This is a genomic window from Devosia pacifica (genome assembly GCF_014652635.1).
Lineage (GTDB): Bacteria > Pseudomonadota > Alphaproteobacteria > Rhizobiales > Devosiaceae > Devosia > Devosia pacifica.
The window spans coordinates 792,443-902,456 of sequence record NZ_BMZE01000002.1; the positions used below are offsets into that span (position 1 = coordinate 792,443).

A 110,014-nucleotide genomic window follows, 5' to 3' on the forward strand; every position below is an offset into this window, starting at 1 on the left:
ACGGTGATAACCGCCAACGACAATTTTCTCGGCGCGGTCGGCTATTCCCTCGACGAGATCAGGGGGCGCCACCATCGCATGTTCTGTGATCCTGGCTATGCAAGTAGCGATGAGTACGAGGATTTCTGGCGCCGTTTGCGCGGCGGAGACTATATGTCGGCCGAGTACAAGCGGATCGGCAAAGGCGGTAAGGAAATCTGGATCCAGGCAAGCTACAATCCCGTGCTGGATGCCGATGGAAAGCCGATCAAGGTGGTCAAGTTTGCTTGTGACATTACCGAGCGCAAGCGCGGTGAAGGCATTATGGACTTGCTGACCGAAAGCCTCGAGAAGATGTCGAAAGGCGATCTGACCGGGCGAGTGGATACCCAATTTACCGGACGCCACGAAGAGTTGCGGCAGGCCTACAACGCTACGCTCGACAAGCTGGTGTCGATCGTCTCCGGTCTTCGCGAGACTTCGGCACGCGTCCGCGACGCGACCGGTGAGATTCTCTCCGGCGCCAATGACCTCGCGCAAAGAACCACACGGCAGGCGGCGACGATCGAAGAAACCTCCGCCTCAATGGAAGAATTGTCCGAGGCGGTGGTCACCAATGCCCGGCATGCAGATGCAGCGAGTGGAAAGGCGCGTGCGCTGACCGAAAGCGCACGGACCGGTGGAAAGGTGATGAATGAAGCGACCGAGGCGATGCAACGGATATCGGCCTCATCGCACAAGATTTCGAGCATTATCGGGATGATCGACGACATCGCGTTTCAGACCAATCTCTTGGCGCTCAATGCCTCGGTGGAGGCCGCGCGAGCCGGCGAAGCCGGCAAGGGCTTTGCCGTGGTTGCCGTGGAAGTCAGGCGCCTGGCGCAATCAGCCGCGGAAGCCTCATCAGAGGTGAAGGCCCTGATCGAACAATCCTCAAGCGAAGTCGGTAGTGGCGCCAAGCTTGTCACGGAAGCCTCACGCAGCCTCGAGAGCATACTGAGCGGAGCGGATGAGAGCGCCGAACTGATCGAACGCATTGCGCGCGCTGGCCAGCATCAGTCGACAGCCATCGAGTCAGTGAATACGGCGATCCGGCAGCTCGACGAGATGACTCAGCACAACGCTGCTCTGGTGGAAGAAACGAACGCCGCGATCGAACAGACCGAAGGCCAGGCCCGTGAACTCGATCGTCTGGTCGAAGCCTTCAGATTTGGCAGTGGTACTTCTGCCCAGAAGCGGCCACCCCCTCGCGCACGTGTCGCCGCCTAAACAAGCAAGACCACCGTATTAGTACGAGGTCTCGATAACAGGCTGTTATATAGTTCTGTCGTAGCATTTAAGTGGAAGGCAGTGCCCAATTTTGAGACCTGTCGAAGTTCTGGCAATAAATGGTACGCTGAATGACCAAGACCCCGGCTAGTGACAGCCTCTCAACACGTTTGTCTTTTATTGGCCTCGATGCAGAGGCCAGTCAACGCATGGCAACGATGAGTGGGTCCGTAGAAAAGCACCTGCCTGTTGCCCTGGAGCTTTTCTACGACAAGATCTCGGAAGTCCCGGCAGTCTCCAAGTTCTTCTCCGGCCGCGACCAGATGAGCCGCGCCCAGGGCAAGCAAACCGGCCACTGGCAGGCCATCGCGGCAGGGCGCTTTGACGGTGCCTATTTCGAAGCCAGCCAGAAGGTTGGATTGCGCCACGCGCAGATTGGGCTCGAGCCGCGCTGGCATATCGGCGGCTATGGCGTGATTGTTCAGACCCTTATTCAGGGCGTTCTGCGGGATGCGATGGCAGAGGCATTGCGCCCTGAGCCCGGTCGGTTCGGCCGTAACAAGCCGCTCGATCCCGATGCGGTGATGAAAAAGGTCGACAATCTCGGCATCGTTTTGTCGGATATCGTCAAGGCGATGTTGCTCGACATCGACATCGGCGTCAGCGCCTACTTCGACAAGCTCACCAGCGAAGCCGCTGATGCCGAAGCTGCGAATGCGGCGAAGATCAAGAAGGCCGTGGATGTGACCGGCGCGGTTCTCCAGGATCTGGCGCTGGGGGACCTGACCGCTCGCGTGAGCGAGGATCTCGATCCGGCCTTCAGCCAGATCAAAAACGATACCAATGCCGTTGCCGATCGGCTGACGGGGATAGTCAGGCAGTTGCGCGATACCTCGCGAGTCCTCAAGACGGCGACAGGGGAAATCCTATCCGGCGCCAACGATCTGGCCGATAGAACCACGCGCCAAGCGGCAACCATCGAAGAAACGTCTGCTGCCATGGAACAGCTGGCGCAGACCATTTCCGATAATGCCGGTCGCGCGTCAGAGGCGAGTACAAAGGCGAAATCAGTTTCCTCGAGCGCTGAGGACGGCGGGCAGGTTATGTCCCAGGCGACCGAGGCCATGGAGAAGATCTCCAGTTCATCGAGCAAGATTTCCAAGATCATCGGGATGATCGATGACATTGCCTTCCAAACCAATCTGTTGGCGCTCAATGCCTCGGTAGAGGCAGCACGCGCAGGCGACGCCGGCAAGGGCTTTGCTGTGGTAGCCGTCGAAGTGCGCCGGCTGGCGCAATCGGCGGCCTCGGCTTCATCCGAGATCAAGGCACTTATCGAGACGAGTTCGGAAGAAGTGCTCGCTGGCTCGAAGCTGGTCGATCTTGCCTCTGAAAAGCTGGTTCAGATCGTCTCGGGCGCGCAGGAGAGCGCCAGCCTGATCGATGCCATTGCCAGCGCGAACAAAGCTCAGTCCGATGCGGTCAACGAGGTCGGTACAGCGGTGCGGCAGATGGACGAAATGACACAGCACAATGCTGCGCTGGTCGAAGAGACGAATGCAGCGATCGAACAGACCGAGGCCCAGGCCACCGAACTCGATGGTATCGTCGAGATATTCAAGCTCGAGGCGTGGTCGCCGCAGGTTGTCGACGCTCGCGGTTCTCACGCTGCTCCGTCTCGGGGCGCGCGCAAAAGCGGCGCAAGTGCTGCGCCCGAATGGGCCGCCTTCTGACACGAGCCTTGGCTCTTCATTCCCGGTCCGCTTGCGGCGACGTTGCGCGCGTGATTGAACAGGCGCGACAGGGATGGCTGTGGGGGCTATGATGGCGCGTATCGGCTTGGTGGCGCACGACGACAAGAAGGCGGAGATGGTCGAGTGGGCAAAGCGCCACAGTGACCGGCTCTGCCGTCACGAACTCTTCGCAACTGGCACTACGGGCGGTCGCATTCGCGACGAGGCCAAGCTTGAGGTCTATCTGTTCAAGAGCGGGCCGCTCGGCGGCGATCAGCAACTTGGCGCCCGCATTGCCGATGGCGGGCTCGACGCTCTGGTGTTTTTCATCGATCCGCTGACGGCTCTGCCACACGACGTTGATGTGAAGGCGCTGACGCGTCTTGCAACGCTCTATGGCACGCTTTTCGCCTGTAATCGGGCGACCGCCGATGCTGTTCTCATGGCTCTCGAGGCGGAAAAGCGTTGACAAAGCCGCCGCCGATGAACAGAGGAGCGGGCTGGACAGCCGGGTCAGGTTGACCGCATACCGCCATTATGAGCAGATGCCCGGAAAACGGGCCCCGCGGAAACAGCGGGCTCAATTAGTCAGGAATACGGATCACGCCAATCGTGTCGCAAGACCTCGTCATTGACGTGCGCAACGTCACAAAACATTTCGGCGGCATCGCGGCTGTCGAAGACTGCTCGCTCAGCGTTCGCCGGGGCTCCATCACCGGTCTGATCGGGCCGAATGGTGCCGGCAAGTCGACGCTGTTCAACATGGTCGCTGGCAATATCGTGCCGGATAGCGGCCAGGTGATCTTCGATGGCGCGGATGTGACGGGCATGCCGCCGCATGATCTGTTCCGGCGCGGGATGCTGCGCACATTCCAGATCGCCCACGAGTTCTCCCATATGACGGCACTTGAGAACCTGATGATGGTGCCGGGAGACCAGCCGGGCGAACATCTTGGAAACGTCTGGTTCCGACCATTTTCAGCTTCGCAGCGTGAGCGTGACGTTCGCGCCAAGGCGCTCGATGTCATTGACTTCCTGAAACTCGGGCATGTGCGCGATGAACTGGCGGGCAATCTGTCGGGCGGGCAAAAGAAGCTTCTGGAACTGGGGCGCACGATGATGGTCGACGCCAAGGTGGTTCTCCTCGACGAGGTTGCTGCAGGCGTCAACCGGACGCTTCTGAACGACCTCGCGGGCAACATCGAACGCATGAACCGCGAACTCGGCTACACCTTCTTTGTCATCGAGCATGACATGGACCTGATAGGCCGGCTCTGCGATCCGGTGATCGTCATGGCGCAGGGCAGCAAGATCGCCGAAGGGCCGATGGCCGAGATCCGCTCCAACCCAGAGATTATCGAGGCCTATTTCGGCTCGCCCGTGGAGGTCGCGTGATGACCATTCTAGCGCCTCGCGATACGTGCACCCCTCGGATCGGAGCGTGCGCATGGCTGTGATCGAACTCAAACACGTGGTTGGCGGCTATGGCGGGGCGCCGATCCTCAACGGCGTCGACATGTCCATCGAGAAGTCCGATATCGGCGTGATCGTCGGGCCGAACGGTGCCGGCAAGTCGACGACCCTCAAGGCCATCTTTGGACTCTTGCAGGTGACCGGCGGCAGCATCGTGTTCGACGGCGAGGACATCACCAATGCGCAGCCAGACCGGCTGGTGCCGCTCGGGCTGAGCTTCGTGCCTCAGGAAAAGAACGTTTTCACGACGATGAGCGTCGAGGAGAACCTCGAGATGGGCGCCTTCGTGCGCCGCGATGACTTCTCTCAGACCATGCAGTGGGTCTACCACATGTTCCCCGTGCTGGCCGAGAAGCGCCGGCAGCCGGCGGGCGAGCTTTCCGGTGGACAGCGTCAGATGGTGGCGATGGGTCGGGCGCTGATGTCGAACCCTAAGCTCTTGATGCTCGATGAGCCCTCAGCCGGGCTATCACCGCGCTATGTGATCGAGATCTTCGAGACCATCGTCAACGTCAACAAGGAAGGGGTCGGCATTCTGATGGTTGAACAGAACGCCCGTCAGGCCCTTGCCTTTGCATCGCGCGGTTTCGTGCTCGCCAACGGGCAGAACCGCTTCACCGGGACCGGAGCGGAATTGATCGCCGATCCGGAAGTCGCCCGCAGTTTCCTCGGGGGTTAGGCTAGGTGAGCGAACTCGTCTTCTTCTTCAATCAGGTGGTGATCGCCGGCGCTGTACTGGGCTCGGTCTACGCACTTGGTGCGATCGGCGTGACGCTGATCTTCGGCATTTTGCGTTTTGCCCATTTCGCACATGGCGACATGATGACCATGGGCGCCTTCGTGGCATTCATCCTGGCTGTCGGGGCAGGGGCCCTGGGCATCCAGACGCCGATTGCCACGGGTTTTATCGTGTTGCCGCTGGCAATGGTAATCGCAGCCGTTCTCGCGCTCGGGATCGACAAGGGGTTCTATGCACCCCTGCGGCGGCGTGGCGCGCGCCCGGTGACACTTCTGATTGCCTCGATCGGCGTTACGCTGATGATTCAGGGGCTGCTGCGCCTGTTCTTCGGAACCGGCACCTATTCGTTCTTCGACACGCAGCCGAAGACAATCTTCCGGATCGACACCAGCGCCATTGGCTCGACGCGGCCGCTGGTCGTTACCGAACCTCAGATCATGCTGATCCTGCTGACCATCGTTGTGGTCGTGGCGCTGCATTTCTTTCTCACCCGCTCGCGGCTGGGCAAGGCAATGCGCGCCATGGCCGATAACCCTGACCTGGCGCAGGTTTCCGGCATTAACACGCAACTGGTCGTTCGCGTCACCTGGATAATTGCGGGCTCTCTGGCCTGTGCAGCGGGCACCATGCTGGCGCTCGATGTGACGCTGAAGCCGGACCTTGCCTTCAATATCCTGCTGCCGATTTTCGCTGCCGCGATCGTCGGGGGTTTAGGGCAGGCCTATGGCGCCATCGCCGGTGGTTTTCTCATCGGTTTTGCCGAAACGCTTGCCGTTTTCAACTGGACGCTGGTGCTGCGTCCGCTGCGGGATGTCCTGCCGGAATGGCTGGAGCTGCCGAACAATCTGGCGCTGGTGCCGACCGAATATAAACTCACTGTGGCGTTCGTCATTCTGGTGATCACGCTGCTTGTCAGGCCGACTGGTATCTTCAAGGGAGCCTCGACATGATCCGCCGCTCTCTGGGGCTGTTTATCGGCCTTTTCCTGCTGATCCTCGCTGTTGGCGCAGTGCTCGGCGTCCCGTTCACCACAGCGCGTCTGCTCGAGGCGGCTGCCTATGCATTGATCGCACTCGGGCTCAACATCCAGTGGGGTTATGGCGGGTTGTTCAACTTCGGCATCATGGGCTTCATGATGCTGGGAGGGTTCGCCGTCACCTTCATATCCTATCCGGTCAACCCCGAATTCTGGGGATCCGATGGTCCGTGGATGCTAGGGCGAGCACTGCTCGCATTCGCCTTTGGCGCTCTGCTCGTGTTTGGCGCCCGCAAGAGCACACGTTTGGGGATACGAGGTGGCTGGCACGTGGCGTTGACCATTCTCGCCTGGTTCACGGCCTATGTCATCTATCGAAGCCAGATCGATCCGGCCGCCGCCTATATCGAATCCAGTGCCGGTTTCGTCGGTGGGCTCGGTGCGCATCCGGTACTGGGCTGGCTATTCGGCGGCGTGCTAGCTGCAGCCATCGCCTACATCGTCGGCAAGATCTGTCTCGGGCTGCGCACGGATTATCTCGCAATCGCGACGATCGGCATTTCCGAGATCATCCGTGCGCTGATCAAGAACATGGACTGGCTGACGCGCGGGACCTTGACCGTTTCGCCAGTGCCGTGGCCATCGCCTCTCGCGCAGGACTACATGGCCGAAGGTTACGGCGATACGGCGTCCCTGCTTCTGTCACGCGGCGGGTTTCTGGCGCTGGTTCTGCTTGTCCTGGCGATCGTTTTCGTCCTGATCGAGCGGGCCTATGGCGGGCCGTGGGGACGCATGATGCGCGCCATTCGCGATAACCACATCGCGGCGGCATCGATGGGCAAGAACGTTACCGCGCGCCAGCTCGAGATTTTCATCTTTGGCTCGGTTCTGATGGGTATCGGCGGCGCCATCCTCGTGAGCTTCGTGCAGATCCACGACCCCTCGAGCTACCAGCCGATCAATCATACCTTCCTGATCTGGGTGATGGTGATTGTCGGCGGCGCCGGGAACAACTGGGGCGCCTTGCTCGGTGCGATCGGGATCTATTTCGTCTGGATGATCTCCGAGCCGCTGGCGCGCGCGATTTTCGAGCTCGTCAGCTATGTATCGACATGGGCCGGGATCGGGCCGATCCCCGAGATTGAATCGCGGTCGGCCCAGATGCGGGTTTTCGTCCTCGGCGTCGTGATCTCCGTCGCCCTGCGTTATGCGCCGCGCGGGCTGATCCCGGAATACGCGGGGCCGCGGGCCCGGAACTAGCGGGTAAAGTCCGCGATGACGGCGGTGCCGGGCTGCGTCGGGCCATTCATGGCGTGCAGTTCGGCGCTGGCCCCCGAGAGTGGCACCTGTTTGGTGACGAGCGGGGTCAGGTCGACGGCGCCGCGCGTTATCAGCCCGAGAAGCGAAGGATACTTCCACGCGGGCATGCCGCGCGTGCCGAAAAGCGCCAGGTTCTTCATATAGACGGCGTTCATGTTAATCGTCATGTGAGCGGTCTTGCCAACCGGCATGCCGACCTGCACGTGCCGCCCCAAAGGCGCGAGACATTCGATCGAGGCGTTTGTGGTCGCCTCGACGCCGAGAGCCTCTATCGAGACCTGCGCCCCTCCGCCGGTGATCTCGCGGATTTCTTCTGCAGCATTGCCGTTCCTGGCGTTGACGGCCGCATCCGCGCCGAGCTGCCTTGCGTAGTCGAGCTTTTCGTCAACGATATCGACGACTACCACTTGCGCGCCCAGGGCCTTCGCCAGCAATGCGGCCGACAGGCCGATGCCGCCGGTGCCGTGTATCGCCACCCATTCCCCGGCCCGTACCGCCGCACGATCTGTCAGCGCGTGCCATGAGGTCGTGACACGGCAGCCCAGGCCTGCCGCCAATTGCGGCGAGAGCGTCTCCGGCAGATGAACAAGATTATGATCGTACGGCACCGCAACGTATTGCGCGTAGGCGCCCTGCAGAGTGAAGCCCGGCGCGACCTGATTGGGGCACGTGTTGGACACGCCTGAGCGGCAGGCCTGGCATTCGCCGCATGCCAGAATAAACGGAGCGATAAGCCTATCGCCCACCTTGTGGTGCGCTTTCGCTCCAGCCTCGACCACCGTGCCGCAATACTCATGCCCCAGTATGGCGCCAGGTTTGACGCGGGGGTGCTCGCCGCTCCAGCCGTGATGGTCGGACCGGCAGATGCCGCAGGCCGCTACTTCCAGAACCACGCCGTTCTCGGGGCAGATCGGATCGTCGACCTCTTCGATCGACAGGTCGGCGTTGAACTGTCGAATGACGGCTGCGCGCATGGTTTCTTCCTCCTCAGACTTTACGCGTAGGGTGTCTGAGGCGGCGACTGAGTCAAGCAGATGTGGTGAGCCTGACGCAAAAAGGCCCGGGATTTCTCCCGGGCCTCAAGGTTCAGCGGATTGATATGGGCTTAGTCGATCTGGCCGACTTCCGTGAACGAACCGCCCTCGATGGCCAGTTCGATGATGATGCCGTCGATATCGCCGGCATCGTCGAAGTCGAGGTCGCCACCGGCACCCTGATAGTCGATGTCTGTGCCCTCAGCGATCAGCTGCTTGGCCTTTTCCCACTCACCCGGAAGAATGGTCTCGCCGGGAGCGGAGGCAACTTCGCGCAGCGCCTCGGAAAGTCCTTCGCGGTCGGCCGAGCCGTTCTTTTCGATGGCAAGCGCCAGAAGGAACGCCGCGTCGTAAGCCTGCGGAGCATAGGTCGCGTTGGCGTCGAGCCCGGCTTCGTCTGCGAGATCGGTATAGAGCTGTGTGGCTTCACCCGACGGTGCACCGGCGCGCGTTGCGATCATGCCTTCGACCATGGAGGCCTCGATGCCGGTCAGCAGAGCATCGCCGACCATGCCGTCGCCACCAACATAGGTGGTGAAGTTGCCGCTCTCGACCGCCTGGCGCAGGATCGTCTGGCCGGACGAGTTCGCATAAGCGAGGATCACCAGGTTCTGTGACGCGATGAGATTGCCGAGTTCAGCGCGATAGTCGGCCTTGTTGTCCTCATGCGCAACATTGGCCGCGACGGTGCCGCCGCCTTCTTCGAACGCGGTCACCAGAGCGTCGGCGAAGCCTGCACCATAGTCATTGTTGACGTAGGTGACGGCGATGTCCTCGATGCCCTTGCCCAGCAGCATTTCGGCCATCTTGACGCCCTGAAGCGCGTCGGACGGGGTGGTACGGAAGACCAGGTCATCGTCTTCAAGCGTCGTCAGAGACGGCGCGGTAGAAGCCGGGGAAACGAACACGACATTGCCAGGAAGTCCGGCGCTGTTGAATCCGCCAATGGTTTCACCGGTGCACAGGCCGCCAACCAGGGCGACAACACCGTCGGTGTTGATCAAGCGGTCGGCAGCAGCGGCCGAGGCGGTGGCGTCGCACGCGCCGTCTGCCGATGTAATGGCCAGTTCGCCGCCATCAAGAATGCCGCCCTGCGCGTTGACCTGCTCGACAGCCAGTTGCGCACCTTCGAAAATCGGCGGGGTCAGGCTTTCGATCGGGCCGGTGAAGCCGCCGAGAAAGCCGATCGTGGCCTCCTGGGCCATCGCCGGAGCGGCCATGGCGAGCGCCGAGCCTGCAACGGCGGTGAGAAGGGTTTTCTTCAAGATCTGCATGGGTTTCCCTCTATTGGATCTGCCTCGACGGTGACCTTCGCGGTCCTCTGTGTGGAGCCGGGGCAAATAACTGTCGGAGGCACGCCTGTGCCCCACTGCGGGGACATTGCCATACTTTTCGGCGTCGAGTCACGGGTGAATAAATGGGTCAACGAGAACGGTTGCTGCACCCTGGCGGCAACGTGCATAACGAGAAAACTTCAAGACGGAGAGTGTCATGCGCGCTGGTTGGCTGCTTGTTCTGTTTTTGGCGTTGGCGCTGCCAGCGCATGCGCAAACTGCAGGCGCGGCGCCCCAGGTTGAAGAGACTGAGCCCGCTGCGCCCTGCGGCACCCGCCCGGTCAGTATCGCGCGCTTCCAGTGGCCCTCGGCAGCGCTGCTCGCGGAAATCCACGCATTGCTGCTCGCCGATGCCTATGGATGTCAGACCCAGGTGCTGGGGGGCGAGATGGCAAGCGCCATTTCCGCCATGGCAGGATCCGGCCAGCCGGCCATTTCGCCAGAGCTTTGGGCAATGCGTATCGCCGAAACCTGGAACACCGGCATCAACAATCAGGCGCTCCGTTCAGCGGCCGATACCTATGCCGAAGCGTCGCTCGAGGGCTGGTATGTGCCAGCCTATGTCGCCGAGCTGGATGCTGAACTTTCAAGCGCAGCCGATCTTGCGGGCTCGCCGGTATTTGGGGAGCAGGGCGAAAGTGACGCAACCGAATCCAATGTGGAGGAGACTGAAACCGCTTTGACACCCGGAGATTTGCCGGCCTTCATCTCCTGTCCTGCGGACTGGGCCTGCTCGATCATCAACCGGAACCTGCTTGCAGCGCATGGCCTGGCGGCGCGGTTCAGGCTCTTAGAGCCTGCCAATCGATTCGAGATGGACGAGATGATCGCCGGTGCAGTCAGCCGTCAGGAGCCGTTTGTTACCTACTACTGGGCTCCCAACGCCATCCTCGATCAGTTTGATTTCGTGCCGCTCGACATGGGCTCGTATGACGAGGAGGCGATGGATTGCCTTGCCGATGCTGATTGCATTGCTCCACAACCCTCTTCATTTGCGCCAGAGATCGTGGTCGTTGCAGCAGCGGAGTGGGTGTTCGCCGAGCTTCCGGAAATCGCCGGTTACCTGCGGCGCGCCAGCATGCCGGTATCAGTGATGAATGGCCTGCTTGGAGAACTGAACCTGCCGGGCGCTACTGTCACACAGGTCGCCGAACGGTTCGTCGAAGAACAGCCGGAGGTCTGGCAGCCTTGGGTCGGAGAGCCGGATTCACAATAACCATGCGTTTACCAACACTCCCGTTGCACAGATACCAGTCATGAAATCGTCATGACAGTGGTGGTTGCCGGGATGTTGAAGTGCTTGTTCCTGTTCAGAAAAATCGTGCGCATTTAGTTTGAGTTCACATCTCTGTCAGATAGTCGCAGTCGCGCCGAACGCATTGCGGCGCGGCAGAGCAGGTTTGAAATGCGCGGCGCAAGCAGTCTTTCGAGTATCGTCCAGTCTCACCGCAAGTCTACGGTGGCAGCGAGCCTGCTGCTCATCGGCGGAATGGCGTGTGGCCTTATCGACATGGCGTTTGGTGAGTGGCTCAGTCCTCCCCGAGGCGTGCTGGCAGGCCTCGGCGTCGTCTTGACGGGTGGTGCGCTGGCGATGCTGCGCGGTGGGTATGCCGGCCTCAAGGCCCGGGCTGCGGAGGTCGATGCAGCACAGAACAAGCTGTTCTCCGCAATCAATCGCGACGCCCTGACCGGCGCGTTCACGCGCGCCTTCTTCATCGAGAAAATGCTCGAGCATGTCTATCACGGCGCGCCGGAGCCGGCCGGTTACCTGCAGGTCGACATGGACAATCTCAAGATCGTCAACGACACCAATGGTCATGCCTCAGGCGATGCGGCCCTGGTCCATCTGATCGCAACGTTGCGAAATACCGCTCCGGAAGCGATCATAGGGCGCCTGGGTGGCGATGAGTTCGGCGCCCTGCTGCCAGGTGTCGGCGACAAGCAGGCACTGATGCAGCTCGGCAAGGAATTGTTGCGCAGCCTCGACGAGCCCTTTTATCATGAGGGGCGAAGGGTCAGGCTTTCAGCGACGATCGGACTTGCATGTGCCCCTCAGGATTCTTCCGACACCAGCGAGTTGATCTCGCAGGCCGACCTTGCGCTCTACGCGGGAAAACGCGAAGGGCGGCACGCCGTGGTGGCGTTCGATCCGGAGATGCTCGGCGAGGAGCGGCATCGCCGGTTCGTCGAGCGCGAACTGCGCGCCGCGATCTTGATGAACGATCTGGAGCTCGCCTACCAGCCCGTCATGCGTTCGAGCGATAGGACGGTGTTGTCGTACGAGGCGCTGGTTCGCTGGCGCCATCCGGTCCGGGGCATGATCGCGCCACTCGACTTCGTGCCTGTCGCAGAAAAGAGCGATCTGATTCACTTGCTCGGCGACTGGGTGTTGCGACGTGCCTGCAGCGATTTTCAGCGGCTCAACACCGGCGCCGTTGCCATCAATGTCTCGCCTGCGCAATTGCGGCGGCCAGATTTTGCAGAAGCGTTCGAGGCCATCATCAAGGAATCGGCGATTGATCCGCGTGCAGTGATCATCGAAATTACCGAGAGCGTGCCGTTGCTGGCCAAAGGTGCCGAGCTCGAAAATCTCGCGAGGCTGCGCGCGCTCGGTGCGCGCGTTGCGATCGACGACTTCGGTGCCGGGCACGCGAGCCTTTACTATCTGCGCGGCTTTGCCTTCGACATCATCAAGATCGATCGCGCCTATGTCTCGAACATCGCCGAGAAAAGCGTCGACAGGATGATCGTCACGGCTATCTGTACAATTGCCAGAGGGCTGGGAGTCATGGTGATTGCAGAAGGCGTGGAGACGCATGAACAGGCACAAGTCTTGTCGGAGTGCGGTTGCGATGTCATGCAGGGCTATCTGTTCGCCCGGCCGCAGCGCCTGTCGGACATCCTGCGTGCTGGCCGAGATATCGCTGCCGCATGACCTGCAACGTCATAGTTGCGTCGCGGTCCCTCGGCTGGATATAAAGTGGGCAGTCTCAAACCGGCGAATGGAGTGCCCGACTTGGAATTGAAGCGGATCAACGATCGCATAAGCGTGTCGGGACAGATTTCTCCGGCAGATGTCGCAACGCTCAAGGCTGAGGGCTTCACCACGATCATAAACAACCGCCCGGATGGCGAAGCGCCGGATCAGCCGATGGCGAGCGAAATCGAGGCGGCAGCCAACGCTGAGGGTCTTGCTTATCACCACATCCCCCTGGGCCGTGATGGTGTCAGCCCCGATATGGTTGAAAGCACGCGCACCGTTCTTGAAGAAAGCGATGGGCCGGTGTTTGCCTTCTGTCGCTCGGGAACGCGCTCTACGACGCTTTGGGCGCTGTCCCAGGCGGGCAACGCCGATGCTCAGGACATCATCGATCAGGCTGCGCATGCCGGCTATGACATGTCGCATCTGGCCGGGCATCTCAGCCGCTCCTAGGCTTAGGCTGAAACATCTTCCTGCCGTCCGCCGTTAAAGGTGGCCGAACCTTGCATCTTGTCAGAACCGGATGATCTATGCCGATCAAGAAAATACTCGTCGCCAACAGAAGCGAAATCGCCATCCGCGTCTTCCGGGCCGCGAATGAACTTGGTCTCAGGACGGTGGCGGTGTTCGCCGAAGAGGACAAGCTGGCCCTGCACAGGTTCAAGGCCGACGAAGCCTACCTGATCGGTAAGGGCAAGGGGCCCGTCGAGGCCTATCTGCAGATCGATGAGTATATTCGTATCGCAAAGCTTTCCGGCGCCGATGCGATCCACCCCGGCTATGGCCTGCTTTCGGAAAGTCCTGAGTTTGCTGATGCCTGCGAAGAGGCGGGGATCATCTTCATTGGTCCGCGGACGCAAACGATGCGCGATCTCGGCAATAAGGTCGCGGCCCGCAACATGGCTGTTGCAGCCGGCGTGCCGGTGGTCCCTGCGACCGAGCCGCTGCCGGACGACCTTGAGGAAGTCGCCCGCATGGCGGCGGAGATCGGTTATCCGTTGATGCTCAAGGCGAGCTGGGGCGGCGGTGGCCGCGGCATGCGCCGGATCATGGACGAGAAGTCGCTGCGCAATGAAGTGGCCGAAGGCAAACGCGAGGCAAAGGCCGCGTTCGGCAAGGATGAGATGTATCTCGAAAAGCTGGTGGAGCGTGCCCGCCACGTCGAGGTTCAGCTCCTGGGCGATGATCACGGCAATCTGGTTCATCTGTTTGAGCGCGATTGCTCGGTTCAGCGCCGCAATCAGAAAGTGGTTGAGCGTGCGCCGGCGCCTTACATGTCAGAGCAGACCCGCAAGCAGCTGACGGAAGCTGCTGTCCGGCTTGGCAAGGAAGCGAATTACCGCGGCGCCGGCACCGTCGAGTTCCTGATGGATGCGGACTCGGAGGATTTCTACTTCATCGAAGTCAATCCGCGTATTCAGGTTGAGCACACGGTCACCGAAGAGGTGACAGGCATCGACATCGTCAAGGCCCAGATCCATGCGCTCGACGGCGCGGTGATCGGCACGCCCGAATCCGGTGTGCCAAAGCAGGAGGATATCGTTCTTCACGGTCACGCCATCCAGTGCCGCGTGACGACCGAAGATCCCGAGCAGAACTTCATTCCCGACTACGGCCGGATCACCGCCTATCGCGGGGCGACGGGCTTTGGCGTGCGGCTCGATGGCGGTACGGCCTATGCCGGCGCGGTGATCACGCGCTACTACGATCCGCTGCTGGAAAAGGTCACGTGCTGGGCTCCAACCCCGGAAGAAGCCATCGCGCGCATGCACCGCGCCTTGCGTGAGTTCCGAATTCGCGGCGTTTCGACAAATCTGCCGTTCCTCGAAAATGTCATTACCCACCCTGATTTCGTCGAGAACCGCTACACCACGCGCTTCATCGACACGACGCCTGAACTGTTCGATCTCGAACTGCGCCGGGACCGCGCGACCAAGCTCCTGACCTATCTGGCGGATGTTACGGTCAACGGTCATCCCGAAGTTCGCGACAGACCACGTCCGCCGGAAGATGCGGCAAAGCCCGTTGTGCCGGAGTTCAAGCCGCTGAGCGTCAACGAAGGTTCGCGCCAGATCCTTGAACGCGAAGGGCCGAAAGGTCTCGCCAAGTGGATGCTCGAGCAGAAGCGCGTGTTGCTCACCGACACGACGATGCGCGACGCGCACCAGTCGCTGCTGGCGACCCGCATGCGCAGCTTCGACATCACGCGTATCGCTCAAAGCTACAGCCGCGGACTGCCAAACCTGTTCTCGCTCGAATGCTGGGGCGGCGCGACGTTCGACGTGTCGATGCGCTTCCTCAATGAAGATCCGTGGGAGCGTCTTGCGCGCGTCCGTGAGGGCGCACCGAACATCCTGACGCAAATGCTGCTGCGCGGCAGCAACGGCGTTGGGTACACCAACTATCCGGACAACGTCGTCACGTATTTCGTCGAGCAGGCGGCCAAGGGCGGTGTCGATATCTTCCGCGTCTTCGACTGCCTGAACTGGGTCGAGAACATGCGCGTCTCGATGGACGCGGTCATCGCCGCCGGTAAGGTGTGCGAAGCCGTGGTTTGCTACACCGGCGACATGCTCGATCCTGACCGCGCGAAGTACGATCTCAAGTACTACGTAAACCTCGCAAAGGAACTCGAAGCCGCTGGCGCGCACGTCCTTGGCATCAAGGACATGGCCGGCCTTTTGAAGCCGGCTGCCGCACGCAAGCTCGTTTCGACGCTGAAGCAGGAGATCGGCCTGCCGATCCACCTGCATACGCACGACACGTCCGGCGCGGCCGCCGCCAGCATCCTTGCAGCCGTTGATGCCGGCGTTGATGCGGTGGATGCGGCAATGGATGCGTTGTCCGGCACCACCAGCCAGCCGACACTCGGTTCGGTCGTGGCGGCTCTTGCCGATGGCGAACGCGATCCGGATATGTCTGCGGAGGCAATCCGGCAGATCTCGTTCTATTGGGAAGCGGTCCGCAACCAGTACCGGGCATTCGAGAGTGATCTCAAGGGCGGCGCTTCAGAGGTCTATCTGCACGAAATGCCTGGGGGGCAGTTCACCAATCTCAAGGAGCAGGCCCGCTCCATGGGGCTTGAGAGCCGCTGGCACGAAGTCGCCAAGACTTATGCCGACGTCAACCAGATGTTCGGCGATATCGTCAAGGTGACGCCGAGCTCGAAGGTCGTGGGGGACATGGCGCTGTCGATGGTTTCCGCGGGCCTGACGCGCGCCGAGGTCGAGGACCCCAAGCGCGATGTTTCCTTCCCGGACTCGGTCGTTGGGTTCTTTGCGGGCGATCTCGGCCAGCCTCCGGGGGGCTTTCCACAGCAGCTGCGGAAAAAGGTGCTGAAGGATCGCAAGCCAATGACCGAGCGCCCGGGTTCTTATCTCGACCCGGCTGATCTTGAGGCGGAGCGCACCAAGGCCGCCGAGGAGGCCGGTGTCGAAATCGATGATCTGCGTTTGGCTTCCTATTTGATGTATCCGAAGGTCTATGTGGATTTTGCGCGGACGCAGGAAATGTACGGACCAACCGAAGTTCTGCCGACGCCCGCCTATTTCTACGGCATGAGCGAAGGCGACGAGCTCATGGTCGACATCGAAAAGGGCAAGACGCTCGTCATCAACTATCTCGGGCGGGCTGAACCCAACGAGAAGGGCGAAGTGCGCGTTTTCTTCGACCTCAATGGTCAGCCGCGCACGATTTCCGTGCCGGACAGGCAGCGTGCCGGCGACATAGTGGCGCGCCCCAAGGTTGCCCCCGGGGATGCCAAGCAGGTTGGCGCGCCAATGCCGGGCGTTGTCTCGGGCGTATCGGTCAAGGAAGGCCAGACCGTGTCAACGGGCGATGTACTGGTCTCGATCGAGGCCATGAAGATGGAAACAGCTATTCACGCCGAAGCGGATGGCACGGTCGCGGAAGTGCTGGTGAAGCCGGGCGACCAGATCGACGCAAAGGATCTGCTCGTTCGGCTGGAGTAACCGGCTAGAGCAGATCTGCCAAGATTGACGGAAACAGCATATGGCGCCGGTAACGGCGCCATATGTGTATCTGAGCGCGAAAGCGCTCGTTAAGTGGCCCGGCGCCGGGCCACTGTCTCAACTGTCTGTTTTTCTTAAGTTCTGGCTTACCAGTTTTTCGTTCCAGTTCGGAGCTTTACCTTTGGTACATCGCTCCCCGGCAATTGTCGGGTGAAGCCACCCGCAAAACAGGGGACCAACGTGACCAATCTGACCCTTTATGCCGCAATCTCGCGGTTCGGGGCCCTGAACTACCGAGCCAAGATCATGCTGATGGCGTTCATCGGCACGCACATTCCGTTGCTCGGCATCATTGCCTATAGCGTTTTCAACCTGACCCGTGATCCAGGTCTCATCTGGAGCACGCTCGGGATAGCGCTGGCTGCAACGCTGGTTGGGACGGGCATCACGCTGTTCGTCCTCAATCAACTGCTTGCGCCAGTCATCCTGACGTCGAAAGCACTGCGCACTTATCGTGAAACACGCGAGCTGCCCGCTTTGCCTGTCAGTTTCCGAGACGAGGTCGGAACGCTGATGGCAGATGCCTCGCACACATTGCAGCGTCTTGACGCAGCAATGGTGCAACTTGAAACCGTCGATCCGGCGACGGGACTGATGAACCGCGACGCCTTTACAGACACGCTCAACGAAATGCTCGCTCAGGACAAGGCGCCGGCAGTGTGCGTCGTGCGTGTGGCAAATTACGCTCGCCTGCTCGCAACGTATGATCAGAGCCACGCTGATGGCTTCATGCGTCAGCTCGCTGATCGTCTCGAGGCTGGTCTGGAGCGGAACGTTCCCCTCGCCCGCGTGGAGGCGGCAGCCTTTGCATTCATCAAGCGCGTTGACGCCGGACGACCCGAAAGCGTCGAAGCGGTGTTGCGTGAAAACCTGTCTTCGCTATCGCACCCGGTGCCCGTTGCCGGGGTCGAGGCAATGCCTGAACTTACCGGCGGCGTCGCGCTTGCGGGCGTTGATGGAGCATATGGTGCTGATTTGCTCGATGCTGCGCTGGCCGCCGCAGCAAATACCACGATACCAAAAACGGTGTCGCGACATGCTCCGCGTGTCCGCCAGGAAATTCGCGAACAGTTCGAGCTTGAACAGGATCTGCGCAAGGCTCTTGATTCCAATGAGTTCCTGCTGCACTTCCAGCCAGTCGTCTGCCACGCCGAAGGCCGGGCGCGGAGCGCGGAGGCCCTTATCCGTTGGGACCATCCGCAGCGCGGCTTGGTCCAGCCAAGCCAGTTCATCCCAATCGCGGAGCGCAGCGGCCTGATCGACAAGATCGGTCTATGGGTCATGCGAGAGGCCTGCGCCCAGGTGGGCCGGTGGAACGCGCATGGGGGAGATCGGCTCAAGGTCGCTATCAACCTATCGGCGAGTCAGTTTCTCGATCCTCGGTTGCGCGACATGTTGGCGGAAGCGATAGAGGCGGAGAAAATAGCGCCTGACCAGCTCGAGATCGAGTTGACCGAAAGTGCGGCGATGGTCGACCACGACTATACCCGTCGCACCTTCGGGCGACTGAAGGATTTGGGGCTGAGCATTGCGATCGATGATTTCGGCACGGGCTATGCGTCGATGAGCTATCTGCGCAAACTGCCCTTCGATAAACTGAAGATCGACCGTGAATTCGTGTCCAATGTGGACACTCAGCCCGATGCCCAAGCGATTTGCTCGGCAATGATTGCGCTGGGCAATGGCCTCGGACTGCACCTGCTGGCCGAGGGAGCAGAACGGATTGAGGAAGTAGACTACCTCGCAAGTCGAGGCTGTAATCTATTCCAAGGGTACTATTACTCACGGCCCGTTCCTGCGGGCGAGCTTATCGAGACGCTTTCCGATATCGAGCTGCTGAGTGCCCGTCGCAAGGCAGAAATGCCGGCGCCTGCAAAGCTGCGTCAGGTTGTCTGAACTGAAGTGGGCCGCCCAGGGACTGTGCGGCCCACTTCAGCCTATCTGCGCCGTACGCGCGCCGGCACCGGCTTTGCGGTAAACTCCGGCGGCAGCCGCGAGACGATCCAGCTGACCATCAGCGGTACAAGGATCAGATCGTCGACAAAACCAATCAGTGGCAAGACCTCTGGGATGAGGTCGAACGGGTTCACGAGATAGAACGCGACGAAGGCCGTCGCGAGCTTGAGATAAAGCGGCGTTTCCGGAGCGCGAAACGCGTGCCACAAGAGCACCACTTCCTTACGGAAGCGCAAGATGCGAGGCATGAGGGCGGAAGCGAAAGACTTGATCATGCGCTATAAATGGTGGTCGGGTTTACCCATTCAAGTGCCGTTCGATACCGGCAGCGGATCAAGTTTCGGCCAGCCATCTTCCGTCCACCTGAGCGGAGCGATTTGCAGCTTCGGCGTGCCGGCATCTTCTGCGTCGTAGTAGTGGTAGGTGAGCCAGGGCTCGCCGTCGTTCATAAAGATCTCTTGTCCACCTGGCCCGCGATAGCGGCCCGTCGACGCCAGCACTTCAGTGCCGCCGCCTTCGAGCATCGGCGTGTCGTCGGCGTCCAGATAGGGCCCGCTGATCTCATCGGCTCGTCCAACCATTATACGGTAGGTGCTCTCGGCGCCGCGGCAGCAAGCGTCAAACGACACGAAGAGATAGTAGCGGCCATCGTGCTCAAGCAGAGAAGGCGCCTCAATCGCATCGTCGTCACGTGATGCAAGACGGATCGGATCGGCTGCTCCGTCTTTCAGCATTCCGCTTTCAGGATCGAGTTCGACCATGCGGATGCCGTCCCAGTAGGAGCCATAGGCGAGATAGGACCGCCCGTCGGTATCGATGCGGAACGGATCGATCGCGTTGAAGTCGTCGCCATCGTGCGATCGCAGGACCATCCCCTGATCCTGCCAGCCTTCGGCCGGCTCGGTGATATCGAACTGCTTATTGGTCATCACGCCAATTGCGCTGTCGTTCTCGCCAAAGCTCGAAGCGGAATAGTAAAGATAATGCGTACCGCCATGGTGTGAGATCGAAGGCGCCCAGAGGTTCTTCGGGGTATAACCAAGTTCCGTTTCAACCCAGCCTGGAAGACCACCGGGCAAGGCGCCGGTTTCGCGCCAGGCAGTGCCGTCGGGTGACGTCTTGGTCCGCGGGGTGCCGGAATCTGCGGCATTCTCGACGCCCGTTGCGAACGAGGCAAAGCGGCCGCCATACTCGATGACGCTCGGATCGTGGATGGCGATGACCCCGGAAAGCTCTGGTTGCGTTGTCGCCTCCTGCGCAATTGCCGGCCCTATGGATCCGGCGAGACAAGCAAGCAGCAAAGCTCTTTGAACACGCATGATTGCTCCTCCTTCATCAGCATGTAACGTTGCGCTGTCGATGTGTAGGGCCTATCTCTCGCGCATCGAAGAGGTGATGTTATGGCAGGTCCGGCACAGCGCAGGCGTTCGGTTGGGGTCAATGTCGGCGGCGTGATGGTCGGCGGCGATGCGCCGGTCGTCGTGCAGTCGATGACCAACACTGATACCGCGGATATCGAGGCGACGGTGCGGCAAGTCGCGCAACTGGCTCGAGCGGGATCTGAGATCGTTCGGATCACGGTCGACCGCGATGAGTCCGCGGCCGCGGTCCCTCATATCCGTGAGCGCTTGCTGCAGATGGGCGTGGATGTGCCGCTGGTCGGCGACTTCCACTATATCGGACACAAGCTGCTGACCGATCATCCGGCTTGCGCGGAAGCGCTTGCGAAGTATCGGATCAACCCCGGCAATGTCGGCTTCAAGGCGAAGCGTGACACGCAGTTCACGACGCTGATCGAACTGGCACTGAAATACGACAAGCCGGTGCGCATCGGCGTCAACTGGGGCTCTCTCGATGAAGAGCTGCTCACCCGGCTGATGGACGAGAATGCAGTCTCGCGAACGCCGCTGTCTGCCGCAGCCGTCCAGCGCGAGGCAATTATCCAATCGGCCCTGCTGTCGGCGCAGCGTGCCGAGGAGATCGGACTGGGGCGCGACAAGATCCTTCTATCCACCAAGGTCTCAGACGTGCAGCATCTCATTGCTGTCTATCAGGATCTCGCGGCGCGATGCGACTACGCGCTGCATCTCGGGCTGACTGAGGCGGGCATGGGCTCCAAGGGCATTGTGGCGTCCTCGGCAGCGCTCGGCATCCTGTTGCAGCAGGGTATTGGCGATACTATCCGGATTTCGCTGACTCCGGAGCCGGGCGGCGATCGCACCACCGAGGTGAAGGTGGCGCAGGAATTGCTGCAGACCATGGGTTTCCGCCAGTTCCTGCCGGTGGTCGCGGCATGTCCGGGCTGTGGCCGTACGACCTCGACGACATTCCAGACGTTGGCCAAGGATATTCAGGACCATCTCAACACATCGATGCCTGAATGGCGCGAACGCTATCCGGGCGTTGAAGCGCTCTCGGTGGCGGTAATGGGATGCATCGTCAATGGTCCGGGCGAATCCAAGCACGCCAATATCGGCATTTCGTTGCCGGGCACCGGCGAAAGCCCCGCCGCGCCTGTGTTCGTCGACGGCCAGAAGGTTGCAACGCTGCGCGGGCCGGATGTGGCCGATCAGTTCAAGCAAATGGTCGCTGACTACATCGAGAAAAAGTTCGGCAGTGGCCGCCGGGACGCGGCGGAGTGAGCAACGGGGCGGAGCATCTGACAGGCCAGTGCACGTGTGGGACGGTGCGCTTCAGCGTTGAAGATGGCTTCGAATATTCCGCCTATTGCCATTGCAAGGATTGCCAGCGAACCACCGGGTCCGCCTTCAAGCCGTTCGCGGGAATTGCGCGTGAGGCTTTCGCGGTGGTGGCTGGCGGCGATGGTCTCACGTTTCGCGGCGACAATGAGGCGCATGATGCCAGATGTTCGGCGTGCGGCTCACTGATCTATTCGCTCGTGCGCGACGGGGCCTATGTGCATATCCCGCTCGGCACTCTCGATCGGGCACCGAAAATTCGTCCGAGTGAGCATATTTTCGTCGCCTCCAAGGCAGCTTGGTACGAGATCAACGACGATCTTCCGCAGTATGCCGGCCATGTCGCTGACGGCCCGCCCCTGAACCGTTAGAGCGCTTGCCTTGCTGCCTCTTGTCCTGCACAGCTTGCAGGGGCGGGAGGGGAAGATGCCGAACGACTATGATGTTTTTGCCGAGGCCTATGATCGGGACCTCGCAGGCAATGCCTGGAATGCGCACTATGAGCGTCCGGCGCTTATCGCGATGGCAGGCGACGTTGCGGAGCTCGAGGTGCTCGATGCGGGATGTGGCGGCGGTTGGCATTCGCTGGCATTGCAGCAGGCTGGAGCGCGGATCACCGGGTTCGACAGCAGCCGCGGCATGCTGGAGGTTGCGCGCCAGCGCCTCGGAGCCGACGCAACGCTGCTCAAGGCGGACCTCGCTTCGGACCTGCCATTCGCCAGCGAAGCATTTGATAGCGTCGTCAGCGCGCTGGCGCTGCACTATGTCGAGGATTGGTCACAGCCGCTTGGTGAGTTCTTTCGGGTGTTGCGGCCCGGTGGCCGGCTGGTGTTCTCGACGCATCATCCGTTCATGGATCACCCGGCATCCGGCCATCCGAACTATTTCGAGACCTATAGCTTTTCAGAGGTTTGGGAGAAGGGCGGGCATAGCGCCCAAATGCAGTTCTGGCATCGCCCTCTCGGCGCCATGGTTGCCGCCATTACGGAGGCTGGTTTCGCTATTGAGCGCATTGAGGAGCCGCAGCCGCTGCCAGAGGCGGAACGACTGTTTCCGGCAGCCTTCAGGACGCTCTCGACAGCACCGCGCTTCCTGTTCTTTGCGGCGCGCAAGCCGCGCTAGTGCGGTGCGGCCTGCCACTCCGGCAGCGGAAACAGCCTGTCATATGCCCAATTGAAGATGAAGGCATAGACCACATAGTAGAGCGCAAAGGCGATATCCATCGTCAGCGCCTGCCACAGGCTGACATCAAGATACCACGCGACAAACGGCAGAAGTAGGGCCAAAAGGCCCGCTTCGAAGCCGATAGCATGCAGCACCCGCAGCCCTATTGTTTTCTGCGTTGACCCGGTTCGCCGCGCGAGCGCGTGGTCGAAGCCGAGATTGAACAGGTAGTTCCATACTGTTGCAACGCTCGCGCCGACCAACGCGACGACGCCGATATCCAATATGGGCTTATCGAACACGAGTGCCCCGAGCGGCGTCGAGGTGATGAGCCCGATAATTTCGAAACTGATGGCGTGACGGATGCGGTCCGGCGTAGTGCGCATGGTGAACTCCGTGCGTGGTCGGGCCGTCCCGATGCTTGTATCAAAAGGCTAGGTCGTCCTCGCCTGTGATCGGCAATATAGGTTTCCGCTGGCTCAAGGCAAGGTTGATGCGGCTGGTGGCTCGCAGGCGTCGACCCACTCGCCGCCGACGAGTTCGGCAAGTCGGCTGACCGACAGGCGCACCGAGGAATGCGTGGAGCCAGCCGCCGGGATGACTTCATCATAGGTGCTGAGAGAGGAGTCGACATAGATCGGTATGGGCTGCGGAAGACCGAACGGGCAGACACCACCAACCCTGTGGCCAGTAAGCGCTTCCACATCGTCGCCGCCGAGCATACGCGGGCGCCCGCCGAACGCGGCCTTGGCCTTCTTGTTGTCGAGCCGTGCATCGCCCCGCGTGACCAAAAGCAGCACCTCGTCCTTGACCCGGATAGCGAGCGTCTTTGCAATCTGGCCCGGCTCGACGCCATGGACCGCCGCCGCAAGCTCGACTGTCGCGGTCGAGGCGTCGGTTTCGATTACCGTGAGCTCTGGTGCGCGACGAGCGAGATCGGCTTTGACGGATTGGAGACTCATCGGATCTCCTTAGAAAAGCCGCGACAGGCGCTGTTCGAAATCGTCGCGCATCTTGTGGTGGACTGGCGCTGCAAGCACTCGGCGCAACACGTCCCTCTCGATATCGCGTTTCCCCTCGAGCGCCATCATCTCTGCCACCGTCACCGGCTCGCCATCGAATGGCTGATGGACGACGTCCTGCCCGACCTGCAACTGGCCTGGCGTCAGGACACGGCAATAGGCGCCCGGGCGCCCGGCGCGGTGGTAGGCCTTGAGAAACGTCGGGTCTTCCATGCGGGCAGCGAGGGTGGAGCAGGGCGTCCTGTGCGCCGTGACTTCGATGGTCACTTCGCCGATGGTAAATCGATCGCCCGCGCCAACGCTGCGGCCTTCAACGCCGTCAATCGTCAGGTTCTCGCCAAATGTGCCGGCGGTGACGGGTTTGCCCAAGGCTTCGGACCAATGGGCATAATCGTCGGTGAAGTAGACATAGACAGCCTGATCGACGCCGCCATGGTGCCGTCGATCGATGATTGCATCGCCTTCGAGACCATCGCGCGTGACGGTCACCGGCTCCGCAGAAGGCTTCTTGAAAATCCCGGTCATGCCTGACTTCGAAGAAATCGGTTGGGGCTGGCCGATATTGACGCTGACAAGTCTGGGCATCAGTGGCTCCGGTTTGCAAAATAGCGGGCGGTGGCGCGTAAGCCATCGGCGCGCGGGCCAAAAGTACGCAGCGCCATCACTGCGCTGTTGACGATCTGGTCGAGTTCAGCCCGGGCACCCTCGAGCCCGAGCTCGCCGACAAGCGTCTGCTTGCCGCTTTCGGCATCCTTGCCGGCCGTCTTGCCGAGCGTTTCTGACGTCGCAGTGACATCGAGAATGTCATCGGCAAGCTGAAAGGCCCGGCCTGCCGCCTCCGCGTAAGCGGTAAGGGCGGAAAGGGCCCGGGCATCGGCGTTGCCGAGCAATGCGCCGATGCGCACGCTGGCCCGGATCAGCGCGCCCGTCTTCATGGCTTGCATGACCTCGATCTCGGCGCGGCTGAAGCCGCCCGCCTCGCCCTCGATGTCGCGCATCTGCCCGCCGACCATGCCACCGACCCCGCTGCCGGCTGCCAGTTCGGTCACTAGTGCGATGCGGACGGTCGGATCGGGATGACACTGTTCGCCTGCCAGAAGCGCGAAGGCGTGCGTCAAAAGGCCATCGCCTGCGAGAATGGCAGTCGCTTCGTCATAGGCACGATGCACCGTTGGCCGACCCCGGCGGGTGTCGTCGTCGTCCATCGCCGGCAGGTCGTCATGGATCAGCGAGTAGCAATGGACGGCTTCCACTGCCAGCCCGGCGATGAGGGCACGGCTCGACGGCACGCCGAACACGTTGGCGGCCTGGCGTACGAGCAGCGGGCGCAGGCGCTTGCCGCCATTAAGGCTGCCATGGCGCATGGCCGCAACGACGCGCTCGGCAGCCGGTCCGGGACCGGACAGCCGTTCGGGATCGAGATGGCGGTCTAGCGCCGTCTCGACGGCCAGGGCGCAATCTGCGAGCTCGGCGGCGAAATCGTACATCACTGAACAGCTAACCAATTGCCGGCAAAGGGGCAAGACAAGCCGCAGCGGCTGTGGCAAAAGCCCCGGCAATGCCAAGACGAACACGAAACCGCCACTGGCTGGTCCGCATGCTTGGATGGCTGGCAGCGCTGCTCGCGTTGCTGGTGGCCATACCGTTGGTCCTGGTCCCGGTTTACCTCGTGGTCGACCCGATCTCGGTGCCGATGCTTGAGCGCCATGTCACCGGCCGGCCGGTGGTGCGCGAGTGGCGTGATATCGACGCGCTCTCTGACCGGCTGAAGGCCAGCGTCGTGATGAGCGAGGACGGTCAGTTCTGCCGCCACTGGGGCATCGATGTCAGCGCGCTACAGGGGGAGGTCGAGGATCTCTTTGCCGGCCGCCCGGTGCGTGGCGCCTCGACCATCACCATGCAGCTGGCGCGCAATTTGTTTCTTTGGAATGATCGCTCCTATGTGCGAAAGGCGCTGGAGATACCGCTCGCCGTTTACATCGATCTGGTGATGCCAAAACGCCGGATTCTCGAGATCTACCTCAACATCGCGGAGTGGGGTCCGAACGGGCAGTTCGGCGTGGCTGCCGGCGCCGAAGCGGCTTTCGGGATTGAACCGCAGAACCTGAGCTGGGAGCGCGCAGCACTACTCACCACCGCCTTGCCCAACCCCCGCGTGCGCTTGCCAGGCGACCCGACGAGTGGGCTGCGCGAGGTTGCGGGTGTGATCGAGCAACGGGCCCGCCGCTACGGGCAGCGGGCGAGCTGCGTTGCGCCGGATGGTGTGTTGGCGCTTTAGCCAACGCGCGGTGCCATTTCCTCTAGCCAAGCGGCAAGCTGTTCTGTATAGAGGCGCACAAATCCATACAGACAGCGTCTGTTGGCCGCTCCGGCGGGCAAGCGCTTTGTGAATTCGGAGTAACGAAAATGGCAGTGCCAAAACGCAAGACCTCGCCGATGAAGCGTGGTTTCCGTCGCTCGGCAGACGCGCTCGCCACCCCGACCTATGTCGAAGACAAGGATTCGGGTGAGCTGCGCCGTCCGCACCACATCGACCTGAAGTCCGGCATGTATCGTGGCCGGCAGGTGATGGAGCCGCGCAAGGGCTGAGTGTTTCACTCGGTCATGAATTTTGAAGGGCCGGTCTCGTTGAGACCGGCCTTTTCATTTTCGCCGATGTGGCTTGCCGCTTGTGTTTCGCCCGAAGCCGCATTAGGCAAACGCGCAAACGCACCAGCGGGAGTAAGCCAATGAGCATGCGCGTCGAATCGGACTCCATGGGCACCATCAATGTGCCTGCCGACAAGTATTACGGCGCCCAGACGGCCCGCAGCCTCGCAAATTTCGACATTGGCGGCGAACGCATGCCGCAAGAGGTGATCACCGCGTTCGGCATTCTCAAGAAGGCCGCCGCCATTGCCAACCACAAGTTGGGGCTAATGGACGAGCAGACCCGCGACCTGATCGTTGCGGCAGCGGACGAAGTGATCGCCGGGCGTCTTGTCGACCATTTCCCGCTGGTTGTCTGGCAGACGGGCTCCGGCACCCAGTCCAACATGAACGTCAACGAGGTGATCTCGAACCGCGCCATCGAAATGGCAGGCGGCGAGATGGGCTCCAAAAAGCCAGTTCACCCCAACGACCACGTCAATATGAGCCAGTCCTCGAACGACACCTATCCAACGGCAATGCACATTGCGGCGGTCGAGGCGATCGAGAACTATCTAGCGCCGCGGATCGAGACCCTGCGCGCAACGCTTGCGGCGAAGTCGGACGAGTTCTCCGATATCGTCAAGATCGGGCGTACACACCTTCAGGATGCAACGCCGCTGACGCTGGGGCAGGAAATGAGCGGCTGGGTGGCGCAGCTCGAACTTGCCATGCAGGCAATCCGCGCGAGCCTGCCGCAACTCAAGGAACTGGCGCTCGGTGGCACCGCTGTCGGCACCGGCCTCAACGCGCATCCGGATTATGGCCGTACGGTCGCCGCGGAGATCGCGACCCTGACCGGACAGGACTTCATCACTGCGCCGAACAAGTTCGCGGTGATGGCAGGCCATGATGCCTTTGTCGGCTCGTCCGGTGCCCTCAAGCAACTTGCGGCGGCGCTTATGAAGATTGCCAACGACGTGCGCTGGCTGGCGTCCGGGCCGCGTTCCGGCCTCGGTGAACTGATCATCCCCGAGAACGAGCCCGGCTCGTCGATCATGCCGGGCAAGGTCAATCCCACCCAATCAGAAGCGATGACGATGGTGGCGGTGCAGGTCATGGGCAATGATGCCGCGATCGGTTTCGCGGCGAGCCAGGGCAATTTCGAGCTCAACGTTTTCAAGCCGGTCATCGCCTACAATTTCCTGCAGTCGGTACGCCTGCTTGCCGATGCCGCAAAGAGCTTTAACGATCATTGTGCCGCCGGTATCGTGCCGAACCGCGAGCGGATCAACGAGCATCTCAACAATTCGCTGATGCTGGTCACCGCGCTTAATCGCCGGATCGGCTACGACAACGCTGCAAAGATTGCCAAGAATGCGCACAAGAAGGGCACGACCCTGCGCGAGTCGGCGATCGAACTCGGCCTGTTGACGGGCGAAGAATTTGACGCAGAAGTGCGGCCCGAAGAGATGACCGGTCCGAAAGCGCGCTAATCGCGGCAGCGACGAGTTTTGCTATGGAGGCCGGAACCACTTCCGGCCTCTCGTTCATTCTGGCACTGTTGCTCAACGGAGCGAGCAAGGAGCAGGCACTTGTCCGAACACGTCTATGTCCCCACGCATACCGGCGCCTCACGCCGCAGGGGGCCATTCATTCCGCCCCTGCTGATCATTCCGTTCCTGGCTTACAATGTCATCGTGTTCCTGTTTCTCGGTGGCAATCCCGAGGGCTGGAACGCAAGCGTCTTCAACATTGCGATGGTTTCAGGCACGCCCTGGCGTGTCTCGATCGGCGACCTGATGATCCTGTTGTCGCTTTGTCTGCTGTTCTTCGAACTGCTGAAATCCACCAGGATCGGCACGGTTTCCATCCCCGAGCACATCCTGTCGATGGCGCTGTTCGTGCTGCTGCTGATCGAGTTCCTGCTGATCGGCGCAGCGGCCAGCTCAGTCTTTTTCATTCTTTTGGTGATGAGCCTTATCGACGTTGTCGCCGGCTTCACCATGTCGATCACCAGTGCCACCCGCGACATGAGCATGACGCATTGATAGCCTAGCTGTGGCAGCCTCAGACTGTGCGCGAGGTGCGGTACCCTTGGGGCATACGGCGGACGGCGATACGGGCGCCGGCAGCGTAGGCACCAACGGCGCTGGCGTTGCGCGAGGTGTGCGATGAACCGGCTGTCGCCTGTAGCTGTTCGCGTGCGGCAAGAAGCTGGCTGACAAAGGACGCCGCTGTTCTGGTGCGCGCGAGCGAGGGTGGGCCGGCGCGCGGCTCAAGCGCGATCAGCGAAGATCCCGTCTGGCCATTGCTGTGGTTTTCCTGCGCCATCGCGCCGCCATCCTGTCAGTGCCGGCTGCCCGTAAGGGGCAGCAAAACGGCATTGCTCCAGTCTGACGATCAACAAGGCGAAAGCAAGTCGATCTTAACGTCTTCTTAAGACATCTTATCAAGTGGTTAACGCCGCTTTCCTGCAACGCATGCAGCGCTGCAGGGTTGCGATGCGTTTCGAGGGCGGGCCAGTGGTCCGCTCTCTTGCGCTTTAGAATGGCTAGAAGTTGTCCTTGCCCTTGCGGATGGCGGCGAACACCTCGGCAGGGTCGGCTCCCTCCAGCCCGTAGTGCTTGGCGAAGTAAGGATCATCCGCACGCAGGAATGGATTAATGGCCTTTTCCTCGCCGAGTTTTGTCGGGATCGTCGGCTTGCCTGCACTGCGCTGCGCCTCGATATCGGCCGCACGCGCCTGAAGAGCTGTGTTCTCGGGATCGATGGACAGCGCGAACTTGGCGTTGGCCTGGGTGTATTCGTGCCCGCAATAGATCAGCGTTTCGTCAGGGAGATCACGCAGCACCTTGAGCCCGTCCCACATCGGGCCCGGCGTACCCTCGAACATCCGGCCGCAGCCGAGCGAAAACAGCGCATCAGCAGAGAACAAAACGTTATCCGCGCGGTCGAAGTAGCAGATATGTCCGAGCGTATGACCAGGGGTGAACAGCACTACGAAGCTCGTGTCCCCCAATTCCACGGTGTCGCCCGCCTCGACAAGAACATCGAGGCCCTCGATCTTGTCGGCCTCGTATTTCGGGCCGGTGACCTTGACGTCGTATTCAGCCTTCAGCGCCGGAATCGCCTCGACATGGTCCTGGTGGTGGTGGGTGATGAAAATATCAGTCAGGGTCCAGCCGCGGCGCTTGAGCGCATCGAGGATCGGGCCGGCTTCCGGCGCATCGATCGCGGCGGTCCTGCCGGTCGCTTCATCATGGGCAAGATAGCCGAAATTATCGCTGCGGGCGCCGAAGACGTCGACGATCAAACTCATTGGAAGCGGCCTTTCAAAACCATTGAACTGCGCCAAAGCTAGGCATTGGCATCAACGGTGACAACCGTGACAATCAATGCCGGTTGCGGCAATGTCGGATCATGACGCCCGATGTAACCCACCTGATCCGGTATTATCGATCGCCGCTTGGGCGGATTTCGCGCGCATTGGTGCGGGAGCAGGTACTCGAACTCGCCGGCAACGTCGCCGGGCAGCGGGTCCTGGGGCTGGGGTTCGCAACGCCATATCTGCGCAATACCTTGGGCGTGGCCGAGCGCGTTCTGGCTTTCATGCCTGCCAGGCAGGGTGCGTCATCCTGGCCGCGCGAGGGCCCGTCTCACACAGTGCTGTGTGACCCGCTGGAAATGCCGTTGACAGATGCGGCGGTCGATATGGTGATTGCCGTTCATGCATTCGAACATATCGCCGACGAAGAAGAACTGATGCGCGAGTTGTGGCGCGTCGTCGCGCCAAATGGCACGCTGATCATCGTCGTGCCACGCCGCCGCGGAATTTGGGCGCAGCTCGATACAACGCCGTTCGGGCAGGGGCATCCCTTCTCGGCGAACCAACTCGAAAAGCTCTTGCGGGCGCACTCGTTTGAACCCGAAATCTGGCGCGATGCGCTCTATGTGCCGCCGTTCCAGTCATCACTGGTGCTGCGCTCAACGCGATTCTTCGAGCGCGTCGGACGGCTGTTCGGGCCGGCGATGTCTGGTGTTATTTGTGTGCGGGCCCGCAAGCAGGCCTTTCCCGCCGTTCCGAGGCGCAAACGTGCCGCTCGTTTCGTGCGGATGCCGGGATTAAGCCCGCAAACGGCACGGAACTATCCAAGGCTCGGCGTATTCAGCGCCGAAACAGGAGAGTTCAGCGATGGCAAACAAGGATAAGTGGTCTCAGGACGTGACCGAGCACAGCGATGCGCTCGATCTGGAGGATCATGTCTTCGAATCCGATGACCCGAAGCATATCGCCAGATCGCTCAAGGCATCGGCCGAGAACAGTGAGCGCCGCAAGTCCGATCCCTACCGCTCCGCAATGTCGATGCTGACCTTCTATATCAACCGTGCCGGCAAGAATCTGCCGAAAGAGCAGAAGGCAGTTCTCGAAGATGCCAAGGACGAGTTGCGCATCGCATTTGGCCGCGAACCGAAAGACTGACGTGTCTCGCGCCGCGCGCGTTGGGCTTTGCCAAGCCGTCATGGTTTGACTATGGTCCGCCCGGTTTCTCGCCGGTGGTCCAATGACGTCCAGTCCTTCTCTTCGCCCTGTGCCGCAACGCGGCGTTCTCGAAATTGAGCCCTACGTCCCTGGACGCTCAGGCGCGAAGGGCAGTAGCGCGATCAAGCTTTCCGCCAATGAGAGCCCGCTTGGGGCCTCACCAAAGGCAATCGCGGCGTTCGCCGAAATCGCCCAACAACTCGAATTCTATCCAGAAGGCTCATCGCGCGACTTGCGCGAAGCGCTGGGGGAGGTACACGGGCTCAATCCTCAACGCATCGTCTGCGGCAATGGGTCGGACGATCTCCTTCACCTTCTGGCGCAGATCTATCTCGGCGAGGGCGACGAGGCGGTCATGAGCCAGTATGGCTTCAACGTCTACCCGATCATCGTCAAAGGCGCAGGGGCGAGTCTCGTGGTGGCGCCGGAGGCGGATTACCGCTCGGACGTTGATGCGCTGCTCGCGGCCGTGAGTGAGCGCACCAAAGTGCTCTTCCTCGCCAATCCCAACAATCCGACCGGCACCTACATCGATGCCGGCGAACTCCGTCGGCTGCATCGCGGGCTGCGTCCGGATATCCTTCTGGTCGTCGATTCCGCCTATGCGGAATACGTGACCGCAACGGACTATGAGACGGGCGTCGAACTGGTGAATGCGTCCAGCAATGTCGTGATGGTGCGCACCTTCTCGAAAATGGGGCTGGCTGCCGCGCGCGTCGGATGGATGTACGCGCCCGAGCATGTCGTCGATGCGGTCAACCGCCTGCGTGGGCCGTTTAACGTCAATCTTGCTGGTCAAAAAGCTGCTGCGGCCGCGACGAGAGATGTCGATTTTACCCAGACACTGAAGCAGCACAACGCGCAGTGGCGGGGGTGGCTTGCCGAGCAAATCGGCTCCAACAGGCTGCGTGTGCTGCCGAGCGAGGCCAATTTCGTGCTTGTACTGTTCCCCAGTGCCGAAGAGAGCCAGGAGGCTTTCGATGCGCTTAACGAGGCTGGCCTGATCGTACGGCAGCTGCATGTTTACGGCATCGACAACGGGCTGCGCATTTCGATCGGCAGCGAACAGGCAATGCGTGGTGTCGCCGCTGTCCTCAAGACCTTTGGAGATCGTTCATGAGCACACGCTTTCGCCGTCTGGCGTTGATCGGTATCGGCCTCATCGGATCCTCGATCGCGCTCGCTGCGCGCCGGCAGGGACTGGTGGAATCAATCGCGATCTCGACGCGTCGGCCGGAAACGCTTGAAGAAGCGCGAGAGCTTGGCCTTGGCGATGTTTACACCACTGATCCGGCGGAAGCCGTGCGCGGCGCCGATCTGGTTATTCTGTGTACACCCGTTGGTGCTTACGAAGCCGTGATGGAGGCTATCGCGCCAGCGCTGGAGCCGGGGGCTATCCTGTCCGATGTAGGATCTGTGAAGCGGCACGTGGTGCGTACGGTTACGCCCCATGTGCCCGAAGGCGTACACTTTGTTCCCGGCCATCCGCTTGCAGGAACCGAGCATTCTGGGCCGTCGGCAGGCTTTCCCGAGCTGTTCGTCAAGCGTTGGTGCGTCCTGACTCCGGAGCCGGAGGTCGACCGGAAGGCTGTTCAGCGCCTGGTGGCTTTCTGGTCCGCGATGGGCTCACAGGTCGAAACAATGGATGCTGATCACCACGACATGGTGCTGGCAATCACCAGCCACGTACCGCACCTGATCGCCTACAATATCGTCGGCACTGTCGCGGATCTCGAAGAGGACACACAGTCAGAGGTCATCAAGTTTTCCGCCTCCGGTTTTCGGGATTTTACCCGCATCGCGGCATCGGATCCGGTGATGTGGCGTGACGTGTTTCTGACCAATCGCGACGCCGTGCTCGAAATGCTCGGGCGCTGCCTCGAAGATCTGTCGGTTTTGCAGCGGGCCGTCCGTGTTGGCGACGGGCCGGGGCTTGAGGCCCTGTTTACCCGGACCCGTGCCGTGCGCCGCTCAATTATCGATGCCGGCCAGGATTCGGCGGCACCCGATTTCGGTCGTCCGCACGAGCAGGCGCCGGCCCCGCAGGAGCACTATGTGCGCGAACATGGCGGCGGGGATGACGCCTGAGGTTCGCTCACGGTGATGCCGCGAACAGCGACGGGATCATTGCTGCCGGGAGAAGCCCGATCATCACGACGCCACCGCGGATGTTGATGGTCTGAGTGAAGCCGCCTTCATCGGTTGCTTCACCCATCACCATGCCGCGCAGCGGCTCGGGAATTGCAGTCGCAAAGCGTTCGATCAGACCGTTCGATTGCACCGTAATCTGCCCTTCGGCAAGGCCACTGTCGGTAAGTCGAACCGTGCCATCGGCAGCCATCGTGTCTTCGCCATCGCTTGCCGCGAGGCTGATGAGGTTGAGTTCACCTTCGGACTGCTGCCAGCGCCTCAAGAGATCGGGCGCGTCCAGGGCGCGCAAGTCATCCGGCAGGTTTCTCAATTCGGCCTCAAGCGTCACCTCGCCAGATCCGATCCCGGCGAGCGGTACGGCCAGATCATTTGCGACGGCATAGCCGGCAAGCGACGCCAGTCCAGCATCCGGCTGGTGATGATCGGCCATATCGATGAGGTGCACCTCGACGTGCGGAGACGAAGCGATCAGATCGCTTCCAATCAGCGTATCGTTCCATTCCACCTCTTCGCCGACCAGTGAGAATCGGCCGATCCGCCAGTCCGTCAGTTGCAGGCTGGCCTCGAGCGACTGCCAGGCTATCGCGTTCTCATTGCCTGTGAAGGCGTCGCTGATCTGGGCTGGGCCTTGCGCCGCGGCCAATAGGTGCGTGGGGCGGTAAACCAGCGCCTGCATGTCAATCGCCGGCAGGCTGGCGGTAAGATCGCCGCTGGTGATCTCGGCCGTGTTGCAGGTCACAGAGAAGCGAAATGGAAAGCCACCGATCTCAAGATCCCCGCATGTCAGGCGCGGCGTGGTTTCTCCGTCAGCCATGGCGAGCATCTCCACTTGCTGGCGGATTTGTCCGGACACGAAGAACCAGATACCTGCCCAGGCGGCGACCACCAGAACAACGATAAGACCGAGAATGGCGAACTTGTTCATGTAGGCCCCTTCATGTGCGTTGGCCGGTCGCGTTGCCCGGCTTGGCCTCATCCGTTATGATCTGGGAGTGGATATGACAACCGGTACGACATCGAGAACACAAGTTCGCTGGGTCTTCGGCTATGGCTCGCTGATCTGGAATCCCGGCTTTCAGTTTGTCGAACAACAGCAAGCTTTGCTGAACGGGGCGCATCGCAGCCTGTGCATTCATTCGCACCGCCATCGTGGCACCGTCGAGCAGCCCGGCCTGGTGTTCGGTCTGGCGCGCGGCGGTTCCTGCCGAGGCATGGCGTTCGCCGTCGCCGATGATGATTGGGCCGAGGTGCGCGAGTATCTGCGCGAGCGGGAACAAGTCACCGGTGTCTACCGCGAAGCCTGGCGCCCGCTGCGGCTCGCCGATGGCAATACGGTCGAGGGCCTGGCGTTTCTCGTTGATGTCAAACACGAGCAATATGCGGGCCGGTTGCCGCTCGAAAGCCAGTTGAAGATTGTCAGTGGCGCTATCGGTGCGTCCGGGCCGAACGTCGATTATGTCCTTAATACCGCCGAGCATTTGCGTGCTCTGGGAATTGCCGACAAGCGGGTGCAGGATCTGGCGCGTATGCTCGAGGGGCAGCCCGGAAACCGACTGACGGCCGCGCTCTAGACGCTATGCCGCATGCCGGGCATTTTCGGGTTCGGCCCCTTCAAGATCCCAGATAGTCGACAGACGCGCCGATTCACTTCCGCAATCGCACACCCGGTAGGCGCGGTCAGCGCAGTCTAGGGCAAGCCTAAACCGGGCCCGGCTTTGCGGATCAACCACCAGTTCCTCTGATGAGCCTACCCACAGAACATGTGCGCCCTTGGCGATCACATAGAGATCATCGCTGTTGAGGGAAAACTGCATGAGATCGAGCTGATCGAGGCAGTAGCTGCGTCCGGAACGGCCGCGCCAGCACTGCCCCCGTGACGCCGCGGCGGAACGTGGGGAGGCTGATTCGATTCGATGTGCCATTCCAATCATCCCTTCCCTCACCGCCAAGACCAGAACAAAAATAGAACAACTTGAGTAGAAGTCAATTCTCTTTTTATCCTCGCCACACCATGTAGTGCCACGCGCGAAAAAATGTCAATATATAGTGTCTTGGTCCTTAAGGCGGTCAAGGCGCTCGCGGAGGTCAGGTGAAAGAGGGCGTTTCAGCCCCGCCGCATCAGCTTCTGCGATGAGACGATTCGATTCGGTTTCGATGGCTTTTTTGAGTCGCTCCAGCATCTCTTTAGGGGGCAGACCGGGGGCGATGGGTTCGAGAAAACGGGCCTGTGCTGTTCCCGGCCACAGGATCAGGCTGTTCCGGCCCCAGAACAGGCCTGAATTGAGCGCTACCGGGACCACCGGCACGCCGAGTTCGGCATACATGCGTGCGACCCCAAACCGGTAGTCGGGCGGGGCGAGCGGTGCCTTTCGCGTTCCCTCCGGGAAGATCACGATCTTGCAGCCGCGCTCGATGGCCCCCTTGGCCTGCAGCATCATCAGGGGGATCGCCTCGGCCCCTTTCTTCCGATCGACCTCGATACAGTCGAGCGATTTTGCCGCCCAGCCGAAGAACGGGATGCGCATCAGCTCTTTCTTTGCGACATAGGCGGGCCTGCCGGTGTGCGGAAAGATCGCGAAGACGTCCCAATCGCTCTGGTGCTTGGCCGCGATGATGCAGCCGCCTTCGGGGATATTCTCCATGCCGCTGACATTGGTGCCAACCCCGGCAATCGCGTGCATCAACCACGAATTCGAGCGGCACCAATAGCGCGCAAGTGCCCAGCCGACCGGCGTGCGCCGGCGATAGATCAGCCCGATTGTGCCGATGACCAGGGCCAGCAACACGGTCTGGCCGATAAACAGGATATAGAACAGCGCCGAGCGCGTGGCCTGAATGAGGGTTTGCAATGGCGCCTCCTAGCGAGAAACCTCGTCTTAGACGCCGGATCTGCCTATGGCCAGTACGCCCTTAGGAGGTTTCCGCCAGATAGCGCCGCACCGTCATGCGTGAAGTGACTGCAGTCAGCGCCGCAATCACCAGAACCACTGCACAAATGCCGATCAGCCCATCGACGCCGATAACGAATTGTCCGAAGAAAACGCCGACCTGAGCACTCGCTTCGCTCGGCAGGACCACGCCCGCTGTCAGCCCGATCAGCACGAAAAAGGCGATCGCCGCCACGCCGCCAATGATGCCGCCGCGCAGCCCGATAGCAAGAAAGCGCCCTTGGAACTCTCCCGCAATGAAGCGATTGGAGGCGCCGATAAAATGCAGAACGTCAACGATCTCCCGGTTCGACGCCATGGTGCCGCGCGTGGCGAATATGATCGCCAGCACCGTCGCGACAGCGATCAATGCCAGAACCAGAAGGCCCGACACGACAATGGTCCCGGCCATGCTGTTCAATTGCTGCTGCCAGGCCGCGTGTGTGTCGAGGGTCGCGCCGTTAATGGCCTGAAGGTTCTGTGCCAGCCCCTCTATGTCTGCGGCGGCCGGATCGGCAAGCCGCACGACGACCAGGCGGGGAATATCGATGGCTGTGAGATCGATACCGGCACCAAGCCAGGGCTCCAGCAATTGCTCGCTTTCGGCAATGGTGAGCGCCCTTGCGGAGGCAACGCCGGGAGTCGATTCCGCCAAAGAGATCGCGGTGCGAAGATTGCTCTCCATCACCTCGCCTTCCATTGGGCGGATCTGGATGGTGACTTCGCGCCCGACATCGGCGGACCAGGCCAGCGCCGATTTCTGGACGAGTACAACACCGCCAAGCGTCACCGCCGACAAGAAGGTCATGATGGCGATGAGCAGTAGCAGTGTGTGGCCCGCAACGGACCGCTCGGGAACGATCGGCGCCTTGCCGGGTCGCATGGGCAGGCGATCGAGAACACGCGCGATTGGGTTACTCATGAATCTGCAACTCGCCCTTGTTCAGAACCATGCGTGGATAGGAAAACCGATCCAGCAAAGGCAATTCATGGGTGGCCAGGATGATGGTCATGCCCAGCGTGCGGTTGAGTTCGGCGAACAGGTGCACGAGGCGGGAGGACAGCTCCGGGTCGACATTGCCGGTCGGTTCGTCCGCCAAGAGAACCTTCGGCCGCCCGATGACCGCGCGTGCTATGGCGGCGCGCTGCTTTTCTCCGCCGGAGAGAACTGACGGTAGCGCGTTCATGCGCTCGCCAAGTCCCACCCATTCCAGGAGCTCGGTGACATTGGAGCGATAGTCGCCTTCCGCCTGGCCAAGAACGCGCAGCGGCAAAGCGACATTCTCGTATGTCGTCATGTGATCGAGCAGCCGGAACTCCTGGAAGACGATGCCGATGTGCCGGCGCATCTGCAGCAGCCGGTCCTGATCGAGATTTGCCACGTCCTCGTTGAACATGGTGACCCGGCCGCGCGTCGGCTTCAGCGACAGCAGAAGCAGCCGAAGTAGCGACGTCTTGCCGGCACCAGACGGGCCCGTCAAAAAATGAAAGCTGCCCGGCTGAATTTCAAAACTGATGTCGCGCAGGATTTCGGGACCGTTGCCGTAGCGTAATCCGACATCGGAGAATTCTATCACGCGCGGCGCTCCAGGGTTCGTCGGCGAATCAGTCGAGTGTACATCATAGCAGCAGGTAAGCCCGCTTGCGGCGCGATGACGCGTTTGGGTGTGGATTGCGACACAATTGTGGTGTCTGCCAACATCATTCTCGCGTGAGGAGATTTTAACCCCGCAGCGGATAGGGTTCGTCAACTTGCCCACCTGAATCGGCAGCGATGATCATAACCTGTCCGCATTGCGGCACCCGCTACAATGTCAGCTACGAGGCGATCGGGGAGACCGGGCGCAAGGTGCTGTGCGCCAACTGTCAGCGCGACTGGCGTCAACTCGGCGTGGCGGAAGACGTCGAGCCCGCATCAGACGAGAGCGACGAGATCGTTGATGCCGAAACCGAGGCAGCGCTTGATGACGCGCTCACGGCGAACGATCCCAAGTCACTGACAGAAAAGGTTTCCGTCGGTTCGGCAGTGGAGCCGAAGACACCTTCGGGAAAGCCATCGAGCACAAGCGGCTTGGGCGTAGAACATGCCGCTGTCGCCGCCAAGCAACTGCGCGATTACACGCGGCGGCGGCGGCGGTTGGGACGCACCCTGCCCCTCGCGCGTTTCAGTCGCGTCGCACGATGGAGCATCGCGGGTCTTTTGGCCCTCATAGTCGTTGGCGGCTATATTGCCCGCCAGCCTGTCGTCGAGCGGTATCCGAGCCTTGATGGACTTTACGGTTTCTTCGGCCTCGACGTGAACATTCTCGGCCTCGATTTTGCCGATGTCACCACCATTCGGGGCTTGCGCGATGGGCGCGAAATGCTCACCGTCAAGGCGAGAATCGTCGGGTTGCGGGAAACGCCGGTGATTGTGCCCACCGTCGTGATTGCCCTTCTCGATAGCGATGGCGCGGCGATCTACCAGTGGAGCGTGACACCGTCGACGCGCAGCCTGATGGTAGGCGAGGGGGCGCAGATCGAAAGTCAGCTCGCCTTGCCACCGGAAGAGGCGAGTAGCGTACGCTTGAGTTTTGCCAATGCCCGGCCGGTCTCGCAGCCGGATGCCGCGGCGGGTGAAAATGGAGGACCCAACTGATGGCGAAGATATTGGTCGCTGAAGATGACGATTCGGTGCGCGCATTCGTCAACAGTGCGTTGCTGATGAAGGGGCACGAGGTGGTGCTCGCGGAAGATGGTGGCCTTGCGGTCGAACTGATTGACGAACACGAGGGCCAGTTCGATCTGCTGCTGTCGGACATCAAGATGCCGATCATGGACGGGATAGCGCTCGCGCTCGAGGTGGGTGCGCGCTATCCCGAGGTTACTATTGTGCTGATGACGGGGTTTGCGGATCAGCGTGAACGTGCGCACGGGCTCGACGCGTTGATCTACGATGTCATCACCAAGCCGTTTTCCCTGGCCGATCTTGTCGCCAAGGTCGATGATGCCCTGGCAGGCAATCCGGTCGAGGTTCTCAGTCTCTCGCAACGCGCGGGCAGCGGGCTCTGAGCAGCGCCTGCGCCGCCTCAGCGCATCGGGCCATGCATGGTCTCGATGTGGTCTGCAACCAGATCCTGCAGTTCCCACAAATGCGTGTCGTGCAGTCCCATCTGCTCGAGGTGTGAGACGGTCTCGTAAAGATACTCCGCCATCGAGCCGCGCGTGCCGCTGGCCGTTGCGAGAACTTCTGCCACTCGATGCGGTGTCAGGCCGCTGACATATCGGCCCGAGTTGCGGTCGATGCAGAAGGTCAGGGCGGTCTTGTTGCCTTCCTCTGTCGCAACGTTCACCCAGCGTGGTGGGAATGCCGATGGCTTGAAGGCCATCTCCCGCTCGAAAAGACTGAAAATATTGCTTTCGATGTCGTTCGGCGGCAGGCGATACAGCACGCCCTTGCAGGCTCCACCGCGGTCGAGAGCCAGCATTAGGCCGGGGTTGTCTTCGCTGCCGCGCCACCTGGTGTTCCACCCGAGGCAGAACGCCCGGTGCCAGCCGCGCAGCAGCCCGGTGCGCATTTCCACAAAGTCGCACGCGGGCTTCCAGATCAGCGAGCCGTAGGCGAAGAACCATATTTCGTCGGGGGCCGGCGCGGTCTGCTTGAGCCGCGACCATGTTTCGGCATGGTCCTTCTCAGTCGATCGCTCCATGCCCTCCATGCTTTCCGGCATCTCTTCCGAGACGGATTCCGGCTGTACCAGCGCAACGTGCCGGTCGGTGAGGCGCAGGGGACGTGAGGTTCGGGCCATTCGTCGTTTTCTCTTACACCCCTCCCGCACCAGAGTGACCACCGTGGCGCCTGCCGGTCAAGCGCACCGGCTCGACGGGTTTGCCGGTAAGGGCACTCTTCCAGCGCGCAGCCTGAACGATGACATTCTCGGGCGCAGTGCCGCCATAGGAAGTACGCGCTGCAACGGAGTGCTCGACAGTGACCACCTTGTGGATGCGGCTGTCGAGGCGGTCATCGACGGCCTTCAGATCCTCGATTGTCAGTCCCTCGAGACCGCAGCCCTTGGCCTCTGCAGCGGCGACGATACGGCCGGTGATATGGTGCGCGTCCCGGAACGGGATGTCTGCCTCGCGAACGAGCCAATCAGCGATGTCCGTCGCGGTCGAGAAGCCGGCGCCGGCGGCGGCGCGCATACGCTCGCGGTCGACGCTGAGATCGCTCACCATGCCGGTCATCGCGGCCAGCGACAGCGAGAAGGCATCGAGGGCGTCGAACGCGACTTCCTTGTCTTCCTGCATGTCCTTGGAATAGGCGAGCGGTAGACCCTTCATCACCACCAGCAAAGAGTTCAGCGCACCCATGATCCGGCCGATCTTGGCGCGGATCAGTTCGGCAGCATCCGGGTTGCGCTTTTGCGGCATGATCGAGGAGCCGGTGGTGAACTTGTCGGACAGTTTGATGAAGCCGAATTGCGCCGAACTCCAGATCACCAACTCTTCCGAGAACCGCGACAAATGCATCGCGCAGATCGATGCCGCTGCAAGCGTTTCAAGAATGAAGTCCCGGTCGGATACGGCGTCGAGAGAGTTCGCCGTCGGGCGCTCGAAGCCTAGTGCCTTGGCGGTCATGTCGCGATCGATAGGGTAGGGGGTGCCGGCAAGTGCCGCGGAGCCCAGGGGCGATTCATTTAGCCGCTTGCGCGCATCGGTCAGGCGCCCGGCGTCGCGCCCGAGCATTTCGACATAGGCGAGCAGGTGGTGACCGAACGTTACCGGCTGGGCGCTTTGCAGGTGCGTGAATCCGGGCATCACCGTCTGCGCCTCGGATTCGGCGCGCTCGACGAGGGCGAGCTGCAGCGTTGCAATCTGCGCCACGAGCGTGTCGATGCAATCCCGCACGTAAAGCTTGAAATCCGTCGCGACCTGATCGTTACGCGAGCGGGCGGTATGAAGCCGTCCGGCAGCATCGCCGATCTTCTCGCGCAGCCGCGATTCGACGTTCATGTGAATGTCCTCGAGCGCGCGCGAGAACGTGAACGTGCCGCCCTCGATTTCAGCCAACACCTCGTTTAGACCGCCTAGGATCGCATCGCGATCGGCCTGCGTCAGAATGCCGACTTCGGCAAGCATGGTGGCATGCGCTATCGACCCGGAAATGTCCTGGCGGTACAGACGTTGGTCGAAACCGATGGAGGCGTTGATCTCCTCCATGATGGCGTCGGGACCGGAAGAAAACCGGCCGCCCCACATGCGATTGCTCATACTGGGTTCCTGGAGTTGACTGTGTCTGAATCCAAAGCGCCGCCCCCGGAGAGGTCACCGATGCTTCGACTGGCGTTGACGCTAGGCGTCGCGATTGTTGCGGTTGGTATAACCAGCTGGATTTTCCTTAGCAATGCCGACCCGGTGGCGCGTGAGTGTCCGTTGCAGATCGAGCGGGCCGAGGCCATCGACAGCGCCGCGACGGGCGAGCTTGCCGCCCTCAATGGCACGGGCGAGGGGCGCGGCTATCGCAGCATGACGTTCAAGAAGCCGGACGGTAGCGATACCAGCATTTCAGCCTTTTCCGGCAAGAGGCTACTCGTCAATTTCTGGGCCAGCTGGTGCGTGCCGTGTCGCGAGGAAATGCCCGAACTCGACGAGATTGCCGAAAAGTACAATTCCGAGAGTTTCATGGTCCTGCCGATCAACCTCGATATTGGCGAGAGTGGCCGCGAAAAGGGTCAGGCGTTCATCGCCGAGGGTGGCTGGAGCAACTTGCCGTTTTACGCTGACAACACCTATGAGGCGTTCGAGCGCCTCAAGACCGAGGCGGTCGCGGTGGGGCTCCCGGCAACGCTTGTCCTGGATGAAGGCGGTTGCGAGCTGGCGGTGCTGCAAGGCCCGGCGAAGTGGGCCCATGCCGATGGCGAGGCAGTCATCGAGGCTGTGCTGGCGCAGTAAGCCCCGCGTCCGCTCAAGCAAAGGTTCAGGCGGTACGGTCGACCTTGAGGCCCTGGCCGGCTGGCGCGGGAGCCTGCGCAGCAGTGCTTTGCGTAAGCATGTTGACCAGTTCCATTTCCATCTCGTGCGACTTTTTCAGGATTGCCACCTGCGCGCTGTTTTGTGTTGCGGCCATGTTGGCCGCGAGCACTGTCGAGACGAGTCGGGTATCCATCGCGCCATTCCTTTCGAATGTCGCTACGCTAAGCGCTTGAAGTGACCAAAGAGTTTAGCCGGCGGTGAGGATTTCAAGCGAAGGCTAGCGGCCGCCCAGCAGCTTCACCTCGCGGCGCTTCAGAACGGGGGCCAGTGCGAGGCCCGCAGCAAATCCGCCGAGATGCGCCCACCAGGCAACAGCTTCATCTGCTGCTACAATCAGATAGAAGAGCTGCGTTGCAAGCCAGAACCCGAGCATCCAGAACGCCGGTACGCTCGGCAGAGGGATCGGAATGACGATGCGCGCCAGAACGAACACGCGCGCGTGCGGGTAGAGCAGCGCATAGGCGCCCATGACTCCGGCCACGGCGCCGGAGGCGCCAATAAGCGGGCCGTTTCCCTCGAAATTGAACGCAAGGTGAGCAAGGGCGGCAATGACAGTGGTCAGCGCGTAGAAGACGAGGAAGCGCACATGGCCCAAGGCGTCCTCTGCGTTGTCTGCGAAAATCCACAAGAACAGCATGTTCGAGGCCAAATGCCAGATATCGGCGTGGAGGAACGCATAGGTGAACAGCGTCGCTTCGCTCGGCAGCCATTCCAGCGGCTCCGGGTAGAGATCGCGCACCACAATCGGGATCATGCCGAATTCGATGGTCGCCCGGTCGAACTGTGCCGTTGTCATCTGCGTGTGAAACACGAAGATCAGGACATTGATCGCGATCAACCCATAAGTAACGTACGGCAATCCGACATGCCGGATCGGGTTGGTGTCGTGCAGCGGTATGAACATCGGCACTTCCCTTATCGCGGCAGTCCTGCCGACGCCGCCACAGGCAGTGGCGCTATGACTTCTTGGCGTTCCCGAAGCGTCCGGGCTGCCACAACACGTCCGACTCACCGTTGGCGTTGGCAACCCGGCCAAGTACGAACATCAGATCAGAAAGGCGATTGAGATAGGTCAGTGCAGCAGCATTGATGTCCTGCTCGACCGACGCCAGTTCAGCAGCCAGCCGTTCCGCGCGCCGCACTACGACGCGCGCCAGATGGATGCGCGTGGCCAGTTCAGTGCCGCCTGGCAGCACGAAGCTGTTGAGCGGTTCAAGATCGGCGTTGAGGTGGTCGATCTGTTCCTCGAGCCAGTCTGTCTGGGGAGGCGTCATCCTTAAAGAGGGATACTCCTCGCCCTCATCCGGGCCCGGCGTTGCAAGATCGGAGCCGAGGTCGAACAAATCGTTCTGAATGCGCTCTAGCAATCTGTCGATGCGCGGCATGCCGAGACATGAAAGGCGCGCCTGACCGATGAAGGCATTGGCTTCTTCCACTGTGCCATATGCCTCTACGCGCAGGTCGAATTTCGGCCGGCGCGGGCCGCGGACGAGACCCGTAGTGCCACTATCGCCGGTGCGGGTATAGATCTTGTTGAGCTTGATCACTGCCCGCCGCCCCCGAACAGGAAAAGCGCGCCGAGCAATAGAACGATCGCCACTGCCTGTCCGATGACCCGCAGCCGCATGAGCTTCTGGCTGGTATTGCCGGGGCCGCCCTTGAGCATGTTCCACAGGCCGAGCAGCAGCACGCCGACGACGAACGCCATCACCAGCGCGATGAGTATGTTGAATGCGGTTTCCATGAATGTCCTGTTCCGGCATTGTTGCCGCGTTGGCGAACCAATGCACGTATTACGCACGGCGGTGCCCGATAGCTCACTCGTCGGCCGGGCGCCAACATAAATGGCACGATTTGCGCCGTCGGTGAACCTGCACGATACGTTCAGGCAAAGCCCAACATTGCACGAATCTCTGCGGCACTGACGCCCTCGGACCGTAGCTGCCGCAGGCTCTTTGCACCCTCCGATTTCGAAAGTTTGCGCTCGTCCTGCCCGTTTATAAGCGCGTGATGGCAGTATACGGGGGAAGGCAGCCCGAGGAGGGCCTGTAAGAGTCGATGCAGGTCCGTCGCAGCATAAAGATCCATGCCGCGGGTGACATGAGAGATCTGCTGGTAGGCATCGTCGACCACGACCGAGAGGTGATAGCTTGTCGGCGTATCCTTGCGCACGATCACTGCATCGCCCCAGGCCGCCGGCTTTGCTTGACGCGAGCTTTCCGCAAGCGTTTCTGGGGCCAACTCCTTGACCGCAAGGGCTCCGGCGTCCGCCTCGGCCTGGCCCATATCGAGGCGCCACTGGACCGGCTGGCCCTGGTCAAGCCGCCGCTCGCGCTCTTCACCAGACAGTGTGCGGCATGTGCCTGGATAACGTGGTGCGCCATCCGGGTCCGTTGCGGTTGCGCGTTGCGCGATCTCTTTTCGCGTGCAAAAGCATGGATAGATGAGCTCGCGCGCAAGCAGGCGCGCAAATGCTGCATGATAAGCAGGAAAGTGGTCGGACTGGCGCAGTAAAGGTTCTCGCCAGCTAAGTCCCAGCCAGTTCAAGTCCTCGCTGAGCGCAGCGTAGAAATCGGGTTTACAGCGGGCAAGGTCGATGTCTTCGATCCGCAACAGCGCCTCTCCGCCAAGCCGGTGTGCCATGCTCCATGTGAACAGAGCCGAATAGGCATGGCCAAGGTGCAGATAACCATTGGGGCTGGGCGCAAAGCGCAAGCGAATAGGAGGAGGCATTGGCTAAAATCCGTTGCCGTGGCCTAGCATGAGCCGGCCCGGTCCGACAACGCGGCTCGATAGCGTCGAGGCCATCCGCGAGCATCTTGACGCGCTGGCGCAACGCGATCCACGCCTTGAACGCGTCATCGCCATGGCGGGGGAGGTCGCGCCACGCATGACACCGCCGGGCTTTGCCGGCATGGCCAAGGTCATCTGCGGCCAGCAGCTTTCGGTCGCAAGTGCACGGGCGATCTGGGCCAGATTCGAAGCGGTCGAAGGGGCTCTCGACCCGCATAGCTTTCTCGAACTCGATGATGCGGTCTTGCGCGCTACCGGCTTTTCGGCGGGCAAGATCCGCACTGTTCGCGCGATCGCCGAGGCCGTACGCGCAAGGAAGCTGGATTTTGACGAGATCGAGCGCCTGTCGGCCGACGAGGCCGTGGCGCGCCTGACCGAGCACAAGGGTATCGGCCCGTGGACGGCGGAAATCTACCTGATGTTTTGCGCAGGGCACCCGGATGTCTTTCCGGCCGGGGACCTCGCGTTGCAGAAGGCGGTTGCGCATGGGCTCGGGCTTGACGCACGTCCCGGCATTTCGCATCTGATCGAGATCGCAAAGCCTTGGTCGCCGCATCGTGCGGCGGCGGCGCTGCTGTTCTGGCGCTATTTCGCGGTGCTGCGAGACCGGGAAGGACTTGTATTGTGACAACGACGCTCTCAGGGCCGATGGTGCCGCCAAAGTCTGGAACCGCCCGGCAGGCCGTGGTGCTGTTGCATGGCTATGGGGCAGATGGCCAGGATCTGCTGGGATTGGCTCCGGCCCTGCAGCCGGCGATGCCGGATGCGCTGTTCGTTGCGCCGAATGCGCCGCAGCAATGCGATCAGTTGTCGGCAGGCTATCAGTGGTTCCCGATCAGCTTTGAGGGTGACCGTCTGTCGCGGCGCCAGAAGGGTGTGCTTGAAGCGCGGCCGGTTCTTGAAGGTTTTCTCGAGGCGCTTTGGGCGCAGACCGGGCTGAATGCTTCGCAGACCGTGTTGATCGGGTTCAGCCAGGGCGCGATGATGGCGCTTCATGTCGGCATGGCGCTGGACAAGCCGCCGCGCGCGATTATCGGATTTTCCGGAGCTTTCCTGCCGCCAGCGGGATTTGGCGAGGCAAGGACAGACTATCCGCCCGTCTGCCTTGTTCATGGCGACAGCGACAGCGTTGTTGACCCGGCTCTCAGTGCCGAGGCCAAGGACGCGCTGGAGGCCGCGGGCGTGGCCGTGCACTACCACGTGAGCCCCGGCGCGGGGCACGGAATAGCCCCGGATGGCCTGGAATCCGCGCTCGATTTCCTCTCCGGTCTGCAGCCTGCTTAAACATTTCTTTATACTTGCGTTTAGCCGCTTCACAGGCGTGTCACAAACGGCTTAGTATAAAGGGGCTATGGACTTCACCGATTCCCAGTTCGGGAGACTCTTGTGACAATCCATGTGTCGCCAGAGGCCTGTCCCGCCCTCGTGCTGAACGCGGATTTTCGCCCGCTCAGCTATTACCCTCTCTCGTTGTGGTCGTGGCAGGATGCGATCAAGGCTGTGTGCCTCGATCGGGTCAACATCGTCTCGCAGTACGACACGTCCATCCACAGCCCCAGCTTCGAGATGCGGCTGCCGAGCGTCGTGTCGCTCAAGGAATATGTGCGGCCCGCTAAGCATCCAGCTTTCACGCGCTTCAACGTTTTCCTGCGTGATCGTTTCCAGTGCCAATATTGCGGATCACGCGATGATCTGACGTTCGACCACGTTATTCCGCGCTCAAAGGGTGGCCGCACCACGTGGGAAAACGTCGTCGCGGCGTGCGCGCCATGCAATCTGCGCAAGGCCAACCGCCTGCCTGCGGAAATTGACATGCATCCGCGCCAGACTCCGTATCATCCGACAGTGTTCGACCTGCACAATAATGGCCGAGCGTTCCCGCCCAACCATCTGCACCAGAGCTGGCTCGACTTTCTCTATTGGGATATCGAACTCGAACCCTGAGGTCGTTCTCAGCGCCGCCAATCGATGATCGCCGCTGCGGCCACCAGAATCGTCACTGCAGCCGACGCCAGCACGTTGTAGCCGGCAAGCGAGAGGCCGAGGAAACGAAACTGCACCTGATCGCAGGGGACGACGCGTGCCGAGTTGAGGTCACCCAAGGCGTCGAAGGAAATCGCTTCGCCAACGCCTGTGCAACTCGTCGGGCCAGGCCACCAGCCCCACTCGACGCCGGCATGGTAGCCGCCAAGCCAGGTTCCATAGGCGAAGATCGCGGCCACGAGGGCAAGGGCGAGCGTTCTGACCGGCTGCGGCGCCCGAGGCCAAAGCAGCAGCGCGACGCCGAGGAGCGGCAAACCCCAATAGTACGGCAGGCGCTGCTCATAGCACAGTTCGCATGGCTCGAGCCCGCCGATATATTGCGAGGCGAGGGCGCCGAGAATGGCCGCGAGCCCGATAAGAAATGCAATGGCAGCAAGCTGCCGCGCACGAAGAGTGGTCATGTCGCCTGCCCATCGTTATAGACGCGCGAAGGCATAGCCTTACAGAGACGGCTTTGCCAGACAGTCCCGCGCTTTTGATGTTGAACAAGCCGTTCGATCAAAGCCTTGGCGTTGTCTGGCGCGTGCAGCTTGTCCTCATGCACGAAAAACGCGAAGACATCCTTGCCCGCGCTCGTCCACTCTTCGATCTGGCTCGCCCAATTGTCGAGATCGGCCGGCTCGTAGCCTTTGGCGACATCGCGCGCCGGGCCCTGAAGTCGGCAGTAGACGAAGTCTGCGGTGACGTCACGCCGTGGCATCTGGATTGTGTCGGGAATGACCTGCGCCACATTATGTTGCGCCAACAGCTCACGGAAGGCGCCGCAGTCAAAGCTTTCGTGGCGGGCTTCCATGGCATGCCGGATTGGCCCGATAGAACTGGTGTCGATCTGCGGGGCATCTTCGTCGCCAGACGCCATCCCGGCCAGTTCGAGATACTCTTCGATCGACGTCGGCAGGAGCGCCAGAAAGTCTTCGAGGCGCGCAGGGTCGAATTTCATGTTTGGCGGTAATTGCCAGATGAACGGACCGAGTTTTTCTCCGAGGACAAGCGGGCCGGATGCAAAGAACCTGGCAAGGGGCTCTTTGCAGTCCTTGAGGCGTTTGATGTGGGTTACGGCCTGCGGCCCCTTGATCGAGAACACAAAACCATCACGGGCCTGTCGCCCCCAGTTCGCAAAGCTTGTCCGCTTCTGCGTGGCGCGAAAGGTTGCGTTGATCTCGATGATGCCGAGTTGCTCGCTGGCGTAGGAAAGCTCGTTCTTCTGAACAAGCCCTTCAGGATAAAAATGCCCACGCCAAGGCGCATAAACCCATCCTGCGATGCCGATCCTTGCAGTGCCTCTGGCCACCTTCGCCTCTTCCATAGCCCGTTTCTGACTTTATCATTGCCGGCGCATGCGATGGCTGGCAAGCCGCCGATGCGTTGATGATTGACCTTGTTGTCGTTTCAGGCTAGTGCGGCACATCTACCGACGGCTGCGGGCGTGGCGGAACTGGTAGACGCGCCGGACTCAAAATCCGGTTCCGCAAGGAGTGTCGGTTCGATTCCGACCGCCCGCACCACTTTCCCACAACTCTGCTTTTGCCTCCCCCGGAGGCACCGTTTTCAGCGCGCGCTCCCGGCTGCCATGTGTCATGAGGGAACGCACGTCGCTGCGACATGTTGTTGTGAATGACTGTCGACCGGGTCTGAGCTTCTGCCGCACGTTTTAGGCAGTTCGCCTTCCTCTTTCATTGGCACCAATCGGTGAGCGCGAACTTGACAGCCGTATAGGCGGTTGCGGCTTCGGGGATCGCCGTCTCTCCAAGGCAAGAATACATGCAGAACGAGACCGAGAACCGGCTGACGCCAGCTTCGGAAATGCAGGATCTGAACGAGGGCGAAAAGCGGGCGGTCGACCATCAGAGCCGGCCAAGCGCGGCCCTTATCCACGAAACCATTCGCTCGGAGGGCGAGAAGGAGCTGAAGCGCGGCCTCTATGCGCTTCTGGTCTCGGGATTCGCCGCCGGTTTGTCGATCGGCTTCTCCGTGGTGGTTCCGGCAATTTTGATGGTCGCGCTGCCCGATACGTCCTGGGAGCACCTGCTGACGTCCCTCGGCTACACAATCGGATTTCTCATCGTCGTTCAGGGGCGTCAGCAGTTATTCACGGAGAATACGCTGACGCCAATTCTGCCGCTGCTGCGGGCTTGGGATCGGGAGCATCTGTTCGGTGTGCTGCGGCTTTGGGGGGCCGTGCTGCTATCGAACATCGCTGCAACATGGATCTTTTCGGCAGTGCTTGCCTATACCCCGATCTTTGACGCCGACATCACGGCTGCCATCGCGCAGTTCTCACAATCGACAATGGCGTCGGACTTCTGGCCGATGTTTCTCAAGGCCGTGTTTGCAGGCTGGCTCATTGCGCTCATGGTTTGGCTCATGCCGGCCTCGGGCGATGCCAAGCCCTTAATTATCATCATCGTCACTTATGTCGTTGCGCTGGCTCACCTGTCGCACATCATTGCCGGTTCAGTGGAGGCGTCGTTTCTGGTGCACACAGGTGATGCCACGCTCTCCGACTATGTGCTGAGGTTTTTCGTGCCGACCCTTCTTGGCAACACCGTGGGCGGGGTGGCGCTGGTTGCCTGTCTCAATGCCGGGCAGGTGGCGCGTGAACTCAATGAGGCGCCGCGATAGCCGTTTGCGTCGCTGGCTAGCCCGCCGACCTGCTCTGACGCGATCCGACGATACGCTCGACGACGTTGGCAAGTGGTTCCGGCCGGTGCATGAGGAATCCCTGGCCAAGGGACACGCCAAGGCCTCTTAAAGTTGCAAGTGTGTCTTCGTCCTCGATGCGTTCCGCGATCAGATCGTAGCCGAAGACCGACGCGATCTGGCACATCGAGCGTACGACTTCCTGATCAAGACGACTGGATGTGACCTGGCCGGTAAACGACCCATCTATCTTGATTGCATCCACCGGAAACTGGCGGAGGTAGGAAAAGGAGCTCAGTCCCGCTCCGAAATCATCGAGTGCAACCTTGTAGCCTTGGCGTCTTGCCCGGTTCAGGAAACTCTGCGCGGTGTCTATCGTGGTGACCGCCGCGGTCTCGGTGATCTCGAAGACAATGTTGTTGGGCGAAACGTCGGCCCCGTCGCGTACCTGCTCGACAAAGTCCCACAGGCCCGGGTCGCTTAACGTCTGGCCGGACAGGTTGAAGGCAAGGGTAACGCGGCCAAGCCGAGCGCCGAACTGTTGCAGCGCCGATTGGAAGACCCAGCGATCAAGCGCGGCTGCGACACCGAAGCGCTCCGCCGCCGGGATGAATTCGCCTGGCGGGATGAATCTCCCATCGCGCGAGACCAGGCGCGCCAGTACCTCGATCCGGTCTGCCGGCGCGAATGGGGCGTCGAGAGACCGTATCTCCTGGCCATAGAGTTTCAGCCGGTCCTCCGAGCGCGCATCGGCGATATCGGCGGCAAGGTGCGCGGCTGTCATGCCCGACCACAGGTGATGCTCGTTCTGGAAGATCGCCCACTGGTTGCGGCCAGCGCGCTTGGCCCGATAACAGGCATCATCCGCCTGAGCCAACGCCTCTGAAACACTTATCTTGCTGGAGCGGATCTCGGAAATGCCGATACTGGCGCCGAGTTCGGTCTTGTAGCTGGCGTTGCGCCCGACCCCGCGAATCAGGGCGATGATCTGTTCTGCGATCTGCGCGGGTGAGTCTTCGCGCAAACACAGGATGATGGTGAATTCGTCGCCACCAAGCCGCGCGATCGTCGCATCCGCCAGAAGCTGCCGGAGTTCGCTGGCAATCTGCTTCAGCGTCCAGTCGCCCATCGCGTGGCCGGCGGAATCATTGATCGCTTTGAAATAGTCGAGATCGAGATAGAGCAGCGCAATCGGTTGCTGTTCCGCATTGGCGATGCGGTGCTCCAGCGAGGCTTGGAATGCTGTGCGATTGTAAAGTCCTGTCAGCGCGTCGTGCTGCGCCGCCCAGGCCAGTTGCTTCTCGCGTTCCCTCTCCTCGGTGATATCGCGAATGGTCCCGGTCAGGCGGCCGGATGTGCCGGGAACCGGCACCAGCCGTGCCAGGGTTTCCACGTGCCGCACGGCTCCATCCGCCCTGATGATCCGGTACTGGATCTGGCGTGGCTCGTTTCCCGTCTCCTCATGCGCACGTTCGGCCTCAAGCTTGTCGTCCGGATGCAGGAAATCGTGCCAGTCTTTGATGTTGAGGTCAGGATCATTGGGCTGAAGCCCGAAGATCCCTTTCGTTCGGTCATCCCAGTAACTTTGCTTACTGTCGCGATCGAACTGCCAGATGCCGATATCGCTTGCATCGAGCGCGAGGCTGAACCGTTCGTTGACTTCGGTAAGGTCCGCTTCAGCCCGCTTCTGAGCGCTGATATCGGTCTGCACGCCAACAACGCGCAGCGGCTTTCCCGCGCGGTCCCATTCGATGATACCGCCGCGATCGAGCACCCAGATCCAATGACCGTCTTTGTGCCGAAGACGCAATTCGGTTTCGATATCTCGGGCGCCGCCCACGATGTGACGGTCTCCACTGGCGATGGCGCGATCGCGGTCATCCGGATGTGTGAGATTTATCCATAGATCGCTATCCTCGGTGAGTTCTCCGGGTTTGTAGCCGAGCATTTCGAACCAGCTGTCCGAGTAGCGGCAATCGCCGGTTTGCACGTTCCAATCCCAGACACCAAGCCGTGCGCGTCTGATAGCGTGCACCCACAGGTTTTCTCGATTCTCGTGTGCAGTATTTTGGCTGGCCATGCTGCTATCCGATGGGAGAATTCACCCATACGATACCCGTGAGGAGAGAACACGCGGTTAAGTTCCCTTGCGGAACGTGGCCAGACGCAAGTAAAAAAGTCCCTAGGAGCGGCCCAGCGCCTTCTGTTCAGCACGAATGCGCACAAACAGGATGATGGCGTTGAGAACTGAAAAGGCCAGGGCAAACCAGACTAGTCCCAATGCCAGCGGAAGCACTGCAATCTCGCCGATGACCACCACATAATTTGGGTGTGGCAGGAAACGATAGGGCCCTTTGCTTACCAAAGTCTCGTCAGGCACAACTATGATCCGGGTCGTCCAGCGCGGGCCGAGGGTCAAGAGAACCCAGACGCGCATCACCTGCAGGACCGCGAAGATGGCGAGCCATCCCAACTGCACGTCATGATCCCAGGCCAGCAGCCAAAGTCCCGCAAGCCACGCACCATGGAGCAGCACGATAAACGGGTAGTGGCTGCTGCCGTGTTCCACGGCACCGCGTTCGAGAAGACGCTTGGTGTTTCGTCTGGCCAGGAAGAGTTCCGCCAGCCGCTCCAGCGTCACGAACAGCAGCAGGAGGACCGCGCCGGTCACGCGGAGGCCCTGAGCGTGAGGCAACTGGCAGTAAAGCCCGGGCCCATGGCGGTCAGCACGGATCGGGGCGGTAACCGGAGACGGCGAAGTCGGTCGAGAACGAAGAGCACTGTCGGCGCCGACATGTTTCCGTAATCGCGCAGGACGTCGCGTTCGGCGCCGAGTGCGCCCTGCTCGAGATCGAGAGCATGTTCTATCGCCTGCATCACCTTGGTGCCGCCTGGATGGCAGATAAATCTGTCGACGTCGGCGCGAGAAAGATCATTCTTAGCCAGGATGGCATCAACCGCCGGGCGCAGCTCCGCTTCTGCAAACGGGGGAATCGATCGGTCGAAAATGACGCCGAAGCCTTGAGGGTCGACGCTCCAGCCCATGATATCGAGGGTGTCAGGCCAAGTGTGCTGTCCGCTGGCTTCAACCTCGGCAAACCCCTCTTCGCCGCATGTCAGCACACAGGCGGCCGCCCCATCACCGAACAGCGCCGTCGCGACAATGTTCGCCTTGGTCAACTCGTCGAGCCGGAATGCCAGCGTGCACAATTCGACCGCAACCACCAGCACCTTAGTGCCGGGTCGCGCCTCAGCAAGTTGCGATGCGATCGCCAACCCGGAAACTCCGCCTGCGCACCCAAGTCCGAAGACCGGGACGCGCAGAATATCACTGCGAAAGCCAAGCTGGCTTGCGGCTCGCGCCTCGAGCGAAGGCGTTGCAATGCCCGTGGAGGAGATCGTGACCACCGTATCAATCTCCTGGGCTGACAGCCCAATTTCGTCCAACGCCTTTCTTGCCACCTTGACGAACAGTTCAGTCGCCGCCTCCAGATAGGCCGCGGTGCGATCCGGCCAGCTGCGCGGCTCAACAAACCATTCGATAGGGCGCACGGCATGGCGCTGATGGATGCCGGCGCTTTCGAAGACACGGCTCATCCGCTCAAAATCGCGAAATCTCGGTCCGAATATTTCGCCTGCCGTTTGCGCCACCTCGCTTTGTTGCAGCACATAAGGGGGCACGGCGGTGGCCGTGGACAGTAGCGAAGAACGTGCTGGCAACTGGAACACTTTCGGGCTGTGTGAGGCAGAAATCTGGTTACGGCCGAACTGCCCGAGATAGATCAGTTGGCAAGTATCACGACTGTGGGGCGCGGCGCAGCATCTGCGCTGCCCGGCTCCAGACATCACTCAATCTGTCGGTAGGCGTACCAGGGCGCTCGGGATCGACGAGGCTGGTCTCTTCAATCAGTTCTTCTTCAGGCGACAGGTCGCGCAACGGGATAGGCACCAGCCGCCTGTCATTTGAGTTGAACCGCTCGATGGCTCGGACCATGGACGCTTCTTCAGCGATGGCAGAATCAATTTCGCTCGGCGAGATGGCAAGATGTTCTGCTATCAGATCGTGCCGCCGGCGCCGGATTCCGTCGCGCACTTTGCTGGGCTCCTTCTGCGCTGCCGCCTCGAGCATCAGGTCACATTCGGTGTCGTAGCCCTGCGAGCGGTTGTTGAGGTTGGCGGAGCCAATCTTCATCATTTCGTCGTCGGCGATCATGATCTTGGCATGCACGTAAATCGGCTCGCCTGCCGCATTGATCGGGTAATAGGCCCGGAATCTGTCGTAGATGTCGGCCTCGCGCAGCATGTGGAGCAATAGGATGCGCGCAGAGTCCATGGCTTTTGCCTCAAGCCAGCCATCTGCTGTGTCGGGATTGATGAGAACAACTTCCGGGCCGTCTGGATCCCGAAGGCGCTTCGCGATCGCTTCGGCGATATGGCGGGACGCCAGATACTGGCTCTCGATGTAAAGAGTCTTTTTCGCTCGCTCGATAATCCTCAGGGTGAGCTTTTCGATCTCCGTGACCTGCGGGTAGTCTTCGTAGGCGGCCATCGTGCGAGCGATTGCGAGATCGACATCTGTAAAGTCGACCGACAACTCGTCGTCCCATAACTCTGGAGCCTGAGGCGGGGGCGTACGTTCCTCACCCGTGGCGCGGCGCCAGCGCTCTCGCGCAAGATCACCGAAGACACGCGCCGCCGGTCCGGAAATGCAGGTCGTGGCGTCGTGCCAAGGGCCTAGTTTGCTGCCCCATGCCGAACGGCGACGCTTGTCGCCGGGCCGATGCTCCCGCGTATCCCAGCGTCCTTGCGTCATGTCGATACCGCCGCAAAAAGCCAGAACGTCATCTATGACCAGCAGCTTCATATGGTGCGCGGCCATGCGCGGATGCGCGCCGTCTAGGCGCAGATGCACATTCTTGTTGGCGAGCCAATCGAGCACAACCAGAGGTGTCTGGCCGCGTCCTAGTGCCCGCAACATTCCGAGATCCCATTTGAGCAACCGGATATCGAGATCGTCGCGAGAGTCCGCGAGCCAGTTGAGAAAGCGCCCGATCTGGTCGGGGCCGTCTACCGTTTTGTCTCCAGGCTGGAGATGCACCCTTGCATCAAAATCCCATCCGACAAGGATGACCGAGTGCTTGGCATTAAGCATCGCGCGTTTGGCGATGGTGAAGTATTCCGCTGCATCGACGATAACCGAGAAGCGCTCCGCGCGGGCAACTTTCCAGGAAAGCTCGTCCTGATGGGTAAGGGGCGTATCGGTAGAGGCGGCGCTGTTCATGCGTGGCACTGTCCGGCTCGACTTGGGGTCAGGCGAGGCACCAAATATGGCGCCAGCAAAACCTAACGCGTGAGGGGGACACCGGTTGCCCGGTGTCCCTATAGTCATCAGTAGACATAAACGCGCAGCCGCGCACCGCTCCGTTCCACCGCGAGGACATTCTCGGTGCGGTAGCGTGTTCTGTTGAGGGCGGCTGACACCAGCGGGTCGCTTAACACCGCGTTGCGCAGAACCGAAAGATCAGTGCTGGTTGCGAGGTGATTGGAGACCAGGCTCCTCTCTCTCGGACACAATCTGAGCGGGACGACTTCGATGCCGGATGCTCGCTCCCAGCCACGCAGATCGGAATATTCGAACAGACGGATAGCCTGTTGCGGATCGACGCCGGCGCAGCCGACCGCGCCGAGCGAAGCGGATCCGCCGCCGCCTCCGCCGCCACTGCTACCGCCGGGAGGCAGCCCGCCACTCGGTCCGCCGCCACCGTCACCGCCGCCGCCAGATCCACCTCCGGCCCCGCCGCCCGGAGGCAGAGGACCGGAGGGCGTGATGCCGCCGCCGTCACTACCGCCACTGCCGCCGCCCGACCCGCCGCCGATACCGACGCCGACATCAACGGTGCCGGAGCTGCCGCCGACACCGACATTGGCGTCGACCGAACCGTTGCCGATCCCAATATTTGCATCGACTAGGCCATTGTCGCCGCCACTACTGACATTGGCATTGACGGCGCCGCTTCCACCGCTGCTGCCTGGCAGAATATTGGCATCGACGACGTTGCCGCTGCTGCCGCCGCCACTGCCAAGACCGACATTTACTGCTCCGCCATCTCCGGCTTTGCCAGAGCCAATCGTCACAAGTGCATCGCTATCGCTGTCGCCGAGCAATTGTGCATGGGCCGGTGCCAACATGGTTGCGGTCAGCAGCCCGGCTACGAGTAGACCTTTAAAGTGCTTTTGCATTTTTCTCCGCTCCCTATTGCGTAGAGGCCGACTAAATGCAAGAAGCTGAAACCCGTTCAAAGTCCTTCTTGTACTGGTAATCTATATACTCAATGACAGTGCAGTACTTTCACTATAAAAAATTATTATAATACTATAATTTTATCCACTCTCGATCTGGAGAGAGGGCGCCTTACCGCCCGGTTTCCAACTTGCGCCGCGACCGACTACTGTCGCTGAACATGTTCAGGGCTGCCAGTGGTGGGGTGATGGTGCCCGGTTTCGCGCGCGTCGTAGATTGAGCGGGCTTCCACGATCGCCTGGTGATTGGCCGCCGACCAGTCCCACAACCCGGCGATCGGTTCCCGGAGCGTTTCGCCCAGGCGGGTCAGCCGGTACTCAACGCGGGGCGGCACTTCTGGGTAGATGGTGCGCGTGACGAGGCCATCGCGCTCCAGATTGCGCAGCGTCAAGGTCAGCATCCTTTGCGAAATGCCGTTGATCATCCTCTTCAACTCGTTGAAGCGCAGAGTGCCGTTGCGGCCGAGCATGCCAACCACCATCACGCTCCACTTATCGCCGATGCGGTTGAGCACATCCGACATTGCCGAGCAGTTCGACGCTTCACTGGTGTCTTCGAGGGCCATCTTCACACTCCGAATTATTCGGTCACTCATATAGCCAAGGTTACTGATGGTTACCACCCCATCTCGATATGATTGACAAGTGGCTGCCCATGCAGTCTCACGGGCGAACGACACGATGGAGGACGCCGTGGCTTTGACCGATCTCGATGCATTGCTGAACCAGATGACGCTCGAAGAGCAGGTCAGCCTCCTGTCTGGCGAGGATTTCTGGTCGCTTCCGGAGATCAAAAGGCTCGGTATCGGCAAGCTGCGGGTCACCGATGGACCAAACGGTGCGCGTGGCGGCGGGTCTTTGATCGGCGGTGTGAAGTCGGCGAGCTTTCCTGTCGGCATCGCACTCGGCGCCACCTGGAACCGGGATCTCGTCAGCGAGATCGGCGGGGCGCTCGCGGCAGAAGTGAAGTCAAAAGGCGCGCACATGCTGTTGGCGCCCACGGTCAATATTCACCGTTCCGTCACCAATGGCCGCAACTTCGAGTGCTATTCGGAGGATCCGATCCTGACAGCGGAGTTGGCAACGGCCTATATTACTGGCCTGCAGGCCGAGGGTGTCGGCGCGACCATCAAGCATTTTGCCGGCAATGAATCCGAAATCGAACGCACGACGATCTCGAGCGATGTCGATGAACGGGCCTTGCGCGAAGTTTATCTCATTCCATTCGAGTGGGCGGTCAAGAAGGGCGAGACCTGGGGCGTGATGACCGCCTACAACAAGCTTAACGGCACATTCGCTTCCGAGAACGAGTGGCTGCTGACAACTGTCCTGCGTGAGCAGTGGGGCCATGAGGGCCTCGTCATGTCGGATTGGTTCGGCTCGCATTCCACCGCCGAAACCGTCAACGCCGGGCTCGACCTCGAAATGCCGGGCCCGCCGCGCGATCGCGGCGAAGCACTGGTCGAGGCGGTGAAGACAGGTGCCGTCCCTGAACAAACCCTGCGAGAGCGTGTAGGCACCGTGCTCGCGGTGATGCAGCGTACCGGGGCACTCGATGACCATCGAGAGTTCATCGAACACGCCGACGACCGAGAGGAGCATCGTGCGCTGATCCGCCGCGCCGGTGCCGAGGCCACGGTTCTTCTGAAAAATGACGGTATCCTGCCGCTCACGGCTACCGGTAAAATCGCTGTCATCGGGCCAAATGCCAAGACGGCTCAGATCATGGGCGGGGGCAGCGCGCAGCTCAATCCGCACTACCGCATTTCGCCGTTCGAAGGGCTCGCCACAGCGCTTGGTGAAGGGCGGCTGAGTTACGCTCATGGGGCGACCAATTATCGCTATGAGCCGCTGCTCACCGGCGCGTTCGAGGTCGACTATTTCGCCAACACCGATCTTTCGGGCGAGCCGGTGCACACCGAAACGCAGGAGGACGGTCAGGCCTTTTGGGCGGGCTATGTCGGTGCAGGCAAGGTCGACCCAAAGCATTTCTCCGCCCGGATGCGGCATCGTTACGAGGCGCAGCAAACCGGCGCGCATCGCGTTGGCCTCTTCAGCGCCGGATTGTCGCGGCTTTATGTCGATGGCGTGTTGGTTGCCGATGCATGGAGCCACTGGACTGCGGGGCACACGTTTTTCGAGCAGGGGTGTGATGAGGTCATCGGTATGGTCGATCTCGAAAAAGGGAAGAGCTACGAGATCGTCATCGAGTTTGCGACGGGGCAGGAAGGCACGCTCGGGATCGCCGCCATGCGGTCCGGGATCGGCGTGCCGCTCGGGCGCGAAGCGATCGATGCTGCGGCAGAGATCGCCGGCGAGGCCGACACTGCAATCGTATTCGTTGGCCGAAACGGTGAGTGGGATTCAGAAGGCAGCGATCTGCCGGATATCACGCTGCCCGGTCGGCAGGATGAACTGATAGAAGCGGTGGCGTCAGCCAATCCGCGCACCATAGTCGTTCTGCAGACGGGCGGGCCGGTCGAAATGCCTTGGCTCGAGCGCGTGTCGGCGGTTCTTGAGGCCTGGTATCCGGGCCAGGAAGCCGGAAATGCCATCGCCGATGTCTTGACCGGCGCTGCAGAACCCGGCGGGCGCCTACCACAGACCTTTCCGGTCAAATGGCTCGACAATCCGGCTCATAGCCAGAACCGGGAGGTCTATCCCGGCCAGGACGGGCATGTTCGGTACGCGGAAGGCGTCTTCATCGGCTATCGGCATTACGACAAGCACGGCATAGCGCCGCTGTTCCCGTTCGGGTTCGGGTTGAGCTACACGCAGTTCGCGCTATCGGATCCGGCAGTTGACGAGACCCGGTTCGAAGCCGATGGCTCAGCGACAGTGTCGGTCACCGTCGAAAACACCGGTTCGCGCCCCGGCTCGACTGTGGTGCAGCTTTATGTCGGTGAAGATACCCCGGTGCTCGAGCGGCCCGAAAAAGAACTAAAGGCGTTCGCCAAGGTGCGGCTCGACGCGGGTGCGCGCACCGTCGTCCAGCTGCCGCTCGATGCCCGCGCCTTCGCCAGCTTTGATAAAGGTGGCTGGCGAGTCCATGCCGGTGGTTACACTGTCCGCGTCGGCACATCGGCTGCTGATCTTCCGCTGAGCGCCGCATTGCACCGGGATTCAAACCTCGATCTGCCGCTCTGAGTCTGATGCGTCTTGCCGGAGCCAATTGGCTCCGGCTATACATTCCAGCATGTTGAGCAAATCTGAATCCGCCTGAAGCCTCGCCCAAATGCGGCGAGGCATAAAATGAACACATCGGACGCTGAGCGGAATGCCAGCCTCCGATCTTGTTTGTTTGCGGGTCCGCCGACCCGCCCAGGCGACAGATTTCACTACAATGGATATTTCGAAAGACGAACAGCGTGTGTTGCACGCGCTGGCGCAGGGTGGCCGCATCGCGCTCATCCGAACCCCCGACGGCAAAACGGCAGGGCTGGAGTTCTTCAACCGCGACGGGTGGCTGATGAATAGCTGCACCATGCGGGTCTTCAGGAAACTCAAGGCCAAGAAGGCCATCAAGTCATCAAACGGCCAGCCCTACCGCATCACGCGGCGGGGATTGCAGCTGGTCCGCAGCCAACTGGACAATCGCTGACAGGCGTTGTGATCGCCTCGCAGTTTGCGGCTGCGGGGCGATGCTTATTGCAAGATCAAAGGCCTCACGCAGGCTCTGTTGTTCGCGCATGCTCGGCTGCGTGCAGGCCGACATAATAGTCGAGATCGGAATCGTGCAGCCCGAGCGCCGTCAGGATTTCGGTCATGAAGCTGACAGGCGCCGTTCCCGGAGCGGTGACGAGCCGTCCGTCACGCACCCCGGCCTGGTCCTGATAGAGTGCTGCGCCGGCGTATTCGGTCTCGAGGAGCGTTTCACGGCTGTTCGAAGTATGCCGATGACGATCGAGCAATCCTGCGCGTGCCATGGCCTTGGTCGCGTCGCAAATGCCGGCGATCACGCGGTCTTCTTGTCGGGCGCGTTGCAGCAAGTCTGCGAGGTCAGGAGAATCCGGTTTGGACCACGCCGTGCCACCGTTGAGAACAAGCGCATGGATTTTCGAAACATCGATCTCGGAAATCGCCATATCGGCACGCACGTGCAGCCCGCCGGATGAGGTGACGGGTTGCCCCTGCGGTGTCGCGAAGGCCGTCTCGACGCCATAGTATGAGCGCGCGACGGCGTTGAGCAGGGCGGTTTCCCAATCTGCGTATTCTTCGGTAAGAATTGTGATCATCTTCATGTCGCTGTCTCCTGCAGGAATAGAATGATCCTGCGCCGCGTCATCTGATGTCAGGAGCGTTGGTGCGGCTTCACATGGCTGTCAGCCGACCCGGGCCCGATTGAGGTGGTCGGCATGCGCTGCTAAGGAGGCGCATCCGTCCTTGCAGTCCTGGAGAGATCTGCTGTGAGTCTTGTCCGCCGCATGCGCTCCCTGTTGGCCATTTGCCTCGTCGCACTCGTGACGATGCTGACCGTTCAGGCACATGCGACCCCCAAGCTCGTCGTCGATATGGACACGCTCGAGGTGCTCTACGCCGAAGACGCGGGAGCGACCTGGCATCCCGCATCGCTGACGAAGTTGATGACGGCGTTTGTGGCCTTTGAGCAGATTGCGCTTGGCAAGGTTAGTCTCGATACGCCGGTGATCCTGTCGGCAAACGCCGTGGCCAAGCCGCCAAGCAAGACAGGTCTGCCGGTCGCAACGGCAATGACGCTTCAGGACGCGCTCTATGTGTTGCTGGTGAAATCCGCCAACGACATGGCCGTCGCTGTCGCCGAGACGGTTGGGGGCAACGAGGCCAGTTTCGTTGCGCTGATGAACGATGCGGCGAGCCGGATGGGGCTTTCGGCGACGCATTTCGTCAATCCGCATGGCCTTCACGATGCACGCCAGACGACTTCCGCCCGCGATATGGCGGTGCTGACGCTTTATATTTTGCAGACTTATCCGCAATACGCGCCGATCTTTGCGACGAAGGAGGTGCGGGTGGGCAAGTATGTCTACGAAACCCACAATGAGCTGCTCAGCCAGTTTCGTGGGGCGACCGGGATGAAGACCGGTTTCGTCTGCGCCTCGGGGCTCAACATGGTGGCGACCGCGCAGCGCGGGGGACGTAATTTGCTGGCGGTGGTTCTTGGGGGCTCCTCGGCTCGTGATCGAAATGAACGGGCTGCGCAATTGCTGACACAGGGGTTTAACGGGCAGCTCTCGGGCACTGGTGCCAGCGTTCTGTCAATCTCCAATTCCGGCGGGGCGCCGGTCGATATGCGGCCAAGAATCTGCGGCGCCGAGGCCAAGGCTTATGTCGCCGCGCAGGAAGCAGCGTTCCCGATGGGGCTTGAGGGGCAGCCGAGTTTTCTGGATGCGGATGTCGCGGCAGCCAGCTATGTCGCAACCAATATGGGCAGGATACGAGAGGGGATTCCGCTGCCGCGACCCCGTCCGATGCATATCGCAACGCGTCCGGCCCAGGGGCCCCAGGTGGCGGACGTGTCGGCGCAGCCGGATCTCGGTGCCTCGGCCCCCGTTCCAATTCCGCGGCCGAGGCCCGTTCGCTAGAGAGATCTAACGCCTTAAAATGGCGAAGCGCAGGGCGCCGTCGGCCTCGGCGACCTCTACCTCGTGCCCGTGCTGGCGGCAATAAAGCGGGATATCGATCCGCGCCATGGGGTCGCTTGCAAGGACGACGAGGGCCGCGCCGGGCGACAATTCGGCGAGACGTTTTTCGGTTTTGAGGACCGGCAGGGGGCATTTCAGCCCCCTGAGATCGAGTGTTTCGGGATCAGTTGGCAAGCAGCAGGACCCAATGCGTTCCGTAGGTTGAAGTGCCGCTATAGGCGACGGCCAGGCCGGCGCGACGGGCGCCCGGATCAGCGAGGACGCGCGCATCGGCGCTGGAATTGCGCCAGCCGGAGAAGGTTTCGGCGAAGTTTGAGTACCCAGCGCTCAGCTTGATGGCGCGAACACCCGCCGGCGCCGAGGGTGCGCGGCCGGATGCCGCGTACTGGCTGGCGAGGGTTTGCGCCTGGGCATCGAGGGCCGGATCAGCTTGCAAGGCGGGTGCGCCGACGCTGCTGCGATAGGCATTGAGAAGGTTCAGCGCCGCGTTGCGGTCGAGCTGCGCGCCCTGCTGGTCCATCGGGGCGCTGAGGCCTGCGGGAAGCGTGGTCGGCGCGCTGCCGCCGGCAAAGCCGGAGCAGGCGGCGAGGGCCGCTGCAGAGGCGAGAGCGATGAGGACGCGGGAGCTTTTCTGGACGATCATGAAGGGTCCTGTGGGTGCGAAAGTCGATAAATCTGCGCTTCAGTATGACGGCAAAAGGTTGAGAACATGGCACGCAGCGCCACGCCCCATTTTGTCACCCGAGGGCCTCGATATGCTAACACCGCGTTAACGCCAGCTGACCGCGCCGGCAGGCGTTGCCGGGAGATGGACGGTGCTGAACCAGTGCCGGCCTTCAAGGCAGCCGATCTCGACGAAACCATTGTCGACGAAGACCTCGCAGATAAATGGCCCGTCGGTCTCGATCTGCGTCGAATATTCGTGCGCAAATGCGCCGCGTCCCGCTTGATCGAGTTCCTCGTGGCGCAGACTGGTAACGGTGAAGCCGTCGGCGATGCGCTCGACCCGAAAGAGGGGGGCGGGATTGCCGAACAGCGAAAGCTCGGCACGGTCGCCAAGCGCCAGATCGGCCCGCAGATCGAGCCGATAGGTCCCGGAGGCCGGTCTTGCACTCTCGCCAATGACGAGGCCGAGCTTGTCGAAGCGGGACGCCACGACTTCGTCGACACGCTGCACGAGTTTCGGGCCTGCCTGCGTCTCGATGGCACGCAAGCGCCGCGGCAGCGACATGGCACCGAGAAACTCGGTTCCTGGGAGCTGCTTTGCGTAATCCCAATTGCTCATCCAGCCGATGACCAACGGGTCCGCGCCTGAAATTCCGGCAAAGCTCTGAACGGCGTAAAAGTCCCGGCCCCAATCCATCATGTGTATGGTCTCGGCTGGGTAGTGGTTGGTGAAGCTGGTGCCGTCGAAATCCCCAAAGAACAGCTGCGTGCCGGACCCGCCGCCAGGGTGACCCTCGCCGATGCCGACGATCATCATCCAGACCTGCCGGGATGTGCCTGCAAGCCTGAGCGGGACGAGGTCGGGGCACTCCCAAGGGTGTTCGCGATGAATGCCATGAGTTTCGCCAAAGGCGCTTGCCAACTCCCACTTCAGGGCATCAGGGGACCGATAGATGGCGATGCGTTGGCCTTCAGCGATCAGCATGATCCAGTGGCCGCTCTCGGCGTGCCAAAAGACCTTGGGGTCGCGAAAATCGCGCGCGCCGGAATTTGGAACCACAGGGTTGCCGGGCCAGCGGGTAAATTCGGTCAGGGTCTGGTCGGCGATGGCCAGATGCTGGGTTTCGAGTGCGCTGCCGTCGTCATGATCGAGATGCGCTGTAAAGAACACCAGCGCGCCGCCGGCCGGAGCGTCGATTTCTTCTGCGAGGTCACCAGTTCCGACGGGTACTGCGCTGCCGGAAAAACACTGCCCCGAAGCATCGGGGGACAGGGCGATCGGCCCCTCCTGCCACTCGGCAAGATCGCTGCTGGTGGCGTGGCCCCAGTGCATCGGGCCATGCCGCAGCCCATCCGGGAAATACTGGTAGAACAAATGGTAGGTTTCGCCGATGCGCACGAGCCCGTTTGGATCATTCATCCAGCCGGTGCGCGGCGTGAAATGCAAACGCGGGCGATTGAGTGTAATGCCGGTCACGATTTCCGCCTCCTTGGGCCGGGATGGCCTGATGCCGCCTAACGCTGAAAAGTGGCCAGCATGCGAACCGGTTGGCGCGGTTGCATCCACAATGCCGCATTGGCAGGTGCGATGGTGCTGCTGTATCAGGAGGCGTGACGATCGGCACGGGGTAAAATGGTCCTTGCACGGAGCATAGCAGCGGAGTTCGCCAAGGCACTTGCGGTGCTGAGCTTCGTGCTGCTCGGGCTCGGCATCGGTCCGCAGCCGATCGGCAGTACCGCAATAGCGGTCGGCGACTCGGTAAGCGTTGCGCAGGTCGCCGGCACGATCCAGATCCTGTGCGGCGGTGCGTCCGGCGATCATCATGTGAACGGTGCCTGTCACGCCTGTCGTGTCGATGGTGCCGTGCTGCCGCCTCCGCCGATGGTGTGCACCGGCGCGTTCCCACAACTGGCGATGGTGCGTTTTGCGCCGTTGCTGGTCGAACCGCCTGATGCGGCGCCACCGAGAACCGGGCAACCGCGTGCACCACCCCACCAGCTCTAGTCGCATCATCGCGGCCACGTGGCCGCTTCCGACTGACTGGAGTTTTTATCATGCAATCCAATTTCTTTCGCGCGGCCCTCGCCGCAACGATTTTCTTGAGCCCTGCTGCCGTGTCTGCGCATGAGCAGCATTCCGGCGACATGCAAACGCACTGCGATGCGATGGCAGGTGACGATACCGCCAGCGTTACCCTCGAGGGGCTGACAGTCGAGAACGCCTTCGCGCGGGCGACGCTGCCAAACGCGCCGGTCGGCGGCGGCTATCTCAGCATTACCAACACGAATGATGCGGATGACAGCCTCCTCAGCGCCACGTCCTCGGCAGCGGGCGAAGTCCAGCTGCACGAAATGTCGATGGTCGATGATGTGATGCGCATGAACGAGCTGCCGGACGGCATCACGATTCCGGCTGGCGAAACCGTGACGCTGGCACCGGGTGGTCTCCACCTGATGTTCATGCAGCTGACCCAGAGCTTTGATGAAGGCAGCACGGTGCCTGTCACCCTCAGCTTCGAGAAGGCCGGGACGGTTGAGGTCATGCTCGATGTTCGCGGGATTGCTGCGGGGACCGGCGCGGACTGCAACGGCGCGATGGAGATGGAGGGCCACCATGGCGAGTAGCGGACTGGCCAAGATCCGGATCGCCCTATGGGGCGGCGTGGTGGCGGTCGCAGCGATCGGCATCCTCGCCTGGGCGATGCGGCCCGAGCCCAGTGCAGCCATCGAGCGCTATGGCGCGGGTGACTATGAACTCGTCACGCAGAACGGCGAGCCGGTCGATGACAGCATGTTTGTCGGTCACCCCTCTGCAGTGTTCTTCGGGTTCACCCACTGCCCGGACGTGTGTCCGACAACGCTGGCGGAAATGACGATGTGGTTCGAGCGGCTGGGTGAAGAGGCAGAGGACCTCGATGCCTATTTCATCACGGTCGATCCAGAACGCGACACGCCGCAAGTTCTTGGCGACTATGTCGGTGCCGTCTCGGATGATGTTATCGGCGTGACCGGTGACCCAGACGAGATCGACAAGATCGTCGATGCCTTCTCGGTCCTGGCGGAGCGCGTGCCGCTTGACGGCGGTGGTTACACGATGAACCACACGGCTTCGGTGTTCCTGCTCAACAGTGACGGCGAATTCGAAGGCACCATCGCCTATCAGGAAAACATGGATACCGCGGTCGGCAAGCTGCGCAACCTGATCGACGGCTGATGTTAAAGGGCGGCCTCAGACGCCGCCCTTTTACGGTTCGGGAAGCCCGTATCGCTGCCGCAAGGTGTCGGCGTGGGGCGGTGGGTTTCCGAGATGCGGAATCACGAACTCACTAAAGCTTGCGAGGTCAGCCGGCATTACCGGGCACATGACGTTGAAGCCGTCTGCCGCACCCTCCGCCACCCAGTGCTTCATCGTGGCGGCGATCTCCGAACCCGTTCCGATGGCGAGCAGGTGCCCGCGACCGATGGCGAGGCGCAGAGACAATTGCCGTATGGTCAGGCCCTCGCGGCGGGCAATGCCGACGAGAACCGCGACACGGCTCTGGCTTGACTGGTTCGGCGGGCCGGACCCGACGCTTTCAGGCAGAGGTTGATCGGGGTCGAACTGCGTCAGATCCGTGCCGAGAAACTCCGACAGCTTTGCCATGACGTGCTCAGGCACGGCAAATCCGTTGAGCTCGGCCAGACGCTCTTCCGCCATCGTGCGCGTTTCCGCTGCAATCGGGACGATGCCGGGCATGACCAGCACCGCGCCCGGGTCTCGCCCTGCACTTGTGACCCGGCTCTTGATATCGGCGTAGAACGCTCTTGCCTCACCGATCTCGGATTGCACGGTGAAGATGATGTCCGCGTAGCGGGCAGCGAAGGCACGCCCGGCTTCCGAAGAACCAGCTTGCGCAAGGATCGGTCGCCCCTGCGGTGGGCGCGCAACGTTAAGCGGCCCGGCTGTCGAGACGAACTCTCCCTTGTGTTCGACGCGGTGCACCTTCTTTGGATCGAGATAGCGACCCGTTGCCTTGTCGCCGATACGTGCACCGGCCTCCCAGGAGCGCCAAAGCTTCAGCGCTGCGTCGAGCACGTCTTCGGCGCGGGCGTAGCGTGCGGAATGCTCCGGCATGGCGTCGAGGCCGAAATTGTGCGCCTCGAGCGGGTTCGATGAGGTGACGATGTTCCAGCCGGCGCGGCCATTGCTCAGATGATCGAGCGAGGCGAAGCGCCGGGCGAGATGGAAGGGATGATCGAAGCTGGTGGAGGCAGTGCCGATCAATCCGATGCGCGTTGTCTGCGCTGCAAGCGCCGAAAGCACGACCAGCGGATCGAGCGCATCCGACAGATGCCGCTCCGCTTCCTGCTGCAAAGCCAGGACATCACCGAGAAACAGCGCGTCGAACCCGGCAGCCTCCGCCCGCTGGGCTATATCCACCCAGTAATTGAGGCTGGTGATGGCGAACGGGTCGCTTTCCGGCAGCCGCCATCCGGCCTCGTGGCTTCCGAGGCCGAAAATGACGGCATTGAGCGGCATGCGCCGTTGGCTCATAGCGCCGGCTCAATGAAGCGGTTGGTGTAGAACCGGGAGAAGTCCGGCGCGTCTTCGGCCACGTCGCCATCGGCGTCACGCAGGATGCCGTTTTCGAACAGGAACGTGCCCATGCGCTGCATCTTTTCGGGATCGATCAGCCCGATAGTGCCGTCTTCCCCCTTCAAGTAGTCGCCCTCGATCAGCGCCTGCATCGAAGCTCTGACGAGTTCGGGATTGGTGAGCGCGTCGGGGTTTTCTTCAACAAGGATCTCGGCGGCTTCTTCGGGATGGGCGACGGCATAGGCGTAGCCTTCATAAGTTGCCTCGATGAAGGATGCGGCAAGCTCTTCATTGGCATCGAGATAGGCGCTGCTCGAGCCGATGAAATTGGTGTGTTGGTCGGGCACACCGTAATCGGCATAGCGGAAGGCGGATTGCGCCGTTCCCTCGAGCTCGGCCTGAACGCCCTCCCAGGTCGACACCTCGAGGGTAAAATCGACGGCACCGTTGGCGAGGGCCTGATAGGCCGAGGTGCCGAGGGTGACCGTCTCGAAATTGCCTTCGCCGCCATCGGCCTCGATGATGGTTTCGATCAGCGCCGTCTCCCAGGCACTGCCGAAGCCGCCATAGGTCATGCCGTCGAGATCGGACGGGGTTGTGATATCCGCGCGATCGGCGGAATAGACCAGTCGACCGGTATCGGACTGAACGATCGCATAGGTGGCGACGAGGTCCGCGCCGGCCGTGCCCTGTGTGAACAGACTGATCGAGCCGAGAACGCCGAAATCTGCGACGCCGTTTGCGACCAGCGTTCCTGCCGAGGTGTCGGTATAGGGCAGGATTTCGACGTCGAGCCCGTGCGCGTCGTAAAAGCCTTTGTTCTGGGCGACGAACAGGCCGACATGGTTGGTGTTGGGCGTCCAGTCGAGTGCGACGGTTACCGTCGCGGCTTGCTGTGCGAACGCCGGTGCGGCGTGCAGTGCGAAGGTGGCTGCCGCTGCGGCAAGCCATTTGCGGGTGTGGAACAGATCAGTCATCTGGGTTCTCCTTGAGGCTGAACAGTGTTTCGAGAAGCGCCTGCTCGCATCGCGCAATGGCGTCGGACGCCGCTCGCGGATGATCGAGCGGAATATCGAGTTGCCGCACGACGCGGGCCGGGCGGCTGGACAGCACGTAGACACGGTCCGACAGCAGGGCGGCCTCGCGCACGTCGTGGGTGATCAGCAGCACCGTCCAGCGGTGACGCGCCCACATGCCGGCCAGCCAGCGCTGCATCTTCATGCGGGTCAGCGCATCGAGGGCGCCGAACGGCTCATCGAGCAGCAGCATGTCGCGTTGCTGCACGACGGTGCGCAGGAGCGCCGCGCGCTGTCGCATGCCGCCTGAGAGTTGTGCCGGATAGTGTTGTTCGAAGCCTTCAAGACCGAATTCGGCGAACAGTGGCAGCACCTTCTGGCGTGCTTCGCCGCGTGACAGCCCCGCGACTTCGAGCCCGAGCGTGGTGTTGTCGAGAATGCGTCGCCACGGCATCAGTGCATCGCGTTGCGGCATGAAGGCGAAGTGGCGGTTGCTTGGGTCGAGCGGTGCGCCATCGAAGCTGATCTGTCCGCCATCGCTGCCGAATGCGCCGGTCAGCAGCTTGAGAATGGTCGACTTGCCCGAGCCGGACGGACCAAGAATGCTGACAAAGGCGCCTTTTGGCACATCGAGCGAAATGTCATCGAGGACGGCAACATTGCCGAAGCGCTTGCTGACGTGCTGCAGCTCGAGGCGCATAGGGCTCATGGCTTGGCCCGCTTTTCAAGGCGCGCCCAGGGCATGGCGACGCGCTGCACCAGAAGCGTGCTACCGAAGAGCACAAGGGTCAGCGTGGCGCTGACAAGCACCGCTGCGAGCACCAGATCTGGCCGGAAATTGTTCTTGGCGTTGAGAATATAGATGCCGAGGCCTCTCGCCGCCCCGGCGTACTCGGCAAAGATCGCGCCGACCACGGCATAGGTGATGGCGATGCGCAGGCCCGCGAAGAAATAGGGCAAGGCCGAGGGCAGGCGTGCCATGACGAAGATGCGTCGACGCGAGGCGCGCATCGAGGCGAGGAGCGCGGTGATTTCGGGATCGGTCGATTCATAGCCCTCGATCCAGGCAACGAGCATGGGAAAGAAGGTGACGAGGGCGACAAGCAGAATTTTCGGGGCGAGCCCGAAGCCGAACCAGAGAACCACAAGCGGCGCGATGGCGACCATCGGCAGGGTCTGGCTGATGATAAAGACCGGCAACAGCGCTCGGCGCATGACCGCGCTGAAATCGACCAGAACAGACAGAACAAAAGCGGCGGCGAGCGACAGGGAAAAGCCGAGCCCGGTGGCCGAAAGCGTTGCGAGGGCATGCGTGCCCAGCGACTCTCGGTTCTCGATTGTCTGGCTGAAAACGCGTGAGGGCGCGGGCAGGGTGGTGGGGGCCACGCCGCCGAGGCGGGCATAGGCCTCCCACGCGGCAATCAGCGCGGCAATGGCGAAGGCTGCCGGAAGGGCGGACGACAAGGCGGCTGCGCCACGGCGCAGGCCAGTGCGAGGAGCAAACATGAATGGCTCCGCGTCAGGCCAGCGACGGGCTGTTGGCAGATACCGTCAGGTCGATGGCCACATGGCCATCGGGAGCGCCGAACCGGCAAAATGACTGCTCGAGGAGCGCGAAGACCGGGCCGGCATCACCGGCGAGTTTCGTGCAGAAATGCTTCGGTGCGGCCTTCAGTCCGCTTTGCCGGCAGAGGTCGATGCACGCTTCAATCTCGTCCATGTGCTGTTGAGCACCGAGGAGGTAGAGCGAGAATTGCGCGACCGTGTGAACCGAAAGCTGTGGCGCTGCGGCGATGGCATCGAGGGCCGCCGGGATGCGGTCTGACTTCGAAATCGTCGCATCGAGCGCTGGAGAGTGGCAACGCGGATCGTCCGGTTCGCCGGGGCAGCCGCGCGAGATCGTCGCCGACAGAACGCAATGCTTGCCGGTGGCGGCGGTGGCCGCGAACAAATCTCGCATCGCTGGAAACAACGCTTCGGGCGGCCCAACCAGAAGGGTCGAGACGTCGTCGGTCTCGACCTGCAGGCGATCCCGGTAGGGATCAAGAGCCGACAAAGCCTTGATTATTACACCGACGAAATCGTCGGTCATTGGATACAGGGAAAATTGCGCGCCGATATACATGGCCCTCTCGCTCCGCTGGCATAACCCAGATCAGCTCCAGGGTCCGAAGGCTTGCACCTTCATCTCAGCCTCGGCTCTACGAGACACCCCTTTGGACAGTGCGCAGACACAAACAGATCGCGGCCGGCATTACAAGCCCGTGACACTCGGTTAACTGGCGCAACTTTTGCTTTCGCGAAGGGTTAACATGGAAACGAGTTAGCGGGAGGACACTGAAATGCTTGATGAAAGGCCGATTGCGGAGGCACCGCGCGACACCAGCGTTGTCATGTTGTGGTGTGATGACGGGATCTGGCGGAAAGCGCGTTGGCATTCGGGCGATATCTGGCTGTGCCTTGATGGCCGGACGCGGATTCGAGGCACGAGCGAGGTCGATCGCACGATCATCACGGCACCATTGTTTGCCAAGAAAACGCGTGCCGGAGAAAAACTCGCACAGGCCGGTATCCTCGCCAGCACTGCGGCGAGCCCAACATACGCTGCGAAATAACCAAGGAGTTCGATCATGGCCACCATACCTGTAGACGTGCGCAAAGGCATGGATGTCGTTGATAGCACTGGTGAAAAAATCGGCGAAGTCGAGGATGTGAAATTCGGCGACGATGAGGCGGTGAGCACCGAGGGCTCACAGCAGCAAAGCGGCAACGGTCTCGTCAAGCAGTTCGTCGATGCGATTTGGCCAGACGATATGCCGGAGGCAGAGCGCGCCCAGCTTCAGCGCGCAGGATATGTGCTTCTCGATGCCGATGGCATGATGCACCGCGACCGCTATATCCAGCCACACCAGATCGCGGGGGTCAGTGGCGACACTGTCAATCTTAGCGTCAAGCGCGACGATCTGATGCGCGCTTAAGCGTTACTGTCGCTGTCATACCGCCGGCGTCGCATCCAGAAACCGCCACCATGGGTCTCCGCGCCCAGCAAGGCCTCGCTTGACCAAAGCGGGGCCAATTTCTTGTGCAGATCGGGTTGCTGCGAAGCCCAGTGCGCGGGCAACACTATGTCATCGCCGCCACCGAGGAGAAACGCTGCGAGCAGATATTGCTCATTGTAGAAGCGGTCGAGCCATTGCTCGGGATAATCCTCCGGCAAGCAGATATCGTGAAGTCCGTAGAGCGTGCCCGGCGGTAATGCCGGCAGGATTTCGAGAAAGAACACAGTAACATCCGAGTTCTGGAAGGCCCGGTGGCTACTGTCGAGAAAGACGATGTCTTCGGGCCCCACACCTTGCCAGAAACCGGGATCGAAGTCCTCGAGACCGGTTAGGTGCAATTCGGTGCACAAGGCTTCGACATCGGCGCGCGGCTGCGGATCGATGGCGATGATTTCGGTATCGAGGCCGAGATCAGAAATCGCGCGCGCCGCAAAACGCGTTGAGTAGCCGGAACCGATCTCGACATAGCGCCGTGGCCGTTTATTGGCGATGAGGCTGTAAAGTGTCGCGGCATCGAAGGCCGGAAACCAGTTATTGCGCCAGCAGGGGCCGGTATCCGCCTCAAGCGGGATTCGCCGCAGGGCCTCGACATGGCCCAGAATACCCTCGATTACATCGGCAATCGCGGGCCGTGCCGCATCGAACCGGCGCAGCAATTCTCGACCGCCTGACGTTTCCGGGAGCGGACGTGGCTTGGGGCGATAGGGATAGTCTGTCCGGATCAGCCGGTTCGCTGACAACTCGCTGTGAATGGCGCCAATCTCAGCGTCCCTTGCCGCAATCACGTCGGCCAGGGTCCGGGTTTCGGCGGCGAGAGCATTGCGCTGCGCGATGAGCCTTGAAATGTACGGGAGGCGTCGTGCAATGGCTTTCAGCATGGGTTCTCCTCCGTCCCCAGCAATCACATCAACGGTCTTGTCAAAGGATCTCAAGCCTTTGACAGAGCGGCCTTTCTCACGTTGTATAGATCGACGACCGGTCCCCCGCCGGCCGGGTCTTTCGCGGAGCCGACATGACCATACCCGGAATTCTCGCTATCGTCCTCGCAATTGTCAGCGCGGCGGGCGTGTCTGCTTTCCTGTCCTGGCGCCTGCCGATGGCGCCGCTTTCATCGGCAGTAATTGCAGCAGGGACGGTGGCCGGGCTGGTGCTCGGCATCGCGGGCATGAGCCTTTTTGCGTTTATCGTTGTTGTTGCCGGACTTGCGGCGGCTGGCGCCGGGGTTCTTTACGACCGTGCTGTCTTGAAGGGCTGGCAGCTCGTTCTGGCGGATGCGGCGATTACCGCGATCGCGATCGTCGCGGCGGTGCGCATGGCGCCGACCGCGCTCGATCTCGCCGCGCCCTTATTGCTTGAAACGCTGATCGGGGCGCTGGCCATCGGGGTCTGCGGGCTCGGGCTTCGGCGTGCCGACCGCTTACCCGGCTACTCAGCCTCGATCGCGGCGTGCGTTGCAGCAGTCGCGACGTTCCTCGCGCTATGGCTCGATGCTGAAAACTATCTGGCGATCTGGTGGCTGGCGGCATTCGGGGCCGCGCTCGCCGGTCTTGCCATCATCACCAGAGCCCGCGCTGCTCAGTTCGGCGCAGCCGGAACAAGTTTTATCGCTGTCGAGGCCGGTCTGCTGATCCTGGCGCTGCTCGAGCACCTGGGCTGATATCAGGCCGAGGCGAGCATCAATCCGGCAATCGACACGATGAGAATGGCGCCGGCACTCGATGCGGTCAGCATGATGAGGCTCTGGCGGCGCGCCGAGCGCACTGCCCGGGTCAGTTCCAGCATATCGGTGTCGCTCATATCGCGGTCCTCGCTCTTGTGACGCACACATGCGCGTCAATCGCTGGACCGCCGCCCTTTTCGGCCTGTTCTGACCCAGTTCAGACACTCTAGCGCCAGCAGCCGAAATCCCCGAGCGCGTCTCGAAAACGCAGTTAAATTTCATCAAATGCGGTCGATCTGCTTCTTGTATGGTAGATATTGCCGACGCCTGCGGATCATGCCACAAGGGTCTCATGACCAGTTCAGCCCCATCCCATTTGCACCCCGATCGTCTGCTTCCTGCATCCGAGCCGGCCAAATCAATCGCCCGCGAGCTTTATGAGTCGGTCAAGGACCTGCCTCTGATCTGCCCGCACGGCCACACGGACCCGTCGTGGTTTGCCGATAACCAGCGGTTTCCGGACCCGGCATCGCTGTTCCTGATCCCCGACCACTACGTGCTGCGCATGCTGCGCAGCCGCGGCATCAGCTATGATGACCTCGGCGTGCCGCGCAGGGATGGCGGGCCGGTGGCCGACAGCCGCAGCGCATGGCAGAAGTTTGCCGAGAACTATTATTTGTTTGCGGGCACGCCTTCGAAGACCTGGATCGACCACTCTTTCTCGTTGGCGTTCGGTATCGAAGATGAACTCAGCGGCGATACCGCGAGCCAGATCTACGACACGATCGACAAGCGCCTCGGCGATGCCGATCTGTTGCCGCGGGCACTGCTCGACAGCTTCAAGGTTGAAGCGATCGCGACCACCGAGTTTGCACTCGATGATCTGCCGCATCACCAGAAGCTGGCGACCGATGGGCTGATCGGGCAGGTGCGCACGACCTATCGCCCGGACGATGTGACCGACGCGAGCCGTCCGGCGATTGCCGAGAACATCAAGAAGTTCGGTGAACTGACCGGCGAAGACGTGACCAAGTGGGACGGGCTGATCAATGCTCACCGCAAACGGCGCGAATATTTCCGCAAGTTCGGGGCGGTTGCGACCGACCACGGCGTGCCGACCGCAATGACCGCCGATCTCGAGCCCAGCGAGAAGCAGGCGCTGCTCGACAAGGTGCTTGCCGGTCGTCACGACGCTGTCGATGCGGAACTGTTCCGCGCGCAGATGCTGACAGAGATGGCTTTGCTATCGGTCGAGGATGGCATGGTGATGCAGATCCATGCCGGTTCGCGCCGCAACACCGATCCGCTGCTGTTTGGCGAACGCGGACCGGACAAGGGCGCCGATATTCCCGGCACCACGGATTATGTCGGTGGTTTGCAGGCGCTTCTCGGGCGCTGCGGCAACGAGCCTAACCTCAACATCATCATGTTCGTTCTCGACGAGACGACCTATGCGCGCGAATTGGCGCCGATGGCCGGTTACTGGTCATCGCTGCAGATCGGGCCGCCGTGGTGGTTCCACGACAGCCCGCAGGGCATTCGCCGTTATCTCGACCAGGTGGTGGAGACGGCAGGGTTCTACAATCTCGCCGGTTTCAACGACGACACGCGAGCGCTGCTGTCGATCCCCGCGCGGCACGATGTGTGGCGGCGCGAAGTGTGCCGGTTCCTTGGCGAGTGGACCGCAGAGCACCGGTTGAGCGCCTCGACCGCAACCGAGTTGGCAAAGCATCTCAGCTACGACGCGGCAAAAGCGGCCTATCACCTGCCGTAACAGCATGCGGGGCGGGCTGGTTGCAGTCCGCTCCGGCTTGCGCATTTGTGCTGCAAGATCAGTCGCGCACGACGAAGAGCTATGATTTACTGCCAAGTATGGTGAATCAGTCTCCTGTTGAAACGGCGCTCAGCCGCGCCATGATCCGTTGGTCGCTGACCAAGTCGACGCCGGTGGCGGAAACGCCGACCAGCTGGATTTTTCGTGTCGAACAGAACGGCCGCAACTTCGCAGCGCTGAAGATCCTGAAGCCTTTGGCGGCCGAGGAGGAGCGCCGCGGGGCCGGGCTGATGCAGTGGTATGCGGGCGAAGGCGCGGCCACGATCTTCGATACCCATGGCGATACGATCTTCATGGAATGGCTGAACGGCATCCCGCTCGGCGATGCGGTGCGCAAGGACCGCGACGAGGAAGCAGCCATTGCCATTGCGACCGTGGTTGGGCAATTGCATCGTCCGCGCCCGGAGGCGCCCGAAGATCTGATGCCGCTACGGGAGCGGTTCGAAGCGTTATTCGAGACCGATGTGAAGGCCTGGCCGCATACCGCGCGCGACCTCTATGCGCGCGCCAATGGCATCGCCATCAAGCTGTTCGACAAGCCGAGCGCGCAGATTCCGCTGCATGGCGATCTGCACCACGACAACATCATCTCCTCGGATCGCGGCTGGCTGGCAATCGACCCAAAAGGGCTGCTGGGCGATCCGGCCTATGAAGTGGCCAATGTGTTCCAGAACCCGGCCGGCTCGACCAAGCTGGCGGCGGACCCGAAGCGGATCGCGATGCTGGCCGACATGTTCGAGGCGCGGCTCGGGTTCAATCGCAAGCGCGTTCTCGGCTGGGCTGCGGCACACGCGGCGCTTTCGGCCTGCTGGCTGATCGAGACGGATAGCCCGATCACGACACAGCTTGCGGTATTGCCGCCATTGCTTGCGGCCTATGATCTTGTCTGAGAGGCGCCGTGATGGCTGAGATTTCGCGGCGGACACTGCTGGCGCTCGGGGCAGCGGCGGCGCTTTCGGCCTGTTCGCCGAGCCTTTCCGGCCTTTCGAACGTCGCGGTTCCGCCAGACAGGCTGACAACGGCGCAGATCACCGAGGCAATCAATGGGGTGCGCGCCAGCAATGGACGCAAGGCGTGGCGCTATAATTCGCGGCTCGAGCGGGCGGCACAGTCGCAGGCCGATCTGATGGCGGCGCGCAACACGCTGTCACACGATCTCGGGGTCACCTTGCGTCAGCGGGTGACGACTGCCGGCTATCTCGGCGCAGTGGGAGAGAACCTTGCCGGCGGGCACACAACCCTGGCATCGGCCATAGAAGGCTGGCTGGCCTCGCCGGGGCACCGCTCGACACTGTTGTCGGAGCGGTTCGAGGAGTTCGGGCTGGCGGTCGCCAAGACGTCTGCCGGCCGGCAATACTGGGCATTGATCGCCGGCGGCAGTTTCGAGGCGTGGCGCAGCTGACAGGCTAGCGGCTCAGGGTGCGTCGAACGGCGTCATCCCACCCACCGAGTTTCGCACGGCGCAGATCCGCGTCCATATCCGGCTCGAACCGCTTGTCGCGGGCCCAGCGCTTGGCAAAGCCTTCCATGTCGGGCCATACCCCCGCCTTCATGCCGGCAAGCCATGCGGCGCCGAGCGCTGTGGTCTCGAGGATCTGCGGGCGATCAACCGGTGCGTCGAGAATGTCGGCGAGGAACTGCATCGTCCAGTCCGAGGCCACCATGCCGCCATCGACGCGCAGCACGGTCTGCTCGGTCTTGTCGGCCCAGTCCTTCTGCATCGCATCGAACAGATCGCGGGTCTGGTAGCAGACGGATTCGAGAGCTGCGCGGGCAATCTCGGCGGGCCCTGTGTTGCGGGTAATGCCGTAAATGGCGCCGCGCGCCTCGGCATCCCACCACGGCGCGCCAAGCCCGACAAAGGCCGGGACCATATAGACGTGCTGATCGTCATCGGCGCTTTCAGCTAGCGGGCCGGTTTCGCTGGCGTGCTGGACCAGTTTGAGGCCGTCGCGAATCCATTGCACGGCGGCGCCGGCAACGAAGATCGAACCTTCGAGCGCATAGGTCACCTCGCCATTGAGGCGGTAGGCGAGCGTGGTGAGGAGGCGGTTCTGCGAACGGACGAGATCCGTGCCGGTATTGAGTACGGCGAAGCACCCGGTGCCGTAAGTGGATTTCAGCATGCCCGGCTCGAAGCACGCCTGACCGATGGTGGCGGCGTGCTGGTCGCCGGCAATGCCGAGAATGGGGATCGCCGCACCGAACAGGTCGATCTCGGTGGCGCCGAAATCATCGGCGCAATCGCGCACTTCCGGCAGGAGCGATTTGGGAATGCCGAGCAGCGACAGGAGCTCGTCGTCCCATTGCTGACGCGCGATGTCGAAGATCAGTGTGCGGCAGGCGTTGGTTGCATCAGTCAGGTGCGCCTTGCCACCCGTGAGACGCCAGACGAGGAAGCTGTCGACAGTGCCGAAGGCGAGCTTGCCGGCATCGGCTTTGTCCCGGGCGCCCTCGACATTGTCGAGCAGCCACTTGATCTTGGTGCCTGCGAAATAGGGATCGAGCAGCAGGCCTGTACGCTCGGTGAACAGCGCCTCGTGGCCCGCCTGGCGCAGATCCTCGCAGATCGAGGCGGTGCGTCGGTCCTGCCAGACGATGGCGTTGTGGATCGGGGTGCCGGTCTCGCGGTCCCAGATCAGCGTGGTTTCGCGCTGATTGGTGATGCCGATGCCAGCGATCTCGGCAACATCAATGCCGGCGTCGCCGATGGCGGTGCGTACCGTGGCAACGACGCTGTCCCATATGTCTTCGGGATCGTGCTCGACCCAGCCATCGCGCGGGAAGCGCTGGGTGAACTCCTGCTGAGAAAGCCCGACGATCTTCTGGTCGGCGTCGAAGACGATCGCCCGGCTCGATGTCGTTCCCTGGTCGATTGCCAGTACAAATCCACTCACAGGCACGTCCTCCCTATGCCGCCTTGGTCTGCATGTAGGCGTCAAGCCGGTCCTTGCCGGCCTGATCGAGCTTCAGCCCGAGCTTGGTCCGCCGCCACAAGATGTCGTCAGGTTTGCGCGCCCATTCGGTTTCTATCAGGAAATCCACCTCGCGCGCATGAAGCCCGGCGCCGAAATGCTCGCCGAGCGCCTCCGGCGATTGCGCATCGCCGAGAAGCTGGCGGGCGCGAGTGCCGTATTGGCGCAGCATCCGGTTGAGCAGGGCCTTGTTGAAACCCGGATAATCCTTGCCGAGGCGGCGCAGTTCGGCATCGAACGCCTTGGGCGCGAATTCGCCGCCTGGCAGCTTGCTTTCGGCTGTCCAGGCGGGGCCGCGCTTGCCGAGAACGCTCTCGATCTTTTCGAGAACGGATTCAGCGAGGCGGCGGTAGGTGGTCAGCTTGCCGCCGAAGACATTGACCACGGCCCCGGTGGCTCTGTCGCCCTCAAGCTTCAGGACATAATCCCGCGTTGCTTCCTGGGCAGCGCTGGCGCCATCGTCGAACAGCGGGCGCACGCCGGAATAGGTCCAGGCGATGCCATCGCGCGTCAGCGGCTTTTCGAAATACTCGCTGGCCGCGCGCAGCAGATAGTCCGTCTCGTCTTCGCTGATCTCGACCGAACGCGGATCGCCCTCGAAGTCCTGATCGGTGGTGCCGATAAGGGTATAATCGTGCTCGTAGGGGATGGCGAAGATGATCCGGCCATCGGCATTCTGGAAGATGTAGGAGCGGTCATGCTCGAACAGCTTGTGCATGACAATATGGCTGCCCTTCACGAGGCGGACATTTTTTGCCCCGTTCTTGCCCATCGCCCCGATGATGACATCATCGACCCAAGGACCGGCCGCGTTGACGAGCATGCGCGCCGTGATGTCTTCGCGCTCGCCGTTCTTCTCTAGCGTGATCTGCCACTGCCCATTCTCGCGCCTTGCTGTGACGACGCGAGTGCCGACACGAATATCGGCGCCACGATCTGCTGCGTCGCGCGCGTTGAGGGCAACGAGCCGGGCATCGTCGACCCAGCAGTCGGAATATTCGAAGCCGCGCTTGAATTCGGGCTTGAGCGGTTCGCCGGTCACGTCCTTGCGCAGATCGAGAGTCTTGGTTGCGGGAAGAAGGCGGCGGCCACCGAGATGATCGTAAAGCGCCAGGCCGGTGCGCAGAATAAAGGCAGGGCGCAGACCCTTGTGGTGTGGCAGCACGAAGCGCAGCGGCCAGATGATGTGCGGCGCCATGGCCCAGAGCACTTCACGTTCGGCAAGCGCTTCATGCACCAGGCGGAATTCATAATGCTCGAGATAGCGCAGCCCACCATGCACGAGTTTGGTTGCGGCGGAGGAGGTGCCGGAGGCCAGATCGTTCATTTCCGCAAGCATCACGGAATATCCACGCCCGGCAGCATCACGCGCGACGCCGGTGCCGTTGACGCCACCGCCGATCACGAAAAGGTCGATTGGGCTGTTCTCCGACATCGGCTTGTCTTTCCTTCGGTTTCGGTTTCCGCGCGTTTGAGTTCGCTTTTAGCGCATCGACATTTCGGGTGATAGTCGAAACACGCCTCGCTGATGCTGCGTTCCGCTGATCCAAGGCGCGGATTGCCGCGGCACATTGACCAAACGCCCGGCAGGGGGCTAGGTCAGCCGATTACAAGCCGGGCTGTTCATGCTTTCCACCTTCATCGTCGTTGCTCCCATCTTTGCGCTGATCGCCCTCGGCTATAGCGCCGTGCGGTTCCGGCTCTATCCGGCGGCCGGGGTGCCCAGCCTGATCGCCTTCGTCAACAACTTCGCAACGCCGTGCCTGTTGTTCAACTCCATGGTCAACAGCGATTTCACCACAGCGTTCAATATCGGCATTATCGGGCCGTTTTATCTCGGCGCGTTCCTGTGCTTCGGGCTCGGCATCTTTGTCGGCATACGGCTTTTCGGAGACACGCGCGGCGAAAGCGTCGCTTCCGGGTTTTCGGCAATGTTTTCCAATACGGTTCTCGTCGGGCTGCCGATCCTGCAGCGTGCCTACGGCGAGGACGCGCTTCCGGTGGCGTTCTCGATCATCGGCATTCACGGCGCGATCCTTTTGACCTCGGCCATGCTGACCATGGAACTGATGCGGCGCGACGGACGCCCTTTGACGGAGGCCCTGGGCAATGCCGGCAAGCGTATCGTCTCCAATCCGCTGCTCTGGGGCATCGCGCTCGGGTTGTCGTTCAATTTCGCGGGTATCGGGCTGATCGAGCCGGCATCGGCATTTTTCTCGATGATGGCGCAGGCGGTGGTGCCGGTGGCGCTTTTCGGTATTGGCGGGGCGCTCAACCAGTACAAGCTTTCCGAGAACTGGTCACAGGCGCTGGTGATCTCTCTGATCAAGCTCTTCGTCCACCCGGCCATCGCCTATGTGCTGATGATCTGGGTGTTGCGGGTCGATATGCAGATCGCCCGCTACGGCATCCTGATGTCGGCGATGCCGGCGGGTATCAATTCTTATGTGTTTGCCACTTATTACAATCGCGGCGTCAGCGTCGCCGCCAATGTGGTGCTGATCGGCACCGTCGGTTCGGCGCTGAGCATTGCCCTGTGGCTGTACATTCTCGGGCACTAGCCGGGAACAGCCTCAGGCGATGCTGACTTCGACCGACACCGTCTCAGGTTCACCCGCCACCGGCACAGCGCGGACCGGGCGCACATCGGCAGCATCAAGCCCGGCTGCCAGCCGTACATGCCTGTCCGTGGGACACAATTGCAGCTCGGGGTCGAAGCCGATCCAGCCCAGCGTCGGCTCATAAGCTTCTGCCCATGCATGAAGGCCTTCGTGCCCGTCTATTCCGCACAGATAGCCGGTGACATAGCGGGCGGGGATATCGAGAGCGCGTGCAGCGCCGATGAAGGCATGGGCCATCTGTTCAGCGCTCGGGGCGATGATTTCGGCGGGTATGGGCTCTGCGCCTTCCTCGGAGTTCTGCGTTTGCGACTGGCTTTGCGATTGCGACTGGCCTTGCGATTGCAGGTCGGCGTCCTGGCTCTGTTGCTGGCGGCCTGGTTCGGCATAGGTTTCAGAGACCCGCTCCATCAGCGCGTGCAGCAGCGCGATGCGGTCATGCTTCATGTTGCGGAACTTGCCGTAAAGCGTCACCGGCACGCGGGTCAGCGCGGTCGTTCGCAAATAGAGCGTCGGCACCGGTTCCGTCTCACTGGGCGCGACGATGCCGTTGGTGTCTGTAGTCACGACGCGCCCCGAAGCCGAGATGCGCAGACGGCCTTCCGGGCGCAGATTGACGAGGTGGACCGTGTTGCCATGAGCGTCAGCAAAGCGGGCGGCATGGCCGATGCCAGGCATCTCCACCCGCCAGCTTTCAACCCTCTGATTGCCGTGGTTGGCCGGCGTCAACAGCAGTTGCAGGACAAGGCTGCCTGCATCTTCGGGCGGCGTCACGGTCAGCTCATGATGGATCGTCAGGCGCATATACTCTTCACGTCATCAGTAGAAATTGTAGCTTTCCGACAGACATTCGGTCACCCGGTTGTTGCGGGCGATGAACTCAGTCAGAAACTCGTGGAGGCCCCGCCGGAAGATCTTTTCCATATTGGTGCCCTCGACCATCGCGCAGAGCTCGGCAACGGCATCGTGGCAATCGACACGGCGGCCGTAGAGCTCGGCGAGCGAATCCAGCGTCTGGCCGAGCATGCGCGAACAATGGGCAAGCGAGCGTGGCATTTGATGCCTGAGGATCAGGAAATCCGCGATTTTCTCCGGCTGGTAACGGTCGCGGTAAAAATGCCTGTAGGAGCGGTGCGCCGAGGCAGCCCGAAGGATCAGCGTCCATTGCTGGATGTCGAGATCGCCGCCGACGAGATCGGCGCGCGGCAGCAGCACGAAATACTTCATGTCGAGAATGCGCGCGGTGTTGTCGGCACGCTCGACGAAGTTGCCGGCCTGGCTGAAGGCGAAACCTTCGTCGCGCAGGATGGTGCCGAGAAGCGCACCCCGAAACTCGTGACTGCGCTGCTTGATCCACTGCAACAGCCCCAAAAGCTTGGCGCCCCGCACATCGCGCGGCTTGATCTGCGAGAACTCCAGCCAGGCGCTGTTGAGGCTTTCCCACATGTCGGAGGTAATGGCCGTGCGCACCGATCGGGCATTGGTGCGCGCGGCGAAAAGGCAGGCTTTGACTGATGAAGGGTTGGTCTCGTCGAACACCATGAATTGCGCCACTGTGTCGACGGTCGCAACCTTTCCCGTGGCCTCGAAAGCCTCATCGACCTCGGCGGCCTGCATCATTGAGATCAGGTGCTCGCTCTCGCCGCCCTCACGATGCGAGGTGAGGCTCATGCGGTAGCCAACCTCGAGCAGGCGCGCCATGTTTTCGGCCCGCTCGACATATCGAGAAAGCCAGAAGAGGTTCTGTGCGGTGCGTCCCAGCATGCTCAATCTTCCAGCACCCACGTATCCTTGGTGCCGCCGCCCTGGCTGGAATTGACGACGAGCGAGCCCTTCTTGAGGGCCACGCGGGTCAAGCCACCGGGGGTGATGCGGACCTCGTCACCCACCAGCACATAGGGCCTGAGATCGACGTGGCGCGGCGCGATGCCGCTTTGCACATAAGTCGGGCAGGTCGATAGCGCCAGCGTCGGCTGGACGATGTAATTGTCGGGCCGGGCCTCGATCTTCTTTTTGAACTCGGCCTGCTGCGCCTTGGTCGAGGTGGGCCCGACCAGCATGCCATAGCCGCCCGAGCCATGTACTTCCTTGACCACCAGATCGCCGATGTTCTCGAGCACCCAGGCGCGCTGGTCCTCGTCGGTGCAGTTATAGGTCGGCACGTTGTTGAGAATGGCCTTTTCACCGAGATAGAACTCGATGATTGCAGGCACGTAGGTATAGACGGCCTTATCGTCGGCGATGCCGGTTCCGGGCGCGTTGACGAGGGTAACATTGCCGGCGCGATAGGCATTGAACAGCCCCGGCACGCCAAGCAGTGAATCCGGATTGAACGTCAACGGATCGATATATTCATCGTCGATACGGCGATAGATGACGTCGACGCGCTCCGGCCCGGTGGTTGTGCGCATGTAGACTTTGCCGCCTTCGACAAACAGGTCCGGGCCTTCGCACAGATGCGCGCCCATCTGATCGGCGAGGAAAGAATGTTCGAAATAGGCCGAGTTGTAGATACCCGGCGTCAGCACCGCGATATTGGGGTTTGACCCAGACCCGTCGGGCGCAACGCTTTGCAGGGTCCGCCTGAGATTTTCCGGATAGGTTTCAACCGGCGCCACACGGGAGCGCTGGAACAGGTCCGGCGCGAGCTGCATCATAGCCTCGCGGTCCTCGAGCATGTACGACACGCCAGAGGGCGTGCGCAGATTGTCCTCGAGCACGTAGAACTCGTCCGGCCCGACCCGCACGATATCGACGCCGATGATGTGCGCGTAGACGTTCTTGGCCGGGTTGAGGCCCATCATTTGCGGGCAGAACGCGGCATTGTTGACGATCAGCTTTTCCGGGACGCGCCCGGCCTTGATGATCTCCTGGCGGTGATAAATGTCATAAAGAAAGGCGTTGAGAGCGCGTACCCGCTGCTCGATGCCCTTGGAAAGCCGGCGCCATTCGGCGGCCGATATGATGCGCGGGATGACATCGAACGGGATGAGCTTCTCGTTGCCCTCATCCGAGCCATAAACGGCAAAGGTGATGCCCAGTTTGCGGAACAGCCCCTCCGCATCGGACTGCATCAAGGTCAGCGCCCGCTCGGGCTGCTCCTCGATCCATTGCTTGAGCACACGATACGGTTCGCGGACCGAACCATCCGAGGCGTACATCTCATCAAAGGGAACATTCTCGTCCATGGCGCTCCAGGGTTGGATGCGGCTGCCCATCGCCTTGCCATTGCTGCACATTTGAGGCGCAACGTCCAGCGTCTCTCACGAATTGGTCACGCAATGGGCTTTTACCGGCCCCAGCCTCGACACCTCCGGCATGGAACGGTATCAGGTGGTCAATGAAAGAAGGGGAGGCCAGATGTCGATAGAAGTGCTGCAAACACACGCGCTGCTGAAGAGCTGCGAGGAGGGAATCGCCGAGCGGTTTACCGTCCACAAGCTGCACGAGGCCTCCGATCGCGACGCGATGCTGGCCGAGATCGGGCCACGGATCAGGGGTATTGCCGGCGGTGCGGTGACTGCCGACTTGATGGACAAGCTGCCCAATCTCGAGATCATCGCCAATTTTGGGGTCGGCTACGACAATATCGACACCGGGGCGGCACGGCAGCGCAATATTCGCGTCACCAACACGCCGAACGTTCTCAACGATGCCATGGCGGAAATGACAGTGGGCATGATGATCGCGCTGGCACGGCGGATTCCGCAGGGCGACCGCTATGTGCGCGAGGGAAAATGGCCATCGGGGACGATGGGGCTGTTTTCCGAACTGACCGGCAAGACTGTCGGCATTCTCGGGCTCGGACGCATCGGCAAGGAAATCGCGCTGCGGCTGCAGGCGATGCGCATGCGGGTGGTCTATCACGGCCGGCACGAACAGCAGAACGAGCCTTATGTTTATTACGGCGATCTCGTTGCGATGGCGCGCGACGTCGACTGGCTGGTGGTGATCGCCCCAGGCGGCAAGGGCACCGAAGGCATCGTTTCGCGCGAAGTGCTCGAGGCGCTGGGGCCGGATGGCATGCTGTGCAACATGGCGCGGGGCACGCTGGTGGATGAAGCGGCGATGCTCGAAATGCTCAAGGCCGGCAAGCTCGGTGGCGCGGCGCTCGATGTTTTCGAGAAGGAGCCACACGTGCCGGAAGGTTTCTTCGACCTCGATAACGTGGTTCTGGCGCCGCACCAGGGCAGTGCCACGCATCAAACACGCAACGCGATGGGACGTCTCGTCATTGCCAATCTGGACGCCCATTTCGAAGGCAAACCACTATTGAGTGCAGTTGTATGAGTGAACTGGTTCTACATGGCGGCAAACGCTCGCCTTTCGTGCGGCGCGTGGCCGTCTGGCTCGGTCTTCAGGGGCGCGCCTTCAAGCGGCGCCCGATCGATATCTTTGGCTCGGATTTCGAGCTGTTTCGCGCCTATAACCCGCTCAGCCGGGTGCCGGTGCTTTCTCTCGGCCACGGCCAGCATCTTATCGAGACGTCGGCGATCATCGATTATCTCGAGGACACTGCCGAGCCTGCCGAGCGGCTGATTCCAGCAAGCGGCGAGGACCGGCTGGTGTGCCAGCAGCGCATCGCGCTCGCCAATGCATTGTCCGAAAAGGGCGTTGCCTATGTCTATGAGACAGAGCGCCGGCCCGCGGACAAGCAGTGGAAGGAGTGGATCGAACGGCTCGAGGCGCAGGTCCGCTCCGGGCTGGAGGCGCTCGAATCGCACCTTCCGGCAGAAGGCTGGATGGGCGGTGACAAGCCTGACGGATCGGATGTCGCGGCGTTGTGCGCCTACGATTTTCTCGTTGGGATCGCAGCGTTTTCCGACAGCGACTGCCCCCGGCTCAAAGCGTTGTCAGAGCGTTCAGCGGCGATCGGCGCGTTCTCGGAATCGCATCCGGCCGCTCAGTAGACGCGGCGATAGGTGTTGGGCGAATAAAACTGCATGGTTTCGCCGCCACCAGGCTGGCGGACATAGGCCCTGAGGCAGCCGTTCCAGCGCTCGACGCGCGTGGCATCGACGCCTCGGCGCCTCAGCGCGCGCAGGTCATCCTCGTTGCGCTCCATTTCGGAGCGCGGTTCGCCAAAGCGCAGGCCAAACTTGAGGGTGAATCCGGGATTGGTATCGTTGCAATAGGGTATCGCCATCGCAGGCGTTGCCAGCAGCAATACCAAGCCAATAGCCGAAGCTAGTCTGATCATCAAGGCTCTCCGATTGTCGCTGAACGATGCATTGGCATTGTGGCAAGAGTTCTACTGGCTCGCAGCGCGCTTTTCGAGCTGGCGGATCATCAGGACGACGGCCGGGATGGCAAAGCTCAGCAGCAGCAGTCGGATGACGTGGTGCGCAGCAACAAAGGCTGTATCGTAGCCGAGAGCGATTCCGAGTGCGCCCATGCCCTCGAGGGCGCCGGGGGCGAGGCCGACCCAGATCTGGCCATACGGCATGTCGACGAACAGGCTGGCGCAGAATGCGACAAATGTCGTGATGCTGACGGCGATGCCGGTAGCGATGAAGCCGCCCTTTGCGGCGCTGAGAAATTCCGAGCGGGAGATGACGGCGAAGCGTGAGCCGAGCAGGGAGCCGGCGGCGACGAAAGCGAGGATAACGACGATCGGCGGCAGGCCGGCATCGTAGAATCCGCCGAGCTTGCCGACGGTCGAAACGGCCATCGCGCCGAGCACCCAGCCGGCCGGGACCTTCAGACGCGCGAAGCCCCACCCCGCGAGCGCGCATGCCACGAGCAGGACCAGCAGCGTTGCCAGTGACATGACGGTCGGCGCAGCGCCGGGCGGGAAGTGCGCGATCGGCAGCAGCATGGTGCCGATCGGCACGGCGATGGTCAGCACCGCGATGCGGATGGTCTGGATGATGACGATCATGCGCGCATCGCCGATGCCGGCGGAGGTCATACCGATGATGAAGGCGAGATGGCCGGGAAACGAGCTGAGATAGGCCGTGCCCTTGTCGAGGCCGAAAAGACGGGACAGGGCCCAGCCGGTGATGGTGACGATCAGCACCAGCTCGGCGACAAGGGCGAGCAGGGTGATCGGCCATTGCGGCAGCAGCGAGAGACTGTCCGGGGCGACATTGGCGCCCATCGACAGGCCGATGAGAATGAAGCCGAGATCCCGCACCCGGTCCGGCAGAAGGATCGGGGCGCCGAGCAGACCGGCGGCGCTGACGGCGATTGCGCCACCCATGATCCAGCCGGCCGGCAGGCCCATTGTTGTGCCGACAAAGCCGCCGGCGCCCGATATGGCGAGCGTCATCGCAGCGCGCAGTGCGGTGGTCATGCTGGATGGCACGCTCATGCGAGTGGCAGGGCTCTTTCCACCAGCCTGATCCAGTAGCTGGTGCCGAGCGGAATGGCCTCGTCGTTGAAATCGTAGGTATCGGAATGCAACTGACTGGAGGGGCCGTTGCCGAGAAAGATATAGGAGCCGGGACGCGCTTCGAGCATGAAGGCGAAGTCTTCGCCCCCCATTGTGGCGTCGGTGTCGGCGTCGACATTGGTTTCGCCGGCGACCTCACGCGCCACCTCTGCCGCAAAGGCTGTCGGGCCGGCGGCGTTCACCGTCACCGGATAGCCGGGCAGGTATTCGAATTTCGCCCGTGCGCCGAAACTCTGCGCATATGCCGGCACGAATTCACCGAGCTTTTCCGGCAGGAAGGCGCGGGTTTCCGGATCGAGTGCGCGCAGCGTACCTTTGAGGCGTACCGTCTGCGGAATGACGTTGAAGGCGCTGCCGGCCTCGATCACGGTAACGGAGACCACCGCGGGGCGCAGCGGGTCGATATTGCGCGAGACGAGGGTCTGCATCGCCGTAACGAGGTGTGCCGCAATCACCACCGGGTCCGTGGCCATGTGTGGCATCGCCGCGTGCCCGCCCGAGCCCTCAAGCTCGATCGAGAACTGGTCGGATGCGGCCATGATGCCGCCTTCGCGAATGGCGAAGTTGCCGAGGGGAATGCCGGGCATGTTGTGCATGCCGAACACTTCCTCAATGGCAAAACGCTCCATCAGGCCGTCCTTGACCATTTCCCTGCCGCCACCGCCGCCCTCTTCGGCGGGCTGGAAGATGACGGCGACGCGGCCGCTGAAATTGCGCGTTTCTGCAAGGTACTTGGCGGCGCCAAGCAGCATCGCAGTATGCCCGTCATGGCCGCAGGCGTGCATCTTGCCGGCAATCGTACTGGCATAAGGCTTGCCGGTTTTCTCATTGATCGGCAGGGCGTCCATATCGGCGCGCAAGCCGATGGTTCTGCCTTCGCCACGCCCGTTGATGATGCCGACAACGCCGGAGCGCCCAAGCCCTGTAACAACCTCGTCGCATCCGAACTCGCGCAGCCTCGCCTCGACCGTGCCCGCGGTGCGTTCGACATCGAACAGCAGTTCCGGGTTGGCGTGAAAATCATGCCGCCAGCCTGTGATCTCCTGCTTGAGCTCGGCGATACGGTTGACGATGGGCATGAGAAAAATCCGGTTTCTTGAAAGTCAGATCAGTGTTGCTGTGGCGCGATGTTGCGTCAATCGCATTGCAGACGGCGAGTCGCTGGCGGGCATGGTTGATACTACGCCTCGGGGCACGGCTCTGCCACACGCTATGCGACAAAAGCGAGCCGGCGGCAGGCTTTTTCCAAGGGGCCAGCGGGATATGGTGCGATTTTCCTGCCGCTCGGCTTGCCGCTCACGGGACGATTTGTAACAACCCTCGGCACAAACGGAGGAGTATCCCTTGGCAGGAAAAATCCTGGTTGCCGTCAAGCGTGTGGTCGACCACAACGTTCGCATTCGCGTCAAGCCTGATGGGTCCGGTGTCGAGACGCAGGGCGTCAGGATGTCGATGAACCCGTTCTGCAAGCATGCCGTCGAGGCAGCAGTTGCGCTGTGTGAGGCTGGCAGCGCAGAGGAAGTTGTCGTGGTCTCGATCGGGCCGAAAGGCGCTACCGATGCGATCCTCACCGGCCTTGCAATGGGCGGGCATCGCGGCATTCTGGTCGAGACCGACGAGACGCTTGAAACGCTTGCCATTGCCAAGATCCTTGCGTCGATCGTCGACGAGGAAAAGCCTGATCTGGTGCTGCTGGGCAAGCAGGCCGTCGACGATGATTCCAATCATGTCGGGCAGATGCTGGCTGCGCTGACCGACAGGCCACAGGCGACGTTCGCCTCAGAAATCACGTGGGATGGCGATACACTGACCGTGACGCGCGAGGTCGATTATGGCCGCGCGAAAGTTTCGCTGACGCTGCCGGCGGTGGTGACTGCCGATTTGCGGTTGAACACGCCGCGCAACGCGGCATTGCCGATGGTGATGAAAGCCCGCTCGAAGCCGCTCTCTGTGCGGCCTCTTGGCGATTTCGGTATCGATACCGCGCCGCGTCTCGTGACGGAAAAGGTCTCGGCTCCGCCTGAACGCGGCGGAGGGCAAGCCGTGAAGTCAGTCGAGGAACTGGCAGCAATCATTGCCGAAGACGTCGCAGCGATGGAGGGTGCGTCATGAGCGTCCTGGTTCTGGCCGATCATGATCTCGGCCGCTTGTCGCCCTCTACCGCACGAACGGTCCATGCCGTTGCCGAACTCGGTCCGATCGACATTCTGGTTCTCGGCGAAGGTGTCGACCAGGTGGTTGCCGATGCTGCGCAGATCTCCGGCGTGCAGCGCGTTCGCGTGTCGCAGGATAGTGGGTTTGTCGGCCAGTCTGCGGAAGCCCTCGTGCCGCTGCTCGCGGAACTTGCGGAAGGCTACAGCCATATCGTCGCCTCTGCCGGATCGGTCGGTCGCGATGTGATGCCGCGTCTCGCTGCCAAGCTCGACCTGATGCCGGTCACCGATGTAACGGCGCTGCTCGGGCCTAACCGGTTCGAACGGCCGATCTATGCCGGCAACGCCATCGAGACTGTGACATCGAACCAGACGCAGCATGTGCTCACGATCAGGACTTCGTCGTTCGCGCCCGCTGCAAACGGCAATTCGGCGACGATCGAGCCTGTCAGCCACGCGCCCGTCATCAGTGCAGCGCGTTTGATCGATGCGCTGCGGACGGAGGGCGACACCCCCGATCTCGGTAGCGCTCGGATCGTTGTCGGTGGCGGCGTTTCGGTGGGTTCGGCTGAAGGCTTCAAGCTGATCGAACAGCTTGCGGCTCAGCTCGGTGCCGCAGTTGGCGCAACGCGCGCCGCAGTCGATGCCGGCTACGCGCCGAATGACTGGCAGGTGGGCCAGACCGGCAAGGTCATTGCGCCCGATCTTTATATAGCCGTCGGCATTTCCGGTGCGCTGCAGCACCTGGCCGGAATTCAGGGCGCCAAGAAAATCATTGCCATCAACAAGGATGCAGAAGCCCCGCTGGTGCAGATCGCCGAACTGCGCCTTATTGGTGATTTGTTCGAGATGGTCCCGGCATTGATGAGGGAACTCGAGGCCAGGGGTGTCCGTCAGGCCTGAAGCGAACTGCAATTGCAAATCCGGCACGCCCGCCTATAAAGGCGGGCACCGCCATCCGATGCGACCAACTGGAAGCGCGTTCTCATGTTCGAGACACTGACCAAAGCCCCCGGCGACAAGATACTGGCGCTGATGGGAGAATTTGCCGAAGACCCCCGTACCGACAAGATCGACCTCGGGGTCGGCGTTTATAAGGACGAAAACGGCAAGACGCCGATCCTCAATCCCGTGCGCAAGGCCGAACAGCGCATGATCGAGACCGAGACCACCAAGTCCTATCTTGGTATTGCGGGCAACAAAGGCTTCGGCAAATCCGTCCTGCAGCTGGTTGCCGGCGATAGTGTCGATCACGCTCGCCTGCGGATCGCCCAGGCGCCGGGCGGTACCGGCTCGCTTTGGGTCTTGATGCAGTTGATCAAGCGAGCCCGGCCCGACGCGACGCTGTGGCTATCGGACCCGACATGGCCGAACCACAAGCCGATCGCCGACAATGCCGGGCTGAAGACCGAGACCTATCCGTATTTCGACCCGACCACCGGCAAGGTGAAAATCGACGAGCTGTTCTCTGTGCTCGATGGGCTCGGTCCCAATGACGTGGTGCTGCTGCATGGGTGCTGCCACAACCCGACCGGCGCCAATCTGACCAATGCCGAGTGGGACCGCGTTGCCGACTCGCTGAAGCGCACCGGCGCCCTGCCGTTGATCGATCTCGCTTATCTCGGGTTCGGCGATGGCCTTTCTGCCGATGCCTACGGCACCCGCAAGGTGCTCTCGAGTGTCGACGAAGCGCTGATCGCGTTCTCGGGGTCGAAGAATTTCGGGCTCTATCGCGAACGTATCGGCGCCGCCATCCTTCTGGCAAAGGACCCGGACGCAGCCGATATCGCCAACTCGCAGATGATGAACATCATCCGCTCGAGCTATTCGCAGCCGCCTGATCACGGGGCAGAGATCATCCGCACCATTCTTGAGGATGATGCGCTGCGCGCCGAGTGGGAAACCGAGCTCGAAGCCATGCGCAACCGCATGATCAGCCTCCGCGAGGCGCTGGTCGAGGCGATCCGCCAGCGCTCGAACACGCATGATTTCGACTTCATCGCCGAACATCGCGGCATGTTTTCGCTTTTGGGGCTTCCTGCTGAGGCGGTTGACCATGCAAAAGTCGAGAATGGTGTCTATATGATAGGGGACAGCCGGATCAACGTCGCCGGCATTCCCGAGAACCGCGTGGATGCTCTGGCCGACGCACTGGTTGCGGCAGCCCGCTAGGCCCGCCTGGCACATCACTTGCGGCATGAAAGTGCCGTTGAAACAGACAGACAAACAGGCTGGGCCTGAACAGGATACTGGAGGATACGATGAAATTCTTCGTCGACACCGCGGAAATCAACGACATCAAGGAACTGCACGAAGCAGGGCTTCTGGATGGCGTGACTACCAACCCGTCGCTGATTGCGAAATCCGGGCGAGACTTCAAGGAAGTCATCAAGGAAATCTGTTCGATCGTGCCGGGGCCGGTTTCGGCTGAAGTGGCAGCGACGGACTATGACGGCATGGTCGCCGAAGGGCGCGTTCTGGCAAAGCTCGCCGACAATGTCGTCGTCAAGGTGCCGCTGACGCTTGATGGCCTCAAGGCCACCAAGACCTTCGCCTCCGAAGGCATCAAGATCAACGTCACGCTGTGCTTTTCGGCCAATCAGGCGCTCTTGGCGGCCAAGGTCGGCGCGACCTATATCTCGCCGTTCATCGGCCGGCTGGACGATATCAATATCGAGGGTATGGAGTTGATCGAGCAGATCCGTGTGATCTACGACAACTACGATTTCGACACCGAGATTCTGGCTGCCTCGATCCGCACGCCAAATCACGTGACGCAGGCAGCCATGGCCGGCGCCGACGTTGCAACCATTCCACCGGCGGTGATCAAGAAGCTTGCTGCGCATCCGCTGACCAATGCCGGCCTCGAGAGCTTCGTCAAGGACTGGAAGTCGACCGGTCAGTCGATCCTTTAGGCGGCAGGCGCACAGCGTCTTCCGCGTTCGATGTCCTAGCAGGCATCGGCTAATCAAGCGCCGGGCACCCGACAGGGCGCTCGGCGTCTGTGTTTCAGTCTCCCGGCCGCGTCAGGAAAAGCAAAATGGCAGATAGCGAACTTGCAGCGCGCATTCGTTCAGCGCTTGGCACTATCGAGATCCCCGGCGGCGGGTCTCTTGCCGATTATGGCGGGCTTTCCGAAATCATCGTCACGCCATCGGCGGTGGCATTCGCGATCTCGGTCGGCAAGGGCATGGAAGCAGCGTTCGGCCCGGCGCGTGATGCTGCCCACAAGATTGCCGGCGAAATCGCCGAGGGCCGCAAGGTGATGGTTTCGCTGACGGCGGACCGGGCACCAGCGAATAGCGGCGGCGGCCAGGCGCCTGCCTCGGGCCGCGGGGCGCCGCCGGCGCGTGAGCGGGTGCCGGGCATTCGGCATATCGTCGCGGTGGGCTCGGGCAAGGGTGGCGTTGGCAAATCCACGGTTGCCGCCAATTTCGCGCTGGCAATGCGCAAGGCGGGGCTGCGCGTCGGCCTCCTCGACGCCGATCTTTACGGGCCGTCCGTTCCGCGCCTCTTGGGACTTGAAGGCAAACCGGCGGTGCGCGAAGACGGGATTTTCACGCCGCACGAGGCGCACGGAATCAAGGCGATGTCGATCGGTGCGATGCTGGAGCCTGGCCAGGCTGTTGTCTGGCGTGGCCCGATGGCGACATCTGCACTACGGCAATTGCTTCGCGAGACGGACTGGGGCGAACTCGACCTGTTGGTCGTCGATTTGCCGCCCGGCACCGGCGACATTCATATCTCGCTGTTGCAGCAGGTGCCGCTATCGGGCGCCGTGATCGTTTCGACACCGCAGGAGCTGGCCTTGATTGATGCCCGCAAGGCCATCGACATGATCAAGCGCATGCAGGTGCCGGTGCTCGGCATCATCGAGAACATGAGCCATTTCATCGCTCCGGATACCGGCACACGCTATGACATTTTCGGCACGGGCGGTGCCCGGCAGGCGGCCGCTGATCTCGGAGTTCCGTTTCTCGGCGAGATCCCGCTGGTCATGGCGATCCGTGAACTCTCGGATGCAGGAACACCGGTAGTGGTCTCCAATCCGGAGGGCGCCGATGCGCAAGCCTTTAGCGCCATCGTCGCGACAATCCTCGAGGAAGCGCCGGCATTGCGGCCTCAGTAGCGCCCTTGAAGGAACCGCCGGTGCTGCGGAACATTATGTGAACAGCATTCAAGAATGAGGTTCATGTGTCATGTCCGACATCAATCCGAAATCGCACCCCGAGTCCAATGCGGAAAAAGATCCGGATGAATGGACGACTGGTGAAGAGCCGATGACCGGCGCACAGGCTTCCTATCTCAAGACGCTGTCGGAGGAAGCACATCAACCGGACTCGTTTGACGAAGGCCTGAGCAAAGCCGAGGCTTCCAAGCGCATAGATGCCTTGCGCGAGACGTTGGGGCGCTAGACGACTAACTGAGAGCCGGCAGACGGGCCGCGAGAAGCGCCTTGGTGAGATCGTGGGCGGGGTTGTCGAAAATGTCTTTCGGCGTTCCCGCCTCGACGATCTCGCCAGCCGACATCACCAACACCCGGTCCGCAAGATGGCGAACAGATTCGAGATCGTGGCTGATCAGCAGATAGGTCAGCCCGAAATCGTTCTGTAGCTTCAGCAGCAATCCGAGGATTTCGGAGCGCACCGACACATCGAGCGCCGAGACGGGTTCGTCGAGGATAAGGAATTTCGGGCGCGTGATCAAAGCACGGGCGATGGCCAGCCGCTGGCGCTGGCCGCCCGAGAATGCGTGCGGGTACCGGCCCAGCATGTTGGCGGATAATCCCACAGCTTCGATGGCTTCTACCGCTCTTGATCGACGCTGTGCGGCATCGAGGTCTGGCAGCAGCCGTAGTGGCTCCATCAGCGAGTCGGCGACGGACATGCGCGGATCAAAGCTCGAGAACGGATCCTGAAATACCAGCGAGATCTGGCGGCGCAAATCGGCTGCGAGATTGCTGCCATAGTGCACACGCCCGAGGAAGCTGATCTCGCCTGAACTCGACGGCTCGAGTCCGGCCAGCATCTGGGCAAGCGTACTCTTGCCGCAGCCCGAGGGCCCGACAAGCGCGGTGAACGCACCTTCAGTGAGCTCCAGTGATACCTTGTCGACCGCCACAGTGATACGCGGCTTGCGCAGGAACCCCTGCCGCTGGGAGTACTTTTTGCTAAGCGCCCGGGTCGCCAGTAGTGACTGGCGTTGAGGGCGTGACTGCGGCAGGCGCACGAGCCTTGGTGTGTCGGCGTCGACCAGACGGCGCGTATAGCTCTCGCGCGGATTTTTGAAAACTTCGGCGACCGGCCCGTGTTCGACGACCCGCCCGGCCTGCATCACCACGACCCGCTCGCACAATCGCGCAACAGCGCGAAGATCGTGGCTGATGAACAGCAACGCCATGCCACGGCTGCGGCAAAGCTCATCGAGCAGATCGAGTATGCGTGCCTGTGTAATGAGGTCGAGCGCGGAAGTCGGCTCGTCCGCGATCAGCAATTCCGGCCTCTTCGCCAGGGCGATTGCAATCATCGCGCGTTGACGCTGGCCGCCGGAAAGCTGATGCGGATAGCGCTCGGCGAAGCCTCTGTCGAGATCGACCTCTTCGAGAAGCTGGAAGATGTCACCCTCGACGCCCGACAGCGTGAGCGCCTCGCGGATCTGGTGGCTGATCTTCATCAGTGGATTGAGCGCCGTCATCGGCTCCTGGAACACAAACCCGACGCGTTCAGCACGCAGCCGAGCCCGCTCCCGTTCGTCGCGGGGCAGTGGCTGGCCGCCAAAACGGATGCGGCCGCCCCAGCGCGCCGTATCTGGCAGGAGCCCTGTTGCCGCAAGCGCCGAAAGCGACTTGCCCGATCCACTCTCCCCGACGAGTCCTAGCCGCTCGCCCGGTTCGAGAGCGAACCCGACATCGCGGACGGCGCGCATATCACCAAAACTGACCGTGAGGCCGTCGACCTCAAGCAACGCCATTGCGGGTATCCTGTGAGCGGAGGCGAGGGTCGAGCAGATCGCGCATACCATCGCCGGCCAGGTTGAGTGCGATCACCAGAATGACAATGGCGATGCCGGGAACCAGCGACAGAAACGGGTGCAGGATGAACAGCGCCTGGGCATCGCGCAGCATCAGGCCGAGGCTTGTATCTGGCGGCTGCGTGCCCAGCCCGACATAGCTGAGCCCGGCTTCTGCGAGAATGCCGAGCGAGAGCTGTATGGTTGCCTGCACGATGACCAGCCCGGCAATATTGGGCAGGAGGTGCCGTAGCGCGATCTGCCAGTTGTCGAGCCCGGCAAGCCGCGCAGCGCTGACAAACGCCATTGGTCTTATGGCGAGGGCTCCGCCGCGTGTAACACGCGCGAACACCGGAATATTGAAGATGCCGATTGCGATGATGGCGTTGACGGCGCCGGGGCCGAACAGCGTGGTGATGAGGATGGCAACGATAAGCGCCGGGAATGCGAAGATGAAATCGGAGACCCGCAGCACGGCCCATTCGGCGCGTCCGCGAAAGCCCGCAGCGACGAGTCCCAGCGGCACGCCAATGCCGGCGCCGATGAGAACGGCTATGGCGGCAACGAAAAAGCTTGTCAGCGTACCGCGCATGATGAGCGACACCATGTCCCGCCCGAGGTGATCGGTGCCGAGCCAATGCGCTTCGCTTGGTCCCAGGAAACGGCGCCCGATATCGATTTCGGTGATCGGGTAGGGCGTCCAGACCAGCGACAGCATTGCGACTATGGCGAATATCAGGGAGAGGGCGGCTCCCACGACAAAGCTCGGATGCTGCCATGCCTTCATGGCCGGCCTCCGGTGCGCACACGCGGGTCAACGAGCGTATAGAGCAGGTCGGTGAGCAGCATGGTGGCGGTGACGGCAACGATCAGCACCATGGTGATGCCGCGTACGAGAACCAAGTCTCTTTCCAAAATTGCGGCGAGGACCAGCCGGCCAAGCCCCGGAAGGTAAAAGACGTTTTCGACGATGATGACGCCCGAGATCAGGAAGGCGAACTGCAGGCCGAGAATGGTGATGACGGGCAGAAGCGCATTGCGCACGCCGTGCCGCCATAATGCTTCGCCGCGCGTCATGCCCTTTGCCTCAGCGGTGCGGATGAAATCCTGCCCGCTGACCTCGACAAGCGCTGTGCGCATCACCCGTGCCAGAATTGCCGCCTGCGGCAGGGCCAGCGCCAGGCCAGGAAGGACGAGGCTTCGTGCCGCGCTGACCGGGTCTTCCTGCCAAGGAATGAAGCCGCCGGTTGGTAGCCAGCCGAGCATAACCGCAAACACCAGAGCGAGCAGCAGGCCAAACCAGAAATTGGGGATTGCAATACCGATTTGCGCCAGCACCATCAGCGCCGTATCGGCGGGCCTGCCGCGCCGGCGCGCTGCCGCTATACCGAGTGGCAGGCCGACCGCGACGGAGATCACCATGGCCACCCCGGCAAGCGGCAGCGTCACCCAGATACGCTCAGCGATCAATTCGGCCACGGGGGCGCCCTGCGTGTAGGAGATGCCAAAGTCACCCTGAAGCATGCCCCATAGCCAATCGCCAAAACGCTGCCATGCCGGGGCGTCGAACCCCATCTGCGTGCGCAGGCTCGCAACGGCCTCTGCACTGGCATTGATGCCGAGAATGAACCGGGCCGGATCACCGGGGAGCAGATCGAGAAGGACGAAAACAACCAGTGCCGCGACCAGCAGCGTCGCCACGAACCCGGCGATACGGCGAATGGCGATGCCCGGCATCTATCGGCTCCGCACGTCGGCGCCGATCATTCGCTCCAGCGTAAGTCGCGCAGCACAAGGCCTTCGATCGGGGAGTCCTGCCACATGCCTTCAAGCCCAGCCCGCCACACGCCGGTCTGCGCCAACTCGAACAGATAACCGTTGACGGCGTCCTCGGCGAGGATGCGCTGCGCCTCTTCTGCAAGCGTGCGGCGCTCGGCGTCGTCGGTCGTGGTGTTGAGGGTCTCGATCAGCTCGCGGAAGTCCGCATTGTCGTAGCCGAAATAATAGTCCGGATCGGCGTAGATGCCGATATCGAAGGGTTCGACATGGGCGACGATCGAAAGGTCATAATCGTGGTTGGTCAGCACGTCCTCGAGCCACTGCGCCCATTCCACGTTGATCAGTTCAAGCGTGATGCCGATTTCGGCGAACTGGGACGCCAAGATCTGTCCGCTCTGGCGGGCATAGCCCACCGGGGGGAGCTTCAACGTGGCGCTGAAGCCGTCTTCATATCCGGCCTCTGCCAGAAGAGTGCGCGCGCGCTCGAGATCGTACGGGTAGGTCTGCGTCAGATCGACGTAGAATGGGTGATGCGGCGCGAAATGGCTGCCGATCGGGGCGCTGTAGCCATAGGTCACGCCCTCGATCAGGGCGTCACGGTCAATCGCGTGCGCCATTGCCTGGCGCACCTTGAGGTCACTGAACGGCTCGATGCGATTGTTGGTCGCCAGCACTACTTCGCCCTCGGTGGTGCCCACCAGGACCTGGAACTCCGGGTTATTGGCGAACACTTCAAGCGCCTCGGCAGCCATGTTGTTGGTGCCATCGACTTCGCCAGCGAGAAGCGCGTTGATCAGCGTTGCGGTATCGCCGATGAACTGTATCGTCGCCCGTGCGAGCGGCGGCCTGTCACCCCAATAGCTGTCGAAGCGTTCGAGAATAACCCGGCTGCCGCGATCCCATTGAACGAAGGCGTAGGGGCCAGTGCCGATCGGCAGTGTGGCGTTGTTTTCAGCGCTCTCGGACGCCACGATCACCGCGTCGCCGCGGCCAATGTCGAAGAGGAAGCGCCCGGAGGGCTGCGCCAGGGTGAACCGCACAGTCTGCGGGTCTTCAACCTCGACAGCCTCGATCACCTCGTAAAGAGATTTCTGCGCGTTGGTGCTGTCATCCGCGAGTATGCGCTCGAAGGTGAAAGCGACGTCGTCCGCATCGAAGGTCGAGCCGTCATGAAAAACCACATCCTCGCGCAGGCTGAAGACGTAGCTCAGCCCGTCATCCGAGATCGTCCAATCGCTGGCAAGGCCTGGCTGCACCGACCCATCGCGATCGATCCGCGTCAGCCCTTCGAAGATGTTCTGGTAGGTGACGATATCGATGGCTTCGGCAGCGCCGGCTGTCGGATCGAGGGCGGGAGGCTCGAGCGCCACGGCGATGGTAATGTCGTCGGCCTGCGCAAACACAGCGGTCACGCCGGTCAGCAGCAGCGTTGCGCTCACCAGAAGTGTTGCAATCGAGCGCATGACATATCTCCCCGTCGCCTTCGGTCAGTGGGCGCCTTATAGGCCATCACCGGGCCCGTGACCATATGCGCTGCCTGCCGTGCACGGGAGATCGCTCGTCCGGTCAGGCGTAACGATCGACCTTCATCAGAATCGGTGGAGGCTCGGGGCTGTCTTCATTGCGGGGATAAAGGCCGCTGCGGCGGATTTCATCCCACATCCGCTCGACCGTGTCCGGGGCGTCCTGGCCCGTATAACGGGCCGCAATCGCCTCGACCCCCGAGACCTGGCTGGCGCTCGGGGTATAACCAACGGGCCAAGCGACGGCATAGCCGCTACGGGTGGCGTCCGTAGGCGTTGCGGCCGGCTGCGGGGCCGGGTCCTGCTCCTGTGCGGGGCGCTGTTCGGGTGTGGTGACCCAACCCGGCATCACCGGGGTCGCCTGAAATGAAATCTCCATCGGTTTGCTCCGCGGATCGCGTTCCAGCGGTGTCGTTGGAATGGCGATCGATATAGCACCTCATGCAGTCGTCCGGTTTGCATATTGTATAGTGTTTCACTATCGTCAATTTATTTTGGGAAAGTAATTTGAGGATAATTAGGAGTATTGTAGATCATCAATTGAGTTCTGTTTTTATTTAATTTTGCGGCTCAAGGGATTTACTCATGGGGGATTTCGGGGCTGCGCTAAGCCGGCGCAATGCAGGTTAAGGCCTTCCTCCTTTGTCGCACGTTTAGGAACGTGCTTGCTGAGTGGCTGTTGAGGTGCCGCTATCACCCGAGAGGACCCAGCACATGTTTCACCACTCTTCCAAGCTCCAGTACGAAGTGCGCGTCGATAAGCCAAATCCGCAGTTTGCCAACCACCTGCAGCAGGCCATCGGCGGCATTGAAGGCGAAATCCGCGTTGCGATGCAGTACTTCTTTCAGGCGATGGGCGCCCGCGGCGACGCGAAATATCGCGACATGCTGATGATGACGGCGACTGAAGAACTGTCCCATATCGAGTTTCTCGGCCACGCCGTTGCACTGAATCTCGAAGGGGCTCCGGCCAACATTCAGGAGAAGGCCGCAGAGGACCCGGTGGTCAATGCCATCCTCAGCGGCGCCAACCCGCGGCACATCTTGTCTTCGGGCCTGTCGGCGATGCCGGTGAATGCCAATGGCGTGCCGTTCGACATGAGCCATGTCTATGCCACGGGCAATCTCGGCGCCGACATGCTGGCCAATGTCACGGCGGAAGCAGGTGGGCGCGTGCTGGCGAGCCGGCTCTACAACATGACGGACGATGCCGGCATGAAGGACATGCTGTCCTTCCTGATCGCGCGCGACACCATGCACCAGCAGCAATGGCTGGCGGTGATCGAGGAACTCGGGGGCATGGAAAAGCAATTGCCGATCCCGAACTCCACGCCAACGGAGAACGAGGCCACCGAGCACTCGTACTACTTCCTCAACACCTCACTCGACGAGCCGACGCCAGAGGGGCGTTGGACCTCCGGCAAGTCGCTCGACGGCCGCAGCGAGTTTTCGGTGGTCGACAAGGTCAAGCCGCTGGGACAGAAGCCGGACCTGGGCAAGGCGCGGCCGGACTCGGGCGCGCAGAACGAGCAGATCGGCTAGGCCGAATTTCAATGGCTCCCGCCATGGCGGGAGCCATTCTTTTACCCATCGCGGCCTGTATGTGTGGCGCCTGGGGTATCCTTCTTGATGGACGACTTCATTCCAGCCCCTTGGCGGGCATGCGCCCGCCACAACTTTCGGCGCGCATCCGCCGGCTCGAGGTCTGCGTACTTGCCACCAGAGAATTTCGGCCAGTCGAGCGCAAGGCCATTGCTCACGAGTTCTGCCGCAAGGTCGCGTCCATCGGGCAGAAAACACTGCGCCACCACCCGGTCATAAGACTGTTCGGGTCTGAGGTGTGCGGTGATCTGTTGGCCCCTGCACAGTTCCACCAAAGCCCATTTAGAGCGCTTGCCCCATGGATGGTCGAGTTCTGGGGCATCGATTCCGGCGAGCCGAATACGGACATTATCGATGATGATTGTATCGCCATCGATGACCCAACATGGCCCCTTCAGGGTGAGGGGCGTAGCCGCCTGGCGGGGCTGCGGTCTCGGCCTCGGACGTGATGGTGCGCGGTATGGCCGCATGGGGGTAGGGGCCGGTTGCGAGGCGGAGGATCGGCGCGGGAAGAAGACCCGTATCAGTAACCGAAACAGATTCATGAATTCCCCTATGCAACCGGCGCAACGCAACTTCCTCAGCCGCAGTCTCGCCCAGATCTTCGAAGTCTGGAAGCGGTGCAATTCTTTGAGGATTGATGACAGTTAACGAGGATGCGGTATTCGCTGCGGCGATAATTTATGCACGGCTTGAATGCCCTCGAACGCTTTGACTTCACCAGGCGACGCTTCCGAGCTTTTCAGGAACCCAGCGCAAGGTCCGGCGTTTTTCGCGAGACTGAACAATATCAAAGGGTTGAATGATGAAAGTCCTTCTAAGCACCGCTCTTGCCGGCCTTCTTGCTGCAGCGCCAGTGGCGATGGCACAGGATGCGAACAGCGCTATCGGCTATGTGACGCCGGAGACGACGGACTTCGTTTTCTCCGAGCTCGAAGGTGAGGATGTCGACAACCTTCAGGGCGAAGAGATCGGCGAGATTCACGACATCATCGTGCGCGATGGCACGACCGTGACCGCTGTGGTGATCAGCGTCGGCGGGTTTCTCGGAATCGGCGAATCCTATGTCGCGGTCGATCCGGCTTCGCTGACGATCGAGCAGGAAGATCCCGATGACGACGACGTGGACTGGGAAGTGACGCTGGACATCGACCGGGCCAGCCTAGAGGCGGCACCGAAGTTTGAATATGAGGGGCGCTGGGACGACTAAGGCTCTCGTTCCAAAGACCCAAAGAGCGCCGTGGCAAAAGCCGCGGCGTTTTTTATCGTCGCTCATGCAGATTGGTGATCCCGGCGGGATTCGAACCCACGACCCTCAGATTAGGAATCTGATGCTCTATCCTGCTGAGCTACGGGACCACGCGATGCCCTCAATACCAGAGCATGAGCGGCTGGCAAAGACCTGAACAGTCAATGCATGAGCCGGTCGATGCCCGCCTCGTCCTGCCAATGGGGCGGGACCGGCAACAGCAGGCGGCGTTTGAGCGCGCGGATGCGGTCCTGAGCAGACTCGACCTCCCAGATATGCGGGGCCAGTTGCGGGAGCGGCACACCATCATCAAGAGCGCTCTGCATGTCATCAAACAGTTGAGCAATCCGATCGCGTTCGCTTTCAAGAAGCGTATACACGGCCTTGTCGCGTTGCTTGAGGTCGCGCAGGCGGGCCTGGTGTTCTGCACGCTCCCACGCCTTTTGATCGAGTGTCTGCGCCAGCCTTCCATCGACAAGAGCGGGAACACTGTGCACCAGCACGTCGTCGGAAGCGAAGGCTGCCGTCAAACGATCAAGGCTGAACTCGTTCTCGAAATCGCCGGCCAGTTCGTCCGCTATGCGGTCAAGCACCAGTGCGCTCAGCGCTTCTGCGTCCATGTAAGGGTCGCTGCCGAGGCCATCATAGAGAATGAAGAGCGCCTTATGCCTGATATAGGCGTAGAACAGGTCTTCGCGGTGTTCGTCGCGCGCCGCAGGCAGCTTGTTGACCCGAATCGACATGGCCTGGCTCAAATGCCGTTCGGCCTGGCCGCGAACATAGGCAGAGGCGCCTTCAGGACTGCGCCGATGCAGGCCCGCCAGATCAGGAAGCGTCGGCAGCAGTCGACGCCGCTTCGGCCATGGCCATTTCATGTTGCACCCAGCGGGCTACTGGCGGGCAGTAGCACTATGGCCGCGTGCAACATTATCCATTCCCCTCCAGGCGGACCGCGCGGGCCTTCGTCACGGCATCGGCCAGTGTGTAGCGGGTACGGCTAACATAATCGGGCTCGAGATCCTCGCCCTCCTGATCAGCCTCCCACTGACCGCGCCGATTCAGCAGATACCCCTCATAGCGCACGACCCAGGCGTTATTGCCGCGCCACTCGACAAAAATCCGGTCCTTGACGCAAAAGCTGCGTGTCATCAGCAGCAGCCCGGTCAGTTGCTCGTTAACCCCGGTCAGGCGCTTCAGCTGCGCCTGCAGGTCAAGCGACTGCGCTTCGGAACTGCGCCACTGGTTGAACCAGCGCTCCATCTGCAACCAGCTCTGATCCCGCTTTTCGCGCAACAGCCTGATGGTGGCCGCCGCTTCGCGCAGCACCTGGCTGGTGGCAGAGCGTTCATAGACATGCTCGGGGTGGCTCTCGACGAACAGCAGCGTCGCCTCGACCCTGCCGAGCGTGCCATCGATCATGTCCGGTTGCACGCCGCCCTTTTGCTGCGCCACCGCCTTGGCGAACTCGCCATCGCCATGCAGAATTTGCTCTGCCGAGGGCGCATCCCGGCGCGGCGGAGGGCCCGCCGCAGCATGGCCCGACGGGCGCCCGGCTGAAGCAGGTGGCGGCGCGATAGACGGAGCGGGGTGCTCTGCGGCCTGCGAGAAGGGTTCGAGATCTCCGGTCAGGGCCGCTTCAACGGCGGCCATTGCCGCTTCAAAGACGTCATCCCCTGCAGGAGTTGCGGGAGGTTTCTCGCTGGGGAATCGAAACGGTGGCGGCTCTGGTGGAGGGGGTGCAGAAAAAGTCTCGGCAGCGAATGCTGCGGCGAACTCGTCTGGCGCTTCGGTTTCCTCGACCTCTTCCGAGAGGTCTGGTGCGCGCTCGTCCTCGGGCTCAGCTTGCGCGGCGCCGGGGCGCGGTTGCGCGCCCTCTGACTCCGCGGCCGCCTCGATCAGCGCGTCGATGCCGGCCAGGTCGTCGTCTAGCCGCTTGCCGTTCTCACCGCTCATCGCGTCGCCTTCCTGATAGGGCCGGTGACGCTGATTGATGAAACCCGGGCTGAAGCTGAAGGCGCGCGGTCAGGATACATGTCCGAACTTGCGCAGGACGCGGCCGACCACCTGGATCTCATCGAGATAGAGGTGCCGCGGTTCGTATTTCGGGTTGTCCGAGATCACCTGGACCATCGGGAACTTGTCATCGGCGTTGGCGATTACCTCCAGCCGCTTGACCACGATGCCGCCGAACGCGTCATTGAGAGCGTAAATGCCATCGGGCGATGGCAGGCGGTGCCGCGTGTCGATAACGGCCACGTCACCATCGAGGAGTGTCGGCACCATCGAATCGCCCTGGATCGGTACGAGCGCGATGTTTGTCGGCGGTACGCCGCCAAGTGCCATAAGGATGACCGGCGGGACGCGCCAATAATCGGTGACCTCGCCGGTGCCATTGGCATCCTTGCGCGCCGGGGGGCCGCTTGCACCGGATAGCGCCTCGCCAAGCATTGTCAGGCCATCGTCATCCTGCCCCTGGTGGTCGGCTCCATCTGCTGCCGTCACCGCGGTCTCGTCGTCCGGCGCCTCTTCCGGGTCACCGAACAGCTCCGCCTCGATAGCGGAATGAAAATCGGGCTGCGGATCGTGCCGGGGCTGTTGCGCAGGTTGTCGCGCCGCCGGCTCGGGCGCTCGCGAGATACTGCGCGGATCAATGCGCGGCTGCGGCTCGATACGCGGTGCGGCGTCAGCAGCGCTTGTTTCTGGTGCGGGTGGCTCGGGCTCTATGCTGGGGGCAGGGGCTGCAGCCGGTGGGGGCGCTGCCTTTTGCACTGGGGCTGCAGGTGGTGCCGCGGCCTGCCGTCTTGCCTCTGGCTCTCGGAGGCGCGGCGGGGCGGGGCGCTTTTCTGGCGCACGGCGCGATCGCACCGGCGGGTCCGGCGCATCCGTGCCGACACGGTCCTGACGAAAATGCAGCCGCCAAACCGCAAGGAAGGCCCGCTCGAGCTCGCGTTTTCCCGAGTGGCGCAGAAGGTAAGCCACCTGATTGACAGGGTAGGTGGACGGCTTCTCCCCGAATGTGAACCAGCGATCGAGGCCGGCATCGACGCGGCTGATCTGGGTCAGAAGCTCGTCGCCATCTGCCTTGAGCCCGGTTTCCGCCAGAGTGTCGACAGCGTCCGATTGGCGAGCCTGTTCCCGCAATGCCTGGGCTGCGCCAGGTGTAAGCGGCGGCGTGTCCCGGAGGCGATAGATGACCGCAAACAGGGCATTGATCGCTGCCTCGGAAACATGGCTGGTGGCAGTCGCACTCATGCGTCGCGCCCATCGGTTCGGAAATGGCGTGAGACTGCCAGCGGTGCCGCGGCCCGGCAATGCGGCGAGATCTGCTTGCGCATATGTGTGCGACGATGCGTTCGCATACTACCTCCTGGTCTTGCGGGTAACACTAAGAACAGGATTTCTCCAGTCAGAAATAGCGCGTGGCGTTGCGGAATGCTCTCTGCAAAGCCTGTCGGTGATCAAATGAATGCCGGTCACAGTTCAGCACTACATTTTCAAAACGACAACCCATACGTCCTCCTACATCTGACTTAGCGGTCTTCGATCGCTTCAGGTTTTACCGGACGAGACCATGTTTGGTAACAAAATCCACACGTTAAACCCTTATGCCCACTCCCGGTTCAACGGGCAAGGAAGCGTTGATGCTGTTTGACCAAATATCGTTACTGCTTGCCCTGGGCTTTTGCGCTGGAGCGCTTGGCGTGACCTTGCTGGGAGCTTGGTACGCGTCGCGTTCGGACATCTTCCTGCTGTATCTGGGTGTCGGGGTGATGTTGCTGGTCATCGGCATTGCGGTGTTCAGCAATTACGCGGAACATTACTCGGCAGAGCGCCATATGGTGGCGTTCGTGATGCTGATCCTCGGTTTCTCGGCGATATGGGGCAGCGCGCGACGCTTTATGGGACGCAGGAGCGTTCTGCGTTTCACTCTCGTCGTCGCAACGCTTGGCACCTTCTCGGCGGCGCCATTCTTTATCGCCGGGTTTGATGGCTTGGGGGCCATCATCGCCAATCTCTTGTGCATGGCATTTCAGATCGGCACCGCGTACGAATTCTGGCGCGGCCGGCGTGAGGCTCCTGTGCCCATGCTCGGCGTGGGCGCGCTCTATCTCGTCAATGCCACCTCTTTCGGTTTGTGCGCACTGGCTCTGATGCTGGAAGGCGACATGGTGCTGGCCGGGGCGCCGTCGAACCGGGCGGAAGATCTAAACGCGCTGATCTCGATTTTTTCGATGAGCGGCATCGGCGCATTGTCGCTTGCGCTCAATCAGACGCGGCTCGCCCGGCGGCACCGCGATGAATCGCTGACGGACGCCTTGACCGGACTGCTCAACCGCCGTGCGCTGTTTCAGCGCCATGAAGGAGTGCTCGAAAGCGGGACGGTGGTCCTTATCTGCGATCTCGACCTGTTCAAGGCCGTTAACGACAGGTTCGGCCATGCAGCCGGCGATGTCGTCTTGATGGAGTTTGCTGAGACGGCGCGTGCCTGCCTTGCCAATGCCAAGGATGCGGTCAGCGCCCGCCTCGGCGGCGAAGAATTCGCATTCGTCTATAACGCGGACAATACTCCACAGGCTGTCAAAATCGCCGAGCGTGTGCGCGAAGCGGCCGCCGCTCAGACCGTTCAGGCGGGCGAGCACATTATTCGTTTCACGATCAGTGCCGGCCTCGCCATCGCCAAGGATGGCGAACGCTTCGAAACCGTTCTGGACCGGGCGGACGCTGCACTTTATAGCGCCAAACGCTCCGGCCGGAATCAAGTCTCGCTTGGGACGTTGCACCTCGTGGCCTAATGGCGTGGCAGTTTGGCAACGCAAGCGGATAAGCACGCTTTTTGGCGGCGCTGCACCTTGTTGTGAGGCGCGGCTTAATCATTTCTTGCCGTATTCTGAGCTATGGTAAATGCAATGTTGAAGGAGCAGACGTGCGTGGACTGACGGCAAGCGGCGTGGCAATTGCCCTGGCAGCGATGATCTCGCCGGCTGATGCCTGCGAATCGCTGCAGCCGGGACCGCGTGGCGTCGTGACCGAGGTGACCGATGGCGACACTGTCGTGCTCGACAATGGCATCGTTGTGCGCATGATCGGTACGCAGGCACCAAAACTTCCGCTCGGGCGCGAGGGGTTCGAGGCCTGGCCGCTGGCCGGCGAGGCCAAGCACCATCTCGAGGAGATGGTATTGGGCCAGGCGGTAACGCTGCGCTATGGCGGGGAACGCGTAGATCGCTATGACCGTGCCCTGGCGCATCTCTTCGTTGTCGATGAAAGCGGGCAGCCAAAGCTGTGGGCGCAGCAGCAGATGGTGGCCAACGGCATGGCCCGGGTGTACTCGTTCCCGGACAATCGCCAGTGTCTCGACGAGTTGCTGGCCGCCGAGCGGCAGGCCCGCACGGACCGGCTGGGGATCTGGCAGAATCAGTATTACGCCTTGCGCAGCGCCGAACAGCCGGAACGGCTTTCCGATCTGGCAGGCCGCTACGAGCTGGTGGAAGGCCGGGTGCTCAAGGCGGACCGTGCAGGCTCGCGTATCTACCTCAATTTCGGTCGAAACTGGGATTTGGACTTTACCGTGGTGATGGAGCGGGCAGCCATAGCAATGTTCGAGGAGGCGGGACTTGATCCGCTCGCGCTCGAGGGCGCTCTCGTGCGGGTTCGCGGGTGGGTCGACGATTGGGATGGGCCGCGCATCGAGGTCACACATCCCGAGCAGATCGAGGTCCTTTCGACACGATGATCCGCGCACCCAAGTCAAACAGAGCGCGCCTGATGGCGCTTGCCCTTGCCATTGCGACGCTGAGCGGCTGCACTGGCCTGTCGGGCGGGCAGGTGACCGTGACGAGGACCGGCGACAACCCGGCCCCGACCGTTGTGCCGCCCGGAACCGAACCCAATGATGAAGTGATCGGACGGCGCGAGCATCCGCGCATTCTTGCCTCCTATGGTGGCGTCTATTCGGACCGCAAGGCCGAGATCATGATCGCGCGGATCGTCAGTCGGCTGCTTGCCAGCGCCGATCAGCCGAATGCGCAGTTCCAGGTGACGGTTCTCGATTCGCCCGAGGTCAACGCCTTCGCGCTTCCCGGTGGCTATATCTACGTCACGCGGGGGCTTCTGGCGCTTGCCTCTGATACCAGCGAGCTGGCAGCGGTTCTGTCGCATGAGATCGCGCACGTGACCTTGCGTCACGCGCGCGCGCGCACCGACCGCACACGGACGAACGCTATCGTTGATCGGGTGATGACGGCGATTTTCGGGGAAGACGACGAGACGACGTCGGGCCGGTCACAGGTTTCGATGGCCGCGTTCAGCCGGCAGCAGGAGCTCGAGGCGGATTCAGAGGGCATCAAGATCGCCGGCAAGGCGGGGTATGATCCTCATGCCGCGGCGCGCTTTCTTGGGGTGATGAGCAGGTTTGCCCGGTTCTCCAGTGGTTCGGCGACCAGTGGCGACGACTTCTTGTCCTCGCATCCATCGACACCGGAGCGCATCTCGAAGGCTGTTGAGCGTGCACGGGCCTTGTTCGGCGCGCCCGACAGCAATCAGGCGGCGGGGCGCAGTGACTATCTGTCAGCGATTGACGGGCTGACCTTCGGCGAGAACCCGAGCCAGGGCTCGATTGTCGGGCAACGATTCATCCACCCTGGTGGACGCTTCACATTTACGGTGCCGCAGGGCTATTCGCTCGAAAACTCCAGTAATGCGGTTGTTGGTGTTGCGGGCGATGGCGAAGCCGTGCGCTTCGATAGTGCCGAAGTGCCTTCCGACGTCTCTTTGGTCGATTATCTGCGTTCGGGGTGGATTGCAGGGCTTGAAGCCAATTCCGTGCGCTCCGTGACGCATAACGGCATCGAGATGGCGACCGGAACCGCGCAGACCGACCAGTGGCATTTCCGCGTCTCGGTGGCGCGGCTCGATGGCGAGGTCTATCGCTTCATCTTCGCGGCGAAGGCCGACAGTCAGCGCTTTGCCATGGGCGCCGAGTCAACGCTCGAGAGCTTCCGGCGTGCGACGCCTGCCGATCTCAGCGGCATCAAGCGGGTCAATATCACGCTGGTGACCGCAAGCGCCGGGGATACCGCGGACAGCCTTGCGAGACGAATGCAGGGCCTCAACCGCGGGCAGGAGCTGTTCTATATCCTCAACGAACTCTATCCCGGCGATCCGGTAACAGCCGGTCAGCAGTACAAGATCGTGACGGTCGACTGACCTTGCCGGTGGCACCCAGGCAATAAAAAAAGGCCGGCTTCGCGCCGGCCTTGATTCTTCTCTAGCTTTCGCCGATCAGGCTGCAGCTTCCTCGTCGGTCGCATCTGAGCCATCGGACTTCGTGCGGCGCGGGCTCTTGGCGAGGTTCTTTTCAATCAGCTGCACGGCCTCGGTGAGGGTCAGCTTGTTGACGGCGGAAACCTCGCGGCTCATGCGGTCCATGGCCTGTTCGAACAGCTGGCGCTCCGAATAGGACTGCTCTGGCTGGTCGTCCGACCGATAAAGATCGCGCACAACCTCGGAGATCGAGATCAGATCGCCGGAATTGATCTTTGCTTCGTATTCCTGTGCACGGCGCGACCACATGGTGCGCTTGATGCGTGCGCGGCCGGTGACGGTATGCAAAGCCTTTTCGACCATGTCCTCATCCGCAAGCTTGCGCATGCCGACAGACTTGACCTTGGTGACGGGAACCCGCAACGTGAGCTTGTCCTGTTCGAAGGTGATGACGAACAGTTCAAGGGTTAGGCCCGCGACTTCCTGTTCTTCGATGGCGACAATGATGCCGACGCCATGCGACGGGTAAACGATAGATTCGCCCGTCTTGAATCCAAGTCGCTGGACAGACTTCTTGGCTACCATAGGGAACTCCTTATTGACGCCCCGAAGTGAACGTTACCGTGCGGGTCGGTCGTCCACCTTTACTCACTGTGCTCCTGTGCCGGAGCCTTGATGCAGCACAAGGCGCGCACGTCCGGTCCGCTTGTTTCCGGAGTTCGCGCATCGATTTAGGTGATCCTGTCAAAAAAAACGTGCCGGGACGGCACAGGTTGGCAATGACGAGCTTGGCTGCATGTGTGTCCTACATAACACATATTTTGTGCAGAATCAAAACTGTCATAACAGCGCCAATGGCGGGGCCGAATCGACCCCGCTGACAGAACTTTCAAGACCGCATCAGGTCTCGTACGGCGCCAGGCGGCGCCGCACAGCATCAAAACTCAGTCGCCTTCGCCGGGCTCTTCCGAGAAGTATTTCTCGAACTTGCCCTCTTCGCCGTCGAATTTTTCGGCATCCGCGGGAGCATCACGTTTCTCGGTGATGTTCGGCCAGACCGACGCGAACTTGGTGTTGATCTCGAGCCATTTGTCGAGGCCGCTCTCGGTGTCGGGCTTGATCGCCTCGGCCGGGCATTCCGGTTCGCATACGCCACAATCGATGCACTCGTCCGGATGGATGACGAGCATGTTCTCGCCTTCATAGAAGCAGTCGACGGGGCAAACCTCGACGCAGTCCATGTATTTGCACTTAATGCAATTGTCGGTGACGATATAGGTCATGTGGGCGGGCCGTCTAACGGTGCGGACAATCGACCGGCAAGGCGAAAGCCTCAAGGGTCGTGTGGTTGCTAACGTGTTTTGCCAGGACCCGCAAGGCCGTGGCTTGGGCGCATTGCCTCGTGGCAAAGGCAATTCCCGGAAAAACATTCCCCATGCGAATTTCGGTCCGCGACGTGTCCGTGACTAATCGTTGTCGCCGCTGTCGCGCAGTGCATCGGTCTGCCGGCGCTGCTTCTTGGTCGGACGGCCCCAGCCGGGTGGGCGTTCGGCGATCGCCGTCTCGAAGGCGCTGCGCTCGTGTTTGGGCGGGGCCGGCGGCGAGATGTCCTCGTAAAGCGTTTGTGCTTCGCTCGCCGGGCCTCGCCGGGCGCCAATCGCAAGGATCCGCCAGACGATGACGTGCGCGCGCAACTGCATGGTCAGCACGTCGCCGGCTCCGACCTTGTGGTCGCTGTCGAGCACACGATCGGAATTGACCCGGACGGCGCCCGACTCGATAAATTTCTGCGCCAGGGTGCGGGATTTGACGGCGCGCGAAAAGAACAGGAACTTGTCCAGCCTCTGTCGTTGCGCCGCCTCGGTCAACTAGTCTGACTTCCCCGATTTGAGCGCGGCAAGCGCGGCGAAAGGCGAATCCGGATCAAACGCCGGTTCACGGCGCTCGCGCGGCGGGCGGCCCTGATTGGCGTCGTGGCGTTGCGGCTTTCCCTTGCCACGGCGCTTGTCCGGCCGGCCGCCTTCACGAGCCTCGCCCGAGCCGTCGCCACGCTGTGGCTTACCCTGCGGGCGATCCTGGCGGCGCGCTTGCCCCTCTCTGCGGGGCTGATTGTTGCGCCGGCCTTCATTGCGCCGTCCGCCCGGGGACCAGACTTCGTCGAATTCCGGTTCTGCGGGCTTCGCGTCGGTCTCTGGTGCAGCGTCCGTGGCTGCTACAGGTGGCTCGGCGGCGGTATCCGGTGCGGTTTCGACGGCGTTGTTGTCTTCGGCG

The 110,014-nt window shown here is 61.6% G+C and carries 119 protein-coding genes, 2 tRNA genes and 1 riboswitch (2 of these 122 cut by a window edge); of the genes, 58 read left to right on the forward strand and 63 right to left on the reverse strand.

Features of this window, described 5'->3' with window-relative positions:
* The 7 genes from IE127_RS19815 to IE127_RS10980 form a co-directional block, all read left to right on the forward strand.
* Nucleotides 1-1,248, forward strand: partial view of a methyl-accepting chemotaxis protein gene (locus tag IE127_RS19815; protein WP_189425705.1) — the 3' portion only. It extends 459 nt beyond the left edge of the window; the window shows 1,248 of its 1,707 coding nt (coding positions 460-1,707); its start codon lies off the left edge, out of view; its stop codon occupies nt 1,246-1,248.
* 131 nt (nt 1,249-1,379) lie between these two features.
* Nucleotides 1,380-2,981 (forward strand): methyl-accepting chemotaxis protein, encoded by a 1,602-nt coding sequence (locus tag IE127_RS10955; RefSeq protein WP_244640121.1) that lies wholly within the window; start codon nt 1,380-1,382, stop codon nt 2,979-2,981.
* A gap of 73 nt (nt 2,982-3,054) precedes the next feature.
* Complete coding sequence (locus IE127_RS10960; RefSeq protein WP_373297308.1) at nt 3,055-3,450, forward strand: methylglyoxal synthase; 396 nt, start codon at nt 3,055-3,057, stop codon at nt 3,448-3,450.
* Nucleotides 3,451-3,593: 143 nt separating this feature from the next.
* Nucleotides 3,594-4,376 carry an ABC transporter ATP-binding protein gene (locus IE127_RS10965; protein ID WP_189425707.1) on the forward strand — a complete coding sequence of 261 codons (783 nt, stop codon included), beginning with the start codon at nt 3,594-3,596 and terminating at the stop codon, nt 4,374-4,376.
* A gap of 52 nt (nt 4,377-4,428) precedes the next feature.
* On the forward strand, nt 4,429-5,133 hold the full coding sequence (locus IE127_RS10970) for an ABC transporter ATP-binding protein (protein WP_189425708.1): 705 nt from the start codon (nt 4,429-4,431) through the stop codon (nt 5,131-5,133).
* Nucleotides 5,134-5,138: 5 nt separating this feature from the next.
* On the forward strand, nt 5,139-6,143 hold the full coding sequence (locus IE127_RS10975; RefSeq protein WP_189425709.1) for a branched-chain amino acid ABC transporter permease: 1,005 nt from the start codon (nt 5,139-5,141) through the stop codon (nt 6,141-6,143).
* Nucleotides 6,140-7,429, forward strand: coding sequence for a branched-chain amino acid ABC transporter permease (locus IE127_RS10980; RefSeq protein WP_189425710.1), 1,290 nt, complete (start codon nt 6,140-6,142; stop codon nt 7,427-7,429). The genes IE127_RS10975 and IE127_RS10980 overlap by 4 nt, the downstream gene beginning before the upstream one ends.
* Here the strand turns inward: IE127_RS10980 and IE127_RS10985 are convergent.
* Together IE127_RS10985 and IE127_RS10990 are read right to left on the reverse strand one after the other, a co-directional pair.
* On the reverse strand, nt 7,426-8,463 hold the full coding sequence (locus IE127_RS10985) for a zinc-binding dehydrogenase (RefSeq protein ID WP_189425711.1): 1,038 nt from the start codon (nt 8,461-8,463) through the stop codon (nt 7,426-7,428). The two genes, IE127_RS10980 and IE127_RS10985, sit on opposite strands and share 4 nt — an antisense overlap.
* Before the next feature lie 131 nt (nt 8,464-8,594).
* A complete protein-coding gene (locus IE127_RS10990) occupies nt 8,595-9,797 on the reverse strand; it encodes an ABC transporter substrate-binding protein (protein ID WP_189425712.1) in 1,203 nt (400 codons plus the stop codon).
* Between the two features lie 217 nt (nt 9,798-10,014).
* Here IE127_RS10990 and IE127_RS10995 point away from each other — a divergent pair, with 217 nt between their 5' ends.
* The 5 genes from IE127_RS10995 to IE127_RS11015 all read left to right on the forward strand — a co-directional run bounded on the left by IE127_RS10995 (nt 10,015) and on the right by IE127_RS11015 (nt 18,764).
* On the forward strand, nt 10,015-11,073 hold the full coding sequence (locus tag IE127_RS10995) for a glycine betaine ABC transporter substrate-binding protein (RefSeq protein ID WP_189425713.1): 1,059 nt from the start codon (nt 10,015-10,017) through the stop codon (nt 11,071-11,073).
* A gap of 189 nt (nt 11,074-11,262) precedes the next feature.
* On the forward strand, nt 11,263-12,792 hold the full coding sequence (locus IE127_RS11000) for a putative bifunctional diguanylate cyclase/phosphodiesterase (RefSeq protein WP_189425714.1): 1,530 nt from the start codon (nt 11,263-11,265) through the stop codon (nt 12,790-12,792).
* Nucleotides 12,793-12,873: 81 nt separating this feature from the next.
* The gene (locus IE127_RS11005) at nt 12,874-13,290 is read left to right on the forward strand and encodes a protein tyrosine phosphatase family protein (RefSeq protein WP_189425715.1); all 417 of its coding nucleotides are present in this window, start codon (nt 12,874-12,876) and stop codon (nt 13,288-13,290) included.
* 77 nt (nt 13,291-13,367) lie between these two features.
* Nucleotides 13,368-16,808 carry a pyruvate carboxylase gene (pyc, locus tag IE127_RS11010; protein ID WP_189425716.1) on the forward strand — a complete coding sequence of 1,147 codons (3,441 nt, stop codon included), beginning with the start codon at nt 13,368-13,370 and terminating at the stop codon, nt 16,806-16,808.
* 240 nt (nt 16,809-17,048) lie between these two features.
* Nucleotides 17,049-18,764, forward strand: coding sequence for a putative bifunctional diguanylate cyclase/phosphodiesterase (locus IE127_RS11015; RefSeq protein WP_189425717.1), 1,716 nt, complete (start codon nt 17,049-17,051; stop codon nt 18,762-18,764).
* A gap of 41 nt (nt 18,765-18,805) precedes the next feature.
* Here the strand turns inward: IE127_RS11015 and IE127_RS11020 are convergent, their stop codons facing one another.
* Together IE127_RS11020 and IE127_RS11025 are read right to left on the reverse strand one after the other, a co-directional pair.
* Complete coding sequence (locus IE127_RS11020; RefSeq protein ID WP_210310478.1) at nt 18,806-19,099, reverse strand: YkvA family protein; 294 nt, start codon at nt 19,097-19,099, stop codon at nt 18,806-18,808.
* Between the two features lie 30 nt (nt 19,100-19,129).
* Complete coding sequence (locus IE127_RS11025) at nt 19,130-20,143, reverse strand: arabinan endo-1,5-alpha-L-arabinosidase (RefSeq protein ID WP_189425718.1); 1,014 nt, start codon at nt 20,141-20,143, stop codon at nt 19,130-19,132.
* An 81-nt stretch (nt 20,144-20,224) separates the two neighbouring features.
* On the opposite strand from IE127_RS11025, the gene ispG reads away from it, so the two are divergent.
* From ispG to IE127_RS11040, 3 genes are read left to right on the forward strand one after another with little or no spacing between them, the layout of a single operon-like run.
* The gene (ispG, locus tag IE127_RS11030; RefSeq protein WP_189425719.1) at nt 20,225-21,466 is read left to right on the forward strand and encodes a flavodoxin-dependent (E)-4-hydroxy-3-methylbut-2-enyl-diphosphate synthase; all 1,242 of its coding nucleotides are present in this window, start codon (nt 20,225-20,227) and stop codon (nt 21,464-21,466) included.
* Nucleotides 21,463-21,894, forward strand: coding sequence for a GFA family protein (locus tag IE127_RS11035; RefSeq protein ID WP_189425720.1), 432 nt, complete (start codon nt 21,463-21,465; stop codon nt 21,892-21,894). Before ispG ends, IE127_RS11035 begins: the two co-directional genes overlap by 4 nt.
* A gap of 55 nt (nt 21,895-21,949) precedes the next feature.
* Nucleotides 21,950-22,645: a class I SAM-dependent methyltransferase gene (locus IE127_RS11040; RefSeq protein ID WP_189425721.1), complete on the forward strand. Its 696-nt coding sequence runs from the start codon at nt 21,950-21,952 to the stop codon at nt 22,643-22,645.
* Here IE127_RS11040 and IE127_RS11045 read toward each other — a convergent pair.
* From IE127_RS11045 to IE127_RS11060, 4 genes are all read right to left on the reverse strand, one after another.
* Complete coding sequence (locus IE127_RS11045; RefSeq protein ID WP_189425722.1) at nt 22,642-23,073, reverse strand: PACE efflux transporter; 432 nt, start codon at nt 23,071-23,073, stop codon at nt 22,642-22,644. The two genes, IE127_RS11040 and IE127_RS11045, sit on opposite strands and share 4 nt — an antisense overlap.
* Nucleotides 23,074-23,166: 93 nt before the next feature.
* Nucleotides 23,167-23,649, reverse strand: a complete 483-nt coding sequence (locus IE127_RS11050; protein WP_189425723.1) for a YbaK/EbsC family protein — start codon at nt 23,647-23,649, stop codon at nt 23,167-23,169.
* 9 nt (nt 23,650-23,658) lie between these two features.
* Entirely contained in the window at nt 23,659-24,294 is a 636-nt protein-coding gene (locus IE127_RS11055) for an MOSC domain-containing protein (RefSeq protein WP_189425724.1), read from the reverse strand.
* On the reverse strand, nt 24,294-25,196 hold the full coding sequence (locus IE127_RS11060; protein WP_189425725.1) for a polyprenyl synthetase family protein: 903 nt from the start codon (nt 25,194-25,196) through the stop codon (nt 24,294-24,296). The genes IE127_RS11055 and IE127_RS11060 overlap by 1 nt, the downstream gene beginning before the upstream one ends.
* A 71-nt stretch (nt 25,197-25,267) precedes the next feature.
* Between IE127_RS11060 and IE127_RS11065 the strand changes: the two genes are divergently transcribed.
* From IE127_RS11065 to IE127_RS11080, 4 genes are all read left to right on the forward strand, one after another.
* Nucleotides 25,268-25,987, forward strand: coding sequence for a biosynthetic peptidoglycan transglycosylase (locus IE127_RS11065; protein WP_189425726.1), 720 nt, complete (start codon nt 25,268-25,270; stop codon nt 25,985-25,987).
* Nucleotides 25,988-26,115: 128 nt separating this feature from the next.
* Complete coding sequence (gene rpmF, locus IE127_RS11070; RefSeq protein WP_189425727.1) at nt 26,116-26,298, forward strand: 50S ribosomal protein L32; 183 nt, start codon at nt 26,116-26,118, stop codon at nt 26,296-26,298.
* A gap of 140 nt (nt 26,299-26,438) precedes the next feature.
* Nucleotides 26,439-27,833 (forward strand): class II fumarate hydratase, encoded by a 1,395-nt coding sequence (gene fumC / locus IE127_RS11075; protein ID WP_189425728.1) that lies wholly within the window; start codon nt 26,439-26,441, stop codon nt 27,831-27,833.
* 99 nt (nt 27,834-27,932) lie between these two features.
* Nucleotides 27,933-28,388 (forward strand): hypothetical protein, encoded by a 456-nt coding sequence (locus IE127_RS11080; RefSeq protein WP_189425729.1) that lies wholly within the window; start codon nt 27,933-27,935, stop codon nt 28,386-28,388.
* A gap of 19 nt (nt 28,389-28,407) precedes the next feature.
* Here the strand turns inward: IE127_RS11080 and IE127_RS11085 are convergent, their stop codons facing one another.
* Nucleotides 28,408-28,671: a hypothetical protein gene (locus IE127_RS11085; RefSeq protein ID WP_189425730.1), complete on the reverse strand. Its 264-nt coding sequence runs from the start codon at nt 28,669-28,671 to the stop codon at nt 28,408-28,410.
* A gap of 220 nt (nt 28,672-28,891) precedes the next feature.
* Complete coding sequence (gloB, locus tag IE127_RS11090; RefSeq protein ID WP_189425731.1) at nt 28,892-29,659, reverse strand: hydroxyacylglutathione hydrolase; 768 nt, start codon at nt 29,657-29,659, stop codon at nt 28,892-28,894.
* A 101-nt stretch (nt 29,660-29,760) separates the two neighbouring features.
* On the opposite strand from gloB, the gene IE127_RS11095 reads away from it, so the two are divergent.
* The 4 genes from IE127_RS11095 (at nt 29,761) to IE127_RS11110 (ending at nt 32,968) form a co-directional block, all read left to right on the forward strand.
* Nucleotides 29,761-30,549 (forward strand): class I SAM-dependent methyltransferase, encoded by a 789-nt coding sequence (locus tag IE127_RS11095; RefSeq protein ID WP_189425732.1) that lies wholly within the window; start codon nt 29,761-29,763, stop codon nt 30,547-30,549.
* Complete coding sequence (locus IE127_RS11100; RefSeq protein ID WP_189425733.1) at nt 30,533-30,820, forward strand: DUF3175 domain-containing protein; 288 nt, start codon at nt 30,533-30,535, stop codon at nt 30,818-30,820. Before IE127_RS11095 ends, IE127_RS11100 begins: the two co-directional genes overlap by 17 nt.
* Nucleotides 30,821-30,902: 82 nt before the next feature.
* A complete protein-coding gene (locus tag IE127_RS11105; protein ID WP_189425734.1) occupies nt 30,903-32,000 on the forward strand; it encodes a pyridoxal phosphate-dependent aminotransferase in 1,098 nt (365 codons plus the stop codon).
* Complete coding sequence (locus tag IE127_RS11110) at nt 31,997-32,968, forward strand: prephenate/arogenate dehydrogenase family protein (protein WP_189425735.1); 972 nt, start codon at nt 31,997-31,999, stop codon at nt 32,966-32,968. The genes IE127_RS11105 and IE127_RS11110 overlap by 4 nt, the downstream gene beginning before the upstream one ends.
* A 7-nt stretch (nt 32,969-32,975) precedes the next feature.
* On the opposite strand, the gene IE127_RS11115 is transcribed toward IE127_RS11110, so the two are convergent.
* Nucleotides 32,976-33,956 (reverse strand): DUF2125 domain-containing protein, encoded by a 981-nt coding sequence (locus tag IE127_RS11115; protein ID WP_189425736.1) that lies wholly within the window; start codon nt 33,954-33,956, stop codon nt 32,976-32,978.
* Between the two features lie 73 nt (nt 33,957-34,029).
* Here IE127_RS11115 and IE127_RS11120 point away from each other — a divergent pair, with 73 nt between their 5' ends.
* The gene (locus IE127_RS11120; RefSeq protein ID WP_189425737.1) at nt 34,030-34,602 is read left to right on the forward strand and encodes a gamma-glutamylcyclotransferase; all 573 of its coding nucleotides are present in this window, start codon (nt 34,030-34,032) and stop codon (nt 34,600-34,602) included.
* Between the two features lie 3 nt (nt 34,603-34,605).
* Here the strand turns inward: IE127_RS11120 and IE127_RS11125 are convergent, their stop codons facing one another.
* The 4 genes from IE127_RS11125 to ftsE form a co-directional block, all read right to left on the reverse strand.
* On the reverse strand, nt 34,606-34,953 hold the full coding sequence (locus IE127_RS11125; protein WP_189425738.1) for a hypothetical protein: 348 nt from the start codon (nt 34,951-34,953) through the stop codon (nt 34,606-34,608).
* A gap of 114 nt (nt 34,954-35,067) precedes the next feature.
* Nucleotides 35,068-35,880 carry a lysophospholipid acyltransferase family protein gene (locus IE127_RS11130; protein WP_189425739.1) on the reverse strand — a complete coding sequence of 271 codons (813 nt, stop codon included), beginning with the start codon at nt 35,878-35,880 and terminating at the stop codon, nt 35,068-35,070.
* A 61-nt stretch (nt 35,881-35,941) separates the two neighbouring features.
* The gene (locus tag IE127_RS11135; RefSeq protein WP_244640123.1) at nt 35,942-36,880 is read right to left on the reverse strand and encodes a cell division protein FtsX; all 939 of its coding nucleotides are present in this window, start codon (nt 36,878-36,880) and stop codon (nt 35,942-35,944) included.
* On the reverse strand, nt 36,873-37,535 hold the full coding sequence (gene ftsE, locus IE127_RS11140) for a cell division ATP-binding protein FtsE (RefSeq protein ID WP_189425740.1): 663 nt from the start codon (nt 37,533-37,535) through the stop codon (nt 36,873-36,875). The genes IE127_RS11135 and ftsE overlap by 8 nt, the downstream gene beginning before the upstream one ends.
* Nucleotides 37,536-37,732: 197 nt before the next feature.
* Between ftsE and IE127_RS11145 the strand changes: the two genes are divergently transcribed.
* Both IE127_RS11145 and IE127_RS11150 read left to right on the forward strand, forming a co-directional pair.
* Nucleotides 37,733-38,596 (forward strand): zinc-ribbon domain-containing protein, encoded by an 864-nt coding sequence (locus IE127_RS11145; protein ID WP_189425741.1) that lies wholly within the window; start codon nt 37,733-37,735, stop codon nt 38,594-38,596.
* Complete coding sequence (locus IE127_RS11150) at nt 38,596-39,009, forward strand: response regulator (protein WP_189425742.1); 414 nt, start codon at nt 38,596-38,598, stop codon at nt 39,007-39,009. The genes IE127_RS11145 and IE127_RS11150 overlap by 1 nt, the downstream gene beginning before the upstream one ends.
* A 17-nt stretch (nt 39,010-39,026) precedes the next feature.
* Here IE127_RS11150 and IE127_RS11155 read toward each other — a convergent pair whose 3' ends face one another.
* On the reverse strand, nt 39,027-39,746 hold the full coding sequence (locus IE127_RS11155; protein ID WP_189425743.1) for a gamma-glutamylcyclotransferase: 720 nt from the start codon (nt 39,744-39,746) through the stop codon (nt 39,027-39,029).
* Between the two features lie 13 nt (nt 39,747-39,759).
* On the reverse strand, nt 39,760-41,208 hold the full coding sequence (gene argH / locus IE127_RS11160; RefSeq protein WP_189425744.1) for an argininosuccinate lyase: 1,449 nt from the start codon (nt 41,206-41,208) through the stop codon (nt 39,760-39,762).
* A 60-nt stretch (nt 41,209-41,268) separates the two neighbouring features.
* Between argH and IE127_RS11165 the strand changes: the two genes are divergently transcribed.
* Entirely contained in the window at nt 41,269-41,889 is a 621-nt protein-coding gene (locus IE127_RS11165) for a TlpA family protein disulfide reductase (RefSeq protein WP_189425745.1), read from the forward strand.
* 25 nt (nt 41,890-41,914) lie between these two features.
* Here IE127_RS11165 and IE127_RS11170 read toward each other — a convergent pair whose 3' ends face one another.
* The 5 genes from IE127_RS11170 to gluQRS all read right to left on the reverse strand — a co-directional run bounded on the left by IE127_RS11170 (nt 41,915) and on the right by gluQRS (nt 44,703).
* The gene (locus IE127_RS11170) at nt 41,915-42,103 is read right to left on the reverse strand and encodes a hypothetical protein (RefSeq protein WP_189425746.1); all 189 of its coding nucleotides are present in this window, start codon (nt 42,101-42,103) and stop codon (nt 41,915-41,917) included.
* An 84-nt stretch (nt 42,104-42,187) separates the two neighbouring features.
* Entirely contained in the window at nt 42,188-42,874 is a 687-nt protein-coding gene (locus tag IE127_RS11175; RefSeq protein WP_189425747.1) for a rhomboid family intramembrane serine protease, read from the reverse strand.
* A 52-nt stretch (nt 42,875-42,926) separates the two neighbouring features.
* Complete coding sequence (locus IE127_RS11180; protein WP_189425748.1) at nt 42,927-43,517, reverse strand: cob(I)yrinic acid a,c-diamide adenosyltransferase; 591 nt, start codon at nt 43,515-43,517, stop codon at nt 42,927-42,929.
* Nucleotides 43,514-43,714 (reverse strand): twin transmembrane helix small protein, encoded by a 201-nt coding sequence (locus IE127_RS11185; RefSeq protein ID WP_189425749.1) that lies wholly within the window; start codon nt 43,712-43,714, stop codon nt 43,514-43,516. Before IE127_RS11185 ends, IE127_RS11180 begins: the two co-directional genes overlap by 4 nt.
* Nucleotides 43,715-43,854: 140 nt before the next feature.
* Nucleotides 43,855-44,703, reverse strand: a complete 849-nt coding sequence (gene gluQRS / locus IE127_RS11190; protein ID WP_189425750.1) for a tRNA glutamyl-Q(34) synthetase GluQRS — start codon at nt 44,701-44,703, stop codon at nt 43,855-43,857.
* Between the two features lie 28 nt (nt 44,704-44,731).
* On the opposite strand from gluQRS, the gene IE127_RS11195 reads away from it, so the two are divergent.
* From IE127_RS11195 to IE127_RS11205, 3 genes are all read left to right on the forward strand, one after another.
* On the forward strand, nt 44,732-45,391 hold the full coding sequence (locus IE127_RS11195) for a DNA-3-methyladenine glycosylase family protein (RefSeq protein ID WP_189425751.1): 660 nt from the start codon (nt 44,732-44,734) through the stop codon (nt 45,389-45,391).
* A complete protein-coding gene (locus IE127_RS11200) occupies nt 45,388-46,047 on the forward strand; it encodes an alpha/beta hydrolase (protein ID WP_244640125.1) in 660 nt (219 codons plus the stop codon). Before IE127_RS11195 ends, IE127_RS11200 begins: the two co-directional genes overlap by 4 nt.
* A gap of 102 nt (nt 46,048-46,149) precedes the next feature.
* Nucleotides 46,150-46,707 (forward strand): HNH endonuclease, encoded by a 558-nt coding sequence (locus IE127_RS11205; RefSeq protein WP_189425752.1) that lies wholly within the window; start codon nt 46,150-46,152, stop codon nt 46,705-46,707.
* 8 nt (nt 46,708-46,715) lie between these two features.
* Here IE127_RS11205 and IE127_RS11210 read toward each other — a convergent pair whose 3' ends face one another.
* Both IE127_RS11210 and IE127_RS11215 read right to left on the reverse strand, forming a co-directional pair.
* Entirely contained in the window at nt 46,716-47,207 is a 492-nt protein-coding gene (locus tag IE127_RS11210; RefSeq protein ID WP_189425753.1) for a disulfide bond formation protein B, read from the reverse strand.
* Entirely contained in the window at nt 47,204-48,097 is an 894-nt protein-coding gene (locus IE127_RS11215) for a DUF72 domain-containing protein (protein ID WP_244640127.1), read from the reverse strand. The genes IE127_RS11210 and IE127_RS11215 overlap by 4 nt, the downstream gene beginning before the upstream one ends.
* Nucleotides 48,098-48,226: 129 nt before the next feature.
* Here IE127_RS11215 and IE127_RS11220 point away from each other — a divergent pair.
* Both IE127_RS11220 and IE127_RS11225 read left to right on the forward strand, forming a co-directional pair.
* A tRNA-Leu gene (locus IE127_RS11220) sits at nt 48,227-48,311 on the forward strand.
* Between the two features lie 256 nt (nt 48,312-48,567).
* The gene (locus IE127_RS11225) at nt 48,568-49,428 is read left to right on the forward strand and encodes a formate/nitrite transporter family protein (RefSeq protein ID WP_189425755.1); all 861 of its coding nucleotides are present in this window, start codon (nt 48,568-48,570) and stop codon (nt 49,426-49,428) included.
* Nucleotides 49,429-49,444: 16 nt separating this feature from the next.
* Here the strand turns inward: IE127_RS11225 and IE127_RS11230 are convergent, their stop codons facing one another.
* From IE127_RS11230 to IE127_RS11255, 6 genes are all read right to left on the reverse strand, one after another.
* Nucleotides 49,445-51,526, reverse strand: coding sequence for an EAL domain-containing protein (locus IE127_RS11230; protein WP_189425756.1), 2,082 nt, complete (start codon nt 51,524-51,526; stop codon nt 49,445-49,447).
* A gap of 102 nt (nt 51,527-51,628) precedes the next feature.
* The gene (locus tag IE127_RS11235; RefSeq protein WP_189425757.1) at nt 51,629-52,117 is read right to left on the reverse strand and encodes an isoprenylcysteine carboxyl methyltransferase family protein; all 489 of its coding nucleotides are present in this window, start codon (nt 52,115-52,117) and stop codon (nt 51,629-51,631) included.
* Nucleotides 52,114-53,166 carry a type III polyketide synthase gene (locus tag IE127_RS11240; RefSeq protein WP_244640129.1) on the reverse strand — a complete coding sequence of 351 codons (1,053 nt, stop codon included), beginning with the start codon at nt 53,164-53,166 and terminating at the stop codon, nt 52,114-52,116. Before IE127_RS11240 ends, IE127_RS11235 begins: the two co-directional genes overlap by 4 nt.
* A gap of 76 nt (nt 53,167-53,242) precedes the next feature.
* Nucleotides 53,243-54,727: a phospholipase D-like domain-containing protein gene (locus IE127_RS11245; protein WP_189425759.1), complete on the reverse strand. Its 1,485-nt coding sequence runs from the start codon at nt 54,725-54,727 to the stop codon at nt 53,243-53,245.
* 107 nt (nt 54,728-54,834) lie between these two features.
* Nucleotides 54,835-55,686, reverse strand: a complete 852-nt coding sequence (locus IE127_RS11250; RefSeq protein ID WP_189425760.1) for a hypothetical protein — start codon at nt 55,684-55,686, stop codon at nt 54,835-54,837.
* A gap of 206 nt (nt 55,687-55,892) precedes the next feature.
* Entirely contained in the window at nt 55,893-56,312 is a 420-nt protein-coding gene (locus IE127_RS11255; protein ID WP_244640131.1) for a winged helix-turn-helix transcriptional regulator, read from the reverse strand.
* 133 nt (nt 56,313-56,445) lie between these two features.
* On the opposite strand from IE127_RS11255, the gene IE127_RS11260 reads away from it, so the two are divergent.
* Complete coding sequence (locus IE127_RS11260; RefSeq protein ID WP_189426108.1) at nt 56,446-58,893, forward strand: beta-glucosidase; 2,448 nt, start codon at nt 56,446-56,448, stop codon at nt 58,891-58,893.
* A 196-nt stretch (nt 58,894-59,089) separates the two neighbouring features.
* Nucleotides 59,090-59,347 carry a YjhX family toxin gene (locus IE127_RS11265; RefSeq protein ID WP_189426109.1) on the forward strand — a complete coding sequence of 86 codons (258 nt, stop codon included), beginning with the start codon at nt 59,090-59,092 and terminating at the stop codon, nt 59,345-59,347.
* A 64-nt stretch (nt 59,348-59,411) separates the two neighbouring features.
* Here IE127_RS11265 and IE127_RS11270 read toward each other — a convergent pair whose 3' ends face one another.
* The gene (locus IE127_RS11270; protein ID WP_189425762.1) at nt 59,412-59,987 is read right to left on the reverse strand and encodes a type 1 glutamine amidotransferase family protein; all 576 of its coding nucleotides are present in this window, start codon (nt 59,985-59,987) and stop codon (nt 59,412-59,414) included.
* Nucleotides 59,988-60,152: 165 nt separating this feature from the next.
* Here IE127_RS11270 and IE127_RS11275 point away from each other — a divergent pair, with 165 nt between their 5' ends.
* Entirely contained in the window at nt 60,153-61,307 is a 1,155-nt protein-coding gene (locus IE127_RS11275) for a D-alanyl-D-alanine carboxypeptidase family protein (RefSeq protein ID WP_189425763.1), read from the forward strand.
* Nucleotides 61,308-61,313: 6 nt separating this feature from the next.
* On the opposite strand, the gene IE127_RS11280 is transcribed toward IE127_RS11275, so the two are convergent.
* From IE127_RS11280 to IE127_RS11290, 3 genes are all read right to left on the reverse strand, one after another.
* Nucleotides 61,314-61,541: a sulfurtransferase TusA family protein gene (locus IE127_RS11280; RefSeq protein WP_244640133.1), complete on the reverse strand. Its 228-nt coding sequence runs from the start codon at nt 61,539-61,541 to the stop codon at nt 61,314-61,316.
* Nucleotides 61,531-62,010 (reverse strand): CAP domain-containing protein, encoded by a 480-nt coding sequence (locus IE127_RS11285; protein WP_189425765.1) that lies wholly within the window; start codon nt 62,008-62,010, stop codon nt 61,531-61,533. The genes IE127_RS11280 and IE127_RS11285 overlap by 11 nt, the downstream gene beginning before the upstream one ends.
* Before the next feature lie 126 nt (nt 62,011-62,136).
* Nucleotides 62,137-63,510 (reverse strand): glycoside hydrolase family 32 protein, encoded by a 1,374-nt coding sequence (locus IE127_RS11290; protein ID WP_189425766.1) that lies wholly within the window; start codon nt 63,508-63,510, stop codon nt 62,137-62,139.
* Between the two features lie 156 nt (nt 63,511-63,666).
* Between IE127_RS11290 and IE127_RS11295 the strand changes: the two genes are divergently transcribed.
* Genes IE127_RS11295 through IE127_RS11305 form a run of 3 tightly spaced genes read left to right on the forward strand, consistent with a single transcriptional unit; the run spans nt 63,667 to nt 65,247 of the window.
* Nucleotides 63,667-64,038: a hypothetical protein gene (locus tag IE127_RS11295; protein ID WP_189425767.1), complete on the forward strand. Its 372-nt coding sequence runs from the start codon at nt 63,667-63,669 to the stop codon at nt 64,036-64,038.
* A 50-nt stretch (nt 64,039-64,088) separates the two neighbouring features.
* The gene (locus IE127_RS11300; RefSeq protein WP_189425768.1) at nt 64,089-64,658 is read left to right on the forward strand and encodes a copper chaperone PCu(A)C; all 570 of its coding nucleotides are present in this window, start codon (nt 64,089-64,091) and stop codon (nt 64,656-64,658) included.
* Nucleotides 64,648-65,247 carry an SCO family protein gene (locus tag IE127_RS11305; protein ID WP_244640135.1) on the forward strand — a complete coding sequence of 200 codons (600 nt, stop codon included), beginning with the start codon at nt 64,648-64,650 and terminating at the stop codon, nt 65,245-65,247. Before IE127_RS11300 ends, IE127_RS11305 begins: the two co-directional genes overlap by 11 nt.
* Nucleotides 65,248-65,277: 30 nt before the next feature.
* Here IE127_RS11305 and IE127_RS11310 read toward each other — a convergent pair whose 3' ends face one another.
* The 5 genes from IE127_RS11310 to IE127_RS11330 all read right to left on the reverse strand — a co-directional run bounded on the left by IE127_RS11310 (nt 65,278) and on the right by IE127_RS11330 (nt 69,750).
* Entirely contained in the window at nt 65,278-66,567 is a 1,290-nt protein-coding gene (locus IE127_RS11310) for an LLM class flavin-dependent oxidoreductase (RefSeq protein ID WP_189425769.1), read from the reverse strand.
* Complete coding sequence (locus tag IE127_RS11315) at nt 66,564-67,586, reverse strand: ABC transporter substrate-binding protein (RefSeq protein ID WP_189425770.1); 1,023 nt, start codon at nt 67,584-67,586, stop codon at nt 66,564-66,566. Before IE127_RS11315 ends, IE127_RS11310 begins: the two co-directional genes overlap by 4 nt.
* Nucleotides 67,579-68,334, reverse strand: a complete 756-nt coding sequence (locus IE127_RS11320; RefSeq protein WP_189425771.1) for an ABC transporter ATP-binding protein — start codon at nt 68,332-68,334, stop codon at nt 67,579-67,581. Before IE127_RS11320 ends, IE127_RS11315 begins: the two co-directional genes overlap by 8 nt.
* The gene (locus IE127_RS11325; protein WP_189425772.1) at nt 68,331-69,131 is read right to left on the reverse strand and encodes an ABC transporter permease; all 801 of its coding nucleotides are present in this window, start codon (nt 69,129-69,131) and stop codon (nt 68,331-68,333) included. Before IE127_RS11325 ends, IE127_RS11320 begins: the two co-directional genes overlap by 4 nt.
* A 13-nt stretch (nt 69,132-69,144) precedes the next feature.
* Nucleotides 69,145-69,750, reverse strand: coding sequence for a YkoF family thiamine/hydroxymethylpyrimidine-binding protein (locus IE127_RS11330; protein ID WP_189425773.1), 606 nt, complete (start codon nt 69,748-69,750; stop codon nt 69,145-69,147).
* A riboswitch (TPP riboswitch) is annotated at nt 69,741-69,851 on the reverse strand. Its footprint overlaps the gene before it by 10 nt.
* A gap of 116 nt (nt 69,852-69,967) precedes the next feature.
* Between IE127_RS11330 and IE127_RS11335 the strand changes: the two genes are divergently transcribed.
* A complete protein-coding gene (locus IE127_RS11335; protein ID WP_189425774.1) occupies nt 69,968-70,240 on the forward strand; it encodes a hypothetical protein in 273 nt (90 codons plus the stop codon).
* 15 nt (nt 70,241-70,255) lie between these two features.
* A complete protein-coding gene (locus IE127_RS11340) occupies nt 70,256-70,603 on the forward strand; it encodes a PRC-barrel domain-containing protein (protein ID WP_189425775.1) in 348 nt (115 codons plus the stop codon).
* On the opposite strand, the gene IE127_RS11345 is transcribed toward IE127_RS11340, so the two are convergent.
* Nucleotides 70,600-71,562 carry a class I SAM-dependent methyltransferase gene (locus IE127_RS11345; RefSeq protein WP_189425776.1) on the reverse strand — a complete coding sequence of 321 codons (963 nt, stop codon included), beginning with the start codon at nt 71,560-71,562 and terminating at the stop codon, nt 70,600-70,602. The two genes, IE127_RS11340 and IE127_RS11345, sit on opposite strands and share 4 nt — an antisense overlap.
* Before the next feature lie 134 nt (nt 71,563-71,696).
* On the opposite strand from IE127_RS11345, the gene IE127_RS11350 reads away from it, so the two are divergent.
* Nucleotides 71,697-72,341 (forward strand): hypothetical protein, encoded by a 645-nt coding sequence (locus IE127_RS11350; protein WP_189425777.1) that lies wholly within the window; start codon nt 71,697-71,699, stop codon nt 72,339-72,341.
* Between the two features lie 2 nt (nt 72,342-72,343).
* On the opposite strand, the gene IE127_RS11355 is transcribed toward IE127_RS11350, so the two are convergent.
* Nucleotides 72,344-72,481 carry a hypothetical protein gene (locus IE127_RS11355; protein WP_189425778.1) on the reverse strand — a complete coding sequence of 46 codons (138 nt, stop codon included), beginning with the start codon at nt 72,479-72,481 and terminating at the stop codon, nt 72,344-72,346.
* Between the two features lie 215 nt (nt 72,482-72,696).
* Between IE127_RS11355 and uxaC the strand changes: the two genes are divergently transcribed.
* From uxaC to IE127_RS11370, 3 genes are all read left to right on the forward strand, one after another.
* The gene (uxaC, locus tag IE127_RS11360; RefSeq protein ID WP_189425779.1) at nt 72,697-74,118 is read left to right on the forward strand and encodes a glucuronate isomerase; all 1,422 of its coding nucleotides are present in this window, start codon (nt 72,697-72,699) and stop codon (nt 74,116-74,118) included.
* A 98-nt stretch (nt 74,119-74,216) separates the two neighbouring features.
* Entirely contained in the window at nt 74,217-75,068 is an 852-nt protein-coding gene (locus IE127_RS11365; RefSeq protein WP_189425780.1) for an aminoglycoside phosphotransferase family protein, read from the forward strand.
* 11 nt (nt 75,069-75,079) lie between these two features.
* Complete coding sequence (locus IE127_RS11370) at nt 75,080-75,580, forward strand: CAP domain-containing protein (protein ID WP_189425781.1); 501 nt, start codon at nt 75,080-75,082, stop codon at nt 75,578-75,580.
* 4 nt (nt 75,581-75,584) lie between these two features.
* Here IE127_RS11370 and glpK read toward each other — a convergent pair whose 3' ends face one another.
* Both glpK and glpD read right to left on the reverse strand, forming a co-directional pair.
* Nucleotides 75,585-77,075, reverse strand: a complete 1,491-nt coding sequence (gene glpK, locus IE127_RS11375) for a glycerol kinase GlpK (RefSeq protein WP_189425782.1) — start codon at nt 77,073-77,075, stop codon at nt 75,585-75,587.
* Nucleotides 77,076-77,088: 13 nt separating this feature from the next.
* Nucleotides 77,089-78,588, reverse strand: coding sequence for a glycerol-3-phosphate dehydrogenase (gene glpD / locus IE127_RS11380; RefSeq protein WP_189425783.1), 1,500 nt, complete (start codon nt 78,586-78,588; stop codon nt 77,089-77,091).
* Between the two features lie 190 nt (nt 78,589-78,778).
* Here glpD and IE127_RS11385 point away from each other — a divergent pair, with 190 nt between their 5' ends.
* A complete protein-coding gene (locus IE127_RS11385; RefSeq protein WP_189425784.1) occupies nt 78,779-79,714 on the forward strand; it encodes an AEC family transporter in 936 nt (311 codons plus the stop codon).
* Between the two features lie 12 nt (nt 79,715-79,726).
* Here IE127_RS11385 and IE127_RS11390 read toward each other — a convergent pair whose 3' ends face one another.
* The 3 genes from IE127_RS11390 to IE127_RS11400 are packed head-to-tail and all read right to left on the reverse strand — an operon-like array spanning nt 79,727 to nt 82,959.
* Complete coding sequence (locus tag IE127_RS11390) at nt 79,727-80,575, reverse strand: transglutaminase family protein (protein ID WP_189425785.1); 849 nt, start codon at nt 80,573-80,575, stop codon at nt 79,727-79,729.
* 15 nt (nt 80,576-80,590) lie between these two features.
* Nucleotides 80,591-81,535 (reverse strand): alpha-E domain-containing protein, encoded by a 945-nt coding sequence (locus IE127_RS11395; RefSeq protein ID WP_189425786.1) that lies wholly within the window; start codon nt 81,533-81,535, stop codon nt 80,591-80,593.
* A gap of 2 nt (nt 81,536-81,537) precedes the next feature.
* Entirely contained in the window at nt 81,538-82,959 is a 1,422-nt protein-coding gene (locus tag IE127_RS11400) for a circularly permuted type 2 ATP-grasp protein (protein WP_373297310.1), read from the reverse strand.
* Between the two features lie 172 nt (nt 82,960-83,131).
* Between IE127_RS11400 and IE127_RS11405 the strand changes: the two genes are divergently transcribed.
* Entirely contained in the window at nt 83,132-84,061 is a 930-nt protein-coding gene (locus IE127_RS11405; protein WP_189425787.1) for a 2-hydroxyacid dehydrogenase, read from the forward strand.
* The gene (locus tag IE127_RS11410) at nt 84,058-84,681 is read left to right on the forward strand and encodes a glutathione S-transferase family protein (RefSeq protein ID WP_189425788.1); all 624 of its coding nucleotides are present in this window, start codon (nt 84,058-84,060) and stop codon (nt 84,679-84,681) included. The genes IE127_RS11405 and IE127_RS11410 overlap by 4 nt, the downstream gene beginning before the upstream one ends.
* Here IE127_RS11410 and IE127_RS11415 read toward each other — a convergent pair.
* From IE127_RS11415 to IE127_RS11425, 3 genes are read right to left on the reverse strand one after another with little or no spacing between them, the layout of a single operon-like run.
* Nucleotides 84,675-84,971 (reverse strand): hypothetical protein, encoded by a 297-nt coding sequence (locus IE127_RS11415; RefSeq protein WP_189425789.1) that lies wholly within the window; start codon nt 84,969-84,971, stop codon nt 84,675-84,677. The two genes, IE127_RS11410 and IE127_RS11415, sit on opposite strands and share 7 nt — an antisense overlap.
* Nucleotides 84,972-85,022: 51 nt before the next feature.
* Entirely contained in the window at nt 85,023-86,066 is a 1,044-nt protein-coding gene (locus tag IE127_RS11420; RefSeq protein WP_189425790.1) for an AbrB family transcriptional regulator, read from the reverse strand.
* 14 nt (nt 86,067-86,080) lie between these two features.
* Nucleotides 86,081-87,244 (reverse strand): M20 aminoacylase family protein, encoded by a 1,164-nt coding sequence (locus IE127_RS11425; protein ID WP_189425791.1) that lies wholly within the window; start codon nt 87,242-87,244, stop codon nt 86,081-86,083.
* 265 nt (nt 87,245-87,509) lie between these two features.
* Between IE127_RS11425 and IE127_RS11430 the strand changes: the two genes are divergently transcribed.
* The 6 genes from IE127_RS11430 (at nt 87,510) to IE127_RS11455 (ending at nt 92,733) form a co-directional block, all read left to right on the forward strand.
* Nucleotides 87,510-88,277, forward strand: coding sequence for an electron transfer flavoprotein subunit beta/FixA family protein (locus IE127_RS11430; RefSeq protein ID WP_189425792.1), 768 nt, complete (start codon nt 87,510-87,512; stop codon nt 88,275-88,277).
* Nucleotides 88,274-89,221, forward strand: a complete 948-nt coding sequence (locus IE127_RS11435; RefSeq protein ID WP_189425793.1) for an electron transfer flavoprotein subunit alpha/FixB family protein — start codon at nt 88,274-88,276, stop codon at nt 89,219-89,221. Before IE127_RS11430 ends, IE127_RS11435 begins: the two co-directional genes overlap by 4 nt.
* Before the next feature lie 84 nt (nt 89,222-89,305).
* Nucleotides 89,306-90,490, forward strand: a complete 1,185-nt coding sequence (locus tag IE127_RS11440) for an amino acid aminotransferase (RefSeq protein ID WP_189425794.1) — start codon at nt 89,306-89,308, stop codon at nt 90,488-90,490.
* Nucleotides 90,491-90,579: 89 nt separating this feature from the next.
* Complete coding sequence (gene fsa, locus IE127_RS11445) at nt 90,580-91,233, forward strand: fructose-6-phosphate aldolase (protein ID WP_189425795.1); 654 nt, start codon at nt 90,580-90,582, stop codon at nt 91,231-91,233.
* A gap of 125 nt (nt 91,234-91,358) precedes the next feature.
* The gene (locus IE127_RS11450) at nt 91,359-92,447 is read left to right on the forward strand and encodes an Mrp/NBP35 family ATP-binding protein (RefSeq protein WP_189425796.1); all 1,089 of its coding nucleotides are present in this window, start codon (nt 91,359-91,361) and stop codon (nt 92,445-92,447) included.
* Nucleotides 92,448-92,517: 70 nt separating this feature from the next.
* Complete coding sequence (locus IE127_RS11455) at nt 92,518-92,733, forward strand: DUF3072 domain-containing protein (protein WP_189425797.1); 216 nt, start codon at nt 92,518-92,520, stop codon at nt 92,731-92,733.
* A 4-nt stretch (nt 92,734-92,737) separates the two neighbouring features.
* Here IE127_RS11455 and IE127_RS11460 read toward each other — a convergent pair whose 3' ends face one another.
* From IE127_RS11460 to IE127_RS11480, 5 genes are all read right to left on the reverse strand, one after another.
* Nucleotides 92,738-94,288, reverse strand: a complete 1,551-nt coding sequence (locus tag IE127_RS11460) for a dipeptide ABC transporter ATP-binding protein (RefSeq protein WP_189425798.1) — start codon at nt 94,286-94,288, stop codon at nt 92,738-92,740.
* On the reverse strand, nt 94,275-95,114 hold the full coding sequence (locus tag IE127_RS11465) for an ABC transporter permease (RefSeq protein WP_189425799.1): 840 nt from the start codon (nt 95,112-95,114) through the stop codon (nt 94,275-94,277). The genes IE127_RS11460 and IE127_RS11465 overlap by 14 nt, the downstream gene beginning before the upstream one ends.
* On the reverse strand, nt 95,111-96,064 hold the full coding sequence (locus tag IE127_RS11470; RefSeq protein WP_189425800.1) for an ABC transporter permease: 954 nt from the start codon (nt 96,062-96,064) through the stop codon (nt 95,111-95,113). The genes IE127_RS11465 and IE127_RS11470 overlap by 4 nt, the downstream gene beginning before the upstream one ends.
* Before the next feature lie 26 nt (nt 96,065-96,090).
* Nucleotides 96,091-97,569 (reverse strand): ABC transporter substrate-binding protein, encoded by a 1,479-nt coding sequence (locus tag IE127_RS11475; protein ID WP_189425801.1) that lies wholly within the window; start codon nt 97,567-97,569, stop codon nt 96,091-96,093.
* A gap of 103 nt (nt 97,570-97,672) precedes the next feature.
* A complete protein-coding gene (locus tag IE127_RS11480) occupies nt 97,673-98,008 on the reverse strand; it encodes a hypothetical protein (protein ID WP_189425802.1) in 336 nt (111 codons plus the stop codon).
* Between the two features lie 335 nt (nt 98,009-98,343).
* Between IE127_RS11480 and IE127_RS11485 the strand changes: the two genes are divergently transcribed.
* Nucleotides 98,344-99,171, forward strand: a complete 828-nt coding sequence (locus IE127_RS11485; protein WP_189425803.1) for a manganese catalase family protein — start codon at nt 98,344-98,346, stop codon at nt 99,169-99,171.
* Nucleotides 99,172-99,212: 41 nt separating this feature from the next.
* On the opposite strand, the gene IE127_RS11490 is transcribed toward IE127_RS11485, so the two are convergent.
* On the reverse strand, nt 99,213-99,776 hold the full coding sequence (locus IE127_RS11490) for a thermonuclease family protein (protein ID WP_210310479.1): 564 nt from the start codon (nt 99,774-99,776) through the stop codon (nt 99,213-99,215).
* 260 nt (nt 99,777-100,036) lie between these two features.
* Between IE127_RS11490 and IE127_RS11495 the strand changes: the two genes are divergently transcribed.
* Nucleotides 100,037-100,441 carry a PRC-barrel domain-containing protein gene (locus IE127_RS11495; RefSeq protein WP_189425804.1) on the forward strand — a complete coding sequence of 135 codons (405 nt, stop codon included), beginning with the start codon at nt 100,037-100,039 and terminating at the stop codon, nt 100,439-100,441.
* Between the two features lie 72 nt (nt 100,442-100,513).
* On the opposite strand, the gene IE127_RS11500 is transcribed toward IE127_RS11495, so the two are convergent.
* From IE127_RS11500 to IE127_RS11515, 4 genes are all read right to left on the reverse strand, one after another.
* Nucleotides 100,514-100,590 (reverse strand) — tRNA-Arg (locus IE127_RS11500).
* A 51-nt stretch (nt 100,591-100,641) separates the two neighbouring features.
* A complete protein-coding gene (locus IE127_RS11505; protein WP_189425805.1) occupies nt 100,642-101,355 on the reverse strand; it encodes a hypothetical protein in 714 nt (237 codons plus the stop codon).
* A gap of 52 nt (nt 101,356-101,407) precedes the next feature.
* Nucleotides 101,408-102,433, reverse strand: a complete 1,026-nt coding sequence (locus IE127_RS11510) for a hypothetical protein (RefSeq protein ID WP_189425806.1) — start codon at nt 102,431-102,433, stop codon at nt 101,408-101,410.
* A 69-nt stretch (nt 102,434-102,502) separates the two neighbouring features.
* On the reverse strand, nt 102,503-103,732 hold the full coding sequence (locus tag IE127_RS11515; RefSeq protein ID WP_189425807.1) for a S24 family peptidase: 1,230 nt from the start codon (nt 103,730-103,732) through the stop codon (nt 102,503-102,505).
* 389 nt (nt 103,733-104,121) lie between these two features.
* Here IE127_RS11515 and IE127_RS11520 point away from each other — a divergent pair, with 389 nt between their 5' ends.
* From IE127_RS11520 to IE127_RS11530, 3 genes are all read left to right on the forward strand, one after another.
* Nucleotides 104,122-105,273 carry a GGDEF domain-containing protein gene (locus IE127_RS11520; RefSeq protein WP_189425808.1) on the forward strand — a complete coding sequence of 384 codons (1,152 nt, stop codon included), beginning with the start codon at nt 104,122-104,124 and terminating at the stop codon, nt 105,271-105,273.
* A 131-nt stretch (nt 105,274-105,404) separates the two neighbouring features.
* A complete protein-coding gene (locus IE127_RS11525; protein ID WP_244640136.1) occupies nt 105,405-106,214 on the forward strand; it encodes a thermonuclease family protein in 810 nt (269 codons plus the stop codon).
* Between the two features lie 32 nt (nt 106,215-106,246).
* Nucleotides 106,247-107,686, forward strand: a complete 1,440-nt coding sequence (locus tag IE127_RS11530; RefSeq protein ID WP_189425809.1) for a M48 family metalloprotease — start codon at nt 106,247-106,249, stop codon at nt 107,684-107,686.
* Between the two features lie 75 nt (nt 107,687-107,761).
* On the opposite strand, the gene IE127_RS11535 is transcribed toward IE127_RS11530, so the two are convergent.
* From IE127_RS11535 to IE127_RS11550, 4 genes are all read right to left on the reverse strand, one after another.
* Nucleotides 107,762-108,328, reverse strand: coding sequence for a CarD family transcriptional regulator (locus IE127_RS11535; protein WP_189425810.1), 567 nt, complete (start codon nt 108,326-108,328; stop codon nt 107,762-107,764).
* 359 nt (nt 108,329-108,687) lie between these two features.
* Complete coding sequence (fdxA, locus tag IE127_RS11540) at nt 108,688-109,026, reverse strand: ferredoxin FdxA (RefSeq protein WP_189425811.1); 339 nt, start codon at nt 109,024-109,026, stop codon at nt 108,688-108,690.
* Nucleotides 109,027-109,209: 183 nt separating this feature from the next.
* Entirely contained in the window at nt 109,210-109,611 is a 402-nt protein-coding gene (locus IE127_RS11545; protein WP_189425812.1) for an RNA-binding S4 domain-containing protein, read from the reverse strand.
* Nucleotides 109,612-110,014: the end of a helicase-related protein gene (locus IE127_RS11550; RefSeq protein WP_189425813.1), read on the reverse strand. The gene runs 2,558 nt beyond the window's last position; only the last 403 of its 2,961 coding nucleotides appear in the window; its start codon lies beyond the right edge, outside the window; the stop codon is at nt 109,612-109,614.

What these genes read in the sequence shown, in the direction of transcription:
- IE127_RS10995 (WP_189425713.1), top strand. Translation starts at nt 10,015, where the DNA reads ATGCGCGCTGGTTGGCTGCTTGTTCTGTTTTTGGCGTTGGCGCTGCCA.
- IE127_RS11395 (WP_189425786.1), bottom strand. Translation starts at nt 81,535, where the DNA reads ATGCTGGGACGCACCGCACAGAACCTCTTCTGGCTTTCTCGATATGTC.
- IE127_RS11340 (WP_189425775.1), top strand. Translation starts at nt 70,256, where the DNA reads ATGGCCACCATACCTGTAGACGTGCGCAAAGGCATGGATGTCGTTGAT.
- IE127_RS11425 (WP_189425791.1), bottom strand. Translation starts at nt 87,244, where the DNA reads ATGCCCATCGTCAACCGTATCGCCGAGCTCAAGCAGGAGATCACAGGC.
- IE127_RS11420 (WP_189425790.1), bottom strand. Translation starts at nt 86,066, where the DNA reads ATGACCACCGCACTGCGCGCTGCGATGACGCTCGCCATATCGGGCGCC.
- IE127_RS11020 (WP_210310478.1), bottom strand. Translation starts at nt 19,099, where the DNA reads ATGATCAAGTCTTTCGCTTCCGCCCTCATGCCTCGCATCTTGCGCTTC.
- IE127_RS11230 (WP_189425756.1), bottom strand. Translation starts at nt 51,526, where the DNA reads ATGGCCAGCCAAAATACTGCACACGAGAATCGAGAAAACCTGTGGGTG.
- rpmF (WP_189425727.1), top strand. Translation starts at nt 26,116, where the DNA reads ATGGCAGTGCCAAAACGCAAGACCTCGCCGATGAAGCGTGGTTTCCGT.
- IE127_RS11535 (WP_189425810.1), bottom strand. Translation starts at nt 108,328, where the DNA reads ATGGTAGCCAAGAAGTCTGTCCAGCGACTTGGATTCAAGACGGGCGAA.
- gloB (WP_189425731.1), bottom strand. Translation starts at nt 29,659, where the DNA reads ATGAGTTTGATCGTCGACGTCTTCGGCGCCCGCAGCGATAATTTCGGC.
- IE127_RS11515 (WP_189425807.1), bottom strand. Translation starts at nt 103,732, where the DNA reads ATGAGTGCGACTGCCACCAGCCATGTTTCCGAGGCAGCGATCAATGCC.
- fdxA (WP_189425811.1), bottom strand. Translation starts at nt 109,026, where the DNA reads ATGACCTATATCGTCACCGACAATTGCATTAAGTGCAAATACATGGAC.
- IE127_RS10990 (WP_189425712.1), bottom strand. Translation starts at nt 9,797, where the DNA reads ATGCAGATCTTGAAGAAAACCCTTCTCACCGCCGTTGCAGGCTCGGCG.
- IE127_RS11120 (WP_189425737.1), top strand. Translation starts at nt 34,030, where the DNA reads ATGACAACCGGTACGACATCGAGAACACAAGTTCGCTGGGTCTTCGGC.
- IE127_RS11335 (WP_189425774.1), top strand. Translation starts at nt 69,968, where the DNA reads ATGCTTGATGAAAGGCCGATTGCGGAGGCACCGCGCGACACCAGCGTT.
- IE127_RS11110 (WP_189425735.1), top strand. Translation starts at nt 31,997, where the DNA reads ATGAGCACACGCTTTCGCCGTCTGGCGTTGATCGGTATCGGCCTCATC.
- IE127_RS11495 (WP_189425804.1), top strand. Translation starts at nt 100,037, where the DNA reads ATGAAAGTCCTTCTAAGCACCGCTCTTGCCGGCCTTCTTGCTGCAGCG.
- IE127_RS11040 (WP_189425721.1), top strand. Translation starts at nt 21,950, where the DNA reads ATGCCGAACGACTATGATGTTTTTGCCGAGGCCTATGATCGGGACCTC.
- IE127_RS11050 (WP_189425723.1), bottom strand. Translation starts at nt 23,649, where the DNA reads ATGAGTCTCCAATCCGTCAAAGCCGATCTCGCTCGTCGCGCACCAGAG.
- IE127_RS11145 (WP_189425741.1), top strand. Translation starts at nt 37,733, where the DNA reads ATGATCATAACCTGTCCGCATTGCGGCACCCGCTACAATGTCAGCTAC.
- IE127_RS11270 (WP_189425762.1), bottom strand. Translation starts at nt 59,987, where the DNA reads ATGAAGATGATCACAATTCTTACCGAAGAATACGCAGATTGGGAAACC.
- IE127_RS11510 (WP_189425806.1), bottom strand. Translation starts at nt 102,433, where the DNA reads ATGAGCGGTGAGAACGGCAAGCGGCTAGACGACGACCTGGCCGGCATC.
- IE127_RS11305 (WP_244640135.1), top strand. Translation starts at nt 64,648, where the DNA reads ATGGCGAGTAGCGGACTGGCCAAGATCCGGATCGCCCTATGGGGCGGC.
- IE127_RS11350 (WP_189425777.1), top strand. Translation starts at nt 71,697, where the DNA reads ATGACCATACCCGGAATTCTCGCTATCGTCCTCGCAATTGTCAGCGCG.
- IE127_RS11385 (WP_189425784.1), top strand. Translation starts at nt 78,779, where the DNA reads ATGCTTTCCACCTTCATCGTCGTTGCTCCCATCTTTGCGCTGATCGCC.
- IE127_RS11415 (WP_189425789.1), bottom strand. Translation starts at nt 84,971, where the DNA reads ATGATCAGACTAGCTTCGGCTATTGGCTTGGTATTGCTGCTGGCAACG.
- glpD (WP_189425783.1), bottom strand. Translation starts at nt 78,588, where the DNA reads ATGTCGGAGAACAGCCCAATCGACCTTTTCGTGATCGGCGGTGGCGTC.
- IE127_RS11450 (WP_189425796.1), top strand. Translation starts at nt 91,359, where the DNA reads ATGGCAGATAGCGAACTTGCAGCGCGCATTCGTTCAGCGCTTGGCACT.
- IE127_RS11210 (WP_189425753.1), bottom strand. Translation starts at nt 47,207, where the DNA reads ATGACCACTCTTCGTGCGCGGCAGCTTGCTGCCATTGCATTTCTTATC.
- IE127_RS11295 (WP_189425767.1), top strand. Translation starts at nt 63,667, where the DNA reads ATGGTCCTTGCACGGAGCATAGCAGCGGAGTTCGCCAAGGCACTTGCG.
- IE127_RS10985 (WP_189425711.1), bottom strand. Translation starts at nt 8,463, where the DNA reads ATGCGCGCAGCCGTCATTCGACAGTTCAACGCCGACCTGTCGATCGAA.
- IE127_RS11055 (WP_189425724.1), bottom strand. Translation starts at nt 24,294, where the DNA reads ATGCCCAGACTTGTCAGCGTCAATATCGGCCAGCCCCAACCGATTTCT.
- uxaC (WP_189425779.1), top strand. Translation starts at nt 72,697, where the DNA reads ATGACCAGTTCAGCCCCATCCCATTTGCACCCCGATCGTCTGCTTCCT.
- IE127_RS11520 (WP_189425808.1), top strand. Translation starts at nt 104,122, where the DNA reads ATGCTGTTTGACCAAATATCGTTACTGCTTGCCCTGGGCTTTTGCGCT.
- IE127_RS11300 (WP_189425768.1), top strand. Translation starts at nt 64,089, where the DNA reads ATGCAATCCAATTTCTTTCGCGCGGCCCTCGCCGCAACGATTTTCTTG.
- IE127_RS11345 (WP_189425776.1), bottom strand. Translation starts at nt 71,562, where the DNA reads ATGCTGAAAGCCATTGCACGACGCCTCCCGTACATTTCAAGGCTCATC.
- IE127_RS11365 (WP_189425780.1), top strand. Translation starts at nt 74,217, where the DNA reads ATGGTGAATCAGTCTCCTGTTGAAACGGCGCTCAGCCGCGCCATGATC.
- IE127_RS11400 (WP_373297310.1), bottom strand. Translation starts at nt 82,959, where the DNA reads ATGGACGAGAATGTTCCCTTTGATGAGATGTACGCCTCGGATGGTTCG.
- IE127_RS11440 (WP_189425794.1), top strand. Translation starts at nt 89,306, where the DNA reads ATGTTCGAGACACTGACCAAAGCCCCCGGCGACAAGATACTGGCGCTG.
- IE127_RS11315 (WP_189425770.1), bottom strand. Translation starts at nt 67,586, where the DNA reads ATGACTGATCTGTTCCACACCCGCAAATGGCTTGCCGCAGCGGCAGCC.
- IE127_RS11265 (WP_189426109.1), top strand. Translation starts at nt 59,090, where the DNA reads ATGGATATTTCGAAAGACGAACAGCGTGTGTTGCACGCGCTGGCGCAG.
- IE127_RS11485 (WP_189425803.1), top strand. Translation starts at nt 98,344, where the DNA reads ATGTTTCACCACTCTTCCAAGCTCCAGTACGAAGTGCGCGTCGATAAG.
- IE127_RS11135 (WP_244640123.1), bottom strand. Translation starts at nt 36,880, where the DNA reads ATGAGTAACCCAATCGCGCGTGTTCTCGATCGCCTGCCCATGCGACCC.
- IE127_RS11150 (WP_189425742.1), top strand. Translation starts at nt 38,596, where the DNA reads ATGGCGAAGATATTGGTCGCTGAAGATGACGATTCGGTGCGCGCATTC.
- IE127_RS11405 (WP_189425787.1), top strand. Translation starts at nt 83,132, where the DNA reads ATGTCGATAGAAGTGCTGCAAACACACGCGCTGCTGAAGAGCTGCGAG.
- IE127_RS11480 (WP_189425802.1), bottom strand. Translation starts at nt 98,008, where the DNA reads ATGGAGATTTCATTTCAGGCGACCCCGGTGATGCCGGGTTGGGTCACC.
- IE127_RS11285 (WP_189425765.1), bottom strand. Translation starts at nt 62,010, where the DNA reads ATGATCGTCCAGAAAAGCTCCCGCGTCCTCATCGCTCTCGCCTCTGCA.
- IE127_RS11105 (WP_189425734.1), top strand. Translation starts at nt 30,903, where the DNA reads ATGACGTCCAGTCCTTCTCTTCGCCCTGTGCCGCAACGCGGCGTTCTC.
- IE127_RS11095 (WP_189425732.1), top strand. Translation starts at nt 29,761, where the DNA reads ATGACGCCCGATGTAACCCACCTGATCCGGTATTATCGATCGCCGCTT.
- IE127_RS11245 (WP_189425759.1), bottom strand. Translation starts at nt 54,727, where the DNA reads ATGAACAGCGCCGCCTCTACCGATACGCCCCTTACCCATCAGGACGAG.
- IE127_RS11355 (WP_189425778.1), bottom strand. Translation starts at nt 72,481, where the DNA reads ATGAGCGACACCGATATGCTGGAACTGACCCGGGCAGTGCGCTCGGCG.
- IE127_RS11025 (WP_189425718.1), bottom strand. Translation starts at nt 20,143, where the DNA reads ATGCGTGTTCAAAGAGCTTTGCTGCTTGCTTGTCTCGCCGGATCCATA.
- IE127_RS11490 (WP_210310479.1), bottom strand. Translation starts at nt 99,776, where the DNA reads ATGAATCTGTTTCGGTTACTGATACGGGTCTTCTTCCCGCGCCGATCC.
- IE127_RS11455 (WP_189425797.1), top strand. Translation starts at nt 92,518, where the DNA reads ATGTCCGACATCAATCCGAAATCGCACCCCGAGTCCAATGCGGAAAAA.
- IE127_RS11390 (WP_189425785.1), bottom strand. Translation starts at nt 80,575, where the DNA reads ATGCGCCTGACGATCCATCATGAGCTGACCGTGACGCCGCCCGAAGAT.
- IE127_RS10955 (WP_244640121.1), top strand. Translation starts at nt 1,380, where the DNA reads ATGACCAAGACCCCGGCTAGTGACAGCCTCTCAACACGTTTGTCTTTT.
- IE127_RS11255 (WP_244640131.1), bottom strand. Translation starts at nt 56,312, where the DNA reads ATGGCCCTCGAAGACACCAGTGAAGCGTCGAACTGCTCGGCAATGTCG.
- IE127_RS11045 (WP_189425722.1), bottom strand. Translation starts at nt 23,073, where the DNA reads ATGCGCACTACGCCGGACCGCATCCGTCACGCCATCAGTTTCGAAATT.
- fumC (WP_189425728.1), top strand. Translation starts at nt 26,439, where the DNA reads ATGAGCATGCGCGTCGAATCGGACTCCATGGGCACCATCAATGTGCCT.
- IE127_RS11370 (WP_189425781.1), top strand. Translation starts at nt 75,080, where the DNA reads ATGGCTGAGATTTCGCGGCGGACACTGCTGGCGCTCGGGGCAGCGGCG.
- IE127_RS10960 (WP_373297308.1), top strand. Translation starts at nt 3,055, where the DNA reads ATGGCTGTGGGGGCTATGATGGCGCGTATCGGCTTGGTGGCGCACGAC.
- IE127_RS11330 (WP_189425773.1), bottom strand. Translation starts at nt 69,750, where the DNA reads ATGTATATCGGCGCGCAATTTTCCCTGTATCCAATGACCGACGATTTC.
- argH (WP_189425744.1), bottom strand. Translation starts at nt 41,208, where the DNA reads ATGAGCAATCGCATGTGGGGCGGCCGGTTTTCTTCCGGTCCCGACGCC.
- IE127_RS11320 (WP_189425771.1), bottom strand. Translation starts at nt 68,334, where the DNA reads ATGAGCCCTATGCGCCTCGAGCTGCAGCACGTCAGCAAGCGCTTCGGC.
- ispG (WP_189425719.1), top strand. Translation starts at nt 20,225, where the DNA reads ATGGCAGGTCCGGCACAGCGCAGGCGTTCGGTTGGGGTCAATGTCGGC.
- IE127_RS11475 (WP_189425801.1), bottom strand. Translation starts at nt 97,569, where the DNA reads ATGCGCTCGATTGCAACACTTCTGGTGAGCGCAACGCTGCTGCTGACC.
- IE127_RS11250 (WP_189425760.1), bottom strand. Translation starts at nt 55,686, where the DNA reads ATGCAAAAGCACTTTAAAGGTCTACTCGTAGCCGGGCTGCTGACCGCA.
- IE127_RS11505 (WP_189425805.1), bottom strand. Translation starts at nt 101,355, where the DNA reads ATGAAATGGCCATGGCCGAAGCGGCGTCGACTGCTGCCGACGCTTCCT.
- IE127_RS11165 (WP_189425745.1), top strand. Translation starts at nt 41,269, where the DNA reads ATGCTTCGACTGGCGTTGACGCTAGGCGTCGCGATTGTTGCGGTTGGT.
- IE127_RS11115 (WP_189425736.1), bottom strand. Translation starts at nt 33,956, where the DNA reads ATGAACAAGTTCGCCATTCTCGGTCTTATCGTTGTTCTGGTGGTCGCC.
- IE127_RS11460 (WP_189425798.1), bottom strand. Translation starts at nt 94,288, where the DNA reads ATGGCGTTGCTTGAGGTCGACGGCCTCACGGTCAGTTTTGGTGATATG.
- IE127_RS11155 (WP_189425743.1), bottom strand. Translation starts at nt 39,746, where the DNA reads ATGGCCCGAACCTCACGTCCCCTGCGCCTCACCGACCGGCACGTTGCG.
- IE127_RS10980 (WP_189425710.1), top strand. Translation starts at nt 6,140, where the DNA reads ATGATCCGCCGCTCTCTGGGGCTGTTTATCGGCCTTTTCCTGCTGATC.
- IE127_RS11195 (WP_189425751.1), top strand. Translation starts at nt 44,732, where the DNA reads ATGAGCCGGCCCGGTCCGACAACGCGGCTCGATAGCGTCGAGGCCATC.
- IE127_RS11185 (WP_189425749.1), bottom strand. Translation starts at nt 43,714, where the DNA reads ATGGAAACCGCATTCAACATACTCATCGCGCTGGTGATGGCGTTCGTC.
- fsa (WP_189425795.1), top strand. Translation starts at nt 90,580, where the DNA reads ATGAAATTCTTCGTCGACACCGCGGAAATCAACGACATCAAGGAACTG.
- IE127_RS11000 (WP_189425714.1), top strand. Translation starts at nt 11,263, where the DNA reads ATGCGCGGCGCAAGCAGTCTTTCGAGTATCGTCCAGTCTCACCGCAAG.
- IE127_RS11065 (WP_189425726.1), top strand. Translation starts at nt 25,268, where the DNA reads ATGCCAAGACGAACACGAAACCGCCACTGGCTGGTCCGCATGCTTGGA.
- IE127_RS11310 (WP_189425769.1), bottom strand. Translation starts at nt 66,567, where the DNA reads ATGAGCCAACGGCGCATGCCGCTCAATGCCGTCATTTTCGGCCTCGGA.
- IE127_RS10970 (WP_189425708.1), top strand. Translation starts at nt 4,429, where the DNA reads ATGGCTGTGATCGAACTCAAACACGTGGTTGGCGGCTATGGCGGGGCG.
- IE127_RS11085 (WP_189425730.1), bottom strand. Translation starts at nt 28,671, where the DNA reads ATGGCGCAGGAAAACCACAGCAATGGCCAGACGGGATCTTCGCTGATC.
- gluQRS (WP_189425750.1), bottom strand. Translation starts at nt 44,703, where the DNA reads ATGCCTCCTCCTATTCGCTTGCGCTTTGCGCCCAGCCCCAATGGTTAT.
- IE127_RS11100 (WP_189425733.1), top strand. Translation starts at nt 30,533, where the DNA reads ATGGCAAACAAGGATAAGTGGTCTCAGGACGTGACCGAGCACAGCGAT.
- IE127_RS11170 (WP_189425746.1), bottom strand. Translation starts at nt 42,103, where the DNA reads ATGGATACCCGACTCGTCTCGACAGTGCTCGCGGCCAACATGGCCGCA.
- pyc (WP_189425716.1), top strand. Translation starts at nt 13,368, where the DNA reads ATGCCGATCAAGAAAATACTCGTCGCCAACAGAAGCGAAATCGCCATC.
- IE127_RS11175 (WP_189425747.1), bottom strand. Translation starts at nt 42,874, where the DNA reads ATGTTCATACCGCTGCACGACACCAACCCGATCCGGCATGTCGGATTG.
- IE127_RS11465 (WP_189425799.1), bottom strand. Translation starts at nt 95,114, where the DNA reads ATGAAGGCATGGCAGCATCCGAGCTTTGTCGTGGGAGCCGCCCTCTCC.
- IE127_RS11225 (WP_189425755.1), top strand. Translation starts at nt 48,568, where the DNA reads ATGCAGAACGAGACCGAGAACCGGCTGACGCCAGCTTCGGAAATGCAG.
- IE127_RS11435 (WP_189425793.1), top strand. Translation starts at nt 88,274, where the DNA reads ATGAGCGTCCTGGTTCTGGCCGATCATGATCTCGGCCGCTTGTCGCCC.
- IE127_RS11530 (WP_189425809.1), top strand. Translation starts at nt 106,247, where the DNA reads ATGGCGCTTGCCCTTGCCATTGCGACGCTGAGCGGCTGCACTGGCCTG.
- IE127_RS11125 (WP_189425738.1), bottom strand. Translation starts at nt 34,953, where the DNA reads ATGGCACATCGAATCGAATCAGCCTCCCCACGTTCCGCCGCGGCGTCA.
- IE127_RS11325 (WP_189425772.1), bottom strand. Translation starts at nt 69,131, where the DNA reads ATGTTTGCTCCTCGCACTGGCCTGCGCCGTGGCGCAGCCGCCTTGTCG.
- IE127_RS11060 (WP_189425725.1), bottom strand. Translation starts at nt 25,196, where the DNA reads ATGTACGATTTCGCCGCCGAGCTCGCAGATTGCGCCCTGGCCGTCGAG.
- IE127_RS11470 (WP_189425800.1), bottom strand. Translation starts at nt 96,064, where the DNA reads ATGCCGGGCATCGCCATTCGCCGTATCGCCGGGTTCGTGGCGACGCTG.
- IE127_RS11410 (WP_189425788.1), top strand. Translation starts at nt 84,058, where the DNA reads ATGAGTGAACTGGTTCTACATGGCGGCAAACGCTCGCCTTTCGTGCGG.